We start from the raw sequence: 115,343 nt of genomic DNA, 5'->3' as shown, positions 1-115,343 counted from the left end.
ATCAATGCCGCGAACACCTCGCTGCGTTCCAAATACCGTACCGCTGTGAAGAACGTTGAAAAAGCCGTTCTCGCTGGCGACAAGACCAAAGCCACCGAACTGTTTGCCAAGATGCAAGCTGTGGTGGACACGGTTGCCGACAAGGGCATCTTCCACAAGAACAAGGCAGCTCGCGATAAGAGCCGTCTGAGCACCAAGGTGAAGGCGCTGGGCGCCGCACCTGTAGCTGCTTAATTTTTTAAGCAAACCGCCCGGACTGCTTAGCGTGAGCTAGTTAGTCCGCCGTTTTGTGGGTGCGCTGCCAGCACAGCAAAAAACCGCCAGAGCGCAAGCTCTGGCGGTTTTTTCGTTATGGAATTTGGTTTTTGTGTTGCATGCCCCCGGTGAGGGGCAGTCAGCGCTTTATTTGGACGTGGCGTCGGGGATCAGGCAGGCTTCGGCTACTTGCAGGCCGTTGTCGCGGGCGAAATTGATGGCGAAGTCCCAGGCCATTACGTCGTAGTCGCGCAGTTCGTGGTTCAGGATCACGCACTTGATGCCGTTGATGGTGGTGGGCACGCACCAGGGGGAGTAGCTGAGGTGGCTGCCGGGCTGGGCACCACCGGGGCGAAACTGGCTCAACACGCCGGCCAGGCGCTCGGCCCAGTCACTGGGGCGGAAGGTTTTTCCGTTGCTCGTGACACCTTGGATAAAGACTTCTTTGGCAGCTTTGGAAACCATCAGGTGGGGCTTTTGAGTAGGGGTTTGGTGCATCCCAGATGGGAGTTCTGCGAGGCAGCAATGGACCGGATCATAGCGGCAATAGGCCTGTTTGCGGTGCTCTGTTGCACTGCACAAGAATTGTATCTTATATAAGACTTGAGGCTTTTCTGTGGGGTCTATCCAGGCCGCCAGGCATTGCAGTAATGCGCAATTGTCAAAAAACCGTGCAATCTCTACGCCTAAAATTGCGTTTCAGCGGTTCTGTTGACCCTGAATCCCCGTTTATTTTGGAGAACTGCATGACCGCTTTCATTGAGGCTTCCTCACCCCACACCATGAACACCTATGGCCGACTGCCGATTGCGCTGTCGCATGGCCAAGGCGTGCGAGTGTGGGATGTGAACGGCAAGTCTTACCTGGACGGCCTGGGCGGCATCGCGGTCAACACGCTGGGCCACAACCACCCCAAGCTGGTGCCAGCCCTGCAGGACCAGATCGCCAAGATCATCCACAGCTGCAACTACTACCATGTGCCCAACCAGGAAAAGCTGGCCGCCAAGCTGGTGGAGTTGTCGGGCCTGACGAATGTGTTTTTCTGCTGCACCGGCCTGGAAGCCAACGAAGCCGCCTTGAAGCTGGCGCGCAAGTTCGGCCATGACAAGGGTATCGAGCGCCCCGAGATCGTGGTCTATGAAAAAGCCTTCCACGGCCGCAGCATTGCCACGCTCAGCGCCACCGGCAACGAGAAGATCCAGAAGGGCTTTGGCCCCATGGTCGAAGGCTTCATCCGCGTGCCGCTGAACGATATCGAGGCCTTGAAGAAGGCCACCGAGGGCAACCCCAATGTGACGGCGGTGTTCTTCGAGACCATCCAGGGCGAGGGTGGCGTGAACCCCATGCGCATCGAATACCTGCAGCAGGTGCGCAAGCTCTGCGATGAGCGCGACTGGCTGCTGATGATCGACGAAGTGCAGTGCGGCATGGGCCGTACCGGCAAATGGTTTGCCCACCAGTGGGCGGGCATCAAGCCCGATGTGATGCCGCTGGCCAAGGGCCTGGGCTCGGGCGTACCGGTGGGTGCGGTGGTGGCTGGCCCCAAGGCCGCCCATATCTTCCAGCCCGGCAACCATGGCACGACCTTCGGCGGCAACCCCCTGGCCATGCGCGCCGGGGTAGAAACCATCCGCATCATGGAAGAAGAAGGCTTGCTGGAGAACGCGGCCACGGTTGGCGCCCACTTGCAGGCGGCGTTGCGCCGTGAGCTGGCCGGTGTGGAAGGTTTCGTGGAAGTGCGCGGCCAGGGCCTGATGATTGGCGTGCAGCTGGTCCGCCCCTGCGGCGTGCTGGCGCAGCGTGCGGTGGATGCCGGCCTGCTGATCAGCGTCACCGCCGACAGCGTGATCCGTCTGGTGCCGCCGCTGATCATGACGGCCGCCGAGGCCGATGAACTGGTTGGCATTCTGTGTCCCTTGGTCAAGCAATTTTTGGCAGAACCCGTATGAAGCACTACCTGCAATTCAGCGACTTCAGCGCCGAGGAATACGCCTACCTGTTTGAGCGTGCGGCGCTGATCAAGAAGAAGTTCAAGTCCTACGAAAAACACCATTCCCTGGTGGACCGTACGCTGGCCATGATCTTTGAAAAGGCCTCCACCCGCACCCGCGTGAGCTTCGAAGCCGGCATGTACCAGCTGGGCGGCAGCGTGGTGCACCTGACCACCGGCGACAGCCAGCTGGGCCGGGCCGAGCCCATCGAAGACAGCGCCAAGGTCATCAGCCGCATGGTCGATCTGGTGATGATCCGCACCTTCGAGCAGACCAAGATCGAGCGCTTTGCCGAGCATTCGCGCGTGCCGGTCATCAACGGCCTGACCAACGAGTTCCACCCCTGCCAGATCCTGGCCGACATCTTCACCTACATCGAGCAGCGCGGCAGCATTGCCGGCAAGACGGTGGCCTGGGTGGGTGACGGCAACAACATGGCCAATACCTGGCTGCAGGCCAGCGAGATCCTGGGCTTTACCGTGCACGTCAGCACCCCTAGCGGCTACGAGGTCGACCAGTCCGTGGCCGGCCTGCGTTCCAGCGACAGCTACAAGGTCTTTAAAGACCCGATGCAGGCCTGTGCTGGCGCCGACCTGGTCACCACCGATGTGTGGACCAGCATGGGCTACGAGGCCGAGAACGAGGCACGCAGACTAGCTTTTGCCGACTGGTGCGTGGATACGGAAATGATGCGTACTGCCAAGCCCGACGCGCTGTTCATGCACTGCCTGCCTGCGCACCGCGGCGAGGAGGTCGAAGCCGATGTGATCGACGGCCCGCAGTCGGTGGTGTGGGACGAGGCCGAGAACCGCATGCATGTGCAAAAGGCGCTCATGGAATACCTGCTGCTCGGACGGGTGGCATAAGTTGCAAGCCACCTGGCCGGCAGGCTGGGTGCTATTTATTTAATAGCTTCTCGCGCAGGTAATACCTGCGCTAGAAGCTATTTTTGTATATGAAATGCCCTGGCGGCACAGTAGCGTTCGCGCACCACGGCTTGCCGATGCGGGCCGGGTTTCAGAATTTACCGGCTGTTGGAAATAACCGACACCACGCGGTTTTTAGCGGTGATACCTTCGCCGCACTATGCAAAACCTCTGGGATATTTCACCCCCCATCGCCCCTGGCAGCCCGGTGTTTCCGGGTGATACACCGTACCAACAGCAGTGGACGGCAAGCATCTCGCCGGCCTGCCCGGTCAACGTCAGCGCGCTGACCCTATCGCCCCATGTCGGCGCCCACGCCGATGCGCCGCTGCACTACGACCCGCAGGGCCAGGCGATTGGTGCCGTCGATCTTGCACCGTATCTCGGCCCCTGCCGCGTCATCCACTGCATAGGCCGTGGCCCGCTAGTGCTGTGGGAGCATCTGGCCCATGCCGTGCAGGATCTGCCGCCGCACTTACCTCCCCGTGTGCTGGTGCGCACCTACCAGCACATGCCGGTGGACCGCTGGGATGGCGACCTGGCCGCCTATGCCCCCGACACCGTAGAGCGCCTGGCCGCGCTGGGCGTGATGCTGATCGGCATCGACACCGCCAGCATCGACCCGGCTGACAGCAAGACCCTGGACAGCCACCAGACTATTCGCCGTCTGAACCTGCGGGTGCTGGAAAACCTGGTGCTCGATGACGTGCCCGAGGGCGACTACGAACTCATCGCCCTGCCGCTGAAGCTGATGACCGCCGATGCATCCCCCGTGCGCGCTGTTTTGCGCTCACTTTGAATCTGAGAAGGAAGAACCGTGACGACTTTGCATGACTGCCTGCGCCTGGACGCGCTGGACCCCTTGGCGCCGCTGCGCGCCCATTTCAGCCTGCCGCCCGGCGTGATTTACCTGGACGGCAACTCGCTGGGTGTGCTGCCCGCGGCCACGGCCGCCCGCGTCGCCCAGGTGGTGACGCAGGAGTGGGGCACCGACCTGATCAAGTCCTGGAACAGCGCCGGCTGGTTCGACCTGCCGCAGCGCCTGGGCAACCAGATTGCACCGCTGATCGGTGCGGGCCAGGGCGAGGTGGTGGCCACCGACAGCACCTCGGTCAATTTGTTCAAGGTGCTGACCGCCGCGCTGAACATGGCGGCTACCGATGCGCCGCAACGCAAGCTGGTGGTCAGCGAGCGCAGCAACTTCCCCACCGATTTGTACATCGCCGAATCGCTGTGCCGCCAGCATGGCTTCACGCTGCAACTGGTCGAGCCCGAAGAGATCGCTACCGCCTTGACTCCGCAGGTCGCGGTGCTGATGCTGACCCACGTGAACTACCGCACCGGCGCCATGCACGACATGCCGGCCGTCACGCAAGCGGCGCACGAGGCCGGCGCGCTGATGCTATGGGACCTGGCACACAGTGCCGGCGCCGTGCCGGTGGATTTGACGGCTGCCAAGGCCGATTTCGCGGTCGGCTGCGGCTACAAATACCTGAACGGGGGGCCCGGCGCGCCGGCCTTTGTGTGGGTGAACACTGCGCATGCCGAGCGCTTCTGGCAACCGCTGGCCGGCTGGTGGGGCCACGCCACGCCGTTCGAGTTCACCCCCGACTACCGGCCGGCCCCCGGCGTGACGCGCTATCTGTGCGGCACCCAGCCCATGATCAGCCTGGCGGCGCTGGAATGCGGGCTGGATGTGTTCGACGCGGCCGGCCGCATCGTGCCCAACCAGAGCGCCATGCAGACCTTGCGCCAGAAGTCGCTGGCCCTGACCGATTTGTTCATTGAACTGGTCGAGCAGCGCTGCGCCGGCCACGGGCTCGGCCTGGCAACTCCGCGCGAACACGCCCAACGTGGCTCGCAGGTCTGCCTGAGCAAGGCCGAAGGTGCCTACGCCATCGTGCAGGCGCTGATCGCCCGTGGCGTGATTGGCGACTACCGTGCTGGCAATGGCGCCCAGCACCCGGACATCCTGCGCTTTGGCTTCACGCCGCTGTACCTGGGCTATGAAGACGTGTGGAATGCGGTAGACCAGCTGCAGCAGGTGCTGGAAAGCGAAGAATGGCGCCGGCCCGAGTTCAACCAGAAGCACGCGGTGACCTGAAGCATTGCGGGACAGACCAACGCACCTTCACGCAGTGAAGCGCGTTGCTCTGTCCTCAACTGATTGAATACCATGACAAAATCTATAGACATCGTTCGCCAGGAGGGAGCCCAGCTGGACTTCAGCCAGTCCATGAGCTACGGCGACTACCTGCAGTTGGACGCCTTGCTGGGCGCGCAAAAGCCCTTGTCGCCCGCGCACGATGAGCTGCTGTTCATCGTTCAGCACCAGACCAGCGAGCTGTGGATGAAGCTGATGCTGCACGAGCTGCACGCGGCCATGCGCTGTGTGGCGGCGGACGATCTGCACAGCGCCTTCAAGATGCTGGCCCGTGTGTCCAAGATCATGGCCCAGCTGGTCCATGCCTGGGACGTGCTGGCCACCATGACGCCGCCCGAGTACAGCGCCATGCGGCCCTACCTGGCCAGTTCCAGCGGCTTCCAGAGTGCGCAGTACCGCTGCATCGAATTTGCGCTGGGCAACAAGAATGCGGCCATGCTCAAGCCGCATGCGCACCGGCCGGATTTGCTGGCGCTGGTGCAGGCCGCGTACGAGGCACCTTCGCTGTACGACGAGTCGCTGCGCCTGATGGCGCGGCGTGGACTGGCCATTCCGGCGGACCATCTGCAGCGCGACTGGACCCAGCCCTATGTGGCCGCCGCCGCCGTGGAGCAGGCCTGGCTGGTGGCCTACCGCGACCCGCGCGAGCACTGGGACATTTACCAACTGGGTGAGAAGCTGACCGATCTGGAAGACGCGTTCCGCCTTTGGCGCTTCCGCCACGTCACCACGGTGGAACGGGTGATTGGCTTCAAGCGCGGCACGGGTGGCACGGGCGGCGTGAGCTATCTGCGCAAGATGCTGGACGTGGTGCTGTTCCCGGAGATCTGGACGCTACGTACCAACTTGTAAGCTTTTCAGGCCGCTGGCGCAGATATTACCTGCGCTGGGAGCTATGAAGTTTGTAGCAATTACGGCGCAGGTGGCGTGTAGCCGTACAGCCAGGGCTGGTCCATCAGCCGTTCTCCCCCCAGCTGCATGGCGCGGTTCCGGCCCCAGCGTACCAAGCCGGTGGCGTGGAATATCTGGCCGTTGCGCACGGCCCGGGCCTGGACCTGGGCATTGCGCTGCCAGCGCTGTTGCGCATAGTGTTGCAGTGCGGCAGGGATAGGCTGGCCCGAGCCCAGCGCGGCGGCCAGCGCGGCGGCATCTTCAATCGCCATACCCGCGCCCTGGGCCAGGTAGGGGCGCATGGGGTGGGCCGCATCGCCCAGCAGCGCCACCCGGCCTTGCGCATGCTGGTGCGCGTCGACCATGGGCGGGCGGTCGCACAGCACCCACAGGCGCCAGCTGTCTATGGCTTGCACCAGGTCTTGCAGTGGCGCGCAGGCCTGGGTCAGCTTGGCACGCAGGTCGGCGGCGTTGGCGCTGTGGTCCCATTGCTCCAGACTGTCGGCGGGCCCGGGCCCGGGCCAGGGGCTTTGCACAATCGCCACCACATTCAGCCATTCACCCCGGCGTACGGGGTACTGCACCACGTGTAGCTTGTCGCCCAGCCAGGCCGTGACCTGCTGGGAGCGCAGATGTGCCGGCAGCTGGGCCTGGGGCACCAGGGCTCGGTAGGCCAGGTGGCCGGTGGCGCGCGGTGGGCCGTCATGCAGCAGCCACTGGCGCACGGGGCTCCACAGGCCATCAGCTCCGACCAGCACATGACCGGCATGGTCGTTGGTGGCAGTGCCGGCGTGCTCTGTCCAGCCTACCTGTACGCCGCCGTCATTTTGCTGGAACTGCTTTAGGGTGCGCTGCGTGTGCAGCTGTGCGTCGGTTCGCTGTTGCACTGCCGTGTGCAGCAGGGTGTGGAGGTCGGCACGGTGCACCGTGGCGTAAGGGGCGCCGTAGCGCTGCTGCATGGTCTGCCCTAGAGGCAGAACGCCTAGCTCCGCGCCATTGCGTGCATCGCGGGCCTGCAGCCGGTTCGGAAAAGCGACCACTCCCTGCAAGGCCTCGTCCAGTCCCCATTGGTATAGCTGGCGCACGACGTTGGGGCCTATCTGTATGCCTGCACCAACTTCGCTGAAGGTGCTAGCACGTTCAAACAAGGTGACTTTTTGGCCCGCAAGGCTGCAAGCCAGTGCCGCTGCCATTCCTCCGATGCCGCCACCGGCGACCAGTACATGTGTATCCATACGGCTGGATTTTGCCGTGTGCGCGTGGGCATTCCGCCTGTTGGACGGAGTGAGGGCGTTTGAATGTTGCGATGTGCCGCCTGTTACATCCGGCATTGAATCGATATGTATCAAAAACAGCCCATAATGGAGAATACGCAGCAAGAGAGGGCAGCTTTGTGATCACCGAAAAATCGATGAAAGTATGCTGTAAAGCGAATAAGAATAACTCCGTAGTTCAAGACATTCGATGAATTTTCCCCTGCAGAATGGCCCGCAGACCACGTTTGCGCTGGCTTCGGTATCCCCTTCGCAAAATAGCGTGTCCCGTCACAGACCAGTGGGTAGCTGCGTGTTGTTACTAGGGGGCGGTCGTGATTAAACTTTTTAACCATTACCTGCATAAACAAACACTTTTGCAGATATTTCTTGACCTGGGTTTGGTCATTGCTGCAGTTTTGGTCGTGGTGGTTTGGCGGGGTGAGGATTTGACCTCGGTTGTGGCTCTGCTGGGGCAGGCCAGTCTGCTGTCACTGGGCATGCTGGTCATCAATTCGGCTCTGGGGTTTTACCAGCGTATCCATAACCGGTCCTTGAACCAATCACGCGCACGGGCCATGCTGTCGCTGGTGTTCGCCGTACCGTTGACTTTTGCGGTGTTTTCCTTGTTCCCGGGCAGCTTGGCGAGCCGGGAAAACCTGGCCATGGCGGCCATGGCCGGTTTCGTTTTCGTGCTCTTGCACCGGGTCTATGTAGCCCATTCCACACCCCAGTCCATGATGCGCCACCGTGTGCTGGTATTCGGCACGGGACCGCGTGCGGCATTGGTGGGTAAGACGCTGAAGAATGAAGACCCCCATGTGGACGTGGTGGGCTATTACGCCAGCCCGAATGAGGCGGAGTCCGAGGTGTCGGCCTGGGGGATTTTGTCCAAGCACAAATCCTTGACCGATACGGCGCTGGAGCTGGAGGTGGACGAGATCGTGGTGGCCCTGGTGGAGCGCCGCGGTGGCAGCATGCCTTTGCGTGAGCTGTTGGACTGCAAGTTGCATGGTGTGCGGGTGGTGGACGTGGCCACGCACTTTGAGAAGACCAAGGGCCAGATTCGGCTGGATTCCGTTAACGCCGGTTGGCTGATTTTTGGCGATGGTTTCAGTCAAGGCGGCTTACGCTCGGCGGTAAAGCGCCTGTTTGATATTTTCAGTGCCGTGGTGCTGATTTTGCTGACCTTGCCGATCATGTTGGTCACCATGCTGTTGGTGATGCTGGAGAGTCCCGGGCCGATTTTCTACCGGCAGGAACGCGTGGGCTTCAATGGCCGACTGTTCAATGTCATCAAGTTCCGCAGCATGCGTACCGATGCCGAGAAGGACGGCACCCCGCGCTGGGCCGCTGCCCAGGATGACCGTGTGACCAAGGTCGGCAAATTCATCCGCAAGGTGCGTATTGACGAGCTGCCGCAGCTGTTCTGCGTGCTGAACGGTGACATGAGCATGGTCGGCCCCAGGCCGGAGCGGCCTTACTTTGTGGACCAGTTGACGCGTCAGATTCCTTACTATGCCGTGCGTCAAAGCGTGAAACCCGGCGTGACGGGTTGGGCCCAGGTCCGCTATCACTATGGTTCCACACTGGAAGATTCGGCTGAGAAGCTGCAGTACGACCTGTATTACGTCAAGAACCACTCGCTGTTTCTGGACATCGTCATTCTTTTTGAAACCGTGGGCGTGGTGTTGCTGGCAAAAGGCGCCCGCTGAACCATAAGCGCCTGCTGTCGCGCTTATCCACCGTACCCCGCGTTCTGTTGCATGGATAGCCAAACCACTACGTTGACCTCTCTGGGTTATGCACTGGCTGCGGTGGTGTACACCGCTTTCGGCATGCGGCTGTTGGGCCTTGGCTACTGGCGTGCACCCCGCCATGCATCCTCGGTCTATCTGATGGCGGCGGTAGGCTTCACGGCCGTGTGGGGCTGGCTGCAGTTTGTATTTGGCTCGCACCCGCAAGCGGTGTGGCAGCTATTGGGCGGGTTGGCGGATGTGGCGCGTTACGCTTGCTGGTTTGGCTTCATGCTGTCGCTATGCCGTGCCAACCGTGAAGGTCAATATCCCCCCGGCATGGGCTGGTTGCCATGGGTGACTTTGGCGGCCTTATGTTTTGCTGTGGCTGCTCCGCTATTGCTGGTGTTCCAAGTCACTTATTTCGGAGATGCGGTTTGGTTGTATCTGATGGCTGCAACCGCTTTGCCGGTGATGGGGCTGGTCTTGCTGGAGCAGGTCTATAGCAATGTCAGCGAGGATTCGCGCTGGAACATCAAGCCGCTGAGTCTTGGGATTGCAGGCATCTTCCTGTTCGACCTGTACCTGTATTCCCAGGCCGTGCTGTTCAAACGGATTGACCTCGATGCGCTCAGTATTCGGGGGGCGGTCCATGGTCTGATGGTGGTGTTGTTGCTGCTGTCCACCCTGCGGCGCAGCGATTGGATCGCGAATATCCGGGTTTCGCAAAAGGCCGCTTTCCATTCCGCTACTTTGCTGGTGGCGGGGGCTTATCTGATCTTCATTTCAGCGGTGGGTTATTACGTACGCTACTTTGGTGGCGAATGGGGGCGCGCCTTGCAGCAGGGGCTGGTTTTTTCTGCGCTGATTGCACTTCTGGTGCTGACCCTGTCGGGCGCGTTCCGGGCCAAGCTGAGAGTGTTTGTGGGCAAGCACTTCTTTCGCTACCGCTATGACTATCGGGAAGAATGGCTCAAGTTCACCCAAACCTTGTCTAGCAACCAATCGCCGAATGACATGGGCCAGCAGGTTGTGCGGGCACTTGCGGACATGCTGGAAAGCCCGGGCGGCAGCCTGTGGATGAAGAGCGGCAGCGAAGCTGCATTCCGCCAGACGGCCTGCTGGAACCTGGCATCCAGCCCGGTCAAGGAAGAGGCGGAGTCTTCTTTTTGCCAGTTCCTGGCCAGCAGCGGTTGGGTGATCAATCTGGAAGAGTTTCGTACTTATTCCAAACGCTATGGCGATTTGAAATTGCCAACCTGGTTGCAGGAGTTGCCGCAAGCCTGGCTGATCGTGCCCTTGACAGCAGGGGGGGAGATGATTGGTTTTGTGGTGCTGGCCAGTGCGCGCACCAATATTGACGTCAACTGGGAGGTCAACGATTTGCTGAAAACCGCCGGTCGCCAGGCGGCTAGCTACCTGGCCCAGATGCGGGCTACGGAGGCCTTGCTGGAGGTGCGCAAGTTTGACGCCTTCAACCGCATGTCGGCTTTTGTGGTTCACGACCTCAAGAATATTGTCACCCAGCTGTCCTTGATGTTGAAGAATGCCAAGCGTCTGCACGACAACCCGGAGTTTCAGCAGGACATGCTGATGACGGTAGAGAATTCATTAGACAGAATGCGCCAGCTGATGCTCCAATTGCGCGAAGGTGCCACACCGCCGGGAACCGTTGTCGGGGTCGATCTGGCTATTATTGTTCAGCGCATTGCTTCTGTGGCCCTCAAACGAGGTCGGCAGTTGGAGGTGGAATTGATCGATAAGGTTCTTACGCGTGGGCACGAGGAGCGCCTTGAGCGCATCATCGGTCACGTGGTGCAGAACGCTTTCGATGCCACAGATCCATCAGGCCGGGTATGGGTCAAACTGGACCGCGCCAGCGGCCAGGCCCGGGTGGAAATAGGCGATACGGGGCACGGTATGTCGGAAGAGTTTGTGCAAGAACGGCTCTTTAAGCCATTTCAAACAACCAAACAGGCGGGTATGGGCATTGGCGCCTATGAAAGCTTTCAGTATGTGCAGGAATTGGGGGGGAAGATTTTGGTAAGCAGCGCGCAAAACAAAGGAACGCTTGTGACAATTTTGTTGCCGTTGTTCGAGGTACATCAAGGTTCTGACCTGCATGAGATGGGGGCGATATGAGCAGTGATAACGCCCGTTCCCTGTTGATTGTGGAGGACGACCTCGCGCTGCAGAAGCAGATCAAGTGGTCCGTGGACAAATTTGAGTCGGTGACCGCCAACGACCGAGACAGTGCCCTGGTACAACTGCGCAGGCACAGCCCGGCCGTGGTCACCATGGACCTGGGGCTGCCGCCGGACGCTGACGGCGTGAGCGAGGGCTTTAAATTGCTGGAGCAGATTCTGGCGGTGGAACCCGATACCAAGGTCATCGTTTTGACGGGGCAGAATGACCAGGCCAACGCCTTGCGGGCGGTTGCATTGGGCGCTTACGATTTCTTTGCCAAACCGTTTGAGCCGGAGTTGCTCAATTTGACGATTGACCGTGCGTTTCGCATGTTCGAACTGCAAAAAGAAAATCGCCGTTTGCAGGAGATGTACCAGCCAGACGCCTTGGCGGGCTTGGTGACGCGTGACCCCGAGATGCTGCGCGTATGCCGCACGATTGAGAAGGTTGCCAACACCACGGCTACCGTCATGTTGCTGGGTGAAAGTGGTACCGGCAAGGAAGTACTGGCGCGGGGACTCCACCAGGCATCGCAGCGCAAGGGCGAAAAGTTTGTTGCCATCAACTGCGCGGCCATTCCGGAGAACCTGCTGGAGAGCGAGTTATTTGGTTACGAGAAAGGTGCGTTCACCGGTGCGGCTAAGACCACGCTCGGCAAGATCGAGATGGCCAACGGCGGCACCTTGATGCTGGACGAAATCGGGGACTTGCCATTTTCCCTGCAGGCCAAGCTGCTGCGTTTCATCCAGGAGCGGACTATTGAACGGGTGGGGGGACGTCAAGAGATTCCGGTTGACGTACGGATTGTTTGTGCGACCCACCAGGATTTGAAAGCCTTGAGCAAAGAGTCCCGGTTCAGAGAGGATTTGTATTACCGCTTGGCTGAAATTGTCATCAATATTCCACCATTGCGCGCCCGCAATGGTGATGCAGCTTTGTTGGCTTATTCTTTTGTACGCAGGTTTGCGCGTGAGCAAAATCGCGGCTCGTTGAATTTGAGCGAGGAATGTGTACGGGTTATAGAGAACCATACATGGCCAGGCAATATCCGGGAGTTGGAAAACTGCATCAAGCGTGCAGTAATTATGGCGGATGGAAACAAGATTACTCCGGAAGACGTGGGGTTGGAATCTGTTGTTTCTGAAGCAGCTGATGATTCTTTGGATTTACGTACCGTGCGTGAGAGTGCAGAAAAAAATGCAATTATTTCAGCACTAGGGCGTGTAAATGGAAATATCGTGAAAGCTGCGGAGTTGTTGGGCGTAAGTCGACCAACCTTGTACGATATTATGCATCGGCTAGGTCTGAAGTAAAAGTGCATGCATTTTGATTTTGTTTGGATGTAATAATGATTCAGCGATATAAAAATTCTCGTGGTATTTTGTGTGCGGTGGCCGTGGCTGCATTTTTGACTGCCTGTGGCAATGACAAGCCTGAGAATTATCTGGCCTCTGCGAAGCAAAGCCTGGAGAAAAATGAGAAAAAAGCTGCAATCATTCAAATTAAAAATGCGTTGCAAATTAACCCCAATTTGCCTGAGGCTCGATTTTTATTGGGTAAAACACTGTTGAATTTAGGCGACTCGGCAGCAGCCGAGGTGGAGTTGGATAAGGCTCGGGCTTTGAAGTATTCCGACGATCTGGTCGTGCCGGAGCTTGCGAAAGCTTCGCTGGCCCAGGGCAAATTCAAGAAAGTTACCGACAGTTTTGCGAAGACCCAGCTTGAAACTGCTGCTGCAAAAGTTGAGTTGCAGCTAGCGTTGAGCACGGCATTTTTTGAGCAAGGAATGGCGGGGGCCGGGCAGGCGGCGTTGGATGCGGCTTTGGCCGAAGATCCTGAAAATGTCGATGCTTTGATCATGAGCGTCCGTCGGCAGGCCGCTAAAAATAATATGCCGGGCGCTCTGGCATCGATTGATGCGGTTATTAAAAAATCCCCCAATAATGCCGATGCTTTGAAGCTGAAGGGTGATTTGGTGTTGAGTGCATCCAATGATCAGGATGCAGCTCTGGCTTTATATGAAAAATCGGTGCAGGCCAAGCCCAGTTATTTACCTGGCTATATGGGTATGCTGGTGCTGTTGATGCAGCAGGAAAAATTAGACGAAGCTGCTAAGAAATTGGAGGCGATGAAAGCGATCGCCCCCAATAGTCCACAAGTCAAATATTTTGAAACCCAGTTGGCTTATCAGAAGAAAGACTATAAGGCGGCAAGAGAGTTTTCTCAGCAACTGCTGAAGGTTGCTCCTACATATACGCGTGGCCTGCAATTAGCCGGGGCTATTGAATTTCAGTTGAATTCAATGTTGCAGGCGGAAATCTATTTAAACAAGGCCTTGACTGCCGCGCCAGAGCTTTCTTTGGCGCGTCGTATGTTGACTATGGTTTATCTGCGCACGGGGCAGGTATCCAAGGCGATCGCTACATTGGAGCCGGCATTAAGTCAGGAGCCTGTGGATGTCACGCTGTACTCTGTGGCTGGTGAAGCCTATATGCAAAATGGAGATGTCAAGAAGGCGGTTGATTATTTTGCAAAGGCTTCCAAGGTCGATCCCAAAAATGCAATGAAGAGGACATCGTTGGCTTTGGCGCATATGGCTGCCGGCGAAGGCGACATTGCATTTGTGGAGTTGCGTGATATTTCTGCATCTGATAAGGGAATTAGTGCCGATATGGCGCTGATTGGAGAGTATTTACGCAAGCAGGATTACGATAAAGCCTTGGCCGCGATTTCTGCGATGGAGAAAAAGGTTCCCGAAAACCCTATTCCACAAAATTTACGCGGCAAAATACTATTTGCACAGGGTAATGTGGCTGCGGCAAGAAAAAGTTTTGAAGCTTCTTCCAAATTAAATCCCAATTATTTTCCCGCTGTAGCAAGTCTTGCCGCTCTGGATATTGCGGAAAAAAAGCCGGATGAGGCATCTAAGCGATTTAACGCGATTCTTGCGAAGGATCCAAAGAATATGCAGGCTTTGCTAGCGCTGGCCGAGGTTCGTAAAGAAGCCGGAGGCAGCAAGGAAGAAGTCTCCAAATTGATTGCGAATGCCATTTCTGCGGATACATCAAATCCAGCACCACGTGTTTTGTTGGTGGATTATTATCTGGCAAACAAGGATGCCAAAGCGGCTTTGTCAACGGCCCAGGATGCGACAACGGCATTGCCGGAAAGTCCTGAATTGTTAGACGCCTTTGGACGTGCCTTGCAGGCATCTGGAGATACAAACCAGGCGATTGCAACCTTCAATAAATTAGCAACCTTGCAACCTTTGTCTCCTTTGCCTCAGATGCGTTTGGCGAATGTAAATTTGGCTGCCAAAAACAAAGAAGCAGCAGTTCAAAATTTACAGAAGGCATTGGAGTTGAAACCTGACCTATTGGATGCTCAGCGTGCTCTGGCGTTCTTGGATGCGACCTCTGATCGCTATCAAAATGCGATTACTACTGCGAGAACGATACAGCGACAACGCCCCAAAGAAAATATCGGATATATCCTGGAGGGTGATATATTTTCCGAACAAAAGAAGTGGGATGAAGCGCTTGCAGCTTACCGATTGGGATTGAAGCAAACCAACTCGCTGGGAGCTGCTATAAAAATACACGCAGCTCTGGTGGCTTCCGGCAACAAACAAGATGCTGATAAATTTATAGCAACTTGGCTCAAGGAGCATCCAAAAGATACAGCTTTTATGTTGTATATGGCTGATGATGCTTTGGCAAAAAAAGACTATGCGGTTGCTGAAAAATATTACACCAATGTTGTGCAATTGCAGCCCTCTAATGCTCTTGCGTACAATAATTTGGCGTGGGTTTCGGGTCAGCTGAAAAAAGATTCGGCTATAGGTTTTGCCGAAAAGGCTATCAATTTGATACCAAATCAACCCTCCTTCATGGATACTTTGGCCATGTTGTGGGCTGATAAGGGTGATTACGCCAAAGCAATTGAGATAGAAAACAAGGCTTTATCGCTGCAGCCTGGTAATGCAGTGCTCAAGCTGAATTTGGCAAAAATATATATCAAATCCGGTGATAAACAAAAAGCCAAATCCTTGTTGGAAGACTTGAATAAATTGGGTAAGGATTTTGCTTCGCATGAAGAGGTCGAGTCTGCACTCAAGACACTTTGATGTGTAATCAGCTTCTCTGCTTATACGAATAGTCAATCGCATGAAAATATGCGCATATTTTCGTTATGTGGTTTTGCTTGCACTTTTTGTTCAGGGCTCCGCACAGGCCGAACTGGCTGATGTGATTCCCCGCGTAAAGCCCTCGGTTGTTATCGTGGGCTATTACAAGAGTACCAACAGTCCCCGATTTTCTTTGCGCGGAACGGGGTTTGTGGTTGAGAACGGCAATCTTGCTGTCACCAATGCCCACGTACTGATGGGGCCGGCAGAGGATCCTGCAGGAGCCAGTTTGGCGTTGCAGATACGAGATTCCAAAGGGGAGCTGCAGATGCGCGCCGCATCGGTGTTGGAAGTGGACCGCGTCCACGATCTGGCTTTGCTACGGTTTGAAGGCGCGCCGGTTGCCGCACTGAATTTACGTGACTCCAAGAGTGTGCGTGAAGGGCAGTCCGTGGCGTTCATGGGCTTTCCCATTGGAGGGGCGCTGGGTTTTTCTTCGGTGACCCATCGCGCCATGGTGTCATCGATTACAGCGATCGTGTTGCCAGCGGCCACGGGTGCGCAGCTGACCGAGCGTTCTATCCGTAGTTTGCGTGACGGCAGCTTTGATATTTTTCAGCTGGATGGCACGGCCTATCCGGGCAACAGTGGTGGCCCGCTGTTTGATGCCGAGACCGGCGAAGTGGTGGGCATCGTCAATATGGTGTTTGTCAAAGGTACCAAAGAGTCGGCGATCAGCCAACCCTCTGGCATCAGCTATGCGATTCCGTCCAACTTTGTCGCGCAGCTGCTACAGCGGCAAAAGGCCAACTAAGTGGCCTGGGGCCTTACTGGATAAAGCCCATGCGGCTTTTGTGTTGCGAGGCACGGGGTAGGTCGTCTACCTTGATGGCATCGCGTCCATCCAGGCGGGCATTACCAAAACCGGTCATCAGCGCACGGCGCATTTCACGCGGGGCAAGTTCTGCCAGGGCGTCCAGCAGATCGCTGTTCGGTTCGGGTGCAAACCGCTCACCCCAACCATGCTCCGAGCGGATGGATTGGTAGAGGTTATTGGCAATCTGCCTCGCGGCCTCGGGTGAGGGCGGCTCGATTTCAAACACGTTCATCCGGTTCAGAATCGGCTCTGGAATGCCGCGCGGGTCGTTGGCCGTGGTGATCCAGATCACCTGGCTGGCGTCGATTGCGACTTCGGCGAACTCGTCCATGAAGTTCTGCGCCGTGTCGTGTTCCAGCAAGCTGTAGAGTGCGCCCAAGGGATCGTATTGGGCATCGGCACTGGCTTTGTCGATTTCGTCCACCACGATCACCGGGTTGGCATATTCACCGTCTATCAGTGCTTCGAATACCTTACCGGGTTTGGCGCCTTTCCATTGGGATGACGATCCGGACAGCAGCCAGCCCGCCGTCATGGAGCTCATGGGGACTAGGTTCATGCCGGTGCCCAGCAGGTCGGCCAGCTTCTTGGCGAAATGGGTTTTGCCTATGCCCGGCAGGCCCAGCAGCAGAATGGGTGTGACCTCCAGCCCATCGCGGCTGTCCTGGCTCAGGGCCACATGGCGTTTGACGTCGTCCAGCACGTCGGTGAAGTTCGGCAGGGCCTGGTACAGGGCCGACATCTCCGGCACGCCTGAGGGCTTGACCTGGAAGCGTTCGGGGCCGCGCTCCAGCATGCGCTCGTAGGTGCTGCGCAGGTTTTCGTGCTCTCGGCTGGGGAGTTTGGCCAGTTTGCGTTCGACTTCTTGCGTCTGGAAGACGCTGCGCACATTGGCGACGGGCAGTTGAAACTGCGGTACATGCGGAACAAGACTGCGGGATTCCATGAAAGACTCCTTGGTTGCTGGCACAGCTTCATTTCAGCATAAGCCGTGCCAGCACACCATGGTGGAACCCGTGGAAAAGTACCGTTTATTACAGCCTATGTGGATTCAGCACCACATAGGCGGTTGGCTGGGCTTCAGGCGGCCTTGGTGCCCAGCACCTGGTGCAGTTCACCGGATTCGTACATTTCCATCATGATGTCCGATCCGCCCACGAATTCGCCCTTGACGTAGAGCTGGGGGATGGTGGGCCAGTTGCTGTATTCCTTGATGCCTTGGCGAATTTCGTCGTCTTCCAGCACGTTCACGGTCTTGACCGTTTTGGCATCCACGCCACAGGCTTTCAGCAGCTGGATCGCGCGGCCCGAGAAACCGCATTGCGGGAAGCTGGCATTGCCCTTCATGAATAGCAGTACGTCGTTGGATTTGACCAGTGCATCAATACGTTGTTGTGCGTCGCTCATGGCGGGGCTCCTTGAAAATCAAACCGCTATTATTTCACTGCGCACGTTGCGGCGGAATGCGTACGCTGCTGTGCCCCCACATGGGCTAGGGCTGGTTGCTATGTTTTATGTAGCTTCTGGCGTAGGTTCTATCTGCGCCAGCGGCCAATATCTTATAAATTTCAGACGGGCAGCTGACCACCGCTGCAGCGCTCTATGCCAGCTAGATCCTGCCTGGATTGCACCTGCGTAAAGCCATTCTGTTCCAGCAAAGCGCGCACAGCGGCGGCTTGGTCGTAGCCGTGTTCCAGCAGCAGCCAGCCGCCGGCCTGCAGATGTGCGGGCGCTTGGCCGATGATCTGGCGGATGTCGTCCAGCCCATCAGCACCGGCGGTCAAGGCGCTCAGCGGTTCGTGTACCAGGGCGGGCAGATGCGGGTCCGCATCGGCAATATAGGGCGGGTTGGAGACGATCAGATCGAAGCGACCAGACACCTGCGCCAGCCAGCTGCTGTGCAGAAACTGCACCGGCAGCACCAGCCGTTGTGCATTCGCCTGGGCTAAGGCCAGGGCATCGGCGCTGACATCTACCGCCGTGACCTGGGCCTGTGGCGTGGCGTGCTGGATGGCCAGGGCGATGGCGCCACTTCCCGTGCCCAGGTCCAGTACCTGGGGCGTGGCCTGGCCCTGGAGGCGTTCCAGCGCCCAGTCCACCAGGGTTTCGGTGTCGGGGCGCGGTACCAGTACCCGTGCATCCACCTGTAGCGTCAGGCCAAAGAATTCGCGCTGGCCGGTGATATAGGCCACGGGTTCGCCTGCGCGGCGGCGGGTACAAGCCGTGCCAAAGGCTGCGGCCTGCAGCGGATTCAAGGTGTTGTTGTTATGGGCCATCAGCCAAGCGGCATCGGACGGATTTTTGCCCAATACATGCAGCAGCAGCATGCGTGCATCCAGCTTGTCGATGCCGTGCTTTTGTGCGCTCAACAAGGCGGTTTGCAGTGTGGCGACGGTATCGCCGTACACCGAGGCGACAGGCTTGCGGGCGGCGCGTGCCACTTTGCCCAGTCCGGGGTGTTCGGGCCGTGGGGCCATGCGCTTGGCGCTTTTCTCCTGCGCGTCTTTCAGCGATTTGCTGGAGACCTTGGCGTAGCCGCCGCTGGGCTTGGGGCCTTTATTGATGGAGCGTGCCATGGGGTCCTTGGGGTTTAAGTGCCGACTTCGAGTTCAGCGAGTTGTTCGGCTTCCTGCGCCGCACGTAGCGCGCCCAGCGGTTCGGCCAGGTCGCCTTCCATGATGAACAGCAGCTTGTACAGCGTGAGGTTGATACGGTGGTCGGTCCAGCGGCCTTGCGGGAAGTTGTAGGTGCGGATGCGGTCGCTGCGGTCGCCGCTGCCGATCAGGCCCTTGCGCTCGGCGGCGTCCTTGGCGGCGCGTTCTGAGCGGTCCTTTTCATGGATGCGCGCCGTCAGCACCTTCAGGGCCTGGGCCTTGTTGCTGTGCTGGCTACGGCCATCCTGGCATTCGGCCACGATACCGGTGGGTATGTGGGTGATGCGTACAGCCGAGTCGGTCTTGTTGATGTGCTGGCCGCCGGCGCCGCTGGCTCGGTAGGTGTCGATGCGCAGGTCGGCCGGGTTGATCTTGATGGCTTCCTGCTCGTCCGGCTCGGCCAGCACCGCTACGGTGCAGGCGCTGGTGTGGATGCGGCCCTGGGTTTCGGTGGCCGGCACGCGCTGCACGCGGTGGCCACCGGACTCGAATTTCAGCTGGCCGTAGACGCCGTCACCCTCGATGCGAAGCACTACTTCCTTGTAGCCACCAAGCTCACTCGGCGACTCGCTGACGATCTCGGTCTTCCAGCCCTGGCGCTCGGCGTAGCGGGTGTACATGCGCAGCAGGTCGGCGGCGAACAGTGCAGATTCATCACCACCGGTGCCGGCGCGGATTTCCATGAAGGCATTGCGCGCGTCGTCCGGGTCTTTGGGTAGCAGCATGCGCTGCAGTTCGGCCTCCAGCCGGGTCAGCTCGGCCTGGGCGGAGGTGATTTCTTCCTCGGCCATCTCGGCCATGTCGGGGTCGCTCTTCATTTCCTGCGCGGCGGCAAGGTCGGACTCGCGCTGGGTGTAGCGGGCAAAACGGGCCGCCACCTGGCCCACGTCAGTGTGTTCGCGTGACAGCAGCAAAAACTGCTTCATGTCGCCCATGATGTCCTCGCGGGACAGCAGAAAGTCGAGTTCGGCAAGGCGAAAGGCGTAGCGCTCAAGCTGTTGGCGGAGAAAGGGTTTCATAAAAATTGTGGCTCACCCCCAGGCTACGCTGCGCTTCGCCAACCCCCTTGCAGGGGGCGATACCAGTGGCCCGGCAAAGCCGGTTCCACGGTATCCCTGGGCAGGGCGTTTATGCAGTCTGGGGTGGGGCGTGACGAGGTAACTTAAATGGAGGGAGATGAAGGCCCCTGAAAAGCCAGGGCCGGAAGCGCAAGCGACAGCGTCGCTAACGCTCTTTGCGCAAAAACAGTTTGTGGATGGCCTGCACCGTGTGCTCGCGGCTGTGGGCATCGCCGGCGCGTAGCTCGGCCATGGCGCCGTGCAGCATCTTTTGCGTCAGGCCTTTGCTGAGCATGTCCAGCACGGCCTCGATGTCGTCGCCCTTGGCCAGCAGGCGGCGCGCGCGGGCCAGTTCGGCGGCGCGCCATTCGTCGGCCTGGGCGTTCAGCTGCTGGATCAGCGGCACCACGCCGTGCACCGGATCGCGCTGGTCCATCCAGTGCAGAAAGCTTTGCACGCCGGCGTCAATGATGACCTCGGCCTGGGCTACGGCAGCCTGTCGGTTCGCCTGGCCGTTCTGCACCACATGGGCCAGGTCGTCCACGGTGTACAGGTAGACGTCTTCCAGCGCCTTGACTTCGGGCTCGATATCGCGCGGCACGGCCAGGTCCACCATGAAGATGGGGCGGTGTTTGCGCAGCTTCAAGGCGCGCTCAACCGCACCCAGGCCGATGATGGGCAGGGTGCTGGCGGTGCAGCTGACGACGGCGTCGAATTCATGCAAGCGGCTGGGCAGATCGGCGAGGCGCATGACTTCGCCGCCGAAACGGGTGGCGAGTTTTTCGCCGCGTTCCAGCGTGCGGTTGGCGATGGCAATGGATTTGGGGTTCTTGGCGGCAAAGTGGGTGGCCGCCAGTTCGATCATTTCGCCGGCGCCGACAAACAGCACCCGCACCTGGCCCAGGTCTTCAAACAACTGGCTGGCCAGGCGCACCGCAGCCGCTGCCATGCTGATGGAGTGCGCGCCGATCTCGGTGGAGGTGCGCACTTCCTTGGCCACGGCGAACGAGCGCTGGAACAGCTGATTCAGGGTCGTGCCCAGGGCGCCGGCTTGTTCGGCCACGCGGACTGCGTCCTTCATCTGGCCCAGAATCTGGGGCTCGCCCAGCACCATAGAATCCAGCCCGCTGGCCACGCGGAAGGCGTGGCGCGCCACGGGGCCGTCTTGCAAGGTGTAGGAGTGCGAACGCAGTAGGGCGGGCGATACGCCACCGCTGTGGGCCAGCCAGTCCACCGTATGGTCCAAGGCCTGTTGGTTGCCCGCACAGTAGATTTCGGTGCGGTTGCAGGTGGAGATGATGGCGGCTTCCGGGCCGGCCAGGGCGGCACGCAGGCCTTGCAGCGTGGGCGCGATCTGGTCCAGGGCGAACGCAAACCGACCGCGCAAATCCAAGGGTGCGGTGGTGTGGTTAATGCCTAATGCCCAGACTGCCATTCTCAGATTATAAAATTTGTGCGGCCCGAATTCGCCAGTTCATGGCCAAAGCCTCAAAATTGCCGCTATGGGACCCATAGATTCATTGATTCATCTGCTGAACTTCGCCGCGCCGGCCCTGGTCGTGGGGCTGCTGACGGCTCTGCTCGCTCGCATATTTATGAAAAAAAGGGCTGTAGCGCAGGGTTTACTTGCGCAAGCAGCTATCAATTTTGTAGTGTGCCTGTTGGTGCTGCTGGGCGGGCTCTGGTTTTTCGGTCATGACGGCAAGATGGCGACCTATGCCGCGCTGGTGCTGGCCTGCGCCAGCAGCCAGTGGTTATTGACCGGCCGCTAGCGGGCCAGGCATAAAACCGCTGGGCGGTGTGGCCAGCCAGACCTGGTTGCGACCCGCGCGTTTGGCGTCGTACAGCGCACGGTCGGCCTGTTGTACCAGGGTGTCCAGCGTGGTGGAAGACTGGGCCACGGTGCCGGCCACGCCTATGCTGATCGTCGCCCTTACAGCGCCTTGCGCGGCGTAGAGCTGGGCCGAGTAGGCCACGGTTTCGCGCATGCGCTCGGCCAGTTGGTGGGCCTGTTCGTAGCCGGTATTGGGCAGCAGCACCACAAATTCCTCGCCGCCCCAGCGCGCCAGCAAATCGGTGGTGCGCAGCACCTGGGCGCAGCGCCGGCCTACTTCCACCAGTACCTGGTCACCCACGTCATGGCCGTGCTGGTCGTTGACGCGTTTGAAGTGGTCGATATCCAATATCAGCAGGGCCAAGGGCAGATCGTGGCGCTGGGCCAGGTCCAGCTCACGCTGGGCGGTTTGCATGAAGTGGCGTCGGTTGTGCAGGCCGGTCAGCACATCGGTCATGGACAGGGTGTGTGCTGTGTGCCGGGCCTGTTCCAATGCGGCCACCAGCGCGAAGATCAGGCTGCCGGGCAGCAGTGTCATGGGCAGTGGCACCAGCAGCGAGATGTAGAAGGCTTCGCCCATTTCGCCGTAACCCATCAGGCGGATATAGAGCCAGGTGAGCGCCAGCGACATCAGGGAAATACTGGCACTGAACAGCAACGTGGTGCGCCACACGCCCAGCCGCACGACTGCCCGTGAACAGCGCTGCAGTAGCGGTGTCAAAGCGGGAGCGGCTGAACGGGAAGTGGAGCGTGCTGGCATGCGCTGCAATGCTAGCAAACACTGCCGCAGCAGGGTGTGCGCCTCAATCCGCGGGCGAGAACAGGTCCACGCGGTCGGTGATGACGCCGTCGGTTTCCAGGGCCAGCAGGCGCTGCACGGACTCGGCGTCGTTGACGGTGTAGCTGGAGGTGCGCAGACCAGCAGCTTTGACGCGGGCCACGGTGTCGGCATTCCACAGCGTGTGGTTGCAGATGATGGCGACGCAACCCAGTTCCAGCGCGGCTTCTAGCCAGCCGTCCCAGAGTTCATCCAGCAGCAGGCCGCGTGGTAGAGCGGGCTGGGCGGCTTTGGCGCCTTCCAGTGACTCGGTGCTGAAAGAGCTGAGCAGCGGCGGCACGGCATGGCCGCGCCACAGGCGGGATGCGTGGTGCGCCACGGCTTCGCCGGTGAGGCGTTCCACACCAGGCGTGGGTTTGATCTCGATGTTCAGGAAGTAGCTGTTGCGCAGGCAGAAGGCGGCGATGTTGTCCAGCGTGGGCAGGGTTTCGCCCGCATAGTTGCGCGAATGCCAGCTGCCAGCGTCTAGCTGGGCCAGTGCACTCCAGGCATGGTCGCCGCCCAGGCCTTTGCCGGTGCTGGTGCGCTCCAACGTGTCGTCGTGCAGCAAAAACGGCACGCCGTCGGCGCTGAGTTTGACGTCGCACTCGAACATGCGGTAGCCGTGTTGTGCTCCCAGGCGAAATGCGGCGAGGGTGTTTTCAGGCGCCAGTTTGCCCGCGCCACGGTGGGCGACCCAGCGGGGGTAGGGCCAGTTGCTTGCGGTGATTTGCATGGAATTCAGGGGTTTAAGCGTTTTCCGGTGTCGCTATTAAACCAGTGCAACTTATCTGTGCGCGGCGTGGCGTGGATGGTGCGGCCGATGGCGGGTGCGGCTTCGCTTTCCTCGGTGCGGATGATCAGCAGCTCGCTGCTGGGGCCGGTGCCCAGACGCGCGTAGGTCAGGCGTTCTGCGCCCAGCATTTCGGTGGTTTCCACGGTCAGCGGCCAGCCGTCGGCGCTGAGCTGCAGATGCTCGGGGCGTATGCCCAGGATGGCGTCGGCCGGGCCGCCCAGGCTGGTGTTGGGGGCAGTCTTCAGCAGGTTCATAGGCGGACTGCCTATGAAGCTGGCGACAAAGGTGCTGGCGGGCCGGGTGTAGACCTCTTCGGGCGTGCCAAACTGTTCCATCACGCCGCCGTTCATTACGATCATGCGCTGCGCCAGCGTCATGGCCTCGACCTGGTCGTGGGTGACGAACAGGCTGGTGATGCCCAGTTCGCGGTGCAGCTTCTGGATTTCCAGCCGGGTCTGGGCGCGCAGCTTGGCGTCCAGGTTGGACAGTGGTTCGTCGAACAGAAACACCTGCGGCTGGCGCACGATGGCGCGGCCCATGGCGACGCGCTGGCGCTGGCCGCCGGACAGCTCACGCGGCTTGCGTGCCAGGAACTGGCCCAGCTCCAATATTTTGGCGGCCTTGTCTACGCGGGTCTTGATGTCGGCTTCGGACACCTTGGCGATCTTCAGGCCGTAGGCCATGTTGTCGAACACCGTCATGTGCGGGTACAGCGCATAGTTCTGGAACACCATGGCGATGTCGCGTTCGCTGGGTTCCAGGTTGTTGACCACGCGTCCGCCGATGGAGATGGTGCCGTCGCTGACTTCCTCCAGCCCGGCAACCATGCGCAGCAGGGTGGATTTGCCACAGCCCGAGGGGCCGACGATGACGATAAATTCGCCGTCTGCAATCTCGGCGTTGACGCCGTGGATCACCTGGTTGGCGCTGGCGCCTTTGCCGTAGCGCTTGATGACGTTCTTGAGTGTGATGGCGGCCATAAATTGTTCTGCTAGTCTTTTAATAGCTGCTGGCGCAGGTAATATCTGCGCTAGAGCCCAATTTCTTTTAAATTATTTCTCTGTATCCACCAAGCCTTTAACGAACCACTTTTGCATCAGCATCACCACTAAGGCAGGTGGCAACATCGCCAGAATGGCCGTGGCCATCACCAGGTTCCACTCAGTCTGGCCGTCGCCGCCGGAGATCATGCGTTTGATGCCGATCACCACCGGGTACATGTTCTCGTTGGTGGTCACCAGCAGCGGCCACAGGTACTGGTTCCACCCGTAGATGAACTGGATCACGAACAGCGCGGCCATGCTGGTGCGTGACAGCGGCAGCAGGATGTCCCAGAAGAAGCGCATGGGGCCCGCGCCGTCCATGCGTGCGGCCTCCACCAGCTCGTCTGGCACACCCATGAAGAACTGGCGGAACAGAAAGGTGGCGGTGGCCGAGGCAATCAGCGGAATCGTCAGGCCGGCGTAGCTGTCCAGCATCCCCAAGTCGGCCACCACCTTGTAGGTCGGGCCTATGCGCACCTCCACCGGCAGCATCAGGGTGACAAAGATCATCCAGAAGAAGAACTGCTTGAACGGAAATCGGAAGTACACCAGCGCAAACGCCGACAGCAGCGAGATGGCGATCTTGCCTATGGCAATCACCAGGGCGGTGACCAGGCTGACCACCATCATGCGGCCCACTGCCGCGTTGGAGCCGCCGTGGGCGCCTGTGCCTTGCAAGGCGGCTGTGTAGTTTTCAACCAGGTGAGAGCCGGGCAGCACGGGGATGGGGCGCTGCACCATCTCGGATGCGGTGTGGGTAGAGGCGACAAAGGTGATGTAGACCGGAAAGGCCACGATCAGCACGCCCAGAATCAGAATCACATGGGCCAGCAGGCCCATGGTGGTGCGACGCTCAACCATCAGTAGTTAACTTTCTTTTCGACAAACTTGAACTGCACCACGGTCATGGCGACCACGATCACCATCAGCACCACCGACTGCGCGGCCGAGCCGCCTAGGTCCATGGCCTTGAAGCCGTCGAAGTACACCTTGTAGACCAGGATGGCCGTGTCCTTGCCCGGTCCGCCCTGGGTGGTGGAGTCGATGATGGCGAAGGTGTCGAAGAAGGCATACACGATGTTGATCACCAGCAGAAAGAAGCTGGTGGGAGTGAGCAGCGGAAACTGGATGGTCCAGAAGCGGCGCCAGGGCCGCGCCCCGTCCATGGCCGCGGCTTCAATCAGCGACTTGGGAATCGACTGCAAGCCCGCCAGGAAGAACAGAAAGTTGTACGACAGCTGCTTCCACACCGCCGCCATCACCACCAGGGCCATGGCGTGGCGGCTGTTCATCAGGTGGTTCCAGTCGATGCCCAGCAGGCCCAGCCAGTAGGCCACGATGCCGATGCTGGGCGAGAACATGAACAGCCACAGCACGCCCGCGACTGCAGGCGCAACCGCATAGGGCCAGATCAGCAAGGTTTTGTAGATGCTGCTGCCGCGCACCACGCGGTCGGCAAACACGGCCAGTAGTAGCGACAGGCCTATGCCCAGCACCGCTACCAGGATGGAGAACACGGCGGTGGTCTGGAACGAGGCCATGTAGCTGGCGTCGTTCCACAGGTTGCGGAAGTTGTCCAGCCCGACCCAGTCCACCGAGGTGCCAAACGCGTCAGACTGCTGCAGCGATTGCAGCATGGCCTGGCCCGCGGGCCAGAAAAAGAAGATGCAGATCACCACCATCTGGGGCGCGATCAGCACCCAGGGCAGCCAGGCCGATTTAAAGACGACGCGTTTTTCCATGGATGTTCAGCTAGCTTTGTTTTTGTTGTTCACTACCACGCGTGTTGAGCGCAACGGTTTTCAGCCCAGGAACCCGTGGAACCGGCTCTGCCGGGCCACTGGGTTCGCCCCCTTCAAGGGGGGTGGCGAAAACGCGCAGCGTGTAGCCTGGGGGTGTTACTGTTTATTTGCTTTTTCGAAGCGTTCCAGTTGCTCGTTGCCGCGCAGCACGATGGAGTCCAGGGCCTCCTTGGCGGACTTCTTGCCGGCCCAGACTTGTTCCAGTTCTTCGTCCTCGATCGCACGCACCTGCAGGTAGTTGCCCAGGCGGATACCACGCGAGTTGGTGGTGGTCTTGCGGATCATCTGGGTCGGCGCGACATCGGTGCCGGGGTTCTCTTGGTAGAAGCCCGACTTTTCGGTCAGTGCGAACGAGGCCGTGGTCACGGGCAGGTAGCCGGTGCGCTTGTGGCTGGCGGACTGCACTTCTGCGTTCGACAGGTAGGTGAAGAACTTGGCTACGCCCTTGTATTCATCCGACTTCTTGCCGGCCAGTACCCACAGGCTGGCGCCGCCGATCACCGTGTTTTGCGGTGCGCCGGGCACATCGGGGTAGTAGGGCAGGGCGGACTCGCCAAAGGCGAACTTGGCGTTCTTCTTCACGTTGCCGTAGAAGCCGCTGGAGGTGGTGGTCATGGCGCATTCGCCGGACACAAAGCTGGCTTCAGGGATGTTGCCGCGGCCCTTGTAGACGAACAGGCCTTGCTTGGCCATATTGCCCAGGTTCTCGATGTGGCGCACATGCAGCGGCGAGTTGATCTTCATGCGGGCGTCCATGCCGCCCAGGCCGTTGGCCTTGGTGGCGAACTCGACGTTATGCCAGGTGGAGAAGCTTTCCAGCTGGGTCCAGCCCTGCCAGGCGATGGTCAGTGGGCATTTGTGGCCGCTGGCCTTGAGCTTGGCGGCCGCCAGCGCCACTTCGGGCCAGGTGCTGGGGGCTTTGTTCGGGTCCAGGCCGGCGGCCTTGAACGCGTCCTTGTTGTAATAGAACACGGTGGTCGAGCTGTTGAACGGGAAGCTCATCATCTGGCCGTTGGCTGCGGTGTAGTAGCTGGCCACGGCGGGGATGTAGGCGCTGGGGTCGAACTTCTCGCCGGCGTCCTTCATGACCTGGCCGACCGGCACGATGGCCTTCTTGCTGGCCATCATGGTGGCGGTGCCCACTTCAAATACCTGCAGGATGTGCGGTGCGTTGCCGGCGCGGAAGGCGGCAATCGCGGCAGTCATGGATTCGTCGTACTGGCCCTTGTAGGTCGGCACGATCTTGTATTCCTTTTGGCTCGCATTGAAGTCTTTTGCGAGGTCGTTGACCCATTCGCCATTGACCGAGTTCATGGAATGCCACCACTGGATCTCGGTCTGTGCCTGCGCGGAAAGAACAGCGGTGGCAGCCACTGCGGCCAGCGCTAAACGGTTGAATTGCATGGAGTCTCCTGGGGGAACGGTAAGAGCGTCAAAGGGGCCGATGCTAGGTGCCGCTTATGACAAAACAGTGAAATTTTGGCGCGTAACTGACGAAATCTATAGCGGGAAAACCCGTTCGTATGGCTGCGTTTCATTGCGTTTGTTTGCGTTTTTCTAGAGTTTTTGCCCCAAGCGCGCATAGCCCTGGTGCCAGCAATGCCGCCTTTCGGCGGGTGCGTTTGCTGCGGTGCAGCATGCTAGGATCATCGCCCCTTCCTCTCTACCTGACGCCGGGCAACGCATGCGCAAGACCTCTCTGGACAAAAGCAAGATCAAGTTTCTTTTACTGGAGGGCGTACACCCTTCCGCGCTGGAGGTACTGCGTAGCGCCGGATATTCCCAGATCGAGAGCTTGCCCGGTGCTTTGCCAGAAGAGCAACTGAAGGAGAAGATTGCCGATGCGCATTTCATCGGCATCCGCTCGCGCACCCAGCTCACCGCCGAGGTGTTTGCCCATGCCGGCAAGTTGGTTGCCGTGGGCTGCTTCTGCATAGGCACCAACCAGGTGGACTTGGAGGCTGCGTGCGAGCGCGGCATTGCGGTGTTCAACGCGCCGTTTTCCAATACCCGCTCGGTCGCCGAACTGGTGCTGGCCGAGGCGATCCTGTTGCTGCGCGGTATCCCCGAGAAAAGCGCGGTCGCGCACCGTGGCGGCTGGCTCAAGTCGGCCGAGAATTCGTTCGAGATCCGCGGCAAGACCCTGGGCATCGTCGGCTACGGCTCCATCGGCACCCAGCTGTCGGTACTGGCCGAAGCTCTGGGCATGCAGGTTTGTTTCTATGACGTGGTGACCAAGCTGCCGCTGGGCAATGCTCGCCAGGTCGCGAATCTGCACGAGCTGTTGGGCCAGAGCGATATCGTTACCCTGCACGTGCCCGAAACCGCCGCCACCCAGTGGATGATCGGCCCGGCCGAGATCGCGGCCATGAAGGAGGGCGGCATCTTGATCAATGCCGCGCGCGGCACGGTGGTGGATATTGATGCCTTGGCCACGGCGTTGAAAAGCAAGAAGCTGCTGGGTGCCGCCATCGACGTGTTCCCCGAAGAGCCCCGCAGCAACAAGGACGAGTTCCAGTCGCCCTTGCGCGGACTGGACAACGTGATACTGACCCCGCATGTCGGCGGCTCCACCATGGAGGCGCAGGCCAATATCGGCCTGGAAGTGGCGGAAAAGCTGGTCAAGTACAGCGACAACGGCACCTCCACCTCGTCGGTCAACTTCCCCGAGGTGGCGTTGTCCAGCCACTCGGGCAAGCATCGTTTGCTGCACATCCACCACAACGTGCCCGGCGTGCTGTCGGCGGTAAACCAGGTGTTCAGCGACAACCGCATCAACATCGCCGCCCAGTTCCTGCAGACCAACGAGAAGATTGGCTATGTGGTGATAGATATAGACGCCGCGTCCAGTGATTTGGCCTTGGAGAAGCTGGCCCACGTTCCAGGCACCATCCGCAGCCGCGTCCTCTTTTAATCCGTTTGTCGCCTCTGGACAACCCGCTGTCGGCGGGGTGATAGAGCGCTGCCCTAAAATTGCTACCCGATCTGTCATCCCAGGCCCATGGGCGCTGCAGCCCACCCAGGTTATCTCCATGAATGCTCCCACCGCCTTGTCCACCCTGTTGTCGCAAGCGCCCGAGGCTGTACGCCTGCGCGAAATTCCGTATAACTACACCTCGTTTTCCGACCGTGAGATCGTGATTCGCCTACTCGGCGCGCGTGCCTGGGATGTTTTGAATGGATTGCGCCAAGAGCGCCGCACCGGTCGCTCGGCCCGCATGCTGTACGAGGTACTGGGCGACATCTGGGTGGTGCAGCGCAATCCTTATTTGCAAGACGATCTGCTGGACAGCCCCAAGCGCCGCAAGCAGCTGGTCGATGCATTGCACCACCGCCTGGACGAGGTGGGCAAGCGCCGTAAGCCTGATGTCGACAGTGAGCGCGATGCCTTGGTGGGCGAGCTGCTGGTGGCCGCCACTGCGGCCGTCACCCAGTTTGGAGCTACCTTTACCCAGGTGGCGGAGCTGCGCCGCAAGACCGCACGCGTGCTGGGCAAGCTGACCGCCAAGGACAACATCAAGTTCGACGGCCTGAGCCGCGTCAGCCACGTAACCGACGCCACCGACTGGCGTGTCGAATACCCGTTCGTGGTACTGACCCCGGATACCGAGGCCGAAATGGCCGGCCTGGTCAAGGGCTGTATCGAACTCGGCCTGACCATCATTCCGCGTGGCGGCGGCACCGGCTACACCGGCGGCGCAATCCCGTTGACCTGGAACAGCGCGGTGATCAACACCGAAAAGCTCGAAGCCATGACCGAGGTCGAAATGCGCATGCTGCCCGGCGTCGACCACCCGGTGGCCACCATCTACAGCGAAGCCGGCGTCGTCACCCAGCGCGTGGCCGATGCGGCCGAGCGCGGTGGCTATGTGTTTGCGGTCGATCCCACCTCCGCCGAAGCCTCCTGCATCGGCGGCAATATCGCCATGAATGCGGGTGGCAAGAAGGCCGTGCTCTGGGGCACGGCGCTGGACAACCTGGCCTCCTGGCGCATGGTGACGCCCGACGCCCAGTGGCTGGAAGTCACCCGGCTGAACCACAACCTGGGCAAGATCCACGACGTGGAAGTGGCCAGCTTCGAGCTGCAGTATTTCGAAGCCGACGGCAAGACCAAGATACGTACCGAGCGGCTCGACATCCCGGGCCGCACCTTCCGCAAGGAAGGCCTGGGCAAAGACGTGACCGACAAGTTCTTGAGCGGCCTGCCGGGTATCCAGAAAGAAGGCTGCGACGGCCTGATCACCAGCGGCCGCTGGGTGGTGCACCGCATGCCGGCGCACACCCGCACCGTCTGCCTGGAGTTCTTTGGCGACGCCAAGAACGCTGTGCCCAGCATCGTCGAGATCAAGGACTTCATGTTCGCCGAGCAAAAGCGCACCGGCGTGCTGCTGGCCGGGCTCGAGCATCTGGACGACCGCTACCTGAAGGCTGTGGGCTACACCACCAAATCCAAGCGCGGCGGCCTGCCGAAGATGGCGCTGTTTGGCGACATCGCCGGTGACAACGCCGACGACGTGGCGCGCGCGACCAGCGAAGTGGTGCGCATCGCCAATTCGCGCAGCGGCGAAGGCTTCATCGCCATCAGCCCCGAGGCGCGCAAGAAATTTTGGCTGGACCGCAAGAAGACCGCCGCCATCAGCCGGCATACCAACGCCTTCAAGATCAACGAAGACGTGGTGATCCCGCTGCCGCGCATGGCCGAGTACACCGACGGCATAGAGCGCATCAACATCGAACTCAGCCTGAAGAACAAGCTGGAGCTGTGCGACGCATTGCAGGAATTTTTCAGCCGCGGCAACCTGCCCCTGAGCAAGGGCGACGAGGATGGCGATGTGCCATCCCCCGAGCTGCTGGAAGAGCGCGTGGTGCAAGCCCAGAGCCTGGTGGCCGAGACCCGTGCCCTGTGGCAGGGTTGGCTGGATGGTGTGGAAACTCTGTTCCCTCAGCTGCAAGACCATAGCCTGCGCGCCAGCTGGAAGACGCAGATCCGCGCCCAGCTGCAAAACATCTTCACCGGCGCCGGTTTCAAGGGCATCCTGGACGAGTGCACCGCCATCCACAAGACCGTGCTCAAGGGCCGGGTCTGGGTGGCCCTGCACATGCACGCCGGCGACGGCAATGTGCACACCAATCTGCCGGTCAACAGCGACAACTACGAGATGCTGCAGACCGCCCACGAAGCCGTCAAACGCATCATGGCGCTGGCCCGCAGCCTGGACGGCGTGATCTCCGGCGAGCACGGCATCGGTATCACCAAGCTGGAGTTTCTGAGCGATGCCGAGATGCAGCCGTTCACCGACTACAAGCAGCGCGTGGACCCCGAAGGCCGCTTCAACAAAGGCAAGCTGCTACGAAATTCGCAGCTGCACGCGCAGGCAGGTGTTGCGCTAGAGGCCGATTTGACCAATGCCTACACCCCGAGCTTCGGGCTGATGGGCCACGAGTCGCTGATCATGCAGCAGAGCGATATCGGCGCGATTGCCGACAGCATGAAGGACTGCCTGCGCTGCGGCAAATGCAAGCCCGTCTGCGCTACCCACGTGCCGCGCGCCAACCTGTTGTACAGCCCGCGCAACAAGATCCTGGCGACCTCGCTGCTGGTCGAGGCCTTCTTGTACGAAGAGCAGACCCGGCGCGGCGTCAGCATCAAGCATTGGGAGCAGTTCGAAGACGTGGCCGACCACTGCACGGTGTGCCACAAATGCCTGTCGCCTTGCCCGGTGAAGATCGACTTTGGCGACGTGACCATGAATATGCGCAACCTGCTGCGCAAGATGGGCAAGAAGAGCTTCCGCCCCGGCAATGCCGCGGCCATGTTCTTCCTGAACGCGACGAATCCCGAGACCATCAAGTTCGTGCGCTCGGCCATGGTGGACGTGGGCTTCAAGGTGCAGCGCCTGGCCAATGACCTGCTGCGTCCTGCGGCCAAGAAGCAGACCGCCGCACCGCGTGCCAGCCTGGGCACCGCGCCGATCAAAGAGCAGGTGATCCACTTCATCAACAAGAAGATGCCGGGCAATCTGCCGAAGAAGACGGCGCGCGCGCTGCTGGATATCGAGGACAAGGACTACGTGCCCATCATCCGCAACCCGGTGGCGACCACCAGCGAATCGGAAGCGGTGTTCTACTTTCCCGGCTGCGGCTCGGAGCGCCTGTTCAGCCAGGTCGGCCTGGCCACGCAGGCCATGCTCTGGCATGCGGGCGTGCAGACCGTGCTGCCGCCTGGCTACCTGTGCTGCGGCTACCCGCAAAAGGGCAGCGGCCAGTTCGACAAGGCCGACAAGATCATCACCGACAACCGGGTGCTGTTCCACCGCGTGGCGAATACGCTGAACTACCTGGACATCAAGACCGTGGTGGTGAGCTGCGGAACTTGCTATGACCAGCTGCAAGGCTATGAGTTCGACAAGATCTTCCCCGGCTGCCGCATCATCGACATCCACGAATACTTGCTGGAGAAGGGCATCACCCTGGGCAACGGCGGCACCTATCTGTACCACGACCCCTGCCACACGCCGATGAAGCTGCAGGAGCCGATGAAGACGGTGAAGGCGCTGCTGGGCGACCAAGTGACAGAGAGCAAGCGTTGCTGCGGCGAGTCCGGCACCCTGGGCGTGACCCGGCCCGACATCTCGACGCAGATCCGCTTCCGCAAGGAAGAAGAGCTGCGCAAGTCCGAGACCGCGCTGCGCGAATCCGGCCAGGTGGGTCCGCAAGAGAATTTGAAGATATTGACCAGCTGCCCCAGCTGCCTGCAAGGCCTGAGCCGCTACGGCAACGACCTTCAGAACGGCCTGCTGGAAGCCGACTACATCGTGGTCGAAATGGCCAACCAGATCCTGGGCGACCAGTGGCTGCCGACCTATGTGGCGCAAGCCAACAACGGTGGCATTGAGCGGGTGTTGGTGTAATGGCCGGCTTGACGGCGGGATCGCCGACCCCACAAGACATCACCGTGCACGGCCAGTCCAAGGTACTGGAAGTAAGCTTCTCCGACGGCGCCAGCTTCCGCATTCCGTTCGAGCTGATGCGCGTGTATTCGCCCTCCGCCGAGGTGCAAGGCCATGGCCCAGGCCAGGAAACCCTGCAGACCGGCAAGCGCGAAGTCAGCCTGGTGGGGTTAGAGCCGGTAGGCAACTACGGAGTGCAGCCCACGTTTTCCGACGGCCACAGCACCGGTATCTTCACCTGGGACTACTTGTATTTCCTGGGGGCGGAACAAGAGAGGCTTTGGGCCGAATACGACCAGCGCCTGGCTGCCGCCGGGCTGGATCGCGATGCGCCCATGGTCGACAATAAGGGCCATGGCTGCGCCAGCCACTGAGGTGCTGGCGGCTATACTTTTGATAGCTGCTTGCGCAGGAATTACCTGCGCTACAGCCCTATTTTATTGAAACGGTGTGCTGAGATGACTTCTACCCATTTTGGTTTTCAGTCGGTGGACGAGAGCGAAAAGGCCCGCCATGTGCGCGGCGTGTTCGACTCGGTGGCCAGCAAGTACGACTTGATGAACGACTTGATGTCCGCCGGGCTGCACCGCGCCTGGAAGGCCTACACCGTGCTGGTGGCCGACATCCGCGAAGGCCACCAGGTGCTGGATATCGCCGGCGGCACGGGCGATCTGTCCATGGCGTTTGCCAAGAAGGTCGGCAAGACCGGGCGCGTGGTGCATACCGACATCAACGAAGCCATGCTGCGTACCGGCCGCGACCGGCTGATCGACAAGGGCATCGTGCTGCCTACCATGGTCTGCGATGCAGAAAAGCTGCCGTTCGAAGATGCCAGCTTTGACCGTGTCAGCGTGGCCTTTGGCCTGCGCAATATGACCCACAAGGATGTGGCCCTGGCCGAGATGTGCCGCGTGCTCAAGCCCGGTGGCAAGCTGCTGGTGTTGGAATTCTCCAAAGTGGCCCAACCTCTGGAGAAGGCGTACGACTGGTATTCCTTCAAGGTGTTGCCCCGGCTGGGCAAGCTGGTGGCGGGTGATGACGCCAGCTACCGTTACCTGGCCGAGTCCATCCGTATGCACCCGGGCCAGCAGGAACTGAAGACCCTGATGCAGGGCGCCGGCTTTGGCCATGTGGATTACCACAACCTTACCGGTGGCATGGTGGCTTTACACGTGGGTATCAAGTGCTAGCCGTGTTCCCGTATAACTCGGCCGTATACCTTGCGTTGCTTGGCAGTGGCGTCTGAATAATTCAAATGGAGATGGTATGAAAGTGTGGGCATTGGTTTTGGCTGTGACCGTGGCGTTGACGTCGGTCGTGGATGCCGAGGCCGCGCGTTTGGGCGGCGGCAGGTCAGTTGGCAAGCAGTCCAGCAATGTCATCCAGCGTGAAGCCACGCCTGCGGCGCCCGTCGCACCGATGCAAAACACCACCAACGCAACCCGCCCCGCGCCAACGGCAGCGCCCGCAACTGCGGCAGCGCCACGCCGTCCCTGGGGTGCCATGCTGGGTGGTTTGGCGGCAGGTCTGGGTCTGGCATGGCTGGCCCATTCCTTGGGCCTGGGTGCCGAGATGGGCCAGTTTCTGATGATCGCCTTGCTGGTTCTGGCGGGCATGGTGCTGTGGGGTGTTTTCCGGGCGCGCAAGAGTGCGAGTGCGGCCGCTTCGGCCAGCCCGTATGCCTTCCAGGGTGCTGCTGCGCCCATGGCACCCAGCGTGTATCGCCCTGAAAACGTGGGCAACGATGCATCTGCACGCCCATTCGAGCGCAGCAACGTGCTGCCGCTGGAGGTTGCGGGTGGTTCTACCTCGATGATCGGCTCGGCGCTGGCCGGTCCGCAGGGCTGGGGTGTGCCGGCAGGTTTTGATGCCGAGGGCTTTTTGCGCTCCGCCAAGAATAATTTCATCACCTTGCAGTCGGCCTGGGACCGTTCCGACATTGCGTCGCTGCGGGCCATGATGACCGACACCATGTTGGGTGAGATCCAGTCCCAGCTGAACGAGCGCGAGCTGCACATCGGTGCCCAGATCAACAAGACCGACGTGGTCATGCTGGATGCCAAGCTGCTGGGCATCGAGGACCTGGGCAACGACTACATGGCCAGCGTTGAGTTCTCCGGCATGATCCGCGAAGAACCATCCGCCGGCCCCAGCCCGTTTCGCGAGGTCTGGAATATGACCAAGCCCAAGAGCGGCGCCAGTGGCTGGCTCGTTGCCGGGGTACAAGCCCTGCAGTAAGAGCAGCTTGTTTCTATCCGGGATAATGGGGGACTATGGCAACACAGTCCCCTTTTTCTTTGTTCGAAAACCTTTTCAACCGCGTCACTGAGAGCTTGCAGCCACCCGCCTGGGTGGTGGACGAGGTGCAGAACCGCGTTGTCCTGCTGCTCAACCACGTGCTGCAGCAGGAGCCCGAGGCCATGGCCCGGCTCACGCGGCAAAAAGGGCAGGTGGTGCTGGTGCAGTGGCGCCATTTCCACATGGCTTTGCGGGCCACCCCGGCCGGTTTGCTGGACCGGGCCGAGCCCGGCTTGCAGCCTAGCCTGACGCTGACCGTGACCGAATCTTCGCCTTTGTCCCTGCTGCAGCAGGCGCTGAATGCTGACAAGCCGGGTGTGCGCATCGAAGGCGATGTGCAACTGGCGGCCGAGGTCAACTGGCTGGTAGACCATGTGCGCTGGGACCTGGAGGAAGATCTGTCCCGCATCATCGGTGATACCGCGGCCCATACGGCCGGCCAGGTGGCACGCCGTGTCGTGGGGGCTTTGCACCAATTCCTGGGCCAGCGCATGGCCGCCAGCGCCGACAAGGCGCACACATGAGCCGGATTTTTCGCGGCGCCTATATCGTCTGGATCGTCTTCCGTTACGGCCTGGACGAGCTGGTACTGACCAGTTTGCAAAAGCCCTGGCTGGCCGTGCTGGCCCGTGTGTTGTCGATTGGCCGCAATTTGCAGGCGCCGCGCGGTGAGCGTCTGCGTGAAGCGCTGGAGCGCCTGGGTCCCATCTTCGTGAAGTTTGGCCAGGTGCTGTCCACCCGGCGCGACCTGTTGCCGCCGGATCTGGCCGACGAGCTGGCCCGTTTGCAGGACCGCGTGCCGCCGTTCCCCTCGGAAATTGCGGTGGCGACCATAGAGCGCTCCTTCCGCAAGCCCCTGGACGCTATTTTTGAAAGCTTTGACCACACACCGGTGGCCAGTGCGTCGATCGCCCAGGTGCACTTTGCGGTGCTGAAGGACCGCAACGGCCGGCTGCGCGAGGTGGCGGTGAAGGTACTGCGCCCCGGCATGCTGCCCGCGATCGAGAGCGATCTGGGGCTGATGCGCACCATGGCTGGCTGGATCAATGGCCTGTCTGCCGACGGCAAGCGTCTGAAGCCGCTGGAGGTGGTGGCCGAGTTCGACAAATACCTGCATGACGAGCTGGACCTGGTACGTGAGGCGTCGAGTGCCGCGCAACTACGCCGCAACATGGAAGGCCTGAACCTGGTACTGATTCCAGAGATGTTCTGGGACTTCTGCGCCACCGAGGTCATCGTGATGGAGCGTATGACGGGCATCCCCATCAGCCATACCGAGCGTCTGCGGGCTGCGGGCGTGGACTTCAAGCAGCTGGCGCGCGACGGCGTGACCATCTTCTTCACCCAGGTGTTTCGCGACGGCTTTTTCCATGCTGACATGCATCCGGGCAATATCCAGGTGTCGGTAGAGTCGGCAACCTTCGGGCGCTATATCTCGCTGGACTTCGGCATCGTCGGCACGCTGACCGAGTTCGACAAAGAATACCTGGCGCAGAACTTCACGGCTTTCTTCCGCCGCGACTACAAGCGCGTGGCCGAGCTGCATATCGAGTCCGGCTGGGTGCCTGCGAACACCCGGGTGGACGAGTTGGAGGCCGCTATCCGCGCGGTGTGTGAGCCTTACTTCGATCGGCCCTTGAAGGAAATCTCGCTGGGCATGGTGCTGATGCGCCTGTTCCAGACCTCGCGTCGCTTCCAGGTGGAAATCCAGCCTCAACTGGTGCTGTTGCAGAAAACCCTGCTCAATATCGAAGGCCTGGGCCGCGAGCTGGACCCTGAGTTGGATTTGTGGAACACCGCCAAGCCCTTCCTGGAAAAGTGGATGCTGGACCAGGTAGGCCCCAAGGCTTTCTTCGAACAGCTGAAAAACGAAGCCCCGCGCTACGCCAAGTTGCTGCCGGAGCTGCCACGCTTGCTGGTGGACTACTTGAAGCAGGGCGCCGCAGACCGGGGCGGCGACCAGCGCAAGCAGATCGAAGAGCTGCTTGCCGAGCACAAACGTACCAACCGTTTGTTGCAAGGCCTGATTTTTGGCGCCATCGGCTTTGGCCTGGGCCTGCTGGTGATGCGTGTGGCATTGCTGTCGCCCTTCCTCTTCTGAGTCCGGGTTTTCACCCGGGCAAACTATAATCATAGGTTTTGCGACTTCAACCCGAGCCTTCTACGCCATGCCTATCTACGCTTACAAATGCGAGTCTTGCGGGCACGCATTAGACGTGCTGCAAAAAATGTCCGACGCTCCGCTGACCGACTGCCCCAGCTGCGGCGCTCCTGCGCTGACCAAGCAGGTCACCGCCGCGGGTTTCCAGCTCAAGGGTTCGGGCTGGTATGTAACCGATTTCAAGAGCGGCGGCGCCACGTCCACGCCAGCGCCCAAGGTAGACGACAGCAAGCCTGCAGCCACCGAGCCGACCAGCGCCACCAAGTCCGCCGACACCCCGGCAGCCGCAGCCCCGGTGGTGGCGCCTGCACCGGCGCCTACTGCGTCCGGTGGCACGGGATCGGGTAGCTGAGAGCCATGATGGCCGCGATCCGTAAATGGTTGCTCTCCGGCCTGCTGGTGATCGTGCCGCTGGCGATCACTGTGTGGGTGCTGGAGTCCATCATCAGCACCTTGGACCAGACCCTGCTGATCCTGCCGGACAGCTGGCAGCCCGACAAATTGCTGGGCTTCCATATTCCGGGTTTCGGAGTCTTGCTGGCCCTGGCCATGCTGTTGCTGGTGGGCGGCGTTGCCAGCAATTTCATCGGCAAGAAGCTGGTCGGCTGGTGGGACAACCTGCTGCACCGCATTCCTATCGTGCGCTCCATCTATTCGGGTGTGAAGCAGGTGTCGGACACCTTGTTTTCGGAAACCGGCAATGCTTTTCGCAAGGCTGTGCTGATCCAATGGCCGCGCGACGGTGCCTGGACCATTGCCTTCGTGACCGGTGTGCCAGGTGGCGATGCAGCGAACTACCTGCAGGGCGACTACCTCAGCGTATATGTGCCCACCACGCCCAACCCGACAGGCGGCTACTTCATCATGCTCAAGAGCAGCGACTGCATCGAGCTGAAAATGAGCGTGGACGAGGCGCTGAAATACATTGTGTCCATGGGGGTGGTTGTGCCTAACGTCGTTGCACCCCACCTCGCCAAGCCCCATTAAGACGTGATGGGCGTGGCAGGCCCTGGTGGCCTGCCTTCTTTGTAACCATTGCGCCCCGCGGGGCGCCAGAAATCGATAGCCATGCAATCTCAAATGCGTACCACCTACTGCGGTCTCGTGACCGAAGCCCTGCTGGGCCAAACCGTCACCCTGTGCGGCTGGGTGAACCGCCGCCGCGACCACGGTGGCGTGATCTTCGTTGACCTGCGCGACCGTGAAGGCTATGTGCAAGTGGTGTGCGACCCGGACCGTGCCGAGATGTTCGCCGTGTCCGAAACCCTGCGCAACGAGTTCTGCGTGCAGATCAAGGGCCTGGTGCGTGCACGTCCCGAAGGCACGGTCAACGACAACCTGAAGAGCGGCAAGATCGAAATCCTGTGCCATGAGCTGACGGTGCTGAACCCCTCGGTTACGCCCCCGTTCCAGCTGGACGACGACAACCTGTCGGAAACCACCCGTCTGACGCACCGCGTGCTGGACCTGCGCCGCCCGTACATGCAGAACAACCTGATGCTGCGCTACCGCGTATCTATGGAAGTTCGCAAGTTCCTGGATGCGCATGGTTTTGTGGACATCGAAACGCCCATGTTGGGCAAGTCCACGCCCGAAGGCGCGCGCGACTACCTGGTGCCCAGCCGCGTGCACGAAGGCATGTTCTTCGCGCTGCCGCAAAGCCCTCAGCTGTTCAAGCAGTTGCTGATGGTGGCCGGCTACGACCGTTACTACCAGATCACCAAGTGCTTCCGCGACGAAGACCTGCGCGCTGACCGCCAGCCAGAATTCACCCAGATCGATATCGAAACCTCGTTCCTCACCGAACAGGAAATCCGCGATATGTTCCAGGGCATGATCACCACCGTGTTCAAGAACACGCTGGGTGTGGACCTGGGCGAGTTCCCGGTGATGACCTTTCAGGAAGCGGCGGCCCGCTATGGCTCGGACAAGCCTGACCTGCGCGTCAAGCTCGAATTCACCGAACTCACCGACGTGATGGCCGACGTGGACTTCAAGGTGTTCTCGGGTGCGGCGACGATGAAGAACGGCCGCGTGGTCGGCCTGCGCGTGCCCGGCGGCGCCAAGGAAGTCGGCGGCCTGAGCCGCAGCGACATCGACGGCTACACCGAGTTCGTCAAGATCTACGGCGCCAAGGGTCTGGCCTACATCAAGGTCAACGAGCTGGCCAAGGGCCGCGACGGTCTGCAAAGCCCGATCGTCAAGAACATACACGATAAGGCCCTGGCCGAAGTCCTGGCCCGCACCGGCGCACAAGACGGCGACCTGATCTTCTTTGGTGCCGACAAGGCCAAGATCGTCAACGACGCCATCGGTGCCCTGCGCATCAAGATCGGCCACAGCGAATTCGGCAAGAAGAACGGCCTGTTCGAAAAAGGCTGGCGCCCGATGTGGGTGGTGGACTTCCCGATGTTCGAATTCGACGAAGACGCACAGCGCTACACCGCCACGCACCACCCGTTCACCGCGCCCAAGGATGGTCACGAGGACTGGATGGTCACCGCGCCCGAGAAGTGCATCTCCAAGGGCTACGACATGGTGCTGAACGGTTGGGAAATGGGTGGCGGCTCGGTCCGTATCCACCGCGCCGACGTGCAGCAAAAGGTGTTCGACGCGCTGAAGATCACGCCCGAAGAAGCCCAAGACAAGTTCGGCTTCCTGCTGGACGCACTGCAATACGGCGCGCCCCCGCACGGCGGTTTGGCTTTCGGCCTGGACCGCATCGTGACCTTGATGACCGGCGCCGAGTCGATCCGCGACGTGATTGCCTTCCCCAAGACCCAGCGTGCGCAGGACTTGCTGACGCAAGCGCCTTCGACCGTGGACGAGAAGCAACTGCGCGAACTGCACATCCGCCTGCGCAACCCCATCGTCTAAGCCGCTGCAGCCCTCGGGGCTGCCGGTGTGCACCGAAAGGCCAGCTTTGTCTGGTCTTTTTTTTATGGCGAAATTGCTATTGATTGTGTAGCTGCTTGCGCAGATAAATATTGCGCTGGCGGCCTGAAATGCCTAGTATCTCCAGCCCTTTGTCTGGCGGAATTTGTATGAAAACCATAGGCTTGATCGGCGGCATGAGCTGGGAGTCCACCATTCCCTACTACCGCATCCTGAACGAAACCGTGAAGCAGCAGCTGGGCGGTTTGCATTCGGCCAAGGTGGTGTTGTACAGCGTGGACTTCCATGAGATCGAGCGCCTGCAGCATGCGGGGGACTGGGATGCCGCTGGGCTGCTGCTGGCGGGCGCCGCCCGCGCGCTGGCGGCCGCCGGGGCCGACTGCCTGGTGCTCTGTACCAACACCATGCACAAGGTGGCGGCGGCGATCGAGTCGGCCGTCTCGATTCCGCTGCTGCACATCGCCGACCCGACTGGCGCCCAGATACAGCAGGCGGGCTGGCACACCGTGGGCCTGCTCGGCACCCGCTTCACCATGGAGCAGGACTTTTACCGCGACCGCTTGCGCGAGCGCCACGGCCTGCGTGTCCTGGTGCCTGAAGCGGCAGAGCGTGACACCGTGCACCGCGTGATCTACGAAGAGCTGTGCCTGGGGCGTATCGAGCCCGCATCCCGCGAGGCTTACCAAAAGGTGATGGCCCAGCTGGTGGCGCAGGGTGCGCAGGCCATCATCCTGGGCTGTACCGAAATTTCGCTGCTGGTGGGCGCGGCCGATGCCAGTGTGCCCCTGCTGGACACCACGGCCATCCATGCGCGCAGCGCGGCCGAGTGGGCGTTGCAGTCCTAAATTTTTGAAAGAAATAGGCCGCTGGCGCAGGTATCTTCTGCGCAGGCAGCTATCAAAAGCATAGTAATCACGAACTCAGGATTGCCAGGCCTGGAACTGGCTGGGGGTATGGCCCATGGCGGTCTTGAACATGGCGGCGAAGGCGCTGTCGCTGGTATAGCCGCAGGCCTGGGCCACCTGGCTTACCGGCATGCTGCGCGCCAGCAAGGGCAGGGCATGGGCCAGTACCGCCTGCTGGCGCCATTGCAGATAGCTGGTACCCAACTCATCACGGAACAGGCGGGCAATGGTGCGTTCGCTGGCGCCGATATGCGAGGCCCATTCGGCCAGCGTGGCCTGGCGGGCCAGGTCGCGCAACACGGCGTCGCACAGGGCGCGCAGGCGCTTGTCCTGGGGTAGGCGAATGGCCAGGTGGTGCGGCGCGGCCTGGCTGATTTCCTGCAGGGTCAGCAGCGTCAGGGCGTCCTCGCGCGGGCCGGGCTGCATACCTTCCAGGGCCTGTATGAGTTCTCGCAGCAGCGGCGACACCACCAGCGCACGCGCCTGGGTCCAGCCGGCAGGCGTGGCCGATGCGTGCATGTATACCGTGCGCAGATGGGCGTTTTCTAACATGGTCACGGCGTGCAAGGTGTTGGCCGGTATCCAGACTGCGCGCGACGGCGGCACCACGAAGCTGGTGTGGCCTTGCTGCTCCATGGCGGTCACCTGGATCAGGCCCTGGTCGCAATACGCTAGCTGCACCCAGGCGTGCTGGTGCGGCTCGAAATGCGCGTCCGCTGGCTGCATCTGGGTGCGGCTGCGCACCGGCCGGCCAGGGCTGGGCGTGAAGTTCTGGAAGTCTCCCAGGTCGGCGGATGTGAGCGGGCCTCTGCGCAGCATGGTGGGTTTGGCGTAAATTCGATGAAAACTGTCTATTTAATGCATTCCAGAAGATGCAGGCGAATACTACGATAGCCGCATGTCTACCTCCAGCACCTCTTTACCCTTGCCTCCCACCGCCAGCCTGCGCCACGAGGCGTCCGTGATCGGGCTGGTGGGCACGGCCCACATGATCAGCCATTTCAGCCAGCTGCTGTTGGCGCCTCTGTTCCCCTGGTTGAAGCAGGACTTCAATGCCAGCTACGCGGAACTGGGTTTCTTGATGACCATCTTCTTCGTTGTTTCCTGCGCGGTGCAGATGGCTTCGGGCTTTGTGGTGGACCGGTTCGGCCCGCGCCCTATTTTGTTTGCAGGCCTGGGGCTGCTGGGTTTGGCGGCTTTTGGCTTCTCGGCCAGCACCAGCTACGCCATGCTGGCGGCTTTCTCTGTGTTGGCCGGCATTGGCAATGGCGTGTTCCACCCGGTCGACTACACCTTGCTGAACCGCAAGATCAGCGCACCGCGCCTGGGCCATGCCTATAGCGTGCACGGCATTACTGGCAGCCTGGGCTGGGCCTTGGCGCCGGCCATGCTGGTGCCGATTGCGCTGGCGTTCTCCTGGCGCACGGCTCTGGCCGCGGCTGGCACCCTGGCCTTCGCCGTACTGGCCGTGCTGTGGGTGAACCGCGACAAGCTGGCTTTGCCTGTGTTGCCGGCGGTGAAAGCCGGCGCGCCTGTATTGGAGGGCGGCAGCATGGGCTTTATGCGTATACCGGCGGTGTGGATGTGCTTTGCCTTCTTCTTTTTCTATGCCATCGCGCTGAGCGTGGTCCAGGCTTTCGCGCCCGAAGCCGCGCGCCAGCTGCATGCTGTGCCGCTGGGCATGGTCGCCATGTGCCTGACCATTTACATGGTGTGCAGCTCTGGAGGCATGGTGCTGGGCGGCTTTCTGGCGGCCGACCCCACGCGCTGCGAGCGGATTGTGGGCGTGGGCTTTGGCGTCGCGGCCAGCTTCGCCCTGGTGCTGGCCCTGGTGGATGTGCCGGCCTGGAGCGTGCCCGTGCTGTTCGGCCTGATGGGTTTTGCCGCCGGCACCGGCGGGCCTTCGCGGGACCTCATCGTCAAGCGGGCCACGCCGCCCAATTCCACCGGGCGTGTCTATGGCGTGGTGTATTCAGGTCTGGATATTGGCCAGGCGCTGTCACCCCTGGTGTTTGGTACTTTGATGGACCACCAGCGCTACACCAGCGTATTCGTGGGCTTGGCGCTGGTACAGGCGGTGTTGATTGCCAGCGCCTTCAATGTGCGCAAGGCCCGGCGCACCGCGCTGGCCGTCTGACGGCGCAGGTAGCACGGGGGGAAGAATGCAGTGTTCCAGCGGCATGCGCCCATGCGGTAAGCCGGTAGCTAAGGCTTGCTCACCATGCGGCTCAGCTGGGCGATGCCAATCGGCGGCTGGCTCAGCCATGGCACCACGAAGCTGCGCTTTGCCAGCCCAGCCGCCATGCGCTCTATCTGCTTGCGTTCGCCCACCAGCCTTGCCGCGAGCAAGGGGTCGTGGGTGCCGGCGGCCAGAACGCTTTTGTTGAGTACCCAGGCATACGGTTCGATGTGGGCGCGGCGCAGATCGTCCTGCAACGCAGCGGCCTGCGACACCGGAGTCGCTTCGGGCAAGGTCACCAGGATGATCTTGGTGTAGCTGCCGTCTTGTAGCCGCATCAGCGGCGTCACGACGTGGCCGGCGTTTTTGCCCTCGAATTCGCGCAGCATCTGCCGGTGGTAGGCGCCGGTGGCGTCCATCAGCAGCAGAGAATGCCCGGTAGGGGCGGTATCCAGCACCACAAAGGCGCTGCGCGCTTCGCTGACTATGCGCGAGAAGGCATGGAACACGGCCACCTCTTCGGTGCAGGGTGAGCGCAGGTCTTCCAGTAGCAGGGCTTGCTCCTGCGCGTCCAGGCCGGGCGACTTGGCTGCCATGACCTTGTCGATATAGCGCTGTGTCTCCGTCTTGGGGTCGATGCGGTCCACGCGCAGGCCTGGCAGCGCACCGCCAAGCGTGCCGGCCAGGTGTGCGGCCGGGTCGGTGGTGCTCAGGTGCACGGTTTTGCCGCGCTGCACCAAGCCGAGGGCCAGCGCTGCGGCAATGGTGGTTTTGCCCACGCCGCCTTTGCCCATCACCATCACCAGGCCATGGTCTGTGGCGGCCAGCGCGTCGGCCAATGCCGCCAGGTCGTGGCCAGCGGCGGCGGGTTCCATCGGCGAGGGCGGGGGCGCGATGGGCAGTGCTTGCCCGGGTGACAGCAAGGCGCGCAGGGCCGGGAGGCCGACTGTGTCAAACGCGCGTAGCGGTATTGTGTCCTGGGGCAAGGTGCGCAAGGACGCGGGCATGTCGTGCAAGGCCTGCAGGCCCAGCGCCTCGATGGCGTTGGCGACGGCATCGTCGCGTTGTCTGGCATGGAACACACCGTTGATCGCCAGGCGTTGGTTGCGCAGGCCCAGCCCCTTCAGCTCTTCAGAGCTGCGGGCTGCCTCGGCGATGGCGCCCTTGTCCGCCCGGGTGACCAGGACCACCGTGGTTTGCCTTGGATCGCTCAGCGCCGCCAGCGCTGCCTTGAAGCGCTCTTCCTGCATCTTCAAACCCGAGTGCGGGCCCAGGCAAGAGGCACCTCGGTCGTTACCTGCGAGGAAGCCGCTCCAGGCCTGGGGTAGGCTTAGCAGCCGCAGGGTGTGGCCGGTGGGTGCGGTGTCGAAGACGATGTGGTCGAAGCGCGCATCGTGCTCGGACAGCAGCGTGGCGAACTCGTCGAAAGAGGCTATTTCGGTGGTGCAGGCGCCGGACAACTGCTCGCGCACGGTGGCAAGCTCGGCGACGCTGGCTGCCACGCCCATCTGTGCCAAGACGCGCTGGCGGTAGGCCTCTGCTGCCGTGTCGGGGTCGATGTTCAGGACCGACAGGCCGGGCGCGTCTGGCACAGCTGTCGGCGTGTTGTGCAGTTCAATACCCAGCATCTCGTCGAGGTTGGATGCCGCGTCGGTGCTGACCAGCAACACATGTTTGCCGGCATCGGCCAGTGCCAGCGCGGCGGCGGTGGAGAGCGAGGTTTTGCCGACGCCGCCTTTGCCGGTGAAGAACAGGTGCCGTGTGGCGTGGGACAGAAAGGCCATAGGCTGCTGAGATGGCGTAGGCATGTTGAGGTCTCCTGGTCGCGTTTTACTTGTTGGCTGCAGACTGTCGCCCCATGGCCCATTTCACAGCCTCGAACCACAGCAGGCTGAGGGCGGCCAGGCCCAGCGCGGCCAGCAGCATCCACGGCGCGGGCTGCCCGAATGCAAACAGGCGGCGGATGGGGGCGAAGCCGAGCACCGTGCCCAGCAGCAGCACGGTGGCGGCGCAGGTCCAGCCAAAGTAGCGGTTGCGCGCGGCGCCCCTGCGCCACGAGGGGCGGGTCCAGCTGCGGTTGGCGTAGATCAGGCCCAGGTTGGATAGCACCAGCACGCTGAACACCAGGGCCCGGGCCACGCCCTCTGAGTGCATCCGGGCCGTGGCATATACGGTCAGCAGCAGTACCAGCAGGCCCAGGCCCTGCCACAGGCCACGGAGCAACACGCTGCGGTCGAACAAATGGGCGCTGGCTGGGCGCGGTGGTACGGCCATGGCGTCTGCCTCCAGCGGCTCGGCCTCGAACACCACCGAGCAGGCCGGGTCGATGATCAGCTGCAGAAACAAGATATGCACCGGCATCAGCAGCAGTGGCCAGCCCAGCAGCACGGGCAGCAGCGACAGGCCGACGATGGGCAGGTGCACACCCACCACGAACACAATGGCCTTGCGCAGATTGGCAAACACGCGGCGGCCGTAGCGCACCGCTGTGACGATGGAGGCAAAGTCGTCGTTTAGCAGCACCAGGTCGGCTGCCTGGCGGGCGACTTCGGTGCCGCGCGCGCCCATGGCCACGCCGATGTGGGCGGCCTTGAGGGCGGGCGCGTCGTTCACGCCGTCGCCGGTCATGGCCACCACGTCACCGCGCGCGCGGAAGGCCTGCACCAGCCTCAGCTTGTGTTCGGGCTGCACTCGGCAAAACACGTTGGTGCTGGCCAGGCGGGCCTGCAAATCCGTGTCACTGAGGGCGGCGAGTTCCTGCCCGGTCATGGGCGCTGCATTGCTGGGCAGGCCGACCTGGCGGGCGATGGACAAGGCGGTGGCTGGGTGGTCGCCGGTCATCATCACTACGTGGATGCCGGCGGCGCGGCATTCGGCGATGGCCTGGGGCACGTCGGGCCGCACCGGGTCTTCCAGCGCGACCAGGCCCAGGAATACGAAGTCGAAGTCGTGCTGGTTGTCCGGCAGGGGCTGGGCGGGGAACATGGCACTGGCCACGCCCAGTACGCGCAGGCCGTCGCCAGCCATGGTGGCGACTTGGGCGGCAATCTGCTGGCGTTGCGCATCGGGTAGGTGGCACAGGTCGACGATGGCCTCGGGCGCGCCCTTGGCGGCGATCATGCGTTCGCGCAGATCGGACGACTGCCATACACGCGACATGGCCAGCATTTCTGGCGACAGTGGGTAGTCGTCTACCAATGTCCAGTTGGCGTGCAGGTGTTCGGTATGCGCCAGCAGGCGCGCACCTGCGTCAACGATCGCGGTTTCCATGGGGTCGAAGGCGCGGCGGTGGCTGGCCAGCACCGCATATTCCAGCACGCCATGCAGGCCCTCGGCCAGCGGGGCATTGCCAGCCTGCAGGCTGTCATATGTCTCTGCGCCGGCGCACAGCCGCCGTACCGCCATGCGGTTGGCCGTGAGCGTACCGGTCTTGTCCACACACAACACGGTGGTGGCGCCCAGCAGTTCCACGGCGGGGATGTTACGGGCCAGCACTTGCTGGCGCGATAGGCGCCAGGCGCCCAGGCCGAGGAATAGCGTCAGGATCACCGGCAGCTCCTCGGGCAGCACTGCCATGGCCAGCGTCAGTCCGGCCAGCAGCCCGCCCAGCCAGTCGCCGCGCAGCAGGCCGTAGGCTACGGCCAGTGCAGCCGCCAGGGCAATACCCACGATGGCCACGGCTTTGACGACGTGCTTGGTTTCCTGCTGGATGGGCGTAGTCTCGCTGGCGATGCCTTCCAGCGACTTGCCTATGCGGCCCAGCGTGCTGCGTTCGCCGGTGGCCACCACCAGGCCCTGCCCGCTGCCCTGCGTGACCAGCGTGCCTGAGAAGGCCTGCGCTGCTGCAGCGCCACCGGCCTGCTTCTGCACCGGCACGGATTCGCCGGTGAGCAGGGATTCGTCCAGTGCGAGGTTGGCGGTGTGGGTCAGTTGCAGATCGGCAGGCACGCGGTCGCCCTCGGCCAGCAGCACCGCGTCGCCGCAGACAAGGTCGCGGGCTGAGATTTTCAGGGGCTGGTCGCCACGCAGTACCAGCGCCAGCGGGCTGGACAGATCGCGCAGGGCATCCAGCGAGCGTTCGGTGCGCCGCTGCTGCACAAAGCTGATGCCCATCACCACGAACACAAAGCCCAGCAGCATCAGTGCTTCCTGGTGGTCGCCCAGCAGCATGTAGAGCGCGCCGCAGGTCACCAGCAGCAGGAACATGGGCTCCAGCACCACATCAACCACCAGGCGCAACAGGCTGCGCGGCCTGGAGGTGGGCAGGGCATTGGGGCCGTCTTGCGCCAGGCGCTGTTGCGCTTCGGCCTGGGTCAGGCCGGTGGTGTTCAGGCTTGGCGGGATAATGTCCGCCACTATGTTGGCCTGGCGGAATCTGCCGACCAAGCGGAGATGATGACGCTCGCCACCAGCAGGGCAGCCAGGGCGCTGCGAACAATTGAAGTTGTCATAGGGGCTTTCGCTGGATTGAGGCCGTTCGCGCACGAGGCTTCCGCAGCACTTCAGATTTTTGCTGTGCTGTTTAGTCTGACACCAGCTTGTTTTCTGTTCTTGATGCAGGTCAAGCAATCCATTGCAGCCCCTGGGGACACACTCAAGCCATCTGGCTGATCGTCTTGCGAAAGCGGGCCAGCGACGCAAAGAAGAATACGGTGCCGATCACCAGAATGGCCAGCAGCTGCGGCCATACCACCGCCAGGCCGGCGCCCCGGTACAAAATCGCCTGACCGGCGGACACAAAGTGGGTGGTGGGGGCCAGCAGCATGACGTTTTGTACCAAGGCAGGCATGCTTTCACGCGGCGTTGCCCCGCCGGACAGCATCTGCAGCGGCAGCAGCACCAAGACCAGCAGCATGCCGAACTGCGGCATGGAGCGCGCCAGGGTGGCCAAGAATATCCCCAGGGATGTCGTGGCAAACAGGTGCAGCGCAGCCGCCAGCATGAACAGCGCCACCGACCCTTCGATCGGCACGCCTAAAGCGCCCTGCACCACAAACACCAAGGCTGTCAGCGCAGCCAACAGCACCACCAGGCCCATGGACCACACCTTGGCCAGCATGATCTCGATGGGCGTCACCGGCATCACCAGCAGATGCTCCAACGTACCGTGCTCGCGTTCGCGTATCAGTGCAGCGCCGGTGAGGATGATGGACAGCATGGTGACGTTGTTGATGATCTCCATCAGTGAGCCGAACCAGGCTTGCTCCAGATTTGGGTTGAAGCGCATGTGCAGCACCAGGTCTACCGGCGCTACCGCAGTGCTGCGGTAGCGTTGCACAAATTCGTTGATTTCGCTGGTCACGATCTGCTGGATGTAGCCATTGCCGGTAAACGCCTGGCTCATCAGCGTGGCATCCACATTCAGCTGCAAGGCGGGCGTGCGGCCCGCCAGCACATCACGCTGGAAGTTGGGTGGAATATCCAGCACAAAGGTGTACTGGCCGCTGTCCATGCCCGCATCCACTTCGGCTAGCGACACCATGGCGGGAGGCTTGAAGTGCGGGGGGTACAAGCTGGAAATGATGCGCGCCGACAGCGGCGATCCATCCTCGTCCACGATGGCAATCGGTGCGTTGTGCAGACTCTCCGGCATGGCCGTGGCCGCCACATAGATCGACAGGGTGAAGGTATAGGCGATCAGCACCAGCATCATCGGGTCGCGCACCAGACTCCACAATTCCTTGACGCCCAAGCGGTAGATGTTGGGGATGCGCATTCAGCGGGCCTGCTTTTTCAGCAGCCATATGGACATGAGCAGGATCACGGGGGCGGCGATCAGCAAAGGCCAGAACGATGCACCCAGGTTGGAGAAATCCAGCGCCTTGTTGAATACACCCCGGCAGATGGTCAAGAAGTGCGCGGCGGGATAGATGTGTCCAATCGTCGCCCCCACGCCTTCGAGTGAGGACACGGGATTCGTCAGGCCCGCAAACTGCACGCAAGGGATGATGGTGCCAATCATGGTGACAAATATCGCAGCGATCTGGCTCTTGGTGAAAGTGGAGGCCAGCAGGCCAATGCCGGTAGAGCTGACCACAAACACCAGCGCAGCCAGTGTCAGCGTGGCAAAGCTGCCTTTGATGGGCACGTCAAATACGGTCACTGCCAGCGCCGCCATCAAGAAGAAGTTGAACATGGCCAGGCCGATGTAGGGCAGCTGCTTGCCCAGCAGGAACTCGCTGCGGGTGACCGGGGTGACGTAGAGGTTGATGATGGAGCCCATCTCTTTCTCGCGCACCACCGACAGTGCCGTCAGCATGGCCGGAATCATCATCAGCAACATGGGGATGACAGCCGGCACCATGGCGGGCAGGCTTCGGACATCGGGGTTGTAGCGGTAGCGGGTCTCGATACTGGCGGGTGCGGCCATCGACTGGCCCAGCCGGTGGCTTGCCATGTCGGCCAGCCAAGCGGCGTGCATGGCCTGCACATAGCCGCGCACGGTTTCGGCCCGTGCGGGCATGGCGCCATCGACCCATGCGCCCATCTGCACCGGTGTACCGCGCGCTATGTCGCGGCCGAAGCCATGGGGTATTTCAATGGCCAGCGACAGCTCGCCGCTGCGCATGCGCTGGTCCAGCTCGGCATAGCTGGTGATGGCCGGCTTTTCGATGAAGTAGCGCGAGCCGGAGAGGTTGAGCGCATAGTTCTGGCTCAGCGCCGTCTGGTCCTGGTCCATAACGGCGTAGGAGAGGTTCTCTACATCCAGATTGATGCCGTAACCCATGATGCACATCAAAAACGCCGTGCCCAGCAGCGCCAGTGCGGCGCGCACCGGGTCGCGCTGTAGCTCCAGCGCCTCGCGCAAGGTATAGCTCCAGGCGCGCGCAAAGCTGAAGCCGCGTGCGCGGGGAGCCGATTCTGTGCTTTTGCCGGCTACAGGTGCAGCATCGGCCTTGGGTGTGGGAGGTGCGGCTTCTTCCAGGTAGGCGATGAAAGCCTGTTCCAGATTCTCGGTGCCACGCTGCTGCACCAACCCGGCCGGGCTATCAGTCACCAGTACGCGGCCGGCGTGCATTAGCGAGATGCGGTCGCAGCGCTCGGCCTCGTTCATGAAGTGGGTGGAGATGAAGATCGTCACTAGGTCGTTGCGGGCCAGGTCGATCATCAGCTGCCAGAACATGTCGCGCGCTACCGGGTCCACGCCGGAAGTCGGCTCGTCCAGAATCAGCAGCTCGGGTTTGTGCACCATGGCCACCGCCAGCGACAGGCGCTGGCGTATGCCCAGTGGCAGGCTTTCCGGCAGGCTGTTCAAGACCTCGCGCAGATTGAAGCGCTGCACCATGGCGTCCACGCGGTCGGGAATCTCGGCCTCGGCCACCTGGAACAGGCGCGCGTGCAGCACCAGGTTTTGCTGCACCGTCAGCTCGCCATACAGCGAAAACGCCTGTGACATATAGCCCACCCGCCTGCGGGTTTCGATGTCCTTGGGGTTCACCTTGCTGCCAAACAGCAGAGCCTGCCCTTCAGTGGCGGGCAGCAGGCCGGTCAGCATCTTCATGGTGGTGGATTTTCCGCAGCCGTTGGAGCCCAGGAAGCCAAAAATCTCCCCGCGCCGGATGCGAAAGTCCACCCTGTCCACGGCCAGAAAGTCGCCGAAGCGCATGCTCAAGCCCTGGGCTTCAATGGCGATCTCGGGCTGGGCTGTTTCCACCAGCGGCGGCACGTGGATGGTGTGGTGGTCATGCCGCTGGGCCTCGGGCAGCAGGGCGATAAAGGCGGCTTCCAATGTCTCGGTGCCGGTGCCTGTACGCAGTTCGGCGGGCGTGCCCTGGGCCAATATGCGGCCGGCATCCATGGCTACCAGCCAGTCAAAACGATCGGCCTCTTCCATGTAGGCGGTGGCCACCACCACGCTCATGCCAGGGCGCTCGCTGCGGATGCTGTCGATCAGATCCCAGAACTGGCGGCGTGAAAGCGGGTCCACGCCGGTGGTGGGCTCGTCCAGAACCAGCAGGTCGGGGTCGTGTATCAGCGCGCAGCACAGGCCCAGCTTCTGCTTCATGCCGCCAGACAGCTTGCCTGCCGGGCGCGACAGAAACTCCTGCAGCCCCGTGCTGCGTGTCAGGCTGTCGATGCGACGGCGGCGCTCGGCGCTGTTGTGGCCAAATAGGCGGCCAAAGAACTGCAGGTTTTCCTCCACCGACAAGGTGGGGTAGAGGTTCTTACCCAGGCCTTGCGGCATGTAGGCAATGCGCGGGCACACGCTGTTGCGGTGTGCGGTGCTGGCCATGTCGCCACCCAGCACCTGCACCTGGCCCTGCTGCACCGCCCGGGCGCCGGCCAGCAAGGACAGCAGACTGGACTTGCCCACGCCGTCCGGCCCAATCAGGCCCACCATGCACCCGGCGGGCAGGTCCAGAGTGATATCGATCAGTGCCTGCGTCTTGCCGTAGTGCAGATGGACGTTGGCCAGCTGCGCAACCGGGGTTGCGGTCACTGTGGCACCTTGACGGTCAGCTCCGCAGGCCACACGCTTTGTGCGTCGGTTTTGATCCAGGCCATGCCTGGCACGCCGGTCTTCACTTGTTGCAGGTGTTTTTGCAGCAGCGCAGGGTCGATTTGTGCCTTCACACGGAACATCAGTTTTTGCCGTTCGCTGGCGGTTTCCACCGTTTTCGGGGTGAACTGCGCGGTGCTGGCCACAAACGAAATCTTGCTGGGAATCACATACTGCGGTGCGGCATCCAGCACCAGGTGCACCTCGCTGCCCAGCGCCAGCCGGCCAGCGCTGGCCTCGGGCACAAAGAAGGTCATGTACACGTCCGACAGGTCCACCAGGCTCAACACCTTGCCGCCGGCTGCGACCACCTCACCGGGCTGGGCAATGCGGTACTGCACCCGGCCAGCACGCGGTGCGGTCAAGGCGCTGTCGTCCATATCGGCCTGGATGCGTACCACGGTGGCATTGGCGGCCAGCACGGCAGAGCGGGCGGCAGTCACCTGGGTTTGGGCGGCGGCTACGGCGGCGCTGGCCGCTGCCACCTGGGCGCGGGCGGCATCCACCGCGGCCTGCACGCTGCGCACCCGGGCGCGGTCGTCGTCCAGCTCTTGCTCGGACGAAGCGCCTTCACGGGCCAGGATTTGCGAGCGCTGCAGACGCAGTTGTGCCGCGTTGAATTCGCTCATACGCTGCGCCACCACGGCCTGGGCGGCCAGGCGGTCGCTGGCGCGCATGGCCACCTGGGCCACTGCCGTGTCTATGCCGGTCACGGCCTGTTGCGCGCGGGCGCGGGCTTCATCGCGCTGGGCTTCCAGCGTTTGCACCTGCATGTGGCCAAGCACCTGCCCGGCCTGCACCAGCTCGCCTTCGTCCACCAGCAGGTCTTGCACGCGCCCGCCAAGCTTGGCCGCCACATTGATTTCGGTCGCCTCGATGCGCCCATTGCTGCTGACAAAGCCTGGGCCCGGGCCCTGCGGGCGCAGCATGTGCCAGGCAAAGTAGCCGGTTGCCGCCAGCGCACCCGCAATGGCCGCAGCCACCAGCCAGCGCTTCCATTTCGGGCCAGGCGGCGGTGACGGAGGGGCTGGAGTGGGGGGCGCCGGTTTGGCGGCCACGGTGAGATCGTTCGTCATGGGGTGCCGTTGGGGAAAAGAGGGGTTGGTTCCAGCGCGCCGCCGCCCAGGGCGGCATACAGGCTGACACGGCTGGCCAGCAGGGCGTAGCGCGTTTGCACCAGCTGCTGCTGTGCGGCCAGCAGGTCGCGCTGGGCGTCCAGCACGTCGAGGTAGGCGGCGGCGCCGTTGTCAAAGCGCATTTGCGACAAGCGGGCGCGCTCGGCCTGGGTGGCCAGGGCGTTCTGAGCGATGGTGGTCTGTTCGGTCAGCCAGCGGCGGGCCGACAGGGCATCGGACACGTCGCGGAAGGCGCTTTGTACAGCTTTGTCGTACTGGGCCAATGCGATGTCGCGGCGGGTCTCAGTCAGCGCCAGGTTGTTGCGGCGGCGGCCTGCATCGAATATCGGCAACGTGATGCTGGGCGCGAAGCTCCAGGCCTGGCTGCCGCCGGCAAACAGGCCGTCCAGCTCGGCGCTGGCCGTGCCCCAGCTGCTGGTGAGGGCCACGCGGGGGAAAAAGGCCGCGCGTGCGGCACCGATATTGGCGTTGGCGGCTAGCAACTGGTGCTCGGCGGCCCGGATGTCGGGGCGCAACAGCAACAGGTCGGACGGCAGGCCGGCGCGCAGCTCCAGCGCCATGCCGACTGGGCCGGCAGTGGAAGCCAGCTCACCGGGGATGCCCACCAGCAGGGTGAGCGCGTGCATCTGGCTGGCGCGGGCCTGTTGCAACTGGACCGCCAGCGCCTGGGCCTGGGTGAACAGTGTTTCGACCTGCGTCAGGTTCAGCCGCGAGGTGGCGCCCACCGCCACCCGGCGCTGAAAGATGCGCAGGCTCTCGGCCCGGCTGGTGGTGGTTTGCTGGGCGAGTGCTATGCGCTCGTCCAGCTCGCGCAGCGCAAAGTAGCTGTTCGCCACCTGGGCGACCAGGGCCACGGTGGCCGCCTGGCGGGCCGCATCGGTGGCCAGGTAGCTCTGCAGCGCGGCGTCTTGCAGGCTGCGAACCCGGCCCCAGAAGTCAATCTCCCAACTGGCCATGCCCAGCGCCACCTGGTATTGGCTACCCAGCAGCGGCTTGCCGGTAAAGCTCAGGTCCGCCGGTGTGCGCGAGCGGGTGGCGCCGGCCTGTGCCGCCAGGCTGGGGTAGACCTCTGCACGCTGGATGCCGTAGGCGGCGCGGGCTTCATCGACCCGTAGCACCGCGGTGCGCAGGTCGCGGTTGTTCGCCAGCGCCTGGGCAATCAGGCTTTGCAGCGCGGGCTCGCGGAAGTAGTCGCGCCAGCCGGTGGCGGCGGCTGAGGCGCCGTCCTGGTTGGTCTCGGGTGCGTATTGGTTTGCGACTGGCAGCGCGGGGGCCTCGTAGGGCGGCGCCATTGACGCGCAGCCCGCCAGAAGCAAGGCTGCCATCAGCATTGCGCTTTTGCGCAGCCCGTGTTTACTATGGTTTTTATAGCTGCTAGCGCAGGTAGAGATTGCGCTAGAGGTCTTTTCTTTATAAATCATCGTGCGACGGGTCTACCTATGGGATCAGGGCGGACCTGGGTGCCAGCGGTGCCGGCCAGCAGGGCTTCGATGTCGTCCAGCGACCCGATGACGGCGCGGCGGCCGGTAGCGATGACGAAGGCGCAGGCGGCAGCGACCTTGGGCCCCATTGAGCCGGCAGGCCAGCTGTGTTGCCTCAGCTCTTTGGGCGTGACTTTGCCCAGGGCACGCTGGCCGGGCTGGCCCCAGTCCAGGTAGATGGCGGCCACATCGGTGGCGATCACCAGGCAGTCGGCCTGGAGCTCGCGTGCCAGCAGGCTGCTGCACAAATCCTTGTCGATGACCGCCTCCACGCCCTGCAGGCTGTGGCCGTCGGCGCCCCTGGCGACGGGAATGCCGCCGCCCCCGGCTGCAATCACCAGCGCGTCGTGCTCCAGCAGCCAGCGGATGGCATCCAGGCCCAGCACGCGCAGCGGCTGGGGTGAGGCGACCACGCGCCGCATGCTGTCGCCGTCAGCGGCCATCTTCCAGCCCTTGTCGGCTGCCAGCTGCGCCGCCTGGCTGGCGGTGTATATCGGACCTATGGGTTTGCTGGGGTGGGCAAAGGCCGGGTCCAACGGATCGACCTCCACCCGTGTCAGCAGCGTGGTGATGGTCCGCGTAGCGGGCAGCAGGTTGGCGAGCTCCTGCTCCAGCAGGTAGCCAATCATGCCCTCGGTCTCGGCCCCCAGCACGTCCAGCGGGTAGCCGTCCACGGCGCTGTCCACCGCGTTATAGGCGGCGGACTGCAGCGCCAGCAAACCCACTTGCGGCCCGTTGCCATGGGTCAGCACCAGTGCGTGGGCGCTGGCGATACGGGCCAGCTGGGTGGCGGCGCGGCGGATATTGGCCAACTGGTTGTCGGCGCTCAGCGCCTGGCCGCGCCGCAGCAGCGCATTACCGCCCAAAGCGACGACGAGCTTCATGCCAGCGTGGCCACGAGCACTGCCTTGATGGTGTGCAAGCGGTTCTCGGCCTGGCTGAAGACTATGGACGCATCGGATTCGAAGACCTCATCAGTCACCTCGATCTCGCTCAGTCCATAGCGCTCGTGGACCTGGCGGCCCACCTCGGTGTCCAGGTTGTGGAAGGCGGGCAGACAGTGCATGAAGCGCGAGCGCGGTTTGTGGGTGGCCTGCATCAGCGTGGCGTTGACCTGGTAGGGCAGGAGTTGGTCGATGCGCTTCTTCCACACCTCGTCTGGTTCGCCCATGGAAACCCAGACATCGGTGTAGACAAAGTCGGCCAGCGCCACGGCTTTGAGCGGGTCGGTCTCCAGGGTGATGCGGGCGCCGGTGCTGAGGGCCAGTTCACGCATCTGCGCCACCAGTGCTGCCGGTGGCTGCAGCTCCGGGGGAGCGGCGATGCGCACGTCCATGCCCATCTGCGTGCCGCCAATCAGCAGCGAGCAGCCCATGTTGAAGCGTGCGTCGCCCAGGTAGCAGAACGACAGCTCGTGCAGCGGCTTTTCGCCAAACTCCTGCATGGTCAGCAGATCGGCCAGTACCTGGGTGGGGTGGGCTTCATCGGTCAAGCCATTCCACACCGGCACGTGGGAAAAGCGCGCCAGGTCTTCCACCACGCTTTGGTGAAAGCCGCGGTACTCGATGCCGTCGTACATGCGGCCCAGCACCCGGGCCGTGTCCTTCAGCGATTCCTTGTGGCCCATTTGCGAGCCCACCGAATCGATGTAGGTCACATGGCCGCCCTGGTCGTGCACGGCTACCTCGAAGGCGCAGCGGGTGCGGGTGGAGGCTTTTTCAAAGATCAGCGCGATGTTCTTGCCCTGCAGCCTAGGGTGTTCTGTGCCGGCTGTCTTGGCACGTTTCAGGTCGGCGGCCAGGTCCAGCAGATAGCGGATGTCGTCGGGGCTGAAGTCTTGCAGCGTCAGCAGGCTGCGGTTGCGGAGGTTGAAGGCCATGGGGGTTTCTCTGGTTAGATGGGGTCGCGTTCGATGGGGCAGGACATGCAGTGGCTGCCGCCGCGCCCGCGCCCCAGCTCGCCGCTGGGCACGGTGATGACCTCCACCCCGGCCTTGCGCAGCAAGGTGTTGGTGTAGGTGTTGCGGTTGTAGGCCATGACCACGCCGGGGGCCAGAGCCAGCAGGTTGTTGCCGTCGTCCCACTGCTCGCGTTCGGCCTCGTAGCTGTCGCCGCCGGTGGCCACGCTGCGCAGCCGGGGCAGGCCGATGGCAGTGGCGACCACATCCAGGAAGGGCTGCGTCTCGGTGCGTACATCTAGCGTGCCTTCGGTTTTGCCGGGGCGTAGGCTGTGCACGCGGATGGCGTCCACCACGTCGGGGAACACCGTCACTAGGTCTACATCGCAAAAGCTGAACACGGTATCCAGATGCATGGCGCCGCGTGACTTGGGCAACTGCGCGGCCAGCACATGGATGGCCGCACCCTGGGCGAACAGGCGCCGGGCCAGCTGGCTCACACCCTGCGGCGAGCTGCGTTCGCCCATGCCGACCAGCACCACGCCGTGGCCCATCGGCATCACATCCCCGCCTTCCAGCGAGGCCAGGCCGTGGTCGGTGTCCGGGTCGCCCCACCACTCGGTGACCTTGCCCGCAAACACGGGGTGGAAGCGGTACACCGCCGCCATCAGCAGCGTCTCCTGGCGGCGGGCCGGCCAGTACATGGGGCTGAGCACCACGCCGGAGCCTATCCAGCAGCTGTTGTCGCGGGTGAACAAGGTGTTGGGCAGCGGTGGCAGCAGCAGGTCGGCGGGGCTGGCGCAGCGGGCCAGCAGGCCGTCCATCTCAAACGGCAGCTCGGCCCGGGCTACACCGCCGATCAGGTGTTGGGCCAGCAGCGCGGGTGGCAATGTCTCCAGCCAGGGGCGCAGCTGCGCGGCAGTTTCTGCGTCTACGAAGTTGGGGCTGAGCTTGCGGTCCAGCAGCCAGGTGCGTGCAGTGGGGATGGCAACTGTATCGGCCAGCAGGTCGTGCAGTTCCAGCACTTCCACGTCGCGCTCGGCCATGGCCGAGGTGAAGGCGTCATGGTCGTTACGGGCCTGCGCCACCCACAGCACATCGTCAAACAGCAGCTCGTGGCAGTTGGCGGGGGTCAGGCGCTTTTGTGCCAGGCCGGGGCGGCAGACCAGCACTTTGCGCAGGCGGCCAACTTCGGAGTACAGGCCTTTGAGCAGGGTTGTCATGGTGATGCGTCCGGTTCTATAAGCTGAGTTGGCCCACGCTGAGCAAGTAGGCTGCGACCAGGGCCAGCGCCACCAGCAGCGCCAGTACCAGCCATTCCCAGGGGGTGAAGGCTTTTTCAGCGCGCTGGCGTTTGGCCACGATGTACAGCAGCGCACCGGGGGTGTAGAGCAGGGCGCTGAGCAGCAAGTACTTCAGCCCAGCGGCATACAGCAGCCAGCCGCAATACACCGTGGCTAGAGCGGCGATAGCGATGTCACTGCGGTGCTGTGCAGCCCGTGGACCTTCGCCGCGCCAGCTCAGCACCAGGCCGTAGACGGCGCTGAACAGATAGGGCACCAAAATCATTGCCGTGGACAGCGAGATCAGCGCCAGGTAGGACGCCTTCCAGAACAGCGTGACCAGCAAAAACACCTGCACCATGCCGTTGGTCAGCCACAGCGCGTTGGCGGGTACGCCTTTAGGGTTCTGCTTTGCCAGCCAGGACGGCATGACACCGCCGCCGGCCGGGGTGAACAGCGACTCCGCCGCCAGCAGCGTCCAGGCCAGGAAGCCACCGCCTACGGACACGATCAAGCCCAGCGTGATAGCTACCGCGCCCCAGGTACCCACCGCCTTCTCCAGCACACCGGCCATGGACGGGTTCTTCAGCCCGGCCAATTCAGGCTGGGTGGTGATGCCCAGCGACAGCAGCGATACCGCCATCAGCAGCAATAAACACAGCAGAAAGCCGATGACGGTGGCACGGCCCACGTCCTTGCGCTCGCGGGCTCGGGCCGAATAGACGCTGGCGCCCTCGATGCCGATGAACACCCATACGGTGACCAGCATGGTGCTTTTGACCTGGTCCAGCACCGAGCCCAGCTTGGCATCGCCCCAGAAATCCAGCCGGAAGGTATCCACCTGAAAGGCCATGGCCACCAGCACGATGAACAGCAGCAGCGGCACCACCTTGGCCAACGTGACCACCGCATTCAGCACTGCCGCACCCTGTATGCCGCGCAGCACCAGCGCATGGATCACCCACAGTGCGACCGACGCGCCCAGCACGGCCGCAGGTGTGTTGCCCTCGCCCAGCACCGGGAAGAAATAGCCCAGCGCACCAAAGGCCGCCACCAGGTAGCCCACGTTGCCGATCCAGGCGCTGATCCAGTAGCCCCAGGCCGAATTGAAGCCCACGTAGTCGCCCGACAAGGCCTGGGCGTAGGCGTAGACGCCGTTGTCCAGCTCAGGCTTGCGCAGCGACAGCATTTGGTACACGCGGGCCAGGGTCAACATGCCCACACCGGTGATGATCCAGCCCAGCAGGATGGCGCCTGCACCGGCGCCCGCCGCCATGTTCTGCGGCAACCCGAAGATGCCACTGCCAATGATGGAGCCCACCACCAGCGCCACCAGCAGGCCGAGGCCCAAGGTGCCTGGCGCGCGCGCCTGTACAAGCGGGCTTGGTGTTGCAACGTTCATGGTGTTATCTCTTGCATGGATGGGAGGATCGGGCCTGGTTCGGCGCTTGCACTAATGTTGTACAGACCGGTATCGGGTCGGCTGATCTATGTCAATGTTTCGCGCGGGTACTGCAAGTTAGACCGCTTATGCAAGCTGGGTTACGGGCTTGAAATGCCAGCGTGCAAGAGCAGCTTCCCGATCAGGGTGTTGCAAGCCATTGAGGCCTCTAGCGCTTATTCTGTCTGCGTGGGTAGCTATCTTTATTGATACTGCACGACGCCGCACTAAGCAAGGGCGTGGGACGGCAATTGGGCCTGCAGCGACCGCACTTGGCGCTCCAGTGCCTCGATGCGGTTGAGGTGACCGAGCAGCAAGGCCACGCTGAACAGGTCCAGGTCAAAGTCCTTGCGCAATTTGGCCGCAGTGCGTAGCGGGGCCACCCATTCGGCGCTGAAGGCGGACTCTTGCGGGGCGGCTTGTAGGGGGGCTAGCGGCACCAGGGCGCTGTAGTCGATCAGCTCTTCCAGGTCGGCGGTGCCCATTCCGCAGCAGCGGGATAGTTCGGCCAGGGTCATGGTCTCGCTGGCATCCAGCCAGACCCATTCAACGAGGGTGAGGTTCATGGTGCGACTCCTTGGGTGGCGTTTGGCGTGGATTGAAATGGGAGATGCGCGACAGCTCTACGTAAAGCTCGCGTTCCTGGTCCGACAGCGTGGTGGGTACATCAATATGGACAAGTGCATAGAGGTCGCCGAACCCGCTTTTCCCTTGGGCCAGGCCCCGGCCTCGCAAGCGCAACTTGCGGCCTGAGCGGGTGCCTTGCGGCACGGTCAGCAACACCGGGCCGTCCAGCGTGGGCACCTCGATTTCCGCGCCCAAGGTCGCTTCCCACGGAGTCAGCGTCAGGTCAAAGTACAGGTCGTGGTGGTCCGGGCGGAACAAGGGATGGGGCGCCAGCGTGATGTGCAGGTAGATGTCGCCATCGGCCCCACCGTTGCGCCCCTTGCCGCCTTTGCCGCGCAGCCTGAGCTTTTGGCCCTCGCGTGTGCCGGGTGGGATGCTGACCTCCAATGTGCGCGTGCCACCGGTATCAGCCAGGTTCAGGTTGAGTGTGCAGCCCCGGTGTGCGTCCTCCAGGCTGATCTGTACCGTGTTTTCATAGTCATGGCCGGGTGTGGACACAGGCGCGCGGGCCGATCCTCGGCGGCCATGGCCCATGGCCGCCAGCAGGTCGGCCAGGTCCATGTCGTCAAACGATGCAGCATCTGCCGCATGTTCGTGCCGCCATTGGGGTGGTGGTGCAAATTCTTCTCCAGCCCGTGGCTGGCCTAGCGCATCGTAGGCGGCCCGCTTCTCGGGGTCCTTGAGGGTGGCGTAGGCCTCAGCGGCATCCTTGAAGCGGGCTTCGGCATCGCTTGCCTTGGAGACGTCGGGGTGGGTCTGGCGCGCCAGTTTGCGATAGGCCTTTTTGATCTGGTCCAGGCTGGCATCGCGCGGTAAGCCCAGCGTGGCGTAGTAGTCTTTGTATTGCATAGCGGGTGGCCTTACGTAAAAGACGCATTCATGGGCCGGGTGTTCTGCACCCATGTGCCCGAACCTTAGGTTGCCGCGTTGCTGGCCGGCTTGTGCACGGCGAATGTATGGCCGCAGAAACCCATTCCCATGGTGTCCGCATCTGTGCCGGGCAGGCTGATCTATGTCAAGGTTTTGCTTGGAACTTGCAGCTGCGGAAGTTCAGCCGCTATCTCTGCAGCCGGGCAGTGCAGAGTCAATGATTGACAGCAGATGGCACAACAAGCTGTGCCTGCGCCACTATGGTGGTGGGCGCAAGGTACTGCGCATAGAGCATTTGTCTACACACTGCACATCCACAGCAAGGGGGCAGGGAAGTCCAACAGAAAAAGGGTTGCGACCTGTCCGGGTGTCCCGTTTTGATGGTCGGGGTGAGAGGATTCGAACCTTCAATCCTAGCCTGAAAACGCCTGTAAGCCGTTGATTTTGCTAGGACGCTCCGCCATGTGTCAGTGCATTTTGGTGCGTCTAATTGACACACTGGTTTCTAGTATATCGTCACGTTACTTCGTGTCACCTGTTTATGAGGACGTGTATGAAACGTGATTGGGACTTGATCCGAGCGCAGCTTACGGCCATTGAGGAAGACAAGGATTTCAAGGCGACAGTATTTGCAGACATTCCGCCCGAGCCTAAATGGACTACGCAAACTGAGGCTGTTTTTACGGCGGAACATGCGGAGTACAAAAAGATTGAGGCGCGAATCTTTGGGCACCTAGAGTTGCTTGTGAACAATGGGTATGTGGAGGGCGTAATCCTGAGCCGCTACTTAAGCGGGGACTACGGCTACGCTGCAAGCGACCCGCGTTTGACCATGGCCGGACATGACTTACTCGATACGATCCGCTCTGACACGCTTTGGTCTTCAATCAAGACAACGGCAAAAACAAAAGGTATTGAGCTTACGTTTGATTCAGTTAAGGCGCTGGCCGCATTCACCCTCAAGTCCATGCTGGGTTAAAGGCGGATTTACAAAAAAGCAGGTGCGCACAAGTACACGCGGTCTTCACCAAAGTTACTCAGGCTGGGCCGTTTGGCCTGAGGTAGGCGTCCCGGCCCATCTCGACAAACCCCTCGTGGGCAAAGCGAGGGCATGCATTGACCGATAGGGCTGCTGAGAGGCCGAAGCCTTTAACGAACATTGTCAGAGCCACGCAATGACCAGGGCAGGCCAAACGAGCAACCCGACTATAAAGAGCATGGACAGGAACAATGAGGCGTACCAGCGGATTGCCCCACGCAGATATGGTGGCAGTTTGCGGAACGCCTCACTAGTAAGCATATTGCCACGCTCAGGGTGGAACCATGTGCAGGCGCATAGCAGTCCCCACGGAACGACGACGAGCGGGCCGAAGAACGGAGCGACGAAAGACGCGAGTGAGGGCCGTAGCACGAGCAGCGTAACCCCAAGTGTGATGCTGAGGAGGGATGCTGCAAGGAACCACCAGCGGTACGCAAACAGGCGGGACGCCAGCGTAGATGCCATCAAGGGACTCATGGCTCTCCCCCTGCATTGTCGGTGTGCATTTTCGTCGGCCTCTGCTTACCTCCCATGTTCTTCCCTCCGTTTACTCGCATGCTACATGCCCCTGACCGAAAACGACCGTTTATGCACAGGGTTCGATAGGGTGTTCAAAATATAGCTTGACCGGATTTTGAACAGGCCACACAATACGGACACCCTTTATGAACAGGAGCCCGTATGTCTCGCGTCTTTGCTTACTGCCGTGTCTCTACTGCAGGCCAGACCACAGAAAACCAAGTCCAGGAGATCGCCGCCGCAGGCTTCACCATCACGGCCCCCAGGACCATCACTGAGACCGTATCGGGTAGCGTGATGGCCTCAGAGCGTCCTGGGTTCACTAGGCTTATGGACAAGCTGGAGGCCGGTGATGTGCTCGTGGTTACCAAGCTGGACCGCCTGGGTCGCAACGCGATAGACGTTAGGCAGACCGTGGAGACCCTGGCGACACAGGGCGTCCGGGTGCACTGCTTGGCCCTCGGGGGCGTCGATCTGACCAGCCCAGCGGGCAAGATGACCATGCAGGTCATTGCAGCGGTTGCAGAGTTTGAACGGGACCTGTTAGTAGAGCGTACCCAGGCGGGCCTACAGCGGGCTCAGGCTGAGGGGAAGACCCTGGGACGCCCAGTGAGCCTAAAGGCCTCTCAGAAAGCGGAGGTCTCCCAGCGGCTCCAGGCGGGCGAATCGGTCGCCTCTATCGCCAGGGCCATGCAGACCAGCCGCCAGACCATCATGCGCCAGCGTGACGCCTTGGGGGTCGCATGAGCCGTGGACGCCCTCAAATCTGAGGGGGTCTCCAAATTTGGAGCCACCCTGGCGGTCGCATGATTGCCTGACCCCTCCCCGGCCCCCTTGGTTTCTCTGCAGTCCATAGGTACCCCGGGGTCTACGGGGGAATCTGCGGCATGCGGGCGGAAACACCATAGGCTGCGAATTTTTGGCATTGGAATTTAAGCCGCCCTGGCTATGATTCAGACGCCCAGAACAAACTCCACGCACCCATGGCCCTCAAGCGTCTCCTATTGATCCCCTGCGCCGTCCTGAGCCTCTCCGCGTATACCGAAGAGCCCATGGTCCTTGGGCGCACATATCTGACCTGCATGCAGGACTCAGCAAAGAAGTTCAATGTAGGAGGAGCCAGTATGGAACTCTCGCTGGACACAGCGGCTATAAAGTGCGAACCGCACCTGGACGAGTTCCGCACGTATTACAAGGAGAACCAAGGGGCCACCAGGGCCTCTATGACGGCCCTAGACGCCACGCTGTCAGCAGTTAAAGGGGTAGGCCGCGTGAAGGCCCTTGAGACCCTGACAGACAAGCGCTAGCCCATGGGTATGCTCAAAACTGAGCAGACGGCACCTTGGCGGGTTCTGGGTTAATTACTGGAATCTCAGTAGTTGCTGGGTCTCTGTACTGGCCTCAAAACTGAGGCAAGCACCGATTGATGCGCAGCTGCGCGGATAGCCGGAATCCCGGCTTTCTCCTCGTACTACTTCTTCAACTCGTAGCGCATGTCATTGCCCGGCTCAAAACTGAGCGCAGCTGACCCAATGCGCCGAAGGAGAACCCCGGGACACACCGTGAGACCTGGAGTCCTGGGCGGCATCTCTGTGTCTACCAAGAGCCGCTTGGTGTCCGCTGGGGCGGTAGACCAATACCCAGACCAAATGACCTTGGATACCCTGGGGGCTCGGTGACTGCCAGGGGCTTAGGGTTCACTTGTCGTCACCGAGTTACCCAGGGTGATCCATGGGATAGACCAGGATTGGATATTCATGGTCGATAACGAAGGTTAGCCAAGGGGCCTTGACCTACTCAGTGAGGACCCAGGGTGACCCAGTGATACCTGTAGTCTTTCTATAAGTATTCCTATAAGTAGTACACATAAGGACACTTAGTGAATACTAAGAGACCACTTAGTGACACTAAGTGAATACTTATAGATATACATAGGGACCTGAGTTATCTTCTGACTGTCATGCCGTTCAGTACATCCGTTGACCGGCTTTAAGCTGCTGCCCGCGCCTACCAAGGATGGGGATTGTTGTCCCATTTGCACAGGAAGGCCCGCAGGATCCCCTGAGAGGCTGCAAAAGGCATGCGGGTATATCTTGGTAGCCATCATGTCATAAAGCGCCCTATGGGTCGTTTAAATTGATTCATGCCGTTTCCTGCCCTGCGGACTCTTGATTGATACCGCCTACTCAGTTTTCAGTGGATGGTAGACAGCCCAAATTTGGACCGTCCTCATTCATCCCAATCAGGCATGCAGCCCCGCAGGAGTCACCAGGAGGCCGCAGGAGGCCTTAAGGGATCCAGGGAATGCCGCGATGGCCACAAGGCCACAAAACGCCCTATAGACCGTTTAAATCGATCCCTACCACTTGCCATCCCGCAGGCGCTTGATGAACGCATAGACGGCCCAGCCGATCACAGCGAGTCCTAGGATGGTTCCAACATTGATGTGCATGGCTTGCTCTCCTGCTCTGGGATGGTTGTTTAGTCTAGCGGGCTGGTGTCGTCATTGCACCCATGCGCCAGCGCACATGACGCGGTACGCCTCCTGAGCCTCCTTTAGCGCCTTGGGTAGCACCTGCTTATAGTCCAGGCTCCCAGCCGCAGAGCCCACGCAAGATCCATCCGCAGCCATCACGATATGTCCGCCCTGCGTCCCAGCGCCCGCCAGGATGGAGACCAGCGGCCCAGGCTCACCATCGGCTCCAATGGGTAGTTCTTCGATGCACAGAGCGGCCCATTGGTCTCCGGTGTCCGTGTCGCCATACTCAGCAACCACAGGAGCGCCAAGGCGTCTAGTCAGGCCCTGGGCTAGGGTCTCGATATGGTGCATCTGCAGGGTGGTAAACGCGGTCAGGGTTGTCGCCAAGTGTTGCGCTGTGAACATGGTCAATCTTTCTGCAATAGGAATGCGGCGGCTTAGACAAGCCCGGAAGCCGCCACACCGGGGCAGGACGGCACTGCGCCACCCTGCGGAATCGGAGGCTGCTAGGCGGTCGTAGTGGTGGCCTGGGAGGCCTGGGGTGTCTTGGTGCTTGGTGGCGTCCAGGCCGGGGCCACGAATACGCGGGGCAGGTTTAGACCTGGATAGCTCAGGCGACCCAGGGCGTCACGCTTGGTCGCTAGGTCGATATGCGTGTAGACCTTGCGCCCTGTACTCCCGCCGCTGGCGTGGCCTATTAGCGCATCTATGGTGGGCTCTGTGATGTGCTGGCTTGCCAGGGCGGAGCGCACGTTATGGCGCAGGCTGTGAAAGTCTGGATAACGGTCTGTGATGCCTTGGGCTTTTCGGTAGTCCCCAAACCATTGGGATAGGTTGTCTCCCGCTGGCCTTGTGGCTGATGCGGCCAGGGCTGGAAACAATTTCACAGCGCCCAGCTGCTCTAGTGCAGTGCAGTAGTCCAGGAAGCCCAGGCGCACAAGCTCAGGATGGACGGGGATAAGCCGTTCGCTATTGGTCGTCTTGAGCCTGCTACCTGTAGCTCTGCCGTGGATGCTGAACGCTTGAATGCTATCAATGGCTTTGACGTCTGTCAGGTCAAGCTGTGCCAGTTCGCCGATACGGGCACCTGTGTACAGCCCAATTAACGGGACCCAGTACGCAGCGTCTTTCCCTGCCTTTGCAATGCTGGGCAGTTCATAGCGTTGAAAAAGTGCGGTCCCGAATAGTTGGTCCAGCTGTTCTGGAGTCCAGGGTGTCCGGTCGGTGCTGTCTTTGACCTCTATCGAGAGCCCCGCCCATGGGTTGCGGTCAATCTCGCCAGCGTCAAACGCGAAAGCAACCAGGCTCTTAACGACGTCCAGGTGGTTCTTCGCCGTCTTGTCCCCGAATGGGCGCTCGGGGCTTAATAGCCATGCGCGGAACGCGGCACCGTGGGTGCGCTCGATGGACGTTAGGGAGGGGAGGGGCTTTCCTGCCTGACTCGCTGTGAGCAAGACGAGACCGCGTTCCATCCGCTCGACCGCATTTACCTTGGCCTTTGTGGTGGCCTTCCATAGCGGCACCATATCTGCGAGCGCCTTCGGTGCCTGGGGGGCTTCGTGATTGGCTAGGGTGTCCTTGGCGGGCTCCGGCAATGCGGGGGTGTCAACGAGAACCCCGGTGTCCCTGCGTGTCACTGCGTCCCTTGCGCGGGCGTAGGCTGCTAGGCAGTCCTCCAGGGTCTGCGCCCCGTCGTCAGACTCCCATTCAATGGAGAGCCCCAGGCGCTTTGCCTGTCGATCTGCTAGGGGGAGAATAGCCTCCAGGTCTCCTGCTGCTATTGCACTGGCTGCACGTGCCGCACGCGTGGCGTTTAGACCATCCCTCATGGCTTGTATAGAAGGAGGCAAGGGGGATAAACGAGACACAGGGGCCGCCGGGACCATTGAGGCCATTACCAGGGCTACTGGATCGAAGTTATCAGGATCAAAGGCGGATACGTCAATGCTGACAACCTGGGCACCTTGGGCGGCTCTAGCCGTGTACTGCTTGTCCCTGCGCTGTTCAGCGTCCGCCTGTAGCGCTGCCGCGTAGACCGCCTGGGCGATCACTTCCCGCATGGCTGGGGTTACCTGGGTGACCTTGGAGGGCGCTAGGCCGCGCCGCTTGTCCAGGAACTCCTGTTCAAACGCTGCCTTGAGGGCCAGGGCCTTAATGCGGGCCTCGGCTTTGTCTGAGGTTCCTAGGGACGCCCGGTGTCTATAGGTCGCCAGGGTTCCCTTGGTGGTCCTGGGGTACAGGTGGCGCAGGTCCTCGGGCAGGGTAACGCGTAGCCAGTAGGTTGAGCTGCGCAGGAAGACGCCGGTTGGAAGCTTTGAAGCCATGTCCTTGGGTTCCGCTGATGGGGTTTTACTTCGCATCAACTGACACACCAAAATGACACTGTTATCGCCTGGAAACCCGCATGGATGCTGGGTTCTCTATGAGAAGTATGGTCGGGGTGAGAGGATTCGAAACCCACAAAAACCCGGCTTCCCAGAGGGGGCGCACTGTTGACCCGGCTGTTTTTACGCAGTGTGTCTACACAGTTTGGAAGACCCAATGGTAGCACTGAAGCCTGCCTTTCAATCTCACTTGGAAGCGGGCCAGAAAACCAGTTTTGGGTGTTTTAGCAGTAATCGCCTACTGGTAGGCGAGTTTGCTTGGGGCGCTGCGGAACGTTGCCCAAAGGCCTGTCTCTGGGGCGGTTCACCTATGCCGGTTGGTTTGGCGAAGTGAGAACTTCTAAAACTAGGGCGTCACTTAATCAATCCGTCCACAATGCGCTGTGTGCGGTTGAAAATGTCTTCACTTTGCTTTTCGAGGATGGAGAGGTCATCAATTAGCCCTAGTTCGGAGCGCGCAGCCGCCATAACCGCGTTTATTTTATTCATCATCGAGCCCTGCTTAACTACCAGTGTTTTCATAAACTCTTGAACTAATTGATTGAGTTTTGATTGCAATTCACGTCGCGCCAGAGATAGCTCATTGATACTGTCGCCTAATGAATCGCAATTTGCTTGCAGTCGCCGGCCTTTAAGATGGCTAGTGGAATCGTACGATGGAGGCGTATTCCTGCGGAGCTCATCAAAATCGTCCAAAATCTTTTGTGCATTATCTCTTTCTAATATTGCCTTGGATAGTTTTATTTCATTTTCCTTGATTCCGCGTTTCACATCTTGAATATTGGGTATTTCCCCCGTGAGGTCAATAAACATTTCATTTAGTGATGCATAGAATTCTCTTATTAAGTGGGCGGTTTTTACTTCGCTCAAAAGCCAAGTTTTATTAACTGATGCTGACATCTCCTGGAGGGGGCTCCCAAAATTTGGGTTTTCATTAATATCAATTTGTGTCATTGATCCCATCATTTTTTGAACTTTTGCATAGTCGTCCAGCAACTGTGCGTACAGCTCTTTACGAGCATCAAGGAGTCGATCAAGTTGCGCCTTTTTTGCTGAGTAGGCTCGTTCATCGGTCGCTTGATTAGCTGCATGTAGCCTCTCGTTCGTAGCCTCTGTTGTTGCATGAGTAAGCTGCGAAAGAACCTGCGCCGCTGCGGCCTTGATTTGTTCATCCGTATTCTCTTTGGCTGCTTTAACTTGCTTATCGGTAATACGTTGAGAGTTCCAAATGGTGAACAGAACTGCTAGCAGCGCAGCAATCGCTGGCAATACTCCCGGGCCTTCCCACCAGTCGCCCTTAGGCGTGGGAGCCAGTTGTACAGTAATTGCTGCTACTGGCTGCGGCAGCAATATTGGAGGAGCTAATGGCGGAGGGGCGGGGGCTGATACAGGGTTCAATGAAGGCTTAGCTTTTGGAGAGCTAGCAGGCTGGGACGCTGTAGTTGAAACTGTCATCCTATTATTGTGCCCGGTGGTGGTTGCGCGGCGTTGGCGCTTTTCAGGGTTCTATGGGCAAAAATTAGACCTATCTTTAAGGCTTCACCAATTTTGCTAAAAAATCCGGGGCCCCTTTGGATAAACCAAGGTCCGCGTTTCCCCCCGTGCCACCCCTCGTTTCCCCATGCGGGCAACTTTATTTTCACCATCACGATGCCCCGCGCAGGCCCTGAAAATCGTTCCACATGCGCAACCTTCCCGACTTCGCAACGATGCCTGGAGGCCCCTAAATGGCGTGCCTATTGGCTCCACGGGGCGGGGCGGGTTGGATGGTCCGAGTTCTGCAATAGTTGCGTATCTGGAATAGTTCGAAATGTGGAACTAAGCCTTATGGATACAGTGTTTGTAGCTATCTTTTTTGATGTTACAGTGCGCCGGTCGGGGGCCAATGTGGGCCTCGCAAACACTCAACAAGGGACACATAAAGATGACTGACAGCACCACAATTGAGAACCTGAACACGCCGCCCACGAATGCCTACAACACGCGGGCGAAGCGCCTACAGGGATACGCGGCCTACTACTTGGACCGGGCCATTCAGCCTGTGGTCTGGTTGCTATCCAAATTTACGAATCTGACAGGCGCGTCTATCGTGTGCTATCCGACCTACAGCCCCCGCTCTGACGCCTGGAGGGAGGTGGATTCCCGTGGCTGCAGCTACTTTCTGCACCTAGGGTATATGGAGCTGGTGGCCGATGTGATCCACAACGAGGCCGCAGCACCCGGGGAGTGCAAGACCATAGACGGCTGGCGGTAACCGCCCCAGGAGGGGCAGCGCTTGGGCCGCACGGTGGCCCGCTGGGGGCCTTCACTGGCCCCTTGGTGTTTCTAGGCAGCGGCGCAGTACCGTTTGACGGTGGCGGTGGACAGGTTCCAGTGCGCTGCAGTCTTGGCGATGCTGGCGCCGTGCTCTTGTCGCCATGCCCGCACTTGCTTCGGGTCCCCATCAAGAGGCCTCCCCAGGCTGGTTTTGCCCCGGTGTGTACGGCCAGTCTCCGCCAGAGACTTACGGGCGACATCACGACCCGTGGCTGTCCGCTCCTTGATCTTCCTCCGCTCCATGTCCGCTATCTGCGCTAGCACTGCCAGAATCAGCTCCCCGGCATCCCCTTCAAGGTGGCCCAGCCCATGCACGTGGACGCCCACACCCAGCGCCCGAAGCTTGCGCACGGTGGTTTGCACATCCAACGCATCACGGCCCAGGCGGTCAACTGCGTAGACGCAGACGGTTTTAGATGTCCCGCCCTGCTGCCCCAACTTGAGCCCCTCCAACATGGCCGCGAAGCCGGGGCGCTCTGCCGCAGGGACCGAGCCGCTCACACCTTCATCGGAAAACTCCAATGCGAAGCCCCCGCCCATGGCGCCCCGCTGGGCTTCAATGGATTGGTCGATGGTGCTAACGCGGTAATAGGCAATTCGGGTCATAGCGGATGGCTCAAATGATGATGGATTATTATGAGCCTGGATCAAATATCAAGTCAATATCTTTTGATCCATGGTTACAGACCAAATTCGGGTGGGCTCACAAGGTACAAGTTTTGAGCCAGTACCACACACCGCCCGGTAACCCTCACGCCCCCAGCAAAGCGCGCCCAGACTAATACGGAGATTCCCGTAAAAGGCGCACCCCGCACGGTGACCCTTCAGCAGGTCCTGTGGGGTGCTACCGGAGTGCCCCAGGAAGTCCCCGGCAAGGACACCGCCCCGAAGGCAGCTTTTAAGGCCATGAGGAACCTAGAGGATGCTCTTGTACTGGAGAGTCTTATTTTGGGTAAGTGGTTCATATTAATACCGAGTGGTCTAAACCCTGCCCCTCGCTAAACCAAACGTCGAGCCCGTGTGCTGATCCGGCATGCACTGACCAGCAGGACGCTATTCAAGTGATGGCGGAAGCAGGCGTGTGCATCCGGCGCTATCGCTGCGGTAGTCCTGCCCTTCCAGCGGTTGGAGTGCGTTGGAATTGCCATTTAAGTCATATGCACCAATGGCTTACATGATTTTTCGCGGCCTAAACCCCGACCCTCGCTAAACCAGACGTTCTGGGTAGCACCCGTCCGCCGCGCCTTTGCGGCACTTACCAACCACCTAGAAAGATATTGAAAATGAAAACCACTAAAGCACTGTTTGCAACCGCCACGCCATCTACCGGGGCGGTGTTGGATGCAGCAGCGGAACCGCAGGAGATGCGGAATATCCATTCGCTGATTTCGCCCGAAACCATTGCCATGCTGCTGGACTACCAAGACGAATTGGCCAAGACCGTTCGATATATGAAGGAGCACGACGGCCACCCATTGACGGGGATGCCGGAACCCGATTTTGCACTGCGCCATGCGCTGGGCGTAGCCCTCAAGGCAACCCGCGCAGCCAACAAGGTTGGACGTGGTGAATGGGCGGTCCGCAAGTTGGATGCCGCTCGCCGGGCAGCTGCAAAAGCCGGGGCACTGTGATGGACCGCACAACCAGCCCCCAAGGCCACTACCCGGAGCGCGTTGTGTTCCGCAATCTGGCCCTACCTGTGTCGGTCTTTGACCGCATTAAGGACACGCAGCGGGCCATTGAGGCCAAGCAGGGTTCCCGCCTGAGTCTCTCCGAGGTGGTCTCCCACATCGTCCGCCAATACCAACCTAATGCAGAAAGTGAAGTACGAAACCATGTCCCCGCAATCCTCATCTCCCGTAAGCCGTAAGGCCTCCGCCGTGGTCGGCTGGTTCCCCACAACGCCAGCCGCTGAGATGGCTGTTTTGGATGGAGCGAATGCCCGCCAAGTGGCCTTGCGGGTCCGTCTGCGCAACCTTTATTGGTTAAGCGAATGCAGGCCGCTAACTGGTGTGGCGGTCACTTTGCAGCGCAGAAATATGGTCAGCATTGCCCCGCAAGACTCACTTGAGGACGCCGAGGTGGAACTGTTGTTGTCTCCGCACTTTGGTTTTGAGGCTACCAAAGGTGGATGGTGTATCCCTGAACTTGATGACCACTACCGCCATGCGGTGGCCGCTGTTAGTGCTCAGCGCGCACAGAGGTCCGCAGCCGGTAAGGCCAGCGCAGAGGTCCGAAGGGGCAGAGCGAAGTTGCCCGAGGCTTCCCTAACGGAACCCCAGCCCGTGCCCGAAGTGTCCAGCAGCCTGCCAGCGGACCAAGAAGACTTCTAAAGCTTGCTGTGCAACGGCAGTTCAACGGCTGTTGATTTCCGTTCAACCACCCCGCAACGCCTGTTGATTTATGTTCAACAAGAGAAGATAAGAGAAGACTACATAACAAGACATAACAAAAGCAGACATTGCGCTACGACCTCCTGTTACAGCTGTTCTGGCAATTGTCCTGTTGTGTATGTCCTTCATCTGCATTGGGGCGGAGCCTGTCCCTAAGCCCATAGCTGCCTGTGCACACAGGTGCCCTATGGTGCCCCTTCGGGGTAGACCTTCCGCTGATTCCTGATTGTGGTCTGTCCATGGTCATCCTGCTTCCGGTGCCCTGTAAGTTGCCCTGTGCGGTCCCTGACATATCAGGAGCACCACAGCTATATACAGGTCGCCCTCAAGGTGCATTGCCACCTGTCACCACTTCAACACTTCCCCTTCCATGAGCCTATTTCTCCACACACCACCAACAGGCCGCACCGCAGCCATTGCCGCAGGCCTTACCTCCTACGACTCCCGCCGTCGCTGTCCAATCTCAGGGCATGGCACCTTGCGCAGGCCACGGGATGGCAAGTGCTGCGCATGCCTTCAACAGGCTAAGGACCTCCAAGCGGCTACAGGGGAAAAGCTGTATCAGGCGGCCCTTGTGCGGGCACGTGCGGAGGTCGTACGCGAGCAGCGCCGGGAGGCCAAGCGTGTGGCCGATGAGGTCCTAAAGGCAGAGAAGGCGGCCCTTCGGGTGCAGGTCCAGGCAGACCGCGACAAGGCCAAGCGGGCCAGACTCAAGGCAGCGCGGGCGGCTCAGAAGGCCCAGGAGGCCGCAGAGGCTGTGCCTGTGGGTAGTCCAGCAGTTGCCCCGGTAGCGCCCCCTGCGGTGGCTGCGGTGGGCTCCTTGGGTGTCCCTCCTTGGGAGGAGGGCAGCACAGCGGACTACTCAGACACGACCTGCCCTTGGGGTGACTCCCCGCCCTGGGATTGATTCCCTAACGGGGCCGCCATGGACATGGTGCGGGTGTTTAGGACGACCTCCACAGGCGGGTAATCGTCGTCCTCATGGTCAAAGCCTGTCATATCTGGCGGGGTGCGGACCAGCTGCGCAAGCCTTCGGAGTTCTTCGGCAGTCGTCGCGCATATCCACGATTGCGGGTAGCGAGTCACGCGGCTCTTGGACCCACCCCTGGCGATGTACTCCAGGCCGGTGATGTGCATGCCAACATTGATTTTCACCACACGCGCATCCACCAACTGGGGTAGTAGCTCCTTGGCGTCCGGGTCGTAGCACTCCGCATAGTGCGCCCGGTTGCTCTGGTGGCTTAGGGTGTCGGGCCGCAGGACCAACCGGCCATAAACAGGCGCACAGGCCAGCACATCGGCGGCGCTCATGCGGAGCCCTTGGGAGCGTAGGCGATATATGTATAAAAACACAGTATCAGGATTATGGCACGGCAAGCCCCTGCACGCCGCCATAAGAGCCCCCAAGGGGCCGCGCAGGGCCTTTCTGTCCAATGGTCTGCGGGCGTCTGCGTACCTGTTTTTTGTTTGGTGACCTCAAGGCCATTCAAGGCCCCAGCTGGTGCCCCTTGGAGGCACTGTAAAGTAAACCGAGGGCAGCGGCGAGAGAGCCGGGATTGTCCGGTTAACTGCAGCTAACTGCCCAGGAATTTTTTCTAAAAACTCAGAGGTAAACAGAGAATCATGGGACTTAAAGCGGACATCCAAGAAGTGACGGACACATGGAATCAATCCCCATGGCGGGTAAAAGGCTTCCTTGTGATTTCTCTGTTTCTGGCGGTGAGTTCTATAGCGTCGCTATCAGAGGCTGTCTTCAAGTGGAAGGGTTTCATTCTTGATGCACTAACATTTTATCGAACCTATATATCCAATCCACTGGGGTTGCAGTTTGCAAAGCTATTGGGGCATCCGTTGCCTACCGATTTTCTGGATAGTGCATTTTTATTGACTATGTTCTTTTCTGGAATGGTCAGAGCTATTCTTTTTAGAAAGCAAAGCAATTCCCAGAAACTGCACGACATGCTCTTTTTTCTTTTTGCCTACGGGATGATGCTGTACTTAATGTTGAACCCCTCAGTTCCCTATGTCGTCCATCAAAATGAAACCTTTTCAATATGGGCAATGTATCCAATATTTCTACTATGGTTTTACATCATGCTGAAAGGGGCGGAGAGGATATTGGCTATGTCGTATATGCTTTTTCCTCCGATGGTGGTGGGCATACTCGGTGCAATCTCTGCGGGCTTGAGCCGTTGATATCCAAGTGCCCTTAAATACTACTGTGGCTAACATGGCCCCGGCTCCCATGTGGCCTGACCCTGCGCTCCATTCGCAGGACGTGTGTGAATGCTTCGCGGATATGAAAGAAAACTGGTCTGCACTTGAAAGCCGCGTTCAGGGCCTATCGACCCCAAGCGGGGCACCTATCCGCACCTACAGAGACCACACGGGGACCCGCTGGTTCGTCCTGGTAGATGTGGGCAAGGCACTGCAGAAGCAACATGCGGCCTCCATGCGGGCGCGTATCAATGACCCTAGCGATGTGTCTTTAGTGCGCCGCTATGGCTGAATAAGGTAGGTCTGGGCATCTGAATTTCTACAGTTGCATGAGCAACTTCCCTATATCAGTTGCATCCAACTCTTCTTTGCTCATCCGTGCTGCGGCCTTCCAGCTTTCTCCTTTACCCCAAAACGAACCATCTTTTGCCGGCTCGTCATACGGCGCAAGGGCTGCGAATTTTCCCTCCCCCCAAATAGCATTTATCGCACCTTGGCTGATATAGTTTTCAATAGCTCTTCGTGCAGTGACGCAGCACTCAATTTCGAGACTATTACAAATTGACAAAAAATCTTGACGGGCTTTAATTGGCTGACTCTCCGCTGATTTTCGCTCGCTGTCGACTAGGGCATAAACCTTATCGCAAAGTCTTTTTACTTCCGCCAACTCCACCGCGATTTTTCCATTAACCATTGAGTCGCCACCTAATGGTAGAACTATTGTTTTTCTGTCTTTTTCATATATGCGCAGAAATTGCTGCATTGTGCGCACATCCTTAACCCCTTCCACTAACAAAATGCAATCCCACCCAATATCCTGCAAACCAGCAATACCCAAGGAGCCCAGAAACTCTGCATAGTGAGGTGTTCGATCAAAAGGACGTACAACTGATCGATCACCTTTGCGCTGAACGGAATAGGAAAAGTCAGCTAGACGAGCCAAACCCATTGAGTGGGTCGTGTAGATAACTCCTCGGCTTGCATAAGTCGCAAGGGTAGTTAAAAAGTCACTTTGCAATGCTGGATGCAAATGCAATTCAGGCTCATCAATCAATATATAGGTCGGCTTTCTAATTAGGGCGTTACCAAGCACCAGCACCAACTGAGAAAATCCGGCTCCCAGCTCCTGCAATTTGTGCGGACGCTTATCTACAACTACTTGCAAAGTTTTAAGCTCGATGGATGCATTAATTTCCAAAGTCTTTGCGCCAATTAATCGGCGAATGTCCTCGGTTATTCGTTCAATCGCGCGATTCTGAGCCTTGGTGGGTCCGGTTTTCCAGTTGTGCCATTGATTAATAAATCCCGTTCCAATCTGAGTGTCAAAATGTCCACCGCCACCTTCATTAATGGCATTGCGATATGGGCCAAAATATAAAGCCCGGACAAGCTCATCGACAAAGGAGAATGCCGGTATCGCATCGAATACCTCGCCATTAGAAATTTTTATGCGACCTTCGGTGAATTCACTAATTGCATTAATTGAGTTTGGAATATTTAGCTCTCGATTATTTTGGCAAAATACCCTGCATTTAAAAATGGGGGAGGTATTGCTAAATTCCAATATAATTTTTGTTATCGAGTTTGCCTTTTGATCATCCATTAATTCTGGTTCAATTTCAACCACGCAGCCCGGATTTTCTCGTTCCGTAATTATTTCCGAGTGTTCATGTAGCGGAGAAGGAATATCCCATGTCATTGGGTTTAGTATGTTCATTGGATTTGATCGAAAACCATTTATATTTCGCAGTGCAGCCCGAATCTCATATATGGATTTAATTAGCGTGGATTTTCCGGAGTTGTTTGGGCCAATCAATGAGGTGAATCCATCTTTGAATGCTAATATTCCAGGCTCTTCTCGGGCAAAACATCGATAATCGTAAAGTCGTATTTGACCGGGCATTTTTCGTACTCCGCAATAATGGCAATTTGCTTGGCAATCAATATGAATATATTGTTATTCACTCTTGGATTGTTTGAACACATTCATCCACAGCATAACTGCTAGGGCTCCATGCAGAGCGGTTACGCTATGGGCGGGAACTGGGTAAGGTCCTGGTGGACGGTGTGGACGCCAACCTAGAGCAGATCAGGCGGGGCCTTGCGTGGCATTACAAGGCCTACCAGCGCGACCAATCACTAGCCGATAGGGCTGCCTATGCGGAGGCCGAGGAGCAGGCCAGGGAGGCCAAGAGAGGGCTCTGGGCGGATAGCCTGCCTGTGCCCCCTTGGGAGTTCCGGCATGGGGTTAAGTGAACCTTTGGGGTGTAGCTGTGCATACACGCGTGTTAAAGGCCCCCGATTGCGTCGTATTCATCTTCGTCGGACAGCTTTTCGTACTTCCATGTCAAGTGCTCGCAGAGACCAGCTAGACCGGGAAATAGCGCTGCGCGTGTGATGCCGCATCGGGCCAGGTCCTCCCGAATTGCAGGGAAGCAGATTGGAGCAATGATCAACTTGCGCAGCCTCTGCTTTTGCGCTTTGAGGTTTTCGAAGTTGCTGAATTTTTTTGTTGAGGGGGCGGGCTTGTGTACCGAGAACCAGCCAGCTTGGGCCACGATACGCGTATCGTGATGGCGGGGCCGAAAAAGCAAGGTTCTCGGAACATCTAGCGGGTTTGTCTGTAGGTCTGCAAAGTCTGGCTCAAGGGTCTTTAGCGCCCAAACAACGGCATTTCTACCATCCTTAGGGGGGCGCTCTACGGCAAACCAGAGGGCAACAAGAGGATTTGAAGACCAATCCAGTAGCCTTGTGGGGAGTCCGTGGTGCTGCCCAAGTGCGAGCAAATCCCAGGTGCTGTGCATCGTTCTGTTGCCCAAGTGCGGGACGGCGAAGCGCGCAAAGTCGTCAAGCAATCGTTTCTCAACTTCTAGCAATGAGCCCTTGAACTTACCTCGAAGGTTCAGCCTCCCGAGGCGTGGAGTTAATGTCCAGGATTCGTCGCTTTGCCCCCGAAAGAGTACATCATCGTTGCCTGTGTACTGTGCCGCAACCTCCTCGATTAGGTCTGATACGGAGCCAATCGATGTCTCAGTGATGTTGCTAGTTGCTGCCATGCGGTCTCTATCGGGTGTCGTTCGTGGAGTCTATCCTGGGTCTCTGATAAGCGACACCAGGGACAACTCAAGGCCCGGTTGCTGCGCTCTTGATGCGCTGGGTGGTTCGCAGTAGCCCGTTTATCAGCGGCGGCGGTGCCCAGCCTTCAGGCGGAAACACCTTCGGCAGCGTCAGTCCCTCGTACTGGATTGCCTCGGTGACTTCCACCAGGGTGTGGGGCTCGGGGTGCGCATACACCTTTGCGCCCGTGCTGCCCTTGGGACGGTGCCCCATGTAAGCATCAATGTCCCGCTGGTACTTCTTCTTGTCGCCTAGTACCGTTTCCACGTTGTGTCGGAACGAGTGGAACGTGTTTTCCCGGCCCCAGCCAATGCTAATTTTGAGCTTCGAGAACCAAGTTCCAAACGGTCCTCCGGCATTGTTTAGCTCCGATACCGTGGTCAAAGGGAACAAGCGCTTGTGGCCCGCCTCGCGCATCATCTTTGCGTACTCATGAAGCCCCAGCCGTACCAGCTCGGGGTGCAAGGGAATGCTGCGCTTGCTGGACTTGTTCTTGACGGACTGCCATTCCTCGTCCGCCATGATGCTTATGCACCATAGGACCCCGTCTTCGCTGGTGTGTATGTCCTCCACCAGTAGCTGCGCCAGCTCCGTGATGCGGGCGCCCGTGTATAGCCCGAGAATTGGTATCCAGTAGGATGCGTCCCGGCCAGCTGCCTTGTAGTGGTGCAGCTTGTACTGCTGAAACAAGGGCAGGGTGAATAGGTCTTGCAGGGGCTTTGGTTTGACGGGCTTGCGCTCGATAACGGCATCCTCAGACCCCTCGACCTTTATCCGTGCCAGTGGGTTGGTGCTGATGCGCCTGCGTTCGTCCATCTCATACTGCAGCAGGCGTGCCACATAGCCCAGCCTGTCAGCTGCTGTTTTCGGGGATAGCTTCTCCTGCGACAGTAGCCAGTCCCTGAAGTTGATGCCATCGTTACGGGTGATTTTCGGCAGCGGCGGGTTCCCGCAAACCTTCTCGAACTGGCTCACCACGCGCTCGGCGGTCTGTATCGTTTTCAGGCTCGGGGGCTTTGACTTTGTAGACCATATCTCCAGTACATCCCGCAGGTAGAGCGCATCCGCAGGCTTGTCCCTGGGGGCCAGCTTTGCCGCCTCAGCACCATCTGTGGGCACCTGCAGAGCTCTCAGGGCGGGTGCTGTGGGCTCTGGCGGGGTGTCTATCAAGTCACCTGCTTGGCGGCCTAGGCGGGCCTGTATGGTCCTCAGGCGGGTCTTGACCATCTCGCGGGCCAGCAAGGGCAGCAGTGGGTCATCTTCGGCGGCCTTGAACCCCATTGCGGCCAGCCACTGCGGAAGCATGTTGTCCACTGGGGTGCTATCTCCCCGGGCATACGCCTGCTTTAACCGTGCGGCCTCAATTTCCAGTTCGAGGGACTGGATGTCGAAACCAGTTTCCCCGAGTCCAGCCATGCGGGCGGCCTCGTCACCCTCCAGGGCTCTCGATTGGTGGAATGCGGCGACCTCTGCAATCAGCTCCGGGGTAAGGGCAACCGTGGGTAGTGTCGCCACGTATGCGGCAGTCCCGCCGTGCTGGCTCGGGTTGTCGGAGCGGCGCAATTGCTCAAACTTCAGTGCCCATTCTGCTGTTAGCAGGACGGCTTTTTTATTGGCGTCCCGAAGCTCCGAAGTTCCCAACGATTTGCGGATGGCCCACTGGTTCGAGAAGTGGTGCGCAAGGTCTGGAGGGGCGGGAAGGGCGAACTGGTAGTTACCTGTTCCAGGGCGGCGATGGACGTACGGGGCGCGGTGCATAGAGTCTTCGTCTACACAGTCCGTATCCACAGCATGGGTCTTTGTATGGGTCTTCACAGAGGCATTTTCCCTGGGAAACCTATGAGAAACAAAGGGTTGCGACCTTTTGGTGCATCCCGTTTTGATGGTCGGGGTGAGAGGATTCGAACCTCCGGTCTCTACGTCCCGAACGTAGCGCTTTACCTGACTAAGCTACACCCCGCAGAAGCGATGCCAGAACTACATATCCCACTGCGTGGGTTAAGAGCGGCGCTCCAATAATTGAGCCGCTAATTGTAGCAAACCATCGGTGTAGGCATTGGGCTGGAAGTGCTTTGTTGCCTCTATTGCGCGCTGTGCCTCGGCTGCCGCAGCCTGGCGGGTGACGTCCAGTGCGCCCGTACTTTTGACGATGGCGATGATCTCTTCCAGGCGCTCAGTTTCGCCGGTCTCAATGGCTTGGCGTATCAGTGCACACTGGGCAGGAGTTCCGCGTTGCATGGCGGCAATCAGCGGCAGTGTGGCCTTGCCTTCGCGGAGGTCGTCGCCCAGGTTCTTTCCCATTTCGGTGGCATCGCCGTCGTAGTCGAGTACGTCGTCGATGACCTGGAATGCAGTGCCTAGCGCTTGGCCGTAATCTGCGCAAGCTTGCTCCACTTCGGGGCTGCTGTTGGACAGCAAGGCTGCCAGGCGCGCGCTGGCCTCAAACAGCTTGGCGGTCTTGGAACGGATCACCTTTAAGTACGCCGTCACATCGAGTGAGGCGTCGTGCATGTTCACCAGCTGCATGACTTCGCCTTCGGCGATCACGTTGGTGGCATCTGCCAGGGTTTGCATGATGCGCATGTCCTTCGCATCCACCATCATCTGGAATGCGCGGGAGTACAGGAAGTCACCTACCAGCACACTGGCCGGGTTGCCAAAGGCTTCGTTGGCGGTGGGGCGCCCGCGGCGCAGCGTGGATTCGTCGACTACGTCGTCGTGCAGCAGGGTGGCGGTGTGGATGAACTCGACCACGGCCGCCATATTGAAGCGCTGTGCATCACGGTAACCCAGTGCGCCGCAGACCAGTAGCAGTATGGCCGGTCGCAATCGCTTGCCGCCAGCCGAGATGATGTACTGCGACACCGTGCCTACTAATGGCACGCCGGAGGCAAGTCGTTGCGCTATGACGAGATCTACCTCACGCATGTCATCGGCAATGAGTGCGAGGGTGTCGGCTGTGCGGGATGAGTTGACGGACAAAATATGAAACCGGGAGTTGGTCAATTATATGAAGGTCGCAAACCCGTTATGAGATAGATAGCAGGGCCTGCGCAGCTTATCGGCAAAGAATGCTAGAATCTAGGGCTCTGTGGAAATTGGTCTGCAGATTAAGTGAAGAGGTCAAGCATGTACGCGGTCATAAAAACCGGCGGCAAACAATATCGTGTTGCTTCCGGCGAAAAAATTAAAGTAGAACAGATTGCTGCGGACGTAGGCCAAGAGATCGTGTTCGACCAGGTTCTGGCAGTCGGTAACGGCAGCGAGATCAAGGTTGGCACGCCCTTGGTGTCCGGTGCAACGGTCACAGTCACGGTTGTGGCGCATGGTAAGCACGACAAGGTCGGCATTTTCAAAATGCGCCGTCGTAAACACTACATGAAACGTCAAGGGCACCGTCAGCAGTTCACCGAACTGCAAATCGGCGCTATTGCGGCATAAGGGGCATAGGTCATGGCACAGAAAAAAGGCGGCGGCTCTACGCGAAATGGGCGCGATTCCAAGCCAAAAATGCTTGGTGTCAAGGCGTTCGGTGGTGAACTGGTGAGCGCAGGCTCCATCATTGTTCGCCAACGTGGTACCAAATTCCACCCCGGCACCAATGTCGGCGTGGGCAAGGACCACACCTTGTTTGCCCTGGTGGACGGCCACGTGTCTTTCGCTGTCAAGGGTTCGATGAACAAGCACCAAGTGGTCATTACGCCAGCGGCCTAAAGCCCTGGTTGCATAGATCGCTTTGATCCCTCCGAAGCCCCGCCTGGTCGGGGCTTCGGTGTTTTGGGGATTCTATTTTGTGAACTGGAGTCGGTATGAAGTTCGTTGACGAAGCATTTATTGACATTTCCGCAGGCGATGGTGGGGCGGGTTGCGTGTCGTTTCGTCACGAGAAGTACAAGGAATTCGGCGGCCCCAATGGCGGCGATGGCGGCCGTGGTGGCCATGTGTTTGCAGTGGCAGACGTTAATTTGAATACCTTGGTCGACTTCCGTTTTTCCCGGCGCTACGACGCCAAGCGGGGCGAGCACGGCATGGGCTCCGACATGTTCGGGGCCGCCGGTGATGACATCACGCTCAAGATGCCGGTCGGAACCATCATTTCCGATGCCGAAACGGGTGAAAAGCTGTTTGAGTTGCTGGTGCCCGGTGAGGTCATCACCATCGCCAAGGGCGGCGATGGTGGTTTTGGCAATATGCGCTTCAAAAGTGCTGTCAACCGTGCACCACGCCAAAAAACACCTGGCTGGCCAGGCGAAAAGCGCAGCCTGAAGCTGGAGTTGCGGGTGCTGGCCGACGTCGGCCTGTTGGGTATGCCTAACGCAGGCAAGTCCACCTTTATTACGGCGATCTCCAATGCCCGTCCGCGTATTGCGGACTATCCCTTTACGACCTTGCACCCCAATCTGGGTGTGGTGCGTGTGGGGCCGGAGCAAAGTTTTGTGGTGGCAGATTTGCCTGGCCTGATCGAAGGCGCTTCCGACGGTGCGGGTCTGGGGCATCTGTTCTTGCGCCATTTGCAGCGCACCCGCTTGTTGCTGCATGTTGTGGATATGGCGCCATTTGATGATTCCGTTGATCCCGTGGCGCAGGCCAAGGCTATCGTGGGCGAGTTGAAGAAATACGACGAAGATTTGTATAAAAAGCCGCGCTGGTTAGTTCTCAACAAGCTGGACATGGTGGACAACGACAAGCGTGCAGCCTTGGTCAAGGATTTCGTTAAACGCTTTAAATTCAAAGGTCCGGTGTTTGAAATTTCCGGTTTGACGCGCGAGGGTTGCGAGCCCTTGGTCAAGGCGATTTACCAGCATGTGAAAGCCCAGCAATTGGCTGAGCAGGTGCATGTAGAGGTGGATCCTCGATTTACCGTCAATCCCGCGGATGCTGCTGGCGAATAGCTACCAGATGGTTGCTATATAAATAATAGCTATTGCCGCAGAGAATATCTGCGCTACAGGCATAAATGACATCAAACTTTGCTTCAACGGTATTGCGGGATGCGCGGCGCATCGTCGTCAAAGTGGGTTCCAGTCTGGTCACCAACGAGGGCCGGGGACTGGATGAACAGGCCATAGGCGAATGGTGCCGGCAGCTGGCGGCCTTGGTGAAGGGTTTGGACCCGCAATCAGATGGCCAAGCGCAGCTGCGTCCGCGTGAAGTCATCATGGTGTCCAGTGGCGCCATTGCCGAGGGTATGAAGCGTCTGGGTTGGACTACCCGGCCCCGCGAGGTGCATGCTTTGCAGGCTGCGGCGGCTGTGGGTCAGATGGGCTTGGCCCAGATGTATGAAACCAAGCTGCGTGAAAACGGCTTGGGTAGTGCCCAGGTGCTGTTGACCCACGCCGATCTAGCTGACCGTGAGCGCTACTTGAACGCCCGATCCACGCTGCTTACCCTGCTACAGCATGGGGTGGTGCCGGTGATCAATGAAAACGACACGGTGGTCAACGACGAGATCAAGTTCGGTGACAACGATACCTTGGGCGCCTTGGTGGCGAACCTGGTGGAAGCGGATGCCCTGGTCATACTGACGGACCAAAAGGGTCTGTATACCGCCGATCCACGCAAAGATCCTGCGGCGCGCTTTGTCCACGAAGCCCAGGCGGGCGATCCTGTTTTGGAAGCGATGGCGGGTGGCGCGGGCTCCAGCATTGGCCGTGGCGGCATGATCACCAAGATACTGGCAGCCAAGCGCGCCGCTGGCTCTGGTGCTTCCACGGTGATTGCCTGGGGGCGAGAGCCTGATGCCCTGGTGCGCTTGTCGCGCGGCGAAGCGATTGGCACTTTGCTGGTGGCGCAAACCCAAAAAACCCAGGCGCGCAAGCAGTGGATGGCCGACCATCTGCAGCTGCGCGGTGCGGTGACGGTAGATCTGGGCGCGGCAGCGAAGGTCCGGGATGAAGGCAAGAGCCTGCTGCCTATCGGCATGACCCAGGTGGATGGTGATTTCTCTCGTGGCGACGTGATTGCCATCCGCGGCCCGGACGGCACCGCCATCGCTCGCGGTTTAGCCAACTATGCCAGCACCGAAGCCAGGCTGATTTGCCGCAAACCATCCAGCGAATTCGAGAGCTTGCTGGGCTATGTGGCTGAACCTGAAATGGTGCACCGTGACAACCTGGTGCTGGCCCGCTAGGGCAGCCCAGATTCGTCTATTGCTTAGATGAGGTGGTTACCCGCAGGGTAACTGTGGTGCGGATCAGGCTCGAAGGTGGCGCCCGGCGGCAGTTCAAAGTGCAGCGGCCTGGAGGGCATCTCACAAGGCGCTTCGACCTGTTCACCTTCGCGGCCACGCATGCTGCTGCGCAGGTAGCGGTTGCGATGGTCTTGCTGCCGGGGTAGAAAACGCGCCAGTTCGGTCAGCGCCATTTCGTAAACGCCACGTTTGAACTCGACCACTACGTCCAGGGGCACCCAATAGTCGTTCCAACGCCAGGCATCGAACTCGGGATGGGTGGTAGCGCGCAGGTTCAAATCCCAGTCGTGACCAACCAACTGCAGCAGATACCAGATTTGTTTCTGGCCTTTGTAATGACCGCGTGCATCCCTGCGGATGAAGCGGTCTGGCACCTCGTAGCGCAACCAGTCACGGGTGCGGGCCACAACGCGTACATGCTCAGGATGTAAGCCTACTTCCTCGTGCAGCTCCCGGAACATGGCTTGCTCGGGCGTTTCACCACGGTCAATGCCACCTTGCGGAAACTGCCAGGAATGGGTACGAATGCGTTTGCCCCAAAATACCTGATTTCTCTGGTTGAGCAAGATGATGCCGACGTTAGGCCTAAAGCCTTCGCGGTCAAGCATAATCAAACCCCAATTTTTAAACTGAGTCCATTATGCACAGCGTGGCCTGTGTATCAAGCGAGTCAGCCCGTTTCCCGAACCTCAGAACCGAATTCACCCCATGAAAGCCTCCCAGTTCCTGATTTCCACGCTCAAAGAAGCGCCATCCGATGCCGAGGTGGTCAGCCACCAGCTCATGACGCGGGCGGGCATGATCAAAAAGTTGGGCGCTGGCATCTACAGCTATATGCCCATGGGTCTGCGCGTCATCCGCAAGGTAGAGGCCATCGTACGTGAGGAAATGAACCGTGCCGGCGCCATCGAAGTCGCGATGCCGGTAGTGCAGCCTGCTGAACTTTGGCAGGAGACCGGTCGCTTCGACAAGATGGGCCCCGAATTGCTCCGCATCAAGGACCGCCATGATCGCGACTACGTGGTGCAGCCTACCAGCGAGGAAGTGGTTACTGACATCGCTCGCCAGGAGTTCCGCAGCTACAAGCAGTTGCCGAAGAACCTGTACCAGATCCAGACCAAGTTCCGTGATGAGCGTCGTCCACGCTTCGGCCTCATGCGTGGTCGTGAATTCACCATGAAGGACGCGTACAGCTTTGACCGCGACCAGGCGGGCGCTAAGGCCAGCTACCAGGTCATGGCCCAGGCCTACCGCAAGATTTTCGACCGCTTTGGCCTGACCTACCGTGCGGTGGCGGCAGACAGCGGCGCCATCGGCGGCGACCTGAGCGAAGAGTTCCAGGTGATTGCTGCAACCGGCGAAGACGCCATCGTGTACTGTCCGAGCAGTGATTACGCGGCCAATATGGAAAAGGCCGAGGCCTTGCCACCCCAGGTCGAGCGTAAGGTTGCGAGCCAAGCCATGGTCAAGACGGCCACGCCCGGCAAGAGCACCTGCGCGGATGTGGCTGAGTATTTGAACCTGCCTTTGCAAAACTCGGTCAAGTCCCTGGTGTTGGCTACCGAAGTAACCAACGAAAAAGGGGACATCGTAAAGACCCAGGTCTGGCTGCTGTTATTGCGTGGCGACCACTCCATGAATGAAATCAAGGTCGGCAAGGTGCCTGGCCTGGACGCAGGTTTCCGCTTTGCGACCATCGAGGAAATCGACGCGCATTTCGCCAGCCTGCCGGGTTATCTGGGGCCTGTGGGTGTGAAGCTGCCCGTCAAGCTGGTGGTGGATCGCGAGGTGGCGGTCATGTCGGACTGGGTGTGCGGCGCCAACGAGGCCGACTTTCACTACACCGGTGTGAACTGGGGCCGTGACTTGCCGGAGCCGGACGTGATCGCCGATCTGCGCAACATCGTCGAAGGCGATCTGTCGCCCGACGGTAAGGGTGTGCTGGCCATTGAGCGTGGTATTGAGATCGGGCACGTGTTCTACCTGGGTACCAAGTACAGCCAGGCCATGAATGCGACCTTTCTGGACGTGAACGGCAAGCCGCAATTCATGGAAATGGGCTGCTACGGCATCGGTATTACGCGTTTGCCGGCCGCGGCGATTGAGCAAAATCACGATACACGCGGCATCATCTGGCCGGATGCTTTGGCACCTTTCACCGTGGTGGTGTGCCCGATCAGCCCTGACCGCAGCCCCGACGTCAAGGCGGCTGCAGACAAGCTGTATGGCGAGCTGCTGGCAGCGGGTGTGGACGTGATCCTGGACGACCGGGGTGAACGCCCTGGCGCCATGTTTGCCGATTGGGAGTTGATTGGTGTGCCGCACCGCGTTACCGTGGGTGACAAGGCGCTGAAAGACGGACAGGTGGAATACCAGCACCGCCGTGATGCCGCTGCGACCAAGGTGGCTGCTGCGGACATATTCACTTTCATGCAAACAAAGCTGGGACTTGCAACAGGAGCTTGATACTGTGGAGATACCAGGTTTCACTAGAAGAAATGCGGTCTTGCGTACAGCTGCTATGCTGGGGCTGCTATCAAAAGTGGAGCTTTCGCATGCAGGGGGGCAGGTCGAGGAGCCTCTGGCTGACTCCGTGCGCACGGCCTTGAGCTCGGCGGTCCACAACGCGGCACCGCCGGTACCCGAGTTTTCCAACACCGAATCGCGCCTGGCCTACTTGCGCTGGCTTGCCGCGATGAGCGACAAGTTGCGGGCTAAAAAGCCCGAGTGGCAGGTGCGCAAGGAGTTCCTGGAAACCGTCTGGTACGAGAGCAAGCGTGCCGGGCTGGACACAGCCCTGGTCCTGGGCCTGATCCAGGTGGAAAGCAACTTCCGTAAATTTGCCATCAGCAGCGTGGGCGCCCGTGGCTATACCCAGGTGATGCCGTTCTGGACCCGCGTACTGGGCGACGGTGATGCCGACAAGCTATTCCACATGCAGACCAATTTGCGCTTTGGCTGCGTGATCCTGCGCCACTACCTGGACCGTGAAGGCGGCGACCTGTTCATGGGTCTGGGCCGCTACAACGGCTCGCGTGGCCGGGCGCCTTACCCAGACGCGGTGTTGGGTGCCAAGCGCAACTGGGAATTCAAAGCTTAGTCCAGGCTGGCGTGGTGCAGGCCAAACTGTCCCGTGCGTCGGTCCGCGAAATAGTGCTTCAACGTGTGGGCTACGGTGCGAAAGGCGATTTCGTCCCAGGGAATCTCAGACTCGGTAAATAACCGGGCCTCCTGGGTTTCGAAGCCCGGGTTGAATACCTCGCTCAACAGGCGTGCCCGGTAGTACATATGTACTTGCCCCACGTGGATGACGCTCATCACGGTGAACAGCTCTTCCATCTCGAATTGGGCGCCAGCTTCTTCCTGGGTTTCGCGGGCGGCTCCGTCTGATGTGCTTTCACCGAGCTCCATAAAGCCTGCGGGCAGCGTCCATTTGCCAAAACGCGGTTCTATGTTGCGTTTGCACAGCAGCACCTTGTCACCCCAGTGGGGAACGGTGCCGACTACGTTCAGCGGGTTTTCATAGTGGATGGTCTGGCAGGCGGGGCAGACCGCGCGTTCTTTGGTGTCGCCGTCGTCAGGGATGCGGTAGACCACCGCAGTGCCGCAGTTTTTGCAGTGTTTGATGGGGCTGCGGTAAATCATGTCGCCAGTGTAGTGGCTAGCTTTTACACAATGCGCAACGACAAAGGTGTGAGGCCGCCTACGCCGCCTACCAAGGTGTCGCCGGCCACGACGGCCGCCACACCTTCGGGCGTGCCGGAGTAGATCAGGTCACCGGGCCGCAGCTCCCACGCGGTAGAAAGGGATTCGATGGTTTCCGCCAGGTTCCAGATGAGTTGGGTCAAGTTGCTGCGTTGGCGGTCCTGCCCGTTCACCTGCAGATAGATCTCAGCATGCTCTATGTCACCCGCCTGGGCCAAGGGGGTGATGGGGCCAATAGGTGCCGATTGTTCAAAGGCCTTGCCTATGCACCAGGGGCGGCCCTGCTTCTTCATTTCGTTCTGCAGGTCACGGCGGGTCATATCCAGACCGACCGCGTAGCCGTAGATATGCTGGTGCGCATCGGCTGCGGCAATGTTCTTGCCACCCTTGCCGATCGCTACCACCAGCTCGATTTCATGGTGCAGGTTGCTGGTGAGGCTGGGATAGTGCATGGTGCCGGTGTGACCGGCTTCGACTGCCAGTACGGCGCTGGCGGGTTTGATGAAAAAGAATGGGGGCTCGCGGCCTGTGAAGCCCATTTCCTTGGCGTGCTCTGCATAGTTGCGGCCCACGCAGTAAACGCGGTGTACAGGGAAGCGGGCGGTTTGGCCGACAACCGGCACAGACACAATGGCAGGGGGCGTGAAAACGTAGTCCATCTAGGTCCTTGCAGATCAGTCTTTGGGGCGTAAGGTGAGGATCATGGTTGACGGAACGGTTCCGTCGGTGTCGCGGGGCATGGTTTCTGTCTTGTCGATGGCCTTGAGCACGGCGTCGTCCCAGTTCTTGTTGCCACTGGACTTGGTCAGACGGCGGCTGAGGATGCTGCCGTCGGACGAGGAGCGCACTTCTACTTCCGCTACAGGGTTGTTGTCCACTCCGTCGGGAAAGACGATATTTGCTTTAACCTTGGCCGCCACCTTGCCACCATAGCCGGCGGATGGTGCGGTGGACCGCAGTGCCGAGCCGGTGGCATTGGCCGCGCCGGTGGCCCCTGCCATACCAGCGATGCGCTTCAGGTTTTCTGCGCGTTGTGCTGCAGCAGCTTTGGCATCCGCCTGCGCCTTGGCCTTTTGGGCCTCTTCCTTCTGTGCTTCCTGGGCTTCCTTGGCTTGTTTTTCCTGGGCGGCTTTTTTATCTTTGATGCGCTTGTCTTCGGCCTGCTTTTCTTCGGCGCGTTTCTTGTCCGCAGCCTCTTGGGCCTTTTGCTCTTTCTGGGCCTTCAGTGCATCTTGCTTTTCTTTTTCGAGCTTGGCTTTTTCGCGCAAGGCTTTTTCCTGCCGGTCTTGCTCTGCCTGGGCTTGTTTTTCAGCTTCGCGCTTTTTCTTGGCGCGTTCCAGCGCAATCTCGGCTTCGTGCAGATCCGGCGCGGGTGGCGGCACTACCTTGGCCACAGGAGGAGGGGGCGTAGGTTCTGGTGCGGGCGTCGGCGGCGGTGGGGGGGCGGGGGCTTCCTCGACCGCTTTGGGCGCGGCCTGCTGCACGCTGCTGGACCAGAGCTCGGCTTCCACCGAGGCCACTTCGGTCTGCTTCCAGTGCACATTCCAAACCAGTGCCAGCAGCAGCAGGGCATGTGCCAGCAGTGCCAGGCCAACCGCCCGCAGCATGCCCGGCGGTTCGGGCGGCGCGAAGCTGATGCTGTCCTGTGCTGCGTGCATGGGGCTTATTTGCCCAATTGGACGGACAGGCCGACGCGCTGGATGCCAGCCTTCTGCAGGGTGTCCATGATTTTCACGACCGACTCGTACTTGACGTTGCGGTCGGCACTGATGACCACGGGCGTGTTCGCCTCGCCATCCTGTGCAGTTTTGACGGCGCTGGCCACATCGCGACTGGTAAGGTGGCTGCTGTTGCCGCTGGCCTGCTTCAGCTCCAGAGATTCGTCCTTGTTGATGACGATCTGGATCACCCGGTCAGGTTGCTTATTGGCTTTGCCAATGCTTGGCAGGTTGATCAAGCTGGGCGTCACCATGGGGGCAGTGACCATGAAAATTATCAGCAGCACCAGCATCACGTCAATGAAGGGCACCATATTGATCTCATTGATGGTGCGCCGTCCGCGGCCGCGGGAAACCATGGAAGGCATGTGCGCGGCTCCTTTAGCGGGGTGCGGGCGTTTGCGCCGCTACATTGCGCTGCAAGATGTTGGAGAACTCTTCAATAAAGGTCTCCAGGCTGTTGGCGGTGCGATCGATGTCGCGTGCAAAGCGGTTGTAGGCCACCACTGCCGGTATGGCCGAGAACAGGCCAATGGCGGTGGCCACCAGGGCTTCGGCGATGCCGGGCGCCACCGTGGCCAAGGTGACCTGCTGCATGCTGGCCAAGCCGGTGAAGGCATGCATGATGCCCCATACTGTGCCGAACAGGCCTACATAGGGCGACACCGAACCGACGGATGCCAGAAACGACAGGCTGGACTCGATCACGTCCATCTCACGTTGGAAGCTGGCGCGCATGGCGCGGCGTGCGCCGTCCATCAGGGTCCCTGCATCGGCAATGCGGCGCTCGCGCAGCTTGTGGTACTCGCGCATGCCGCTGGCGAATATGCGCTCCATGGGGCCTCCATCCTGTGCCTTCTTGGCCGCGCCGGTGTACAGATCATTCAGGCTGGTGCCAGACCAGAAATCGCGTTCGAAGGACTCGTTCAGTGCCTTGACCTTGCCCAGGGCAAACAGCTTGCGGAAGATGGCTGCCCAGCTGGCGATCGATATGCTGACCAGCAGCAGCATGACCAGCTGCACCACGATGCTGGCGTTGAGAACCATGGTCCAGATGGACAAGTCTTGTGTCATTGCAGAACTTCTAAAAGATGGGCCGGGATGCGGCCGGATTTAAGCGTGTCAGCCTCCACCCAGCAGATGCGGATGCTGCCCTCACACAGCACCACGCCGTCACAAATGGCTTCTTGCTGCAATGTGATAGTGGATCGGCCAATTTGTTCCACACGGGCTGTTACCAAAAGTTGGTCGTCCAGCCGGGCCGAGCGCAGGTATTTGACGGTGGTTTCGGCCACCACAAACATGCCACCGTGGGTCTCCCTCAGGTTGCGCTGCTCCAGGCCCAGAGCGCGCAACCACTCGGTGCGTGCGCGTTCAAAGAACTTCAGGTAGTTGGCAAAGAAGACTATGCCACCTGCGTCTGTGTCTTCCCAATAGACACGTATAGGAAAGGTAAAGATGTTCTTCTCCATCGTTAATTCAACATTTCGCGCAGCCGCGCAATGGCAGTGTGCAGCTTGTCCATGGAGCTGGCGGTGGAGAAGCGCAGAAAGCGGTGCGTGTCGGCACTGCCGAAATCACGCCCGGGTGTCACTGCCACATGGGCGCGGTGCATGATTTCAAATGCCAGGTCCCAGCTGTTCTTGATGCCTAGCATGCTACAAATTTGAGAGCAGTCTGCCCAGGCATAAAAAGCACCATCGGGCATTTCGGGTACTAAGAATCCGAGCTCGTTGAGTGCTGGAATAAAGTAGTCGCGCCGTGCCTTGAATTCAGCACGGCGGCGTTCAAACTCGGCAATGCTGGCTTCTTCAAAGCAGGCCAGTGCTGCATGCTGGGCCACGGTGCTGGGGCAGATGAACAGGTTTTGTGCAATGCGCTCCACCACCGGCACCAGCGCTTCAGGTATCACCAGCCAGCCCAGACGCCAGCCGGTCATGTTGAAGTATTTGCTGAAGCTGTTGATGCTGATGACCTGGTCGTCCAGCGCCAGCGCAGTCTGGCCAAAACGTGCGTCATGGCTGAGACCCAGATAGATTTCATCCACCAGGGTGATACCCCCGCGTTCTTGGACCACGTTGTGGATGCGGCGCAATTCCTCAGGGTCTATAGACGTACCCGTGGGGTTGGAGGGCGAGGCCAGCAGCACGCCGCGGGTCTTGTCGGTCCAGACGGCGGCCACCTGGTCGGCGCTCAATTGGTAGCGGTCGACAGCGGTAGTGGGCAGCAGCACGGCCTTGCCGTCTGCCGCAGACACGAAATGCCGGTTGCAGGGGTAGCTGGGGTCCGGCATCAGGATTTCGTCGCCTGCGTCTATCAGCGCCAGGCAGGCCAATTGCAAGGCGGCCGAGGCACCCGCCGTGACCACGATGCGGCTGGCCGGTATCTGTACACCAAAGCGGCTGGCGTACCAGACACTGATGCGTTCGCGCAGGGCTTGCAGGCCGGTGGCCTGGGTGTACTGGGTTGTGCCGCTGCGCACGGCCTGGGCCGCCGCTTCCTGCACTAGCGGCGGTGCGGTGAAATCGGGCTCGCCGATATTCAGGAACACCATGGGCCGGTCGGTGTGGGCAACTTTTTGGGCCAACTCAGAGGCAGCTTTGGCCACCTCCATGACATAAAACGGCTCTATGGCCTGCGCCCGCCGGGAAATCCGCATGCCGGGCGCCTTAGTCGGTATTGGTTTTGCCAACTTTGCCAGCCTTGTCGGCCTGCACTTCGGTGGCCCGCAGCTGCGGCGCTAGGCTGTTCAAAATGCCATTCACGTACTTGTGTCCGTCGGTGCCGCCAAACTCCTTGGCCAGCTCGATGCACTCGTTTAGCACCACGCGCCACGGCACGTCCAGGCAATTACGCATCTCGTACACGCCAATCCACATCACGGAGCGTTCGACCGGCGAGATTTCTTCCAGCTTGCGGTCCAGCAAGGGCACGATCAGCGCGTCCAGCTCAGCGGATTGCGCTATGCAGCCATGCAGCAGTGCGTCGTAATGCACCGAGTCGGCCTTGTGAAAGCCGGCCAGGTCGCGGGTAAAGCTGTCGATGGCTTCGGGAGCGTTGCCACCAACTAGGTGCTGGTACAGCGCTTGCAAGGCAAACTCGCGGGCCCGGCTGCGGTCAGATTTGGCGGCCGCTTTGCGCACGCCGGTATCGGTCAGGCCGCTACGGGACTGGCGGGGGCGCTTGGGGGTGGACGGGGTTTCAGGGATGTTCATGCCAATTGTTCCAACAGTTTGGCCATTTCCACGGCGACGCGGGCGGCATCGCGGCCTTTGTCGGTCTGGCGGGCCACGGCTTGCGCCAGGTTCTCGGTCGTGATGATTGCGTTGGCAATCGGGATTTGGTAGTCCAGCCCAATGCGGGTGACGGCGCTGCCGGATTCGTTGGCCACCAGTTCGAAGTGGTAGGTTTCACCACGGATGATGCAGCCCAGAGCGACCAGGGCGTCGTATTGCTCGGTTTCTGCCAAGGCCTGCAGTGCCAGTGCAACTTCCAGTGCGCCCGGAACCTGGACGTGGTCGATGTTGTCAGGCTGTACACCCAATGTCTGCAGCTCGCTCTTGCAGGCTTCAGTTAGTGCGTTGGTAATGCTTTCATTGAAGCGTGCCTGCACGATGGCAATACGCAGCTTGCTGCCATCCAAGCGGGTATCGTCGGAGCTCAGTGCTCCTTGGTCGGCGTTCAGCATGTTGATTCCTTGTTGTTATTTTTGGGCGAGAGGTAGCCGGTGGTTTCCAGGCCATAGCCCGCCATGCTGGGCATGCGACGGGGTGCGCCCATCAGTTCCATCTTGTGCACTCCGCAGGCCAGTAGTATTTGTGCGCCCACGCCGTAGGTGCGCAGGTCCATCCGGCCACGCTCGGGTGCCTGGGCCGGGCGGGCCGTGCCTTCAAACTGTGCCAGCAGCTCGGTCGCACTCTCGCCGCAGTTGAGCAAGACGGCTACGCCCTGGCCCTCGGCTTCGATATGGCGCAGGCTGGCGTCCAGGCTCCAGGAGTGCAGGCTGCGGTTGGTTTCCAGCGCATCCAGTACGGACAACGGCTCGTGGACCCGTACCGGGACGGTGGTGTCGGCTGTCCATGTGCCTTTGACCAAAGCCAGGTGCACGCCCTGGCTGGGTTTGTCGCGAAACGCATGGGCGGTAAAGCTGCCAAAAGCCGTCTCGATCGTGCGGCTGCCAATTTTTTCAATCAGCGATTCATTGCGGCTGCGGTATTCGATCAGGTCGGCAATCGTGCCAATCTTCAGACCGTGTACGGCGGCAAAGATTTGCAGATCGGGCAGGCGCGCCATGGTGCCGTCGTCGTTCATCACTTCGCAGATCACCGATGCCGGGCTGCAGCCCGCCATTACGGATAGGTCGCAGCCCGCTTCGGTATGGCCGGCGCGCATCAACACGCCGCCGTCTACCGCTTGCAAGGGGAATATATGGCCGGGCTGTACCAGGTCTTTTGCTGTGGCATTGCGGGCTACGGCAGCTTGAACGGTGCGGGCACGGTCGGCAGCAGAGATGCCGGTACTGACGCCTTCGGCGGCTTCAATCGACACGGTGAACGCTGTGCCTTGCTTGGTACCGTTGTGGGCCACCATGGGGGGCAGTTGCAGGCGTTCGCAGATCTCACGCGACAGGGTCAGGCAGATCAGTCCGCGTGCATGACGGGCCATGAAGTTGATGGCGTCCGCCGTCACGTGGTCGGCTGCAATAATAATGTCGCCTTCGTTTTCGCGGTCTTCTTCGTCGACCAATATCACCATGCGGCCGGCACGGATGTCGGCGACGATGTCTTCCACTGGGGAAATAGCGACCGGCACGGGTGCTGTCATAGCTGGGCTTTCAAAGGTTGCTGTGGGTCAGCCTGGAGCATGCGCTCCACGTAACGCGCGATCAAATCTATTTCCAGATTCACGTGAGAACCTGCTTTCAACTGGCCCAGAGCCGTGTTGTCCACGGTGTGCGGTATCAGGTTTATATCCATCTCGCAGCCGTCGGCCGTGTCATTGATCTGGTTCACCGTCAGACTGACGCCATTGACCGTGATGGAGCCCTTGTAGGCCAAGTATTTGGCCAGGCTGCGCGGCGCCAGTATCTGCAGCAACCAGCTTTCACCCACCTGGGTGAATTGCCTAACGCTGCCAATTCCATCCACGTGGCCGGACACAATATGCCCGCCCAGGCGGTCATGGGCCCGCAGGGCTTTTTCCAGGTTGACGGGGCCTGGCTGGTCCAGCCCGGTGGTTTTGGCCAGTGACTCGGCCGAGATGTCGATGGTGAATTGGTTCTGGCCCGTGTCGAGCGTGGTGGCAGTCATGCATGCGCCATTGAGCGCAATGCTGTCGCCCAAGCCCACGTCGTCCAGATACCCGGCGGGCGTCTGCAGGGTCAGACGCTTGCCGTACGAAGAAGAGCTACCCAGGTCGTGCACGGCGACGATGCGCCCGACGCCGGTGATGATTCCGGTAAACATCCCGCTATTTTCGCAGGGTTTGGTCGCAAGCCCTGCGCGCCTTGAAATTCTTCAGAACTGGTCGCGGCCCTGAACGCGCGCGGCAATGCGGATATCCGGGCCGACCTGGCTGACGGATGTGAAGTCCAGGGTGAGCGCGTCCTGCAGATGTGCCAGCGGGCTGAGTTGTGCCATATCCATGCCCGGGCCGATCAGTTTAGGCGCCATGTAGACCAGGAACTCGTCCACCAAACCAGCCTGCACCAAGGCGCCGTTCAGCGTTTGGCCAGCTTCCACATGGACTTCGTTGATTTCCCGCCGCGCGAGTTCACGCAGCATGGCTGTTAAATCGACTTTGCCGTCTGCGCCGGGTAGATGGAGCACGGTGGCGCCCGCAGCTTCTAAGGCTGATTTTTTGGCTTCATTTTCGACGCTGGCGCAGATATATACTGCGCGACCAGCTATAAAAATACTAGCGTCTGGCGGTGTGTCCATTCGACTGTCCACCACCACCACATGGGGCTGGCGCGGCGTATCTACCAGGCGCGCATCGAGACGTGGGTTGTCTTTCAATACAGTGCCAATGCCGGTCAAGACGGCGCAGGTGCGTGCCCGCGAGGCATGCCCGTCTGCACGTGCAGCCGCGGAAGTGATCCACTGGCTTTCACCATTCGATAGCGCGGTGCGGCCATCTAGCGATGTGGCCACTTTCATGCGCACCCATGGTGTCTTGCGCACCATGCGGCTGAAAAAACCCAGGTTGAGTTCGCGTGCTTCCTCCGCGCCCGGGCCCACTTCCACTTCAACGCCGGCAGCGCGCAGGCGTGCAAAGCCGTTGCCTGATACCAGGGGGTTGGGGTCGGCAAGAGACGCAACTACCTTGCGGATGCCTGCTTTTACCAGTGCATCGCAACACGGCCCGGTCCGGCCCTGGTGTGAGCAGGGTTCTAGGGTGACGTAGGCTGTGGCGCCTTCTACGCTTTGGCCTTGGGTAGCTGCATCGCGCAAAGCCATGACTTCGGCGTGCGGGCCGCCGACTTGTTGGGTATGGCCTTGGCCTACTATTCGCCCCTGCGCATCTACCAGTACGCAGCCTACTGCCGGGTTGGGTGAGGATCGCAGGCGCGCTTGGCGGGCTTGGGCCAGGGCCAAATGCATAGGGGGGCGGTCTTGGCTGGGGGTCACAGAGGGCATTGTAGAAGTACCCTATTCGTTGGTTAGCACGATTTCTAGTTGGCGAAAGCTGGGAACAGCGTTAAGGTTTAGATGCGCAGGCCGGATGCGGGTCTGCGCCAGCGTGGCCAGTGCTTTGTGCGCCAGTTCGGCGTTGCCCCCGTCGTCCACCAGTGCCCATTGGTCAATCGAGCCTGTCGCAGAAATCCACAACTGCAGCACCATGCGTAGCGTGTAGCCGCGTGGTAGCACATCGGTATCGATGGCCCAGTCGCTAAGTGGTACAGCGGGTTCATCCACTGCGTCTATGGGCAGGTAGCCCGCCAAGTCCGGTTGGGTTGTGGAGACTGGCTCTTCCACTACGGGGGCGGGTGCCGTGGCAGAGCGGGCTCGGCGCGCTGGCGATTGTGGAAGGACGACTGGCGCTGGGGGCAGTACGTTGGCGGGTGACGCTGCAATGGCAGGGCTTACTCCTGGGGGGGGCAGTAATCTGGCTTCGATCAGTGTTCCCTGGTTAGGCGCCAGCCGAGGGGGAGTGTGGCGCCAGAACATTGCAAGCAAACCGGCATGCAGAGCGAGCGACCCTAGCATTGCCCAGCCCCAAGTGCCAATACGCACAGCGGGTAGCAGCGCCCGGCTTATTTCCAGCAATTGGCGATGGCTGCCGCTGTGGTGGCGCCTGCCGCAGCCGTGTAGTGGACGACGCTTCGCCGCCCCAGGTGGTCTATCGTCATGTCCCCACATTGGTCAGTGGCCATGGCTGCGCCTGGTGTGCGGGTGGCCGTTATCGTGAAAGTGTCGCGCGTTGGAGTGCTGACAGCAATGTTATACAGCGGTGATCCCTGGCCCGGGACGGGAGAAGTAATGAAGCGGGCCGGGAATTGTGTGGAGTCGGTGACCGCAGTACCGGCGCTGTTCAGGTCATAGCGGTAGTTTTCGGAGTAAAACCGCTCCATCCACTGCTGCCCAGCCACCAGCACGGTTTGCGCCTCAGTGCGGCGGCCGCGCGCAATCTGCTCTTTGTAGCTAGGGAAGGCGATGGCGGCCAGGATACCAACAACTGCAACGGTGATCATCAACTCAATCAGAGTAAAGCCTAAGTGTGTTGTGGGGCGTTTCATCGGTCGGTCCTTAATCCTGGAATCTCACGCCATTGCATACGTCCGAGTGGGTAGTAGCATAGATTAACTGCGCTACTCGCACTGGTCGGTGTTTTGCGAATCATGTCGGGATCAGGGCAGGCACCCGCTGCTGTCCTGGTGCCTGTGCCGCTGCTGCTATTGATGTTGGTACAGCCGGCATCTGCCGAAGTGCAACTGACGGTTGAGCTGGTGCGGTTGCTAACGGTCACCCATTTTTGGTCTGCAACGCTGATGCCTGCTATCAGCGTGCCGGTGCCGGTCGTGCCCAGGCCCAGGCGGGTTGCGCGACCCGCAATCGGATCAATGACGTAGAGGGATGCGTCTGGCGTGCTGTTGCAGTCGTTGGTCGTGGTTTTGGGACGCACGGTGGGAAATATCAGATAGCCGCCCGATATGTCCGGGTCTGATAGCAGGGCCTCTCCAGAGCCTGGCAGATCGAAATACCAGCCGTCATTCGTCGTCCAATTAATGGCAGTGTAGGTAGATACCCCATTCGTGGTGCCGTTGGCGGTTGCCGTGATATTGCCGGTGTTTGCATCACGCGCATATGTGCGTGTCACGAGGGTGGACATGCTGGTTGCAATCATGGGACCTGTCCCACTGCTGGCCGTGGATGCAAATGTGGGACGGTCCCAGAGTCCGTAGAACCGCTGTTTTACGCTTGTATTGGGGAAGTCCCCTGTCTCAAATGATTTGCCGGTACCAAAGTTAATAATCAAGCCGTCAAATGATGGATAAACATATTCCGGAGAAGTAGTAATGGGTAACGCAGTGGTAACGCGGGTTGTCGTGTCGGTGTACTGGGCTGTAAAGAGTGGACGGTTAACCCCGGTGGAAGTCTTGTACGCTACGCCCCATTGGCTAGGATCGACATTGCTGATGTCAAATTTCCACATATTGCCTTTGAGGTCGCCCGCATAGACCACATCGGCTGTGCCGTTGTTGTCTCGGTCAATCCAGGTGGGGGTTGACAAACCATTCCCCGTGCCTACATCGGCAATAATTTTGACGTAGTTGTAGTTGGTGGTAGGGCTGGCGATCCAACTGCCGGATGTTGCACTGGGGCCATCCACAAACAGTATGTACAACACTGCTTTCCCGTTGGTGGATTTATAGCCATTGTTAAAAATAAGACCAAACTTTCCATTATTGAGTTTGACTACCGAATTGGGTTGGAAGGTATTAGCGTTTGTCTTGGTGTCGTTCACGATATAACCGAGATCGCTGTCATCGTCGGCGGTGAACTGCCATTTAAAAATACTGTTTGCATTACCTTCGGTTAATGCTGCCGTGTCGGTGACATCCAGGGCAAACAAGCCTTTACCACCCCGCCCCAGCGTGCTGAATGCATAGGTACTCCACGTTCCGGTTTCTGCTGTTGTACTAGTTGCCGGGACGATGTTGGTCTTGACATCTGCGGTAAAGGGGCTGCCGTCCACATAGGCCCAGACCGTTGTATCGGGTTGTCTTTCTGTGGCGTCCAGAGTGAAATTTACTCCGTTGACCCGGGTGCGTGCCGCCGTGCCACGTTGCAATGGAATTTCTGCCAAGCGGTTCGCCACAGTTCCAGGTATATAGGCAAATACTTCAGCACCGGTGTCCGGGTTAAATGCGTGCAGCATGCCATCATTCACCGCCGCCCACAGTAATTTGGCACGACTCTTTTGGTTTGATACAAACTGGCGATAACCTGGGTACTGCGATTCCAAAAAGTTGGCTGCAGGGGTGGACTGCATGAAAGGGGTTGCATTGACAATTGGTCCAAGCATATTGTCACCGCGCACGCGAAGCCCGGTGGATACATTTTCCAGGGATTGGTCGCCGCGTATGTAATTCAAAGTTAGCTCTGCATTGGCGTTGCTAAGCGTGTTGGTGCTGGCAGTGGTCATTTGCGCAATATAAGCCGCAGGTAAACTAGCCCAGCGAAACGCGGTTCCTGCCGTGGTATTGGTGGTGCTTTTATTCCCACTGTTGGTGATGATTTGACGAGTATTGCCATTGTCACCAGATGTTCCATTGCTGCCACTGGTGCGATTGCGCAGTAGTTGACCTGCACGCCATGTGTAAGTTGTTTCGAAACTTCCATCTGCCTTGAGCTTATAGGCTTCAATATTCCCACTCACAGTGGTGGAATTGAATCGCGCTACATATTTATAGCTTCCTTCCGTCATTTGTGCAGATGTTGTGGCTGGTGCTGAATTTGCAGATTTTGCTAGGTTGTCCAATGCCTTGCGCAATTGCTGCTCCAGCAATTCTGGACGACGTGCTAGAAAATAACCATCGGGAACCCCATCACTGCCTGTAGTTCCATCTGCATTCATGCTATCCCATGATGCTGTGTTCGCAGGCAGAGATACATTGGTATATGTTCCATCATTGTTTTGTGTGCTGGAATCAAAATCCCCGTATTTTGCAGCGTAATACAACGGATCTTTGATTAAGGCAGAGCTTTCACCAACCATTTTGAAGGTCATTGAAACTGGGTAATCGACATTTTTGACGGTGCAATAGCTGGCAAGATTGGGAATGGTTGGGTCTCCAGTAGTGCCGTTTCCAGTCACGTTGCAGACGGTATTTGCGTAGGTTCCAGTAAAAAGAGTGCTGGTTCTCGCACGATAAGAAGTATCTCCGCACAGGTATTCTGATGTGGGCGGCATTCCAGAAAGAATTCCGCTGTTGTAATGTTGATGAGTCAAATACCGACCGTTTGCGCTAACGTTTGCGGAGTCTGTTACCCCGATAATGCTGAAGCCGTGTGTGCCAGCGCCGCCACCACAAACACCGGGAATGTCTGTGGTTACTTTAATGTATGGACCATTTGCATTTGATGCTCCATTTGCATCAACTATGTCATATCGTATAAATCCTGTAATATCCATATCATAGTCGCCACCCATTAATATATCGTTCCAGGTAACAATAAATGCGCCATGTGTGTTGCTAGAGCTAATCGATGCGAATGTGAGTGGTGCACTTATTCCGCCGCCGCTTTGAACGCTCTCAGGCGTGATGTACACATATTTTATAGGGTTGGTGCCCGGAACGGGTATGTCAATTCGAGGAGCACCACCAGCCAAGGATGCTGCTAATGTTTTTACTTTTAATGCGTCTTTGACTTTTGATAAATCGTTGGGCGGATTGGTTATTGTCCGAATTTGATTGGTATTGCCGTATAAAGCGGCGCCTGCAACCTGGTAAGTTCCACCCATTGCCGGTGCTTCGGGGCAAATGCCTGAAACATCTGACAGCGTGCCGACTGTTTTCGCGGAACATGAAGTTCCGTAGCCACCAGTGACGGAGCCTACGGAGCGCAACGTATTGTTGAATCCTTCAGTAACTCCCACGGTGTTGGTGTAAGTGGTAATACTGGGTGAGCCGGGTAGTGTGGCAAAAGGGGTGGCCGCCTGGCCATCGAAACTTAGCGCGCTATGTGAAAACAACAATACATTCATGGGTCGGCAAACTGCGTTGCCGTACAAACTTGTTCGAGTTGAATTGCTGTTGGACAACGGGTCTTGCCACGCTACCGTTGGAATGCCTCTTGCGGTGTCTTTGGTCGTAGTACTGGGGTTGGTGGGCGTGGGAGTGGTTCCGTTATAGGCATAGTACTGGAGTGCCTGCACCAGCATTTCCCCCATCGGGTTTCCCCAAGACGATAAAACCCCTTCTGATACAGAACTGGGTGTTCCTGAGCTAGCGTAACTATTGGCAGAGCGGTCGTTTAATATAATATTATCGAACGCTTTGATTGCACCATTCCCTGTACTTCTTCCATCCGAGAGTGTGGTGGCGCATCCTGACGATGTACTGTGGCAAAAAACACCCGTACTGCTATTTATTTCATCGGAAAAATCCCCCATGTTTTTCCGTAAAGCACCGGCGGTATAGTTTTTATCGTAGCTCCCAGTGATTACACCAAACTCAGCGCGAGACGCTCCACCAGTAATCGAATGACCAAACTCCTGAAATAACCCATACGGCTTGTAGTTGGTGGTTGATGTGGCGGGAAATGCTTGGCAATGTTCCTCACCCAAAAAACTCGGATCGCAGGCTTTTACTCGGACGGTCAGTTCTGGCCCGATGCCGCTGTATGTGGCTCCATCGGTTGTTCTGCTAGGTATGGTTATTTCATGCGCAATACCGCCTCCTCCTTTGTCGGCATCTTGGTAGTATCGTGCTAATTTGGGTCCGAAGGTTCCGACGTTGTTGTAATCTTCTCGCCATTGGCAAAGTCTGATTTCCACAGTGGACCAAAATCGGACGTTGCCTTTAACCATACGCATAATGGGTGCGTTGGGGTTCGCAGTGCTGCTGTCACTGGTTCCCAAGTTGCAAATGCTGAGACCGGCGTACACATTGGGGTTGCTGCCGGTTGTTTTGGTCAAATCACTTGTAGAGAATGGAGTGTAATCACGAATATCCGTGCCGCGATAGTATTTGACAAAAGAATGGGCGTCAAAATTCAATGCAGCTCGTTCTAGTATGGTGGTTCCTACGCCGCCCGTTGTTGTGTCTGTACTGCGTTTTCCGCCATAAAGAATTTTTCTGATGACATCAATTCTGGTCATGGATGACCAGTTTAAAAAATTTCCGCTCCAGTAAGATTGCGTGGATGGACAGGTATAGCGTGTGGATGTAACGGAGTTTGTTGTAGTGGTAGTTGCAGTTGCAATTGCGGCGGGGTTAAACTGGTTGCTTGTTGTATTGTATACGTAGCATTTTGTTGCATCAAAATACCCGTAATATTTAAATGAAGGTTTGAATGTCGTATCAATGACGCCGTCACCATCTAGATCTTCAAAATCTGTATAAACTGGCCCAAAAAGACTATGATCTTTGGACGCCGCCAGCATAAGCATGGGGCGGTTGGAGCTTGTTGTGATATTGGGTGGGACCAGCGATTGCGGCGTTGATACGTCTACGGCCGTTGCAAATGCTGGGTTTATTGTGAAAATCAGGCATGCTGCAGCAATAATCGCGGATTTGCTGTATTTAATGATAATCATGGGAGATCCTTAAATAGACCGATATGGATGGCCTGGATTTATTACTCGTTGGTGTAGATGGATTGCAGCACTACCTGGGTGCGTTGTGTATAACCAAATCCACGTGAAGTGATGCGGTAAACATTGATTTCTTTACCGCCTTCTATAGAGCGCTTGAAATATTCAATAAGGTATTCAGGCTGTATGGCAACACCACGTATATAAGGGGCCCCTGTGTAGGTCCCTAGGGGCACGCCACCAGTGAAGCCGCAATTGGTTGTGTTTACTGGAGTGCGTCCTGGTTTGCTGCTGAATGTGTTGTTCCATAAGCCCCCTCTGCCAGTGGGCCACCAGGGTTCTGGATTGATTGAGTTTCCGTTGCCGTCATCCCAAACGGATGCTCTGTACAAATCGTCACTTATTTGGCAGAGGCCGGTGAGGCAAGTCGGCCTAAAGTCGGAGGTACTGACGGCACCGCCCCTGCTGCAGGAGGCGTTTGTAGGCATGACGGTGGAAATGTTGTTCAGGTCGCGCTCCGCATCTCGCAGTGCGGATTCTGCTGCTTGGCGGGCAACCTGCTGGTCTAGCTGGTTGCGGGCCAGGCCTTCGCCCAGCATGGATTGGCGTGCCGCCCAGATGGTGAGTCCGGTAATGGCTAGCAAAAACAATAGCACCATCACCAGCGCAACGCCTTGTTGTTGTGCCATTTTTGCGGTGTAAGGGGGGGGGCTCCGTGTGTTCATGCAGGTCGTGTCAGTAGACTTTGTTGAGCCGGTTGTTCACTGAGAACACTTGGATAAAGCGCTTGCGCAAGCTGGTGTCGCTGGCCCCTTGGGTTTGGGTTATATCGTTGCAGTCCAGGTACGTCCGTTCCGCGCCGGCTTTGTCGGCGATTTTGGGGCTGGCCCCCATACTTTTGGTCATCACGCACACCCGAACGGCAATGACGCGGGCCCATGGAGGTATGGGGACTGGTGTGCTGATACCCTTGCTCAATTCGACCGTGCCCAGTTGATTGATGCCATCTGCGGAGAGGAAGCGGTCAACGGCGCGCATATTGGCGTCGGCAGTTGCAGCAAAAATTCCATAGGTAATCTGCAGGTCTTCAATGCCGTCAAGCATGGGTTGGTAGGTGTTGTTGGTGTTTGTGCCCCCGACTACGCTGCTGCTGGCCCCGTTGCCGCTGCAGGCCAGGCTGCCCGTGGGGATGGTTTGTTTGTCAATTTCCACTTGGCTGGTGTTGATGCTGTACCGGTTGGAGACAAACAGCGGCTGTACAGGCTGCGTCAGTGGATTGGTTCCGGTCCGGCCAAGGTTGCTTCCATCATTGGCGACATCGGCCCCCGTGCAGTCACGCCGGTCACCGGTATTGCTACTGGTCTGCATGGCCAGCGTGTCATTGGTGAAGTAATTGATGACGATGGAGTCCGGGGCGCCATTTGTACGGGGGCCGCAGGTGCCTGTTGTGGGTTGGAACTGGGCGCTGTCACATCCAAACAGGCCACTTGCATAGGCGGGTGCGGGCAATGCCCAATCGGTAGGGGGGTAGAAAGTGAGTTTCGGCATGGGTTCTGCCGCAGTCACCAGGTCGATGTTGGCTGGGTAGTAGCCTGCTTTGCGAATTTCTTGGCCCAGTAGCTGCAATGTAAAGGCACCCACTTCGGCATTGCTGCCCATGCGGTCTACGGCGCGCTGGGTTTCTCTGGTGCCTAGATAGACATAAGCGGCAGCGGTTATTAAAAACAAGGTGATAGCGAGCGTCACCATGAGCTCAATTAAGGTGACGCCTTGCTGGTGGTACTGGCGGTATGTCATGGCATGAAGGCAAAGCGGGTGCAGCGTACGCCTGCTGGCACGGCGGCAGCGCCAGGGCAGCAGGTTTGCTGCGCAAGGCCGTAAGTGATATTGGAATCAGTGTCGGCTAAGCAGCTGTTGGCGGTGACTAGACTGGCTTGGGTGCTGGCGGTGCCGTCGTCGGTGCGGAAGGATTTGTCGGTATTGTCTTTGTCCATCCACATCAGCGTGACATTGATGCCTGTGCTGCGATTGCCTTCTACAAATACCGCGCCTTGTGGCAGGCTTTCGCGCACGTTTTTGCGCCAATTCAACATGTCGTAGCTCGCTCGGTTAGCGGGGGTGCAGCTGGTGGTGCTGCCTTCACAGGCCACTGCGGCTAGTTGGGTGTTGAGTGTGGCGGTGGTAATAGCCTGCTGTGCAGCCCAGGTGGCTTGGAAGGTGTACATGGATTGGTTGGCTGCTGTGCTGGGTATCGTGCTCAATACGCCACCCGTGCGGAAGTTGGGGCCGGCTGCGAGAGGGTTAATGCGCACGTGATCGGCATAGTCGGCATACAGGGTGGCCGTGGCGGCGCGTGCCCAGCTACCCAGCTTGTATTTGGTGGTTGCAACCTGAAGCCCGGCAATGCCGAGCAAGCCGATCGACAGAACAACCACGGCCACCAGCACTTCAATCAGGGTAACGCCTTGTTCTTGCAGGCGTGGCGTATCGCGAAATTGCGGGGGGCATGGCGTGTGGGCGGGCGTCATGGTGTTCTTGGCTTCAAAAATTAGCGCAGCTGCTGCTTGCGGGAATGGATCGGGTGCGTCCGGTAATGGCTAGGCAGATGTTGAAGCCGTAATTCATCGTATTGGAGCTGTTACTGCTTTGGTGTATCAAATCAAACTCATCCGCTCGGTTGAGTCCGATGTTGCCGCGTGCATCGAAGTTGATTTTCCGAGTGGGCGTGCTGCGTTGTGATTGCAAGTAGTAGTCGGAGTTGCCAGCTCTGCGTACTAGAACCATGTCTTCCGGGACAGTCGGGGCATTGAGTGCTGCATTGCAATCCGGGTTCAGAAAGACGATCCAACCGATCTGCCAATCGCTGCCTGAGTTTGTACAGGTAGGTGATGCGTTGTCCACCGTGCTGCTCATGCACATTGTTGTGCATGTATTTTTGCCGACGGCTTCGCTGCGTGCCCGCAGCAAGCCACCCTGGAACTCATTTCCAATACTTGAAAAAGTATTGCGGACGATAAACGCCTGCAACGACGGCGTAGCCAGTGCCGCCAGTATTGCCACGATGGCAATCGTGACCATTAACTCAATGAGTGTGAATCCCCTATGGCGTAGCGCTAAGTGGGAAGATGGGTAAAGAAACATGTATGTGATTGTGCCGTTAACCCATCTGGCACAACCCGCCACTTATCTCGCAAAAACTACCGCTTACCTAGATGTCCTGGATCAGCCGGCTGAACTCGTCCACGTCTTCAAAGCTGCGGTAGACCGAGGCAAAGCGCACGTAGGCTACCTTGTCCAGGTTCTTCAGCTCGCGCATGACCAGTTCGCCCAGTTTGGCAGTAGGCATTTCCTTGACACCGCTGGATAGCAAGGTGCGTTCGATACGGTCCAGGGCCGCCTCTACTTGCTCTATGCCCACGGGGCGCTTGCGCAGCGCCAGGCGCATAGACGCCTGTAATTTGCTACGGTCGAAATCGGTGCGGCTGCCATCCTTTTTGACCACGCTGGGCATGGCGACTTCCGCCCGTTCGTAAGTGGTGAAGCGTTGCTCGCAGCCCCCACAGCGGCGCCGGCGACGGACCAGGTCGCCGTCGTCGGATTCACGGGTTTCAACTACTTGGGTCTCACCGTGGCCGCAGAAGGGGCATTTCATGGCTAGCTAACGCTTAGCGGTAGACGGGGAAGCGGCTGGTCAGTGCTGCGACCTTGGTGCGCACGGCGTCCAGGTTGGTGGCGTCACGCGGGTTGTCCAGTACGTCGGCCACCAGGTTCGCGGTGGCGCGGGCTTCTTCGTCCTTGAAGCCACGGGTGGTCATGGCGGGGGTGCCGATACGCACGCCGCTGGTGACCATGGGCTTTTCCGGATCGTTCGGGATGGCGTTTTTGTTAATGGTCATGTGGGCGCTGCCCAGTACGGCCTCGGCTTCCTTGCCAGTGATGCCCTTGGCGCGCAGGTCCACCAGCATGACGTGGCTTTGCGTACCGCCGCTGACGATGCGCAGGCCACGTTGGGTCAGGGTTTCGGCCACGATCTGGGCGTTCTTCAATACCTGTTGTTGGTAGGTTTTGAATTCGGGTGTGAGTGCTTCCTTGAACGCCACGGCCTTGGCTGCAATAACGTGCATCAGTGGGCCGCCTTGCAGGCCAGGGAAGATGGCGCTGTTGATGGCCTTCTCAAACTCTGACTTCATCAAGATGATGCCGCCACGCGGGCCGCGTAGGCTTTTGTGGGTGGTGGAGGTGACGATGTCGGCGTGGGGCACGGGGTTGGGATAGATGCCAGCGGCAATCAGGCCTGCGTAGTGGGCCATATCGACCATGAAGATGGCGCCCACATCCTTCGCGACTTTGGCAAAGCGCTCAAAGTCGATAGCAAGAGAGTAAGCGCTGGCGCCCGCAATAATCAACTTTGGCTTGGTTTCATGGGCCTTGCGTTCCATGGCGTCGTAGTCGATTTCTTCCTTCGCGTTCAGGCCATAGCTGACAACGTTGAACCATTTTCCGCTCATGTTCAGGGCCATGCCGTGGGTCAGGTGGCCGCCTTCAGCCAGGCTCATACCCATAATGGTGTCGCCGGGCTTGAGGAAGGCCAGGAACACGGCTTCGTTCGCCGATGCGCCGCAATGTGGCTGCACGTTGGCGGCTTCAGCACCAAAGAGCTGCTTGACCCGGTCGATAGCCAGTTGCTCGGCCACGTCCACGTATTCGCAACCGCCGTAGTAGCGGCGGCCTGGGTAGCCTTCAGCGTATTTGTTGGTGAGCTGCGAGCCTTGCGCGGCCATGACGGCGGGAGAGGCGTAGTTTTCGCTAGCGATCAGCTCGATGTGGTGTTCTTGGCGGGCGTTTTCGGCCTGGATGGCGGCGAACAGCTCGGGGTCGGTTTGTTCAATCAGAATGCGGCGGTCGTACATGGCAGTCCTATCAGACGAAGGTCTTGGGGTTGGAACAAGTGCTGCCCAGGCGAACGGCTGAACACCAGACCACAGCCTGGTGGCACGCTTCCCAGTGGTTGTCCGAAAAACCTTGTAATAAAGGTGCTGCGGTGGTCCACGTCAGCGTGAGCACCCGCTGCCGGGGTCACGCCTATCGCCAGTTGCGTACCCGTCTAGTGTAACGGAGCCAGCGAACGCAGATCAGTACTTGCCGAGTGCTGCCACTTTTTGTACGTCATCCGTTGCGGGCAGCTTTTGGACGGGCGCAGTGACGGGGATGGCACGGAGTTGCGGGGCCGTGGGCGTTGCGCGACCGGCGGCCACTTGTTGTAGTCGGGCGTGTTCGGCCATGACTTTGCTGGCGTAGCCACCGTCATCTTCGATGTTGGCCGCGCCTACGTAAAAACGTAGTCCGCCTTCGACTGAACCGGCGCGAGCAATGCACTCTTGCAATACTTTGACACCCACGCGCAGATTGGTCAGCGGATCAAACGCTGCCAGCTTGCCGCCAAAAACGTCGTACTTCTGGGTGTGAACCTGGGTCATGACTTGCATCAGGCCTTGGGCACCCACAGAGCTTTGAGCAAAGGGGTTGAAGCCGGATTCGATGGCCATGACGGCCAGGATCAAGGTCGGGTCGAGCTTGACGCGACTGCCGATGTCATAGGCTTCGGCCACCAGGGCGCTGACCGGTTCGGCCGCGACATGGTATTTCTTGCTCAGCCAATAAGCCACGGCCGCTTGCTGTTTAGGCAGGTCCTTGGGGTTGCTGGCGGTGGCACGGTCCACCGCCTCGGTGTCTGCCTCGGCAATGTCTTCCATACCGGTAGGTTCAACCTGGCGTTCTTGCAACCAGCCCATCAATTGGACTTCGGCCACCTGACGCAGATCGGGCCGGGCGGTCATGGTCACGACGGTAAAAGCCACAACCAAGCCCAAGAGGGCAAATCCGTTGTGGGTAATCTCAAAAAAGCCTTGGGCAATATCGGATGCGAAGGTTCGCAGTCCATGTCCTAACTTTTGTAACGCTGTCATAGCACTTCCTCATCGAGCGAAGGCCGGGGGCGATCAATTTGCGTAAGAGCAATTCGCTTTGGCACTTCGATTGGGTGGGTACGCTATCAGTATCCTGCGGCGCCTTCCAGGCTTGTGCAGCGATCTGATGTAGCCGGGGGTCGGCAGCGGATTCGGGTTGTCCCTAGGCCATAGGGGGAGGGACGGGCGGATTCTAGGAGGACTTATCATATCAAGTCAAGAATATGAAAGTTGATCCTTATAATAAATTGGCAATTTCGAAGCCCGTTTTCACCTAATTTGCACAGCGAAACTGTCACTTGGGAAAGGTGTCAGGGATTTTTTTGTTTCATGATGTAAGTACCTGATGGTAGTGTATACACCTGTTGTGTTGCTACTACCTCGATTTCATGTGTCAAGAAAATTGACTCAATCGCAGACTGCATATGCATTGAAAAGCAGATTTGTAATCCCCACCACCATGGACTAAATTGACACCGCCTGTGCAAACAGGCGTTCACCGGTAGGAGCCTGCTAAGCCTGACACTTTGCGACGGCGGTGTGGAGCAGCCCCGGTACTATATGGAGGCAATCTCTTGCTTCCAATGCAATGGGGGACATCACTCTCTCCCTTGCAAACCCAGACGGCATGAACCGCAAGTTCGCCGTCAAGCCCGGCGGCCAGGCTCACTACCTACCGTCCGGGCTTTCTGCTTTTCAGACGGTGCATTCCCTCACAGCGCCGCGCATGTCTGGCGGCAAAATGGGCACCATGACTTTTGCATCTTTTGTTTCCCGTCCATGGCTGCGCCGCGTGCTGTGGGCTCTCGCTGGTTTGTTGGTGTTATGGGCGCTGGCCTGGTTGGCGGTGCCACCGCTATTGAAAAGCCAGTTGGAGAAGGCGGGCAGCGAAAAGCTGGGTCGCCAGGTGCAGGTCGGCCACGTGGACTTCCACCCCTGGACGCTGGCACTGTCGCTGGATCAGCTCTCGATCGCCGGCCCCGCGGGGGCCACGCCGCAGCTGCGCATAGAGCATGTGCTGGTGGACGTGGCGCTTTGGCAATCCCTGCGCCGGCTGGCTCCCGTGGTCGATGCGATTGCGGTGCAACAGCCGCAGCTGAAGATCACCCACCTGGGCGAGGGGCGCTACGACTTTGACGATATCGTGGCCCGCCTGGCCACACCGCCTGATCCCCAGCCCAGCCCTACGCCTTCGTTTGCGCTGTACAACATCACTCTGACCGGCGGGTCGGTGGACTTTGTGGATCAGCCTGTGGGCAAAACCCATGCGGTGCGCGATCTGCACCTGAGCCTGCCTTTCATCAGTAACCTGGATTCGCAGCGCAGCATCCAGGCCGAGCCCAGGCTGGCCTTTACCCTGAATGGCAGCAGTTTTGACACCGCGGCCCAGACTACGCCCTTCGAGCCCACCCGCAAGACGGATGCGCATCTGGTCTTGAAAAACCTGGACTTGGCGCCCTATCTGCCCTATTTGCCCGCCAGCCTGCCGGTCAAGGTGCAGGGGGCGGTGCTGAATGCCGACCTGCAGCTGGCGTTTGAAGAAACTCCCAAGATGGCCGTGCGTCTGCGCGGCGTGCTGCAGGCCGACAAGCTGCGGGTGGCGAACCCCCAAGGCGCGCCGTGGCTGGCGCTGGACAGCTTGAAGCTGACGCTGGACGATGTGCGGCCGTTGGAGCAGGTGGTAAAGCTGTCTTCGATCGAATTGAACGCGCTAGCGCTGGATATGCGTCGCAATGCTGCCGGTCAGCTGGATTTCCTGGTGCCGCCGGTTGCTCCTAAAAACGTAGCTTCTCCCGCAGGTAAATCAAGCGCTAGCGGTCAAAAAGATGTTGAAGTTGCAGCGTCCTCGCCGTGGAAGCTCAACGTGGCCAAGCTGGCGCTGACACGGGGCAGTGTGCGCTGGACCGACGCCACGACCCACCCGGCAGCCCAGCTGGCTTTGAACGATGTGGCATTGGAGGCATCGGCCATCGCCTGGCCGTTCACCCAGCCGCTGAAGTTCAGCGGGCAGGCCCAGTTGGAGGAGGGTGGGAAGGCCCCGGTTGGCAAGGCTGCCGAGCTGCGCTTTAGCGGCTCCGCCACCGACCAGGAAGCGAATGTCGATGCCAGCCTGGGCGGCTTGCCGCTGGACCTGGCTGCGCCGTACTTGACCGCCGTGCTGGAGCCCCGGTTGAGTGGCCAACTGAATGCCGATCTGCAGCTGCACTGGAAGGCACCTGACACGCTGCAGCTCACGGCCAAGCAACTCACGCTGGACGGTCTGGCGCTGGGTACGCCGTCCAACGGCGGCAAGCCGGCAACGGCAGCCCTGGCCAGCCTGCGCCAGCTGCAGCTGCTGCAAGCCCAGGTCGATCTGGCCCAGCACAGCCTGCGTATCGGCAAGCTGGCCTTGACCGAGCCGCGTGCCAAGGTGGAGCGGGGCGCCGACCAACGCTGGATGTTCGAGCGCTGGCTGAAAACGGCCGCCGGTGGCGCGCCAGCAGCCGCGTCCGTGGCGACTGCGCCGGCGACTTCCAGCGCAACAGCCAAGCCCTGGTCCATCAACGTGGCTGACTTTGCCTTGGAGGGCGGCGCCGTCTCCTATATAGATAAGGCGACGTCTCAGCCTGTCTCCTTGGATTTGACGGCTTTGCAGGTGCAGATGAAAGACCTGGACCCGAACAGTGCAAAGCCCTCGCCGCTGAATATTGCCGCCCGTATCGGCGCCGGCAATGTAGAGGCTGGACGCATGTCTTACAAAGGTACGCTGGCTCTGCAGCCGCTGGCAGCCCAGGGCCAGGTGGATTTGGTACATCTGCCCCTGCATGCGCTGGAGCCGTATTTCGGTGCCGGCCTGAATGTGGACATTGTGCGGGCCGACACCAGCTTCAAAGGCCAGGTCGCTTACAGCGCCAGCCCGGCCGGGCCGGTGCTCAAAGTGCGTGGTGACGGTACGCTGGAGGAGTTCCGCGCCAACCGCTCGCCCTACAGCAGCACTCCAGACGCAGGTGCCAACCAGAACCGTGAATTGTTGAGCTGGAAGCTGCTGAACCTGCGCGGGGTCGACGTGGCGCTAGCTCCGGCCGCCGTGACCCGCATCGAGGTCAAGGAAACCGCGCTCAGCGACTTCTATGCCCGCGTGGTCTTGGACGAAACCGGCCGTATCAACCTGCAAGACCTGGTCAAATCCAGTCCGACGGAACCGGCTGGTGCTACTAATACTGTAGCTGCTAGCGCAGGTAAATCCAGCGCTAGCGGCCAAAATAATGCAAATGGTGCAGCGCCTGTGGTGCGCATAGGGGCCATCAGTCTGGTCAATGGCCGGGTGCAGTTCTCGGACCGTTTCATTAAGCCCAATTACAGCGCCAACCTCAGCGAGCTGACCGGCAAGCTGGGGGCGTTCTCCTCCGTGGCCGAGCAGGGCGTGGTACAGCAGGCCGACCTGGAGCTGCGCGGCCGGGCCGAGGGCACGGCCTCGCTGGAAATTCTGGGCAAGCTCAACCCGCTGGCCAAGCCCCTGGTGCTGGACATCAACGCCAAGGTGCGTGACCTGGAGCTGCCCGCGCTGTCACCCTACAGCATCAAATACGTCGGCCACGGCATCGAGCGCGGCAAGCTCAGCGTGGACGTGCACTACGTGGTCCAGCCCGATGGCCAGCTGACCGCCACCAACAGCATCATCCTGAACCAGCTGATTTTTGGCGACGAGGTGGCGGGCGCGCCGACCAGCCTGCCGGTGAAGCTGGCCGTGGCCTTGCTGGCTGACCGCAATGGCGTGATCGACCTGAATTTGCCCTTGTCCGGCTCGCTGAACGACCCGCAGTTCCGCATCGGGCCGGTGATCTTCAAGATCATCGGCAACCTGATTGCCAAGGCCATTACCTCGCCTTTCAGCCTGCTGGCCAGTGCCTTTGGCGGCGGTGGGGATGAGTTGAGCGTGGTCCACTTCGCCCCCGGCAGCACGGTATTGACCCCCGAGGCCCGGCAAAACCTGGACAAGGTGGCCAAGGCGCTGGAGGCGCGCAATGGCCTGAAGTTGACCGTGGTGGGCAGCGCCAGTGCCGAAGCCGAGCGTGAGGCTCTGCAAAAAGCCCGCCTGCAACGCCGTGTGTTGGCCGAAAAGCGCCGCAACGCCGTGGTGGACGGCGCGGCCGCGCCCGATGCCGATACCAGTGAGCTGGCGTCTATGGCTGTAGATCCGGCCGAATACCCGGCCCTGCTTAAGTCCCTGTACAAGCGGGCCAACTTCCCCAAACCGCGCAACGCCCTGGGTCTGGTCAAGGACTTGCCGGATGCCGATATGGAGCAACTGTTGCTGGCCAATCTGCCCGCCAGCGACGATGCGCTGCAGCGGCTGGCGGTACAGCGCGGTGTGGTTGTCCGTGACTATCTGGCGGGCCAAAAAATCCCGCTGGAACGCTTGTTCCTGGGGGCTGCCAAAACCTTGGCGACCGAGGCTACCTGGCAGCCACAGGCCGAGCTGCAGCTGGCCATGCCCTGAAAATCCGGGGCTGCCAGAGCGGGATTTATGCGGCGATTTGAAAAGCGGCGAAAATAGCACCTTCGCCCCGAACCGGACCTGTGTGCCGTGGGGCCTAGCGGCCCCGGTGGCCGCTTGTTCTATCCCCAAATAAATTCATCCATGTTCGGCTTCTCTTCTCCTAAAACAACACCTGCCACTCCTTCTGAAAAGCCTGCCGTGAACGCCACAAAATCCCAAGAACCGCATCCGCTCGACACCCTGACGGGGGGCGCTTTTTCCGCCCACACCGCGGGAGAGCGTGCGCAGCGCATCCGCGACTGGCTGGTCACCAACCCCAGCTACGAGCAGATGCAGGAGGTGTTCCAGGAGCTGAACGGACGCGACCGTGGTGCAGCCAAGCCGTTGAAGGAAAAGCTGGACGAACTCAAGCGCAGCAAGGGCGCTGAAATCATCGCTGCCGAATGGGCCCGCAAGGCCACCGCGCTGCTGGCTCTGCCCAAGCTGAACATGGCCGATGCCATGGCCTGGCAGCGCGATGCCGCCAAGGCTGGCGCACCGCTGAGCAAGGAGCCGCTGGCCGCCCTGAAGGTACAGCTGGCCGACCGTGTCAAAGGCATTGAAGACCTGCAGCACCGTGTGCAGGTGCAGCGTGAAGCCGCCGTGCTGCTGGCCCAGCGCATCGAAGTGCTGTCCACCAAGCCTTGGCGCGATGCCCAGGCCGCACTGGACGTGCTGCGCAACGACGTGCAACACTGGCAAGACCAGGCTGCAGCCTTGGCGTCCGACAGCAACTGGACCAGCGTGGACGGCAAGTACCCCACCATGCTGGATGCCTCGCGTGGCCAACTGCTGGTGGTGTGGGATGCCTTCCAGGGCGCTTTGGCCCTGGTCGTCGCGGCCGACGCCGATGCCAATGCGCCGTTGCCTCCGGTGAATGTGTGGGCGGACGAAATCCGCGTGGCCCGTGGCATCCCATTGGAAGCCGCCAAGCCCGCCAGACAGGCCAAGGAGGCCAAGGCACCGGTGGACCCGGCCCTGCGCGAAGCCGCCAACAAGGCCGTGCAAGATGCACTCAGCAAGGTCGAGCAAGAAGTGGCCGAAGGCCATGGCAAGGCCAGCGCCGGCGCCGCAGCCGCATTGCGCAATGCCTTGAAAGAACACAACCGCCTAGTCGATGAGAAGCTGGGCAACGCCGCGCAAGCCGCGCTGGCTGCCGCCGGTGAACTGGAAGGCTGGCAGCGCTGGCGCGCCGACCAACTGCGCGAAGAACTGTTGATCAAGGCCGAAGGTCTGCTCAAGCGCCCCGACGGCCACGCCCTGGGTGGCCGCAAGATGCAAGACACGCTGCGCCAGATGCGTGAGCAATGGAAGCAGACCGACCAAGGCGGCGTGCCCAACCATGCGCTGTGGAAGCGTTTTGACGAAGCCTGCAACGAGGCCTACAAAGTCGTCGAAGCCTGGCTGGACAAGGTCAAGACCGAAGCCGTGGCCAACAAGGCCCAGCGCCTGGCGTTGATCGAAGAAGTCAAGGCCTGGGCCGCCGAGAACGTGACGGCCAAGGACGGCGACTGGAAGGGCTTCTCCCGCATCCTGCACCAGTTCGGCGACCGCTGGCGCGATGCCGGCCACTTGGGTGAGAAGGCCTTCGCTGAAATGCAGCCGCTGTGGAAAGAGGCCATCAGCCTGGCCGCTGCGCCATTGGAAAACCTGCAAAAGCAGAGCGTGGAACGCCGTCAGGCCATGATCGAAGAAGCCAAGCAACTGGGCGCCGCACCCGTGCTGCGCATCGACGCCGTCAAATCCCTGCAGCAACGCTGGCAGGCCGAGGCCCAGGGCGTGCCGTTGGATCGCAAGTTCGAACAAAAGCTGTGGGACGCCTTCCGCAAGCCGCTGGATGAGGCCTTCAACCGCAAGACCGAAGAGCGCAGCAAGGCCGCCACGGCCCTGAGCGACCGCGACCGTATGGTGCTGGACGCCGCCAAGGCCCTGGATGCCGCGAACGCCTCCGGCGATGCGCAAAAGATCCGCTCCGCCATGGCCGACCTGGAAGCTGCCTTGCGTGGCCAGGCCCTGGCTCAGGCCGCCGTGAATGCCGACAAGGCCGACGCTGCCGCCCAGTCCGCTGTGCAGGCCGAGTCAGCCGCTGCCGCGCCAGCGGCTGAGGTCTCTGAAGAAAATAACCCTGCAGCGCAGGAAGAATCTGCGCAAGCAGCTATTGAAAATGTAGCAAACGCAGAACCCACCGCAGAAGCAGCCCCGGTTGAAGCGCCCAAGCCGGTGCGCAAGCCTGTGGTGGCGATGCGCGGCGACGACCGTCCCGGCATGAAGAAGGCCGAGCCCGCACCCGCTGCGGGCCGTGGCGGCAAGTTTGGTGACCGCAAGGACGGCCCGCGTGGCGCGGCCCGCCCGGGCGACAACAAGTTCGAGCCCCGCCGCGACGACCGTGGTGGCCGTGACGGTGGCCGTTTTGGCGAGCGCCCTGCGTTCGAAGACCGTGGCCCACGCCTGGGCGATGCGGCCTTCCGCGCCCAGCGCGATGCGCTGGAAAATGCCCAGCACGCGCTGAAGAAGCTGGCCGCGCAAGCCCATGGCGAGGTCTTGACCGACCTGCTCAGCGCCTGGGAAAAACGCGACGTGGCTCAGCTACCCAGCGTCCAGGCCCTGGGCCATGGTGTGAACCCAGCGACCCGCACGGCCTGGGCACAAAGCCTGAGCGCCCCCGCAAAGACCGATGAAAAGACGGCCGCAGAAGCCCTGCTGCGTCTGGAAATCGCTGCTGAAGCACCCACGCCGGCCGAGTTGGTCAGCGCCCGTCGCATGCTGCAACTGCAGTTGCTGACCAAGCGCAACGACCCGTCGCCCGCACAAACCTGGGCGCAAGATGCGGCCAAGGTCTGGGCCAGCAACTTCGATGCCGGCCAGGCGCGACGCATGCAGACCGTGCTGAAAGTCTTGCTCAAGCGCTAAGAACGTGTTCACGATCTTCTGAGCAGCAGGGCCAAGAAAGCCAGGTGGACAAACTGCAGGCTGGTGTTGATGTGGC

Annotated in this window: 99 protein-coding genes, 1 tRNA gene and 1 riboswitch (1 of these 101 running past the window's edge); of the genes, 41 read left to right on the top strand and 59 right to left on the bottom strand. The window is 59.9% G+C overall.

The window, feature by feature from the left end:
* Positions 1-234: the 3' portion of a 30S ribosomal protein S20 gene (gene rpsT, locus AC07R0_RS17990; protein ID WP_490592706.1), read on the top strand. The gene continues 72 nt to the left of window position 1, outside the view; 234 of the gene's 306 nt are visible here — the last part of the coding sequence; its start codon lies off the left edge, out of view; its stop codon occupies positions 232-234.
* A 168-nt stretch (positions 235-402) separates the two neighbouring features.
* Here the strand turns inward: rpsT and AC07R0_RS17985 are convergent, their stop codons facing one another.
* The gene (locus AC07R0_RS17985; RefSeq protein WP_495105848.1) at positions 403-720 is read right to left on the bottom strand and encodes a DUF3579 domain-containing protein; all 318 of its coding nucleotides are present in this window, start codon (positions 718-720) and stop codon (positions 403-405) included.
* Between the two features lie 281 nt (positions 721-1,001).
* Between AC07R0_RS17985 and AC07R0_RS17980 the strand changes: the two genes are divergently transcribed.
* The 5 genes from AC07R0_RS17980 to kynA all read left to right on the top strand — a co-directional run bounded on the left by AC07R0_RS17980 (position 1,002) and on the right by kynA (position 6,188).
* Positions 1,002-2,204 carry an aspartate aminotransferase family protein gene (locus AC07R0_RS17980; protein ID WP_495105847.1) on the top strand — a complete coding sequence of 401 codons (1,203 nt, stop codon included), beginning with the start codon at positions 1,002-1,004 and terminating at the stop codon, positions 2,202-2,204.
* Positions 2,201-3,112, top strand: coding sequence for an ornithine carbamoyltransferase (gene argF, locus AC07R0_RS17975; protein ID WP_495105846.1), 912 nt, complete (start codon positions 2,201-2,203; stop codon positions 3,110-3,112). Before AC07R0_RS17980 ends, argF (AC07R0_RS17975) begins: the two co-directional genes overlap by 4 nt.
* Before the next feature lie 220 nt (positions 3,113-3,332).
* On the top strand, positions 3,333-3,971 hold the full coding sequence (gene kynB, locus AC07R0_RS17970) for an arylformamidase (protein WP_495105845.1): 639 nt from the start codon (positions 3,333-3,335) through the stop codon (positions 3,969-3,971).
* 18 nt (positions 3,972-3,989) lie between these two features.
* Entirely contained in the window at positions 3,990-5,276 is a 1,287-nt protein-coding gene (gene kynU / locus AC07R0_RS17965; protein ID WP_495105844.1) for a kynureninase, read from the top strand.
* A gap of 72 nt (positions 5,277-5,348) precedes the next feature.
* The gene (gene kynA / locus AC07R0_RS17960) at positions 5,349-6,188 is read left to right on the top strand and encodes a tryptophan 2,3-dioxygenase (protein ID WP_495105843.1); all 840 of its coding nucleotides are present in this window, start codon (positions 5,349-5,351) and stop codon (positions 6,186-6,188) included.
* A 59-nt stretch (positions 6,189-6,247) separates the two neighbouring features.
* On the opposite strand, the gene AC07R0_RS17955 is transcribed toward kynA, so the two are convergent.
* On the bottom strand, positions 6,248-7,462 hold the full coding sequence (locus AC07R0_RS17955) for an FAD-dependent monooxygenase (RefSeq protein ID WP_495105842.1): 1,215 nt from the start codon (positions 7,460-7,462) through the stop codon (positions 6,248-6,250).
* 395 nt (positions 7,463-7,857) lie between these two features.
* On the opposite strand from AC07R0_RS17955, the gene AC07R0_RS17950 reads away from it, so the two are divergent.
* From AC07R0_RS17950 to AC07R0_RS17930, 5 genes are read left to right on the top strand one after another with little or no spacing between them, the layout of a single operon-like run.
* On the top strand, positions 7,858-9,195 hold the full coding sequence (locus tag AC07R0_RS17950; RefSeq protein WP_495075060.1) for a TIGR03013 family XrtA/PEP-CTERM system glycosyltransferase: 1,338 nt from the start codon (positions 7,858-7,860) through the stop codon (positions 9,193-9,195).
* Positions 9,196-9,246: 51 nt separating this feature from the next.
* A complete protein-coding gene (gene prsK, locus AC07R0_RS17945) occupies positions 9,247-11,358 on the top strand; it encodes an XrtA/PEP-CTERM system histidine kinase PrsK (protein WP_495105841.1) in 2,112 nt (703 codons plus the stop codon).
* Positions 11,355-12,716, top strand: coding sequence for a PEP-CTERM-box response regulator transcription factor (gene prsR / locus AC07R0_RS17940; protein WP_495075058.1), 1,362 nt, complete (start codon positions 11,355-11,357; stop codon positions 12,714-12,716). The genes prsK and prsR overlap by 4 nt, the downstream gene beginning before the upstream one ends.
* Before the next feature lie 35 nt (positions 12,717-12,751).
* Positions 12,752-15,529 (top strand): XrtA/PEP-CTERM system TPR-repeat protein PrsT, encoded by a 2,778-nt coding sequence (prsT, locus tag AC07R0_RS17935; RefSeq protein WP_495105840.1) that lies wholly within the window; start codon positions 12,752-12,754, stop codon positions 15,527-15,529.
* A 40-nt stretch (positions 15,530-15,569) separates the two neighbouring features.
* Entirely contained in the window at positions 15,570-16,343 is a 774-nt protein-coding gene (locus tag AC07R0_RS17930) for a S1C family serine protease (RefSeq protein WP_495105839.1), read from the top strand.
* A 13-nt stretch (positions 16,344-16,356) separates the two neighbouring features.
* On the opposite strand, the gene AC07R0_RS17925 is transcribed toward AC07R0_RS17930, so the two are convergent.
* The 5 genes from AC07R0_RS17925 to hemA form a co-directional block, all read right to left on the bottom strand.
* Positions 16,357-17,352 carry an AAA family ATPase gene (locus tag AC07R0_RS17925; protein WP_495075055.1) on the bottom strand — a complete coding sequence of 332 codons (996 nt, stop codon included), beginning with the start codon at positions 17,350-17,352 and terminating at the stop codon, positions 16,357-16,359.
* Positions 17,353-17,486: 134 nt separating this feature from the next.
* Positions 17,487-17,813, bottom strand: a complete 327-nt coding sequence (grxD, locus tag AC07R0_RS17920; RefSeq protein ID WP_495075054.1) for a Grx4 family monothiol glutaredoxin — start codon at positions 17,811-17,813, stop codon at positions 17,487-17,489.
* A 161-nt stretch (positions 17,814-17,974) separates the two neighbouring features.
* The gene (gene prmC, locus AC07R0_RS17915; protein WP_495105838.1) at positions 17,975-18,982 is read right to left on the bottom strand and encodes a peptide chain release factor N(5)-glutamine methyltransferase; all 1,008 of its coding nucleotides are present in this window, start codon (positions 18,980-18,982) and stop codon (positions 17,975-17,977) included.
* A gap of 14 nt (positions 18,983-18,996) precedes the next feature.
* Positions 18,997-20,079 (bottom strand): peptide chain release factor 1, encoded by a 1,083-nt coding sequence (gene prfA / locus AC07R0_RS17910; protein ID WP_495105837.1) that lies wholly within the window; start codon positions 20,077-20,079, stop codon positions 18,997-18,999.
* A gap of 205 nt (positions 20,080-20,284) precedes the next feature.
* Positions 20,285-21,553 (bottom strand): glutamyl-tRNA reductase, encoded by a 1,269-nt coding sequence (gene hemA, locus AC07R0_RS17905; protein ID WP_495075051.1) that lies wholly within the window; start codon positions 21,551-21,553, stop codon positions 20,285-20,287.
* A 67-nt stretch (positions 21,554-21,620) separates the two neighbouring features.
* On the opposite strand from hemA, the gene AC07R0_RS17900 reads away from it, so the two are divergent.
* Positions 21,621-21,890 (top strand): hypothetical protein, encoded by a 270-nt coding sequence (locus AC07R0_RS17900; protein WP_495096101.1) that lies wholly within the window; start codon positions 21,621-21,623, stop codon positions 21,888-21,890.
* Here AC07R0_RS17900 and AC07R0_RS17895 read toward each other — a convergent pair.
* The 6 genes from AC07R0_RS17895 to ugpB all read right to left on the bottom strand — a co-directional run bounded on the left by AC07R0_RS17895 (position 21,873) and on the right by ugpB (position 27,814).
* Positions 21,873-22,712 (bottom strand): GGDEF domain-containing protein, encoded by an 840-nt coding sequence (locus AC07R0_RS17895; RefSeq protein ID WP_495105836.1) that lies wholly within the window; start codon positions 22,710-22,712, stop codon positions 21,873-21,875. The two genes, AC07R0_RS17900 and AC07R0_RS17895, sit on opposite strands and share 18 nt — an antisense overlap.
* Before the next feature lie 43 nt (positions 22,713-22,755).
* Positions 22,756-23,505: a glycerophosphodiester phosphodiesterase gene (gene ugpQ / locus AC07R0_RS17890; protein ID WP_495095869.1), complete on the bottom strand. Its 750-nt coding sequence runs from the start codon at positions 23,503-23,505 to the stop codon at positions 22,756-22,758.
* 5 nt (positions 23,506-23,510) lie between these two features.
* Positions 23,511-24,545 (bottom strand): sn-glycerol-3-phosphate import ATP-binding protein UgpC, encoded by a 1,035-nt coding sequence (locus AC07R0_RS17885; protein WP_495105835.1) that lies wholly within the window; start codon positions 24,543-24,545, stop codon positions 23,511-23,513.
* Positions 24,546-24,617: 72 nt separating this feature from the next.
* Entirely contained in the window at positions 24,618-25,469 is an 852-nt protein-coding gene (ugpE, locus tag AC07R0_RS17880) for a sn-glycerol-3-phosphate ABC transporter permease UgpE (RefSeq protein WP_495105834.1), read from the bottom strand.
* On the bottom strand, positions 25,469-26,350 hold the full coding sequence (gene ugpA, locus AC07R0_RS17875) for a sn-glycerol-3-phosphate ABC transporter permease UgpA (protein WP_495075045.1): 882 nt from the start codon (positions 26,348-26,350) through the stop codon (positions 25,469-25,471). The genes ugpE and ugpA overlap by 1 nt, the downstream gene beginning before the upstream one ends.
* A 156-nt stretch (positions 26,351-26,506) precedes the next feature.
* On the bottom strand, positions 26,507-27,814 hold the full coding sequence (gene ugpB, locus AC07R0_RS17870) for a sn-glycerol-3-phosphate ABC transporter substrate-binding protein UgpB (protein WP_495105833.1): 1,308 nt from the start codon (positions 27,812-27,814) through the stop codon (positions 26,507-26,509).
* Between the two features lie 280 nt (positions 27,815-28,094).
* Between ugpB and serA the strand changes: the two genes are divergently transcribed.
* The 11 genes from serA to AC07R0_RS17815 all read left to right on the top strand — a co-directional run bounded on the left by serA (position 28,095) and on the right by AC07R0_RS17815 (position 41,559).
* Positions 28,095-29,324, top strand: a complete 1,230-nt coding sequence (serA, locus tag AC07R0_RS17865) for a phosphoglycerate dehydrogenase (RefSeq protein WP_495105832.1) — start codon at positions 28,095-28,097, stop codon at positions 29,322-29,324.
* Between the two features lie 118 nt (positions 29,325-29,442).
* Positions 29,443-33,321 carry a DUF3683 domain-containing protein gene (locus tag AC07R0_RS17860; protein ID WP_495105831.1) on the top strand — a complete coding sequence of 1,293 codons (3,879 nt, stop codon included), beginning with the start codon at positions 29,443-29,445 and terminating at the stop codon, positions 33,319-33,321.
* A complete protein-coding gene (locus tag AC07R0_RS17855) occupies positions 33,321-33,734 on the top strand; it encodes a gamma-butyrobetaine hydroxylase family protein (RefSeq protein WP_495105830.1) in 414 nt (137 codons plus the stop codon). Before AC07R0_RS17860 ends, AC07R0_RS17855 begins: the two co-directional genes overlap by 1 nt.
* Positions 33,735-33,818: 84 nt before the next feature.
* Positions 33,819-34,550: a bifunctional demethylmenaquinone methyltransferase/2-methoxy-6-polyprenyl-1,4-benzoquinol methylase UbiE gene (ubiE, locus tag AC07R0_RS17850; protein ID WP_495075040.1), complete on the top strand. Its 732-nt coding sequence runs from the start codon at positions 33,819-33,821 to the stop codon at positions 34,548-34,550.
* Between the two features lie 76 nt (positions 34,551-34,626).
* Entirely contained in the window at positions 34,627-35,598 is a 972-nt protein-coding gene (locus AC07R0_RS17845) for a Tim44 domain-containing protein (RefSeq protein ID WP_495105829.1), read from the top strand.
* 35 nt (positions 35,599-35,633) lie between these two features.
* Positions 35,634-36,182, top strand: coding sequence for a hypothetical protein (locus AC07R0_RS17840; protein ID WP_495075038.1), 549 nt, complete (start codon positions 35,634-35,636; stop codon positions 36,180-36,182).
* Positions 36,179-37,759 (top strand): ubiquinone biosynthesis regulatory protein kinase UbiB, encoded by a 1,581-nt coding sequence (gene ubiB, locus AC07R0_RS17835; RefSeq protein ID WP_495105828.1) that lies wholly within the window; start codon positions 36,179-36,181, stop codon positions 37,757-37,759. Before AC07R0_RS17840 ends, ubiB begins: the two co-directional genes overlap by 4 nt.
* Positions 37,760-37,826: 67 nt before the next feature.
* Entirely contained in the window at positions 37,827-38,171 is a 345-nt protein-coding gene (locus AC07R0_RS17830; protein WP_495105827.1) for an FmdB family zinc ribbon protein, read from the top strand.
* Between the two features lie 8 nt (positions 38,172-38,179).
* On the top strand, positions 38,180-38,806 hold the full coding sequence (locus tag AC07R0_RS17825; RefSeq protein ID WP_495075035.1) for a DUF502 domain-containing protein: 627 nt from the start codon (positions 38,180-38,182) through the stop codon (positions 38,804-38,806).
* An 81-nt stretch (positions 38,807-38,887) separates the two neighbouring features.
* Positions 38,888-40,696 (top strand): aspartate--tRNA ligase, encoded by a 1,809-nt coding sequence (gene aspS / locus AC07R0_RS17820; RefSeq protein WP_495075034.1) that lies wholly within the window; start codon positions 38,888-38,890, stop codon positions 40,694-40,696.
* A 167-nt stretch (positions 40,697-40,863) separates the two neighbouring features.
* Complete coding sequence (locus AC07R0_RS17815; RefSeq protein ID WP_495105826.1) at positions 40,864-41,559, top strand: aspartate/glutamate racemase family protein; 696 nt, start codon at positions 40,864-40,866, stop codon at positions 41,557-41,559.
* A 75-nt stretch (positions 41,560-41,634) separates the two neighbouring features.
* On the opposite strand, the gene AC07R0_RS17810 is transcribed toward AC07R0_RS17815, so the two are convergent.
* Complete coding sequence (locus tag AC07R0_RS17810) at positions 41,635-42,438, bottom strand: AraC family transcriptional regulator (RefSeq protein ID WP_495095863.1); 804 nt, start codon at positions 42,436-42,438, stop codon at positions 41,635-41,637.
* Between the two features lie 79 nt (positions 42,439-42,517).
* Between AC07R0_RS17810 and AC07R0_RS17805 the strand changes: the two genes are divergently transcribed.
* On the top strand, positions 42,518-43,756 hold the full coding sequence (locus AC07R0_RS17805; RefSeq protein WP_495105825.1) for an MFS transporter: 1,239 nt from the start codon (positions 42,518-42,520) through the stop codon (positions 43,754-43,756).
* 68 nt (positions 43,757-43,824) lie between these two features.
* Here AC07R0_RS17805 and arsA read toward each other — a convergent pair whose 3' ends face one another.
* Positions 43,825-45,606 carry an arsenical pump-driving ATPase gene (arsA, locus tag AC07R0_RS17800; protein ID WP_495105824.1) on the bottom strand — a complete coding sequence of 594 codons (1,782 nt, stop codon included), beginning with the start codon at positions 45,604-45,606 and terminating at the stop codon, positions 43,825-43,827.
* Between the two features lie 22 nt (positions 45,607-45,628).
* Positions 45,629-48,154, bottom strand: a complete 2,526-nt coding sequence (locus AC07R0_RS17795) for a cation-translocating P-type ATPase (RefSeq protein ID WP_495105823.1) — start codon at positions 48,152-48,154, stop codon at positions 45,629-45,631.
* A gap of 39 nt (positions 48,155-48,193) precedes the next feature.
* Between AC07R0_RS17795 and AC07R0_RS17790 the strand changes: the two genes are divergently transcribed.
* On the top strand, positions 48,194-48,409 hold the full coding sequence (locus AC07R0_RS17790; RefSeq protein WP_495105822.1) for a hypothetical protein: 216 nt from the start codon (positions 48,194-48,196) through the stop codon (positions 48,407-48,409).
* On the opposite strand, the gene AC07R0_RS17785 is transcribed toward AC07R0_RS17790, so the two are convergent.
* From AC07R0_RS17785 to AC07R0_RS17740, 10 genes are all read right to left on the bottom strand, one after another.
* Positions 48,393-49,514, bottom strand: coding sequence for an ABC transporter permease (locus AC07R0_RS17785; protein ID WP_495105821.1), 1,122 nt, complete (start codon positions 49,512-49,514; stop codon positions 48,393-48,395). The genes AC07R0_RS17790 and AC07R0_RS17785 overlap by 17 nt on opposite strands.
* A complete protein-coding gene (rbbA, locus tag AC07R0_RS17780; RefSeq protein ID WP_495105820.1) occupies positions 49,515-52,238 on the bottom strand; it encodes a ribosome-associated ATPase/putative transporter RbbA in 2,724 nt (907 codons plus the stop codon).
* Positions 52,235-53,227 (bottom strand): HlyD family secretion protein, encoded by a 993-nt coding sequence (locus AC07R0_RS17775; RefSeq protein ID WP_495105954.1) that lies wholly within the window; start codon positions 53,225-53,227, stop codon positions 52,235-52,237. The genes rbbA and AC07R0_RS17775 overlap by 4 nt, the downstream gene beginning before the upstream one ends.
* A 143-nt stretch (positions 53,228-53,370) precedes the next feature.
* Positions 53,371-54,759, bottom strand: a complete 1,389-nt coding sequence (locus tag AC07R0_RS17770; protein ID WP_495105819.1) for an efflux transporter outer membrane subunit — start codon at positions 54,757-54,759, stop codon at positions 53,371-53,373.
* 92 nt (positions 54,760-54,851) lie between these two features.
* A complete protein-coding gene (arcC, locus tag AC07R0_RS17765) occupies positions 54,852-55,799 on the bottom strand; it encodes a carbamate kinase (protein ID WP_495105818.1) in 948 nt (315 codons plus the stop codon).
* The gene (gene argF / locus AC07R0_RS17760; protein WP_495105817.1) at positions 55,796-56,794 is read right to left on the bottom strand and encodes an ornithine carbamoyltransferase; all 999 of its coding nucleotides are present in this window, start codon (positions 56,792-56,794) and stop codon (positions 55,796-55,798) included. Before argF (AC07R0_RS17760) ends, arcC begins: the two co-directional genes overlap by 4 nt.
* A 14-nt stretch (positions 56,795-56,808) precedes the next feature.
* Complete coding sequence (locus tag AC07R0_RS17755; protein ID WP_495105953.1) at positions 56,809-58,026, bottom strand: arginine deiminase; 1,218 nt, start codon at positions 58,024-58,026, stop codon at positions 56,809-56,811.
* A gap of 25 nt (positions 58,027-58,051) precedes the next feature.
* Entirely contained in the window at positions 58,052-59,497 is a 1,446-nt protein-coding gene (arcD, locus tag AC07R0_RS17750) for an arginine-ornithine antiporter (RefSeq protein ID WP_495105816.1), read from the bottom strand.
* Positions 59,498-59,763: 266 nt separating this feature from the next.
* The gene (locus AC07R0_RS17745; protein ID WP_495075021.1) at positions 59,764-60,102 is read right to left on the bottom strand and encodes a chaperone modulator CbpM; all 339 of its coding nucleotides are present in this window, start codon (positions 60,100-60,102) and stop codon (positions 59,764-59,766) included.
* The gene (locus AC07R0_RS17740) at positions 60,083-61,012 is read right to left on the bottom strand and encodes a DnaJ C-terminal domain-containing protein (RefSeq protein ID WP_495105815.1); all 930 of its coding nucleotides are present in this window, start codon (positions 61,010-61,012) and stop codon (positions 60,083-60,085) included. Before AC07R0_RS17740 ends, AC07R0_RS17745 begins: the two co-directional genes overlap by 20 nt.
* A gap of 574 nt (positions 61,013-61,586) precedes the next feature.
* Between AC07R0_RS17740 and AC07R0_RS17735 the strand changes: the two genes are divergently transcribed.
* The 3 genes from AC07R0_RS17735 (at position 61,587) to AC07R0_RS17725 (ending at position 63,898) form a co-directional block, all read left to right on the top strand.
* Positions 61,587-62,012, top strand: a complete 426-nt coding sequence (locus AC07R0_RS17735; protein ID WP_495105814.1) for a DUF2513 domain-containing protein — start codon at positions 61,587-61,589, stop codon at positions 62,010-62,012.
* A gap of 741 nt (positions 62,013-62,753) precedes the next feature.
* Complete coding sequence (locus tag AC07R0_RS17730) at positions 62,754-63,338, top strand: recombinase family protein (protein WP_495105813.1); 585 nt, start codon at positions 62,754-62,756, stop codon at positions 63,336-63,338.
* A gap of 236 nt (positions 63,339-63,574) precedes the next feature.
* Positions 63,575-63,898, top strand: coding sequence for a hypothetical protein (locus tag AC07R0_RS17725; protein WP_495105812.1), 324 nt, complete (start codon positions 63,575-63,577; stop codon positions 63,896-63,898).
* A 1,196-nt stretch (positions 63,899-65,094) separates the two neighbouring features.
* On the opposite strand, the gene AC07R0_RS17720 is transcribed toward AC07R0_RS17725, so the two are convergent.
* From AC07R0_RS17720 to AC07R0_RS17710, 3 genes are all read right to left on the bottom strand, one after another.
* Entirely contained in the window at positions 65,095-65,475 is a 381-nt protein-coding gene (locus AC07R0_RS17720; RefSeq protein WP_495105811.1) for a hypothetical protein, read from the bottom strand.
* Positions 65,476-65,576: 101 nt separating this feature from the next.
* The gene (locus AC07R0_RS17715) at positions 65,577-67,394 is read right to left on the bottom strand and encodes a DUF6538 domain-containing protein (RefSeq protein ID WP_495105810.1); all 1,818 of its coding nucleotides are present in this window, start codon (positions 67,392-67,394) and stop codon (positions 65,577-65,579) included.
* A gap of 414 nt (positions 67,395-67,808) precedes the next feature.
* The gene (locus AC07R0_RS17710; protein WP_495105809.1) at positions 67,809-68,909 is read right to left on the bottom strand and encodes a hypothetical protein; all 1,101 of its coding nucleotides are present in this window, start codon (positions 68,907-68,909) and stop codon (positions 67,809-67,811) included.
* 469 nt (positions 68,910-69,378) lie between these two features.
* On the opposite strand from AC07R0_RS17710, the gene AC07R0_RS17705 reads away from it, so the two are divergent.
* Positions 69,379-69,708: a hypothetical protein gene (locus AC07R0_RS17705; protein WP_495105808.1), complete on the top strand. Its 330-nt coding sequence runs from the start codon at positions 69,379-69,381 to the stop codon at positions 69,706-69,708.
* Positions 69,709-69,779: 71 nt separating this feature from the next.
* Here the strand turns inward: AC07R0_RS17705 and AC07R0_RS17700 are convergent, their stop codons facing one another.
* A complete protein-coding gene (locus AC07R0_RS17700; protein WP_495105807.1) occupies positions 69,780-70,376 on the bottom strand; it encodes a recombinase family protein in 597 nt (198 codons plus the stop codon).
* 677 nt (positions 70,377-71,053) lie between these two features.
* Here AC07R0_RS17700 and AC07R0_RS17695 point away from each other — a divergent pair.
* Both AC07R0_RS17695 and AC07R0_RS17690 read left to right on the top strand, forming a co-directional pair.
* Entirely contained in the window at positions 71,054-71,401 is a 348-nt protein-coding gene (locus AC07R0_RS17695) for a hypothetical protein (protein WP_495105806.1), read from the top strand.
* The gene (locus AC07R0_RS17690) at positions 71,401-71,640 is read left to right on the top strand and encodes a hypothetical protein (protein WP_495105805.1); all 240 of its coding nucleotides are present in this window, start codon (positions 71,401-71,403) and stop codon (positions 71,638-71,640) included. The genes AC07R0_RS17695 and AC07R0_RS17690 overlap by 1 nt, the downstream gene beginning before the upstream one ends.
* A 1,381-nt stretch (positions 71,641-73,021) precedes the next feature.
* Here AC07R0_RS17690 and AC07R0_RS17685 read toward each other — a convergent pair.
* On the bottom strand, positions 73,022-73,474 hold the full coding sequence (locus AC07R0_RS17685; RefSeq protein WP_495105804.1) for a hypothetical protein: 453 nt from the start codon (positions 73,472-73,474) through the stop codon (positions 73,022-73,024).
* A gap of 312 nt (positions 73,475-73,786) precedes the next feature.
* Here AC07R0_RS17685 and AC07R0_RS17680 point away from each other — a divergent pair, with 312 nt between their 5' ends.
* Complete coding sequence (locus AC07R0_RS17680; protein ID WP_495105803.1) at positions 73,787-74,359, top strand: hypothetical protein; 573 nt, start codon at positions 73,787-73,789, stop codon at positions 74,357-74,359.
* Positions 74,360-74,699: 340 nt separating this feature from the next.
* Here AC07R0_RS17680 and AC07R0_RS17675 read toward each other — a convergent pair whose 3' ends face one another.
* On the bottom strand, positions 74,700-76,079 hold the full coding sequence (locus tag AC07R0_RS17675; RefSeq protein ID WP_495105802.1) for an AAA family ATPase: 1,380 nt from the start codon (positions 76,077-76,079) through the stop codon (positions 74,700-74,702).
* A gap of 302 nt (positions 76,080-76,381) precedes the next feature.
* Between AC07R0_RS17675 and AC07R0_RS17670 the strand changes: the two genes are divergently transcribed.
* Positions 76,382-76,636 (top strand): thermonuclease family protein, encoded by a 255-nt coding sequence (locus AC07R0_RS17670; protein ID WP_495105952.1) that lies wholly within the window; start codon positions 76,382-76,384, stop codon positions 76,634-76,636.
* A gap of 32 nt (positions 76,637-76,668) precedes the next feature.
* On the opposite strand, the gene AC07R0_RS17665 is transcribed toward AC07R0_RS17670, so the two are convergent.
* From AC07R0_RS17665 to AC07R0_RS17650, 4 genes are all read right to left on the bottom strand, one after another.
* Entirely contained in the window at positions 76,669-77,436 is a 768-nt protein-coding gene (locus AC07R0_RS17665; protein WP_495105801.1) for an FRG domain-containing protein, read from the bottom strand.
* A 67-nt stretch (positions 77,437-77,503) separates the two neighbouring features.
* A complete protein-coding gene (locus AC07R0_RS17660; RefSeq protein ID WP_495105800.1) occupies positions 77,504-79,255 on the bottom strand; it encodes a DUF6538 domain-containing protein in 1,752 nt (583 codons plus the stop codon).
* A 125-nt stretch (positions 79,256-79,380) separates the two neighbouring features.
* Positions 79,381-79,457, bottom strand: a tRNA-Pro gene (locus tag AC07R0_RS17655).
* A gap of 38 nt (positions 79,458-79,495) precedes the next feature.
* The gene (locus AC07R0_RS17650; protein ID WP_495105951.1) at positions 79,496-80,425 is read right to left on the bottom strand and encodes a polyprenyl synthetase family protein; all 930 of its coding nucleotides are present in this window, start codon (positions 80,423-80,425) and stop codon (positions 79,496-79,498) included.
* Between the two features lie 201 nt (positions 80,426-80,626).
* Between AC07R0_RS17650 and rplU the strand changes: the two genes are divergently transcribed.
* The 4 genes from rplU (at position 80,627) to proB (ending at position 83,627) form a co-directional block, all read left to right on the top strand.
* On the top strand, positions 80,627-80,938 hold the full coding sequence (gene rplU, locus AC07R0_RS17645) for a 50S ribosomal protein L21 (RefSeq protein WP_092756606.1): 312 nt from the start codon (positions 80,627-80,629) through the stop codon (positions 80,936-80,938).
* 12 nt (positions 80,939-80,950) lie between these two features.
* Positions 80,951-81,211: a 50S ribosomal protein L27 gene (gene rpmA / locus AC07R0_RS17640; RefSeq protein WP_490592743.1), complete on the top strand. Its 261-nt coding sequence runs from the start codon at positions 80,951-80,953 to the stop codon at positions 81,209-81,211.
* Between the two features lie 95 nt (positions 81,212-81,306).
* The gene (cgtA, locus tag AC07R0_RS17635) at positions 81,307-82,389 is read left to right on the top strand and encodes an Obg family GTPase CgtA (RefSeq protein WP_495075019.1); all 1,083 of its coding nucleotides are present in this window, start codon (positions 81,307-81,309) and stop codon (positions 82,387-82,389) included.
* 65 nt (positions 82,390-82,454) lie between these two features.
* A complete protein-coding gene (gene proB, locus AC07R0_RS17630) occupies positions 82,455-83,627 on the top strand; it encodes a glutamate 5-kinase (RefSeq protein ID WP_495105799.1) in 1,173 nt (390 codons plus the stop codon).
* A 23-nt stretch (positions 83,628-83,650) separates the two neighbouring features.
* Here the strand turns inward: proB and AC07R0_RS17625 are convergent, their stop codons facing one another.
* On the bottom strand, positions 83,651-84,295 hold the full coding sequence (locus AC07R0_RS17625) for an RNA pyrophosphohydrolase (RefSeq protein WP_495075017.1): 645 nt from the start codon (positions 84,293-84,295) through the stop codon (positions 83,651-83,653).
* 100 nt (positions 84,296-84,395) lie between these two features.
* On the opposite strand from AC07R0_RS17625, the gene AC07R0_RS17620 reads away from it, so the two are divergent.
* Together AC07R0_RS17620 and AC07R0_RS17615 are read left to right on the top strand one after the other, a co-directional pair.
* On the top strand, positions 84,396-86,153 hold the full coding sequence (locus AC07R0_RS17620) for a proline--tRNA ligase (protein WP_495105798.1): 1,758 nt from the start codon (positions 84,396-84,398) through the stop codon (positions 86,151-86,153).
* A gap of 55 nt (positions 86,154-86,208) precedes the next feature.
* Positions 86,209-86,787, top strand: a complete 579-nt coding sequence (locus AC07R0_RS17615; RefSeq protein WP_495075093.1) for a lytic transglycosylase domain-containing protein — start codon at positions 86,209-86,211, stop codon at positions 86,785-86,787.
* Here AC07R0_RS17615 and AC07R0_RS17610 read toward each other — a convergent pair.
* From AC07R0_RS17610 to AC07R0_RS17505, 22 genes are all read right to left on the bottom strand, one after another.
* On the bottom strand, positions 86,784-87,332 hold the full coding sequence (locus tag AC07R0_RS17610) for an NUDIX hydrolase (RefSeq protein ID WP_495095827.1): 549 nt from the start codon (positions 87,330-87,332) through the stop codon (positions 86,784-86,786). The genes AC07R0_RS17615 and AC07R0_RS17610 overlap by 4 nt on opposite strands.
* A 23-nt stretch (positions 87,333-87,355) precedes the next feature.
* Positions 87,356-88,051, bottom strand: a complete 696-nt coding sequence (locus tag AC07R0_RS17605; RefSeq protein ID WP_495105797.1) for a fumarylacetoacetate hydrolase family protein — start codon at positions 88,049-88,051, stop codon at positions 87,356-87,358.
* Positions 88,052-88,066: 15 nt separating this feature from the next.
* Positions 88,067-89,050, bottom strand: a complete 984-nt coding sequence (gene tolA / locus AC07R0_RS17600; protein ID WP_495105796.1) for a cell envelope integrity protein TolA — start codon at positions 89,048-89,050, stop codon at positions 88,067-88,069.
* Positions 89,051-89,055: 5 nt separating this feature from the next.
* Complete coding sequence (tolR, locus tag AC07R0_RS17595; protein WP_495075012.1) at positions 89,056-89,478, bottom strand: protein TolR; 423 nt, start codon at positions 89,476-89,478, stop codon at positions 89,056-89,058.
* A 13-nt stretch (positions 89,479-89,491) separates the two neighbouring features.
* On the bottom strand, positions 89,492-90,184 hold the full coding sequence (gene tolQ, locus AC07R0_RS17590; protein ID WP_495075011.1) for a protein TolQ: 693 nt from the start codon (positions 90,182-90,184) through the stop codon (positions 89,492-89,494).
* Positions 90,181-90,582, bottom strand: a complete 402-nt coding sequence (ybgC, locus tag AC07R0_RS17585) for a tol-pal system-associated acyl-CoA thioesterase (protein ID WP_495075010.1) — start codon at positions 90,580-90,582, stop codon at positions 90,181-90,183. Before ybgC ends, tolQ begins: the two co-directional genes overlap by 4 nt.
* A gap of 2 nt (positions 90,583-90,584) precedes the next feature.
* Positions 90,585-91,769, bottom strand: a complete 1,185-nt coding sequence (locus AC07R0_RS17580) for a pyridoxal phosphate-dependent aminotransferase (RefSeq protein ID WP_495105795.1) — start codon at positions 91,767-91,769, stop codon at positions 90,585-90,587.
* A gap of 10 nt (positions 91,770-91,779) precedes the next feature.
* Positions 91,780-92,325: a transcription antitermination factor NusB gene (gene nusB / locus AC07R0_RS17575; protein ID WP_495105794.1), complete on the bottom strand. Its 546-nt coding sequence runs from the start codon at positions 92,323-92,325 to the stop codon at positions 91,780-91,782.
* Positions 92,322-92,798 carry a 6,7-dimethyl-8-ribityllumazine synthase gene (ribH, locus tag AC07R0_RS17570; protein WP_495075007.1) on the bottom strand — a complete coding sequence of 159 codons (477 nt, stop codon included), beginning with the start codon at positions 92,796-92,798 and terminating at the stop codon, positions 92,322-92,324. The genes nusB and ribH overlap by 4 nt, the downstream gene beginning before the upstream one ends.
* Positions 92,792-93,934 carry a bifunctional 3,4-dihydroxy-2-butanone-4-phosphate synthase/GTP cyclohydrolase II gene (ribBA, locus tag AC07R0_RS17565; RefSeq protein WP_495105793.1) on the bottom strand — a complete coding sequence of 381 codons (1,143 nt, stop codon included), beginning with the start codon at positions 93,932-93,934 and terminating at the stop codon, positions 92,792-92,794. Before ribBA ends, ribH begins: the two co-directional genes overlap by 7 nt.
* Positions 93,931-94,575 carry a riboflavin synthase gene (locus tag AC07R0_RS17560; RefSeq protein WP_495105792.1) on the bottom strand — a complete coding sequence of 215 codons (645 nt, stop codon included), beginning with the start codon at positions 94,573-94,575 and terminating at the stop codon, positions 93,931-93,933. Before AC07R0_RS17560 ends, ribBA begins: the two co-directional genes overlap by 4 nt.
* 51 nt (positions 94,576-94,626) lie before the next feature.
* Positions 94,627-95,712, bottom strand: coding sequence for a bifunctional diaminohydroxyphosphoribosylaminopyrimidine deaminase/5-amino-6-(5-phosphoribosylamino)uracil reductase RibD (ribD, locus tag AC07R0_RS17555; protein ID WP_495105791.1), 1,086 nt, complete (start codon positions 95,710-95,712; stop codon positions 94,627-94,629).
* Positions 95,713-95,760: 48 nt separating this feature from the next.
* Positions 95,761-96,087, bottom strand: a complete 327-nt coding sequence (locus AC07R0_RS17550; RefSeq protein ID WP_495105790.1) for an energy transducer TonB — start codon at positions 96,085-96,087, stop codon at positions 95,761-95,763.
* A gap of 278 nt (positions 96,088-96,365) precedes the next feature.
* Positions 96,366-96,848 carry a type IV pilin protein gene (locus tag AC07R0_RS17545; protein ID WP_495105789.1) on the bottom strand — a complete coding sequence of 161 codons (483 nt, stop codon included), beginning with the start codon at positions 96,846-96,848 and terminating at the stop codon, positions 96,366-96,368.
* Positions 96,845-101,875: a pilus assembly protein gene (locus AC07R0_RS17540; RefSeq protein WP_495105788.1), complete on the bottom strand. Its 5,031-nt coding sequence runs from the start codon at positions 101,873-101,875 to the stop codon at positions 96,845-96,847. The genes AC07R0_RS17545 and AC07R0_RS17540 overlap by 4 nt, the downstream gene beginning before the upstream one ends.
* A gap of 41 nt (positions 101,876-101,916) precedes the next feature.
* A complete protein-coding gene (locus AC07R0_RS17535) occupies positions 101,917-102,561 on the bottom strand; it encodes a pilus assembly PilX family protein (protein ID WP_495105787.1) in 645 nt (214 codons plus the stop codon).
* A 46-nt stretch (positions 102,562-102,607) separates the two neighbouring features.
* Positions 102,608-103,669 (bottom strand): PilW family protein, encoded by a 1,062-nt coding sequence (locus AC07R0_RS17530; protein WP_495105786.1) that lies wholly within the window; start codon positions 103,667-103,669, stop codon positions 102,608-102,610.
* Positions 103,666-104,400 (bottom strand): type IV pilus modification protein PilV, encoded by a 735-nt coding sequence (pilV, locus tag AC07R0_RS17525; RefSeq protein WP_495105785.1) that lies wholly within the window; start codon positions 104,398-104,400, stop codon positions 103,666-103,668. Before pilV ends, AC07R0_RS17530 begins: the two co-directional genes overlap by 4 nt.
* Positions 104,401-104,413: 13 nt before the next feature.
* The gene (locus tag AC07R0_RS17520) at positions 104,414-105,013 is read right to left on the bottom strand and encodes a GspH/FimT family pseudopilin (RefSeq protein ID WP_495105784.1); all 600 of its coding nucleotides are present in this window, start codon (positions 105,011-105,013) and stop codon (positions 104,414-104,416) included.
* Positions 105,014-105,080: 67 nt separating this feature from the next.
* On the bottom strand, positions 105,081-105,524 hold the full coding sequence (gene nrdR / locus AC07R0_RS17515; protein ID WP_495074996.1) for a transcriptional regulator NrdR: 444 nt from the start codon (positions 105,522-105,524) through the stop codon (positions 105,081-105,083).
* 13 nt (positions 105,525-105,537) lie between these two features.
* The gene (glyA, locus tag AC07R0_RS17510; RefSeq protein ID WP_495105783.1) at positions 105,538-106,782 is read right to left on the bottom strand and encodes a serine hydroxymethyltransferase; all 1,245 of its coding nucleotides are present in this window, start codon (positions 106,780-106,782) and stop codon (positions 105,538-105,540) included.
* Between the two features lie 36 nt (positions 106,783-106,818).
* Positions 106,819-106,978, bottom strand: a riboswitch (ZMP/ZTP riboswitch).
* Positions 106,979-107,004: 26 nt separating this feature from the next.
* Entirely contained in the window at positions 107,005-107,838 is an 834-nt protein-coding gene (locus AC07R0_RS17505; protein ID WP_495105782.1) for a lytic transglycosylase domain-containing protein, read from the bottom strand.
* 628 nt (positions 107,839-108,466) lie between these two features.
* Here AC07R0_RS17505 and AC07R0_RS17500 point away from each other — a divergent pair.
* A complete protein-coding gene (locus tag AC07R0_RS17500; RefSeq protein WP_495105781.1) occupies positions 108,467-112,318 on the top strand; it encodes a DUF748 domain-containing protein in 3,852 nt (1,283 codons plus the stop codon).
* A 141-nt stretch (positions 112,319-112,459) separates the two neighbouring features.
* On the top strand, positions 112,460-115,267 hold the full coding sequence (locus tag AC07R0_RS17495) for a DUF349 domain-containing protein (protein WP_495105780.1): 2,808 nt from the start codon (positions 112,460-112,462) through the stop codon (positions 115,265-115,267).
* Positions 115,268-115,343: the final 76 nt, after the last annotated feature.

The organism is Rhodoferax sp. GW821-FHT07F03 (assembly GCF_059418745.1).
The sequence above is the reverse complement of the archived record's forward strand: the minus strand, read 5'-3'. Positions and strand labels throughout refer to the sequence as shown.

Coding starts and splice junctions, on each gene's coding strand:
- argF (WP_495105846.1), top strand. CDS start 2,201: ATGAAGCACTACCTGCAATTCAGCGACTTCAGCGCCGAGGAATACGCC.
- AC07R0_RS17700 (WP_495105807.1), bottom strand. CDS start 70,376: ATGACCCGAATTGCCTATTACCGCGTTAGCACCATCGACCAATCCATT.
- AC07R0_RS17520 (WP_495105784.1), bottom strand. CDS start 105,013: ATGTTTCTTTACCCATCTTCCCACTTAGCGCTACGCCATAGGGGATTC.
- AC07R0_RS17605 (WP_495105797.1), bottom strand. CDS start 88,051: ATGGACTACGTTTTCACGCCCCCTGCCATTGTGTCTGTGCCGGTTGTC.
- arcC (WP_495105818.1), bottom strand. CDS start 55,799: ATGAAGCTCGTCGTCGCTTTGGGCGGTAATGCGCTGCTGCGGCGCGGC.
- AC07R0_RS17855 (WP_495105830.1), top strand. CDS start 33,321: ATGGCCGGCTTGACGGCGGGATCGCCGACCCCACAAGACATCACCGTG.
- tolA (WP_495105796.1), bottom strand. CDS start 89,050: ATGCACGCAGCACAGGACAGCATCAGCTTCGCGCCGCCCGAACCGCCG.
- proB (WP_495105799.1), top strand. CDS start 82,455: ATGACATCAAACTTTGCTTCAACGGTATTGCGGGATGCGCGGCGCATC.
- hemA (WP_495075051.1), bottom strand. CDS start 21,553: ATGGCAGTCTGGGCATTAGGCATTAACCACACCACCGCACCCTTGGAT.
- nrdR (WP_495074996.1), bottom strand. CDS start 105,524: ATGAAATGCCCCTTCTGCGGCCACGGTGAGACCCAAGTAGTTGAAACC.
- AC07R0_RS17660 (WP_495105800.1), bottom strand. CDS start 79,255: ATGCACCGCGCCCCGTACGTCCATCGCCGCCCTGGAACAGGTAACTAC.
- kynB (WP_495105845.1), top strand. CDS start 3,333: ATGCAAAACCTCTGGGATATTTCACCCCCCATCGCCCCTGGCAGCCCG.
- AC07R0_RS17620 (WP_495105798.1), top strand. CDS start 84,396: ATGAAAGCCTCCCAGTTCCTGATTTCCACGCTCAAAGAAGCGCCATCC.
- AC07R0_RS17810 (WP_495095863.1), bottom strand. CDS start 42,438: ATGCTGCGCAGAGGCCCGCTCACATCCGCCGACCTGGGAGACTTCCAG.
- prsT (WP_495105840.1), top strand. CDS start 12,752: ATGATTCAGCGATATAAAAATTCTCGTGGTATTTTGTGTGCGGTGGCC.
- AC07R0_RS17695 (WP_495105806.1), top strand. CDS start 71,054: ATGAAAACCACTAAAGCACTGTTTGCAACCGCCACGCCATCTACCGGG.
- kynA (WP_495105843.1), top strand. CDS start 5,349: ATGACAAAATCTATAGACATCGTTCGCCAGGAGGGAGCCCAGCTGGAC.
- AC07R0_RS17725 (WP_495105812.1), top strand. CDS start 63,575: ATGGCCCTCAAGCGTCTCCTATTGATCCCCTGCGCCGTCCTGAGCCTC.
- aspS (WP_495075034.1), top strand. CDS start 38,888: ATGCAATCTCAAATGCGTACCACCTACTGCGGTCTCGTGACCGAAGCC.
- AC07R0_RS17705 (WP_495105808.1), top strand. CDS start 69,379: ATGACTGACAGCACCACAATTGAGAACCTGAACACGCCGCCCACGAAT.
- ribH (WP_495075007.1), bottom strand. CDS start 92,798: ATGCTGAACGCCGACCAAGGAGCACTGAGCTCCGACGATACCCGCTTG.
- rpmA (WP_490592743.1), top strand. CDS start 80,951: ATGGCACAGAAAAAAGGCGGCGGCTCTACGCGAAATGGGCGCGATTCC.
- AC07R0_RS17785 (WP_495105821.1), bottom strand. CDS start 49,514: ATGCGCATCCCCAACATCTACCGCTTGGGCGTCAAGGAATTGTGGAGT.
- ubiE (WP_495075040.1), top strand. CDS start 33,819: ATGACTTCTACCCATTTTGGTTTTCAGTCGGTGGACGAGAGCGAAAAG.
- prfA (WP_495105837.1), bottom strand. CDS start 20,079: ATGAAACCCTTTCTCCGCCAACAGCTTGAGCGCTACGCCTTTCGCCTT.
- AC07R0_RS17955 (WP_495105842.1), bottom strand. CDS start 7,462: ATGGATACACATGTACTGGTCGCCGGTGGCGGCATCGGAGGAATGGCA.
- AC07R0_RS17900 (WP_495096101.1), top strand. CDS start 21,621: ATGGGACCCATAGATTCATTGATTCATCTGCTGAACTTCGCCGCGCCG.
- AC07R0_RS17790 (WP_495105822.1), top strand. CDS start 48,194: ATGACGCTCGCCACCAGCAGGGCAGCCAGGGCGCTGCGAACAATTGAA.
- prmC (WP_495105838.1), bottom strand. CDS start 18,982: ATGGCACGCTCCATCAATAAAGGCCCCAAGCCCAGCGGCGGCTACGCC.
- ribD (WP_495105791.1), bottom strand. CDS start 95,712: ATGCATTTGGCCCTGGCCCAAGCCCGCCAAGCGCGCCTGCGATCCTCA.
- AC07R0_RS17545 (WP_495105789.1), bottom strand. CDS start 96,848: ATGAAACGCCCCACAACACACTTAGGCTTTACTCTGATTGAGTTGATG.
- AC07R0_RS17930 (WP_495105839.1), top strand. CDS start 15,570: ATGAAAATATGCGCATATTTTCGTTATGTGGTTTTGCTTGCACTTTTT.
- AC07R0_RS17980 (WP_495105847.1), top strand. CDS start 1,002: ATGACCGCTTTCATTGAGGCTTCCTCACCCCACACCATGAACACCTAT.
- AC07R0_RS17535 (WP_495105787.1), bottom strand. CDS start 102,561: ATGGCACAACAACAAGGCGTTGCGCTGGTGATGGTGCTATTGTTTTTG.
- prsK (WP_495105841.1), top strand. CDS start 9,247: ATGGATAGCCAAACCACTACGTTGACCTCTCTGGGTTATGCACTGGCT.
- AC07R0_RS17650 (WP_495105951.1), bottom strand. CDS start 80,425: ATGCGTGAGGTAGATCTCGTCATAGCGCAACGACTTGCCTCCGGCGTG.
- ybgC (WP_495075010.1), bottom strand. CDS start 90,582: ATGGAGAAGAACATCTTTACCTTTCCTATACGTGTCTATTGGGAAGAC.
- AC07R0_RS17540 (WP_495105788.1), bottom strand. CDS start 101,875: ATGATTATCATTAAATACAGCAAATCCGCGATTATTGCTGCAGCATGC.
- AC07R0_RS17895 (WP_495105836.1), bottom strand. CDS start 22,712: ATGCCAGCACGCTCCACTTCCCGTTCAGCCGCTCCCGCTTTGACACCG.
- AC07R0_RS17805 (WP_495105825.1), top strand. CDS start 42,518: ATGTCTACCTCCAGCACCTCTTTACCCTTGCCTCCCACCGCCAGCCTG.
- AC07R0_RS17830 (WP_495105827.1), top strand. CDS start 37,827: ATGCCTATCTACGCTTACAAATGCGAGTCTTGCGGGCACGCATTAGAC.
- prsR (WP_495075058.1), top strand. CDS start 11,355: ATGAGCAGTGATAACGCCCGTTCCCTGTTGATTGTGGAGGACGACCTC.
- AC07R0_RS17665 (WP_495105801.1), bottom strand. CDS start 77,436: ATGGCAGCAACTAGCAACATCACTGAGACATCGATTGGCTCCGTATCA.
- nusB (WP_495105794.1), bottom strand. CDS start 92,325: ATGAACATCCCTGAAACCCCGTCCACCCCCAAGCGCCCCCGCCAGTCC.
- arcD (WP_495105816.1), bottom strand. CDS start 59,497: ATGAACGTTGCAACACCAAGCCCGCTTGTACAGGCGCGCGCGCCAGGC.
- AC07R0_RS17740 (WP_495105815.1), bottom strand. CDS start 61,012: ATGCAATACAAAGACTACTACGCCACGCTGGGCTTACCGCGCGATGCC.
- AC07R0_RS17685 (WP_495105804.1), bottom strand. CDS start 73,474: ATGAGCGCCGCCGATGTGCTGGCCTGTGCGCCTGTTTATGGCCGGTTG.
- AC07R0_RS17775 (WP_495105954.1), bottom strand. CDS start 53,227: ATGCTGCGCCCGCAGGGCCCGGGCCCAGGCTTTGTCAGCAGCAATGGG.
- AC07R0_RS17580 (WP_495105795.1), bottom strand. CDS start 91,769: ATGCGGATTTCCCGGCGGGCGCAGGCCATAGAGCCGTTTTATGTCATG.
- AC07R0_RS17770 (WP_495105819.1), bottom strand. CDS start 54,759: ATGGCAGCCTTGCTTCTGGCGGGCTGCGCGTCAATGGCGCCGCCCTAC.
- tolR (WP_495075012.1), bottom strand. CDS start 89,478: ATGCCTTCCATGGTTTCCCGCGGCCGCGGACGGCGCACCATCAATGAG.
- ubiB (WP_495105828.1), top strand. CDS start 36,179: ATGAGCCGGATTTTTCGCGGCGCCTATATCGTCTGGATCGTCTTCCGT.
- AC07R0_RS17500 (WP_495105781.1), top strand. CDS start 108,467: ATGAACCGCAAGTTCGCCGTCAAGCCCGGCGGCCAGGCTCACTACCTA.
- grxD (WP_495075054.1), bottom strand. CDS start 17,813: ATGAGCGACGCACAACAACGTATTGATGCACTGGTCAAATCCAACGAC.
- ribBA (WP_495105793.1), bottom strand. CDS start 93,934: ATGACAGCACCCGTGCCGGTCGCTATTTCCCCAGTGGAAGACATCGTC.
- AC07R0_RS17925 (WP_495075055.1), bottom strand. CDS start 17,352: ATGGAATCCCGCAGTCTTGTTCCGCATGTACCGCAGTTTCAACTGCCC.
- tolQ (WP_495075011.1), bottom strand. CDS start 90,184: ATGACACAAGACTTGTCCATCTGGACCATGGTTCTCAACGCCAGCATC.
- AC07R0_RS17985 (WP_495105848.1), bottom strand. CDS start 720: ATGGTTTCCAAAGCTGCCAAAGAAGTCTTTATCCAAGGTGTCACGAGC.
- AC07R0_RS17825 (WP_495075035.1), top strand. CDS start 38,180: ATGGCCGCGATCCGTAAATGGTTGCTCTCCGGCCTGCTGGTGATCGTG.
- ugpE (WP_495105834.1), bottom strand. CDS start 25,469: ATGGTTGAGCGTCGCACCACCATGGGCCTGCTGGCCCATGTGATTCTG.
- AC07R0_RS17560 (WP_495105792.1), bottom strand. CDS start 94,575: ATGTTTACCGGAATCATCACCGGCGTCGGGCGCATCGTCGCCGTGCAC.
- serA (WP_495105832.1), top strand. CDS start 28,095: ATGCGCAAGACCTCTCTGGACAAAAGCAAGATCAAGTTTCTTTTACTG.
- AC07R0_RS17530 (WP_495105786.1), bottom strand. CDS start 103,669: ATGACATACCGCCAGTACCACCAGCAAGGCGTCACCTTAATTGAGCTC.
- AC07R0_RS17720 (WP_495105811.1), bottom strand. CDS start 65,475: ATGTTCACAGCGCAACACTTGGCGACAACCCTGACCGCGTTTACCACC.
- argF (WP_495105817.1), bottom strand. CDS start 56,794: ATGGCCTTCAACCTCCGCAACCGCAGCCTGCTGACGCTGCAAGACTTC.
- cgtA (WP_495075019.1), top strand. CDS start 81,307: ATGAAGTTCGTTGACGAAGCATTTATTGACATTTCCGCAGGCGATGGT.
- AC07R0_RS17735 (WP_495105814.1), top strand. CDS start 61,587: ATGAAACGTGATTGGGACTTGATCCGAGCGCAGCTTACGGCCATTGAG.
- AC07R0_RS17505 (WP_495105782.1), bottom strand. CDS start 107,838: ATGACAGCGTTACAAAAGTTAGGACATGGACTGCGAACCTTCGCATCC.
- ugpB (WP_495105833.1), bottom strand. CDS start 27,814: ATGCAATTCAACCGTTTAGCGCTGGCCGCAGTGGCTGCCACCGCTGTT.
- AC07R0_RS17885 (WP_495105835.1), bottom strand. CDS start 24,545: ATGGCCGCCATCACACTCAAGAACGTCATCAAGCGCTACGGCAAAGGC.
- AC07R0_RS17675 (WP_495105802.1), bottom strand. CDS start 76,079: ATGACATGGGATATTCCTTCTCCGCTACATGAACACTCGGAAATAATT.
- AC07R0_RS17860 (WP_495105831.1), top strand. CDS start 29,443: ATGAATGCTCCCACCGCCTTGTCCACCCTGTTGTCGCAAGCGCCCGAG.
- AC07R0_RS17840 (WP_495075038.1), top strand. CDS start 35,634: ATGGCAACACAGTCCCCTTTTTCTTTGTTCGAAAACCTTTTCAACCGC.
- AC07R0_RS17845 (WP_495105829.1), top strand. CDS start 34,627: ATGAAAGTGTGGGCATTGGTTTTGGCTGTGACCGTGGCGTTGACGTCG.
- arsA (WP_495105824.1), bottom strand. CDS start 45,606: ATGCCTACGCCATCTCAGCAGCCTATGGCCTTTCTGTCCCACGCCACA.
- AC07R0_RS17710 (WP_495105809.1), bottom strand. CDS start 68,909: ATGACAGTTTCAACTACAGCGTCCCAGCCTGCTAGCTCTCCAAAAGCT.
- pilV (WP_495105785.1), bottom strand. CDS start 104,400: ATGACGCCCGCCCACACGCCATGCCCCCCGCAATTTCGCGATACGCCA.
- ugpA (WP_495075045.1), bottom strand. CDS start 26,350: ATGGAAAAACGCGTCGTCTTTAAATCGGCCTGGCTGCCCTGGGTGCTG.
- AC07R0_RS17625 (WP_495075017.1), bottom strand. CDS start 84,295: ATGCTTGACCGCGAAGGCTTTAGGCCTAACGTCGGCATCATCTTGCTC.
- AC07R0_RS17745 (WP_495075021.1), bottom strand. CDS start 60,102: ATGAACCTCACCCTCGTTGAATGGGTCTGGCTGGATGCCAGCGAGACC.
- AC07R0_RS17690 (WP_495105805.1), top strand. CDS start 71,401: ATGGACCGCACAACCAGCCCCCAAGGCCACTACCCGGAGCGCGTTGTG.
- AC07R0_RS17610 (WP_495095827.1), bottom strand. CDS start 87,332: ATGATTTACCGCAGCCCCATCAAACACTGCAAAAACTGCGGCACTGCG.
- AC07R0_RS17680 (WP_495105803.1), top strand. CDS start 73,787: ATGGGACTTAAAGCGGACATCCAAGAAGTGACGGACACATGGAATCAA.
- ugpQ (WP_495095869.1), bottom strand. CDS start 23,505: ATGCAAATCACCGCAAGCAACTGGCCCTACCCCCGCTGGGTCGCCCAC.
- AC07R0_RS17495 (WP_495105780.1), top strand. CDS start 112,460: ATGTTCGGCTTCTCTTCTCCTAAAACAACACCTGCCACTCCTTCTGAA.
- AC07R0_RS17730 (WP_495105813.1), top strand. CDS start 62,754: ATGTCTCGCGTCTTTGCTTACTGCCGTGTCTCTACTGCAGGCCAGACC.
- glyA (WP_495105783.1), bottom strand. CDS start 106,782: ATGTACGACCGCCGCATTCTGATTGAACAAACCGACCCCGAGCTGTTC.
- rplU (WP_092756606.1), top strand. CDS start 80,627: ATGTACGCGGTCATAAAAACCGGCGGCAAACAATATCGTGTTGCTTCC.
- AC07R0_RS17615 (WP_495075093.1), top strand. CDS start 86,209: ATGCTGGGGCTGCTATCAAAAGTGGAGCTTTCGCATGCAGGGGGGCAG.
- AC07R0_RS17815 (WP_495105826.1), top strand. CDS start 40,864: ATGAAAACCATAGGCTTGATCGGCGGCATGAGCTGGGAGTCCACCATT.
- AC07R0_RS17715 (WP_495105810.1), bottom strand. CDS start 67,394: ATGGCTTCAAAGCTTCCAACCGGCGTCTTCCTGCGCAGCTCAACCTAC.